Annotated in this window: 110 protein-coding genes, 3 tRNA genes and 1 pseudogene; 78 read left to right on the plus strand and 36 right to left on the minus strand. The window is 64.0% G+C overall.

Annotated features, from left to right (window positions below; all coding sequences use genetic code 11):
• Positions 1-15: 15 nt before the first annotated feature.
• A complete protein-coding gene (locus LT948_RS01315; RefSeq protein WP_003104747.1) occupies positions 16-375 on the plus strand; it encodes a hypothetical protein in 360 nt (119 codons plus the stop codon).
• A 14-nt stretch (positions 376-389) separates the two neighbouring features.
• Here LT948_RS01315 and LT948_RS01320 read toward each other — a convergent pair whose 3' ends face one another.
• A complete protein-coding gene (locus tag LT948_RS01320) occupies positions 390-704 on the minus strand; it encodes a transcriptional regulator (RefSeq protein ID WP_003109929.1) in 315 nt (104 codons plus the stop codon).
• Positions 705-882: 178 nt separating this feature from the next.
• Positions 883-959, minus strand: a tRNA-Met gene (locus LT948_RS01325).
• A 146-nt stretch (positions 960-1,105) separates the two neighbouring features.
• Here LT948_RS01325 and dinB point away from each other — a divergent pair.
• Entirely contained in the window at positions 1,106-2,155 is a 1,050-nt protein-coding gene (dinB, locus tag LT948_RS01330) for a DNA polymerase IV (RefSeq protein ID WP_003086018.1), read from the plus strand.
• Positions 2,156-2,161: 6 nt separating this feature from the next.
• Here the strand turns inward: dinB and LT948_RS01335 are convergent, their stop codons facing one another.
• The 5 genes from LT948_RS01335 to gacS form a co-directional block, all read right to left on the minus strand.
• Positions 2,162-4,090 carry a sulfatase-like hydrolase/transferase gene (locus LT948_RS01335; protein WP_003109931.1) on the minus strand — a complete coding sequence of 643 codons (1,929 nt, stop codon included), beginning with the start codon at positions 4,088-4,090 and terminating at the stop codon, positions 2,162-2,164.
• A 112-nt stretch (positions 4,091-4,202) separates the two neighbouring features.
• Entirely contained in the window at positions 4,203-4,610 is a 408-nt protein-coding gene (locus LT948_RS01340) for an META domain-containing protein (RefSeq protein ID WP_003104742.1), read from the minus strand.
• A gap of 67 nt (positions 4,611-4,677) precedes the next feature.
• Complete coding sequence (locus LT948_RS01345) at positions 4,678-5,103, minus strand: hypothetical protein (protein ID WP_023092148.1); 426 nt, start codon at positions 5,101-5,103, stop codon at positions 4,678-4,680.
• 35 nt (positions 5,104-5,138) lie between these two features.
• Positions 5,139-6,128, minus strand: a complete 990-nt coding sequence (locus LT948_RS01350; protein WP_003112591.1) for a 2-hydroxyacid dehydrogenase — start codon at positions 6,126-6,128, stop codon at positions 5,139-5,141.
• A gap of 2 nt (positions 6,129-6,130) precedes the next feature.
• Complete coding sequence (gene gacS / locus LT948_RS01355; protein ID WP_021264334.1) at positions 6,131-8,908, minus strand: two-component system sensor histidine kinase GacS; 2,778 nt, start codon at positions 8,906-8,908, stop codon at positions 6,131-6,133.
• 185 nt (positions 8,909-9,093) lie between these two features.
• Here gacS and pirR point away from each other — a divergent pair, with 185 nt between their 5' ends.
• The 7 genes from pirR to mazG all read left to right on the plus strand — a co-directional run bounded on the left by pirR (position 9,094) and on the right by mazG (position 19,387).
• The gene (gene pirR / locus LT948_RS01360) at positions 9,094-9,813 is read left to right on the plus strand and encodes a response regulator transcription factor PirR (RefSeq protein ID WP_009316375.1); all 720 of its coding nucleotides are present in this window, start codon (positions 9,094-9,096) and stop codon (positions 9,811-9,813) included.
• Positions 9,813-11,150 (plus strand): sensor histidine kinase PirS, encoded by a 1,338-nt coding sequence (gene pirS, locus LT948_RS01365; protein WP_023980578.1) that lies wholly within the window; start codon positions 9,813-9,815, stop codon positions 11,148-11,150. The genes pirR and pirS overlap by 1 nt, the downstream gene beginning before the upstream one ends.
• 235 nt (positions 11,151-11,385) lie before the next feature.
• Positions 11,386-13,614: a TonB-dependent siderophore receptor PirA gene (pirA, locus tag LT948_RS01370; protein ID WP_019484432.1), complete on the plus strand. Its 2,229-nt coding sequence runs from the start codon at positions 11,386-11,388 to the stop codon at positions 13,612-13,614.
• Positions 13,615-13,863: 249 nt separating this feature from the next.
• Complete coding sequence (cysM, locus tag LT948_RS01375) at positions 13,864-14,763, plus strand: cysteine synthase B (protein WP_003102419.1); 900 nt, start codon at positions 13,864-13,866, stop codon at positions 14,761-14,763.
• A gap of 8 nt (positions 14,764-14,771) precedes the next feature.
• The gene (gene rlmD / locus LT948_RS01380; protein ID WP_003102417.1) at positions 14,772-16,124 is read left to right on the plus strand and encodes a 23S rRNA (uracil(1939)-C(5))-methyltransferase RlmD; all 1,353 of its coding nucleotides are present in this window, start codon (positions 14,772-14,774) and stop codon (positions 16,122-16,124) included.
• 84 nt (positions 16,125-16,208) lie between these two features.
• On the plus strand, positions 16,209-18,452 hold the full coding sequence (gene relA / locus LT948_RS01385) for a GTP diphosphokinase (protein WP_003086042.1): 2,244 nt from the start codon (positions 16,209-16,211) through the stop codon (positions 18,450-18,452).
• A 104-nt stretch (positions 18,453-18,556) separates the two neighbouring features.
• Complete coding sequence (gene mazG / locus LT948_RS01390) at positions 18,557-19,387, plus strand: nucleoside triphosphate pyrophosphohydrolase (protein WP_003086045.1); 831 nt, start codon at positions 18,557-18,559, stop codon at positions 19,385-19,387.
• Between the two features lie 43 nt (positions 19,388-19,430).
• Here the strand turns inward: mazG and lpxO2 are convergent, their stop codons facing one another.
• Positions 19,431-20,369, minus strand: coding sequence for a lipid A hydroxylase LpxO2 (gene lpxO2 / locus LT948_RS01395; RefSeq protein WP_003086047.1), 939 nt, complete (start codon positions 20,367-20,369; stop codon positions 19,431-19,433).
• 232 nt (positions 20,370-20,601) lie between these two features.
• Between lpxO2 and LT948_RS01400 the strand changes: the two genes are divergently transcribed.
• Positions 20,602-21,141 carry a DUF2058 domain-containing protein gene (locus LT948_RS01400; protein ID WP_004364066.1) on the plus strand — a complete coding sequence of 180 codons (540 nt, stop codon included), beginning with the start codon at positions 20,602-20,604 and terminating at the stop codon, positions 21,139-21,141.
• A gap of 187 nt (positions 21,142-21,328) precedes the next feature.
• On the plus strand, positions 21,329-22,657 hold the full coding sequence (locus LT948_RS01405; RefSeq protein WP_009315337.1) for a Wzz/FepE/Etk N-terminal domain-containing protein: 1,329 nt from the start codon (positions 21,329-21,331) through the stop codon (positions 22,655-22,657).
• A 40-nt stretch (positions 22,658-22,697) separates the two neighbouring features.
• Here the strand turns inward: LT948_RS01405 and LT948_RS01410 are convergent, their stop codons facing one another.
• The 4 genes from LT948_RS01410 to LT948_RS01425 form a co-directional block, all read right to left on the minus strand.
• Positions 22,698-22,889 carry a hypothetical protein gene (locus LT948_RS01410; protein ID WP_003454532.1) on the minus strand — a complete coding sequence of 64 codons (192 nt, stop codon included), beginning with the start codon at positions 22,887-22,889 and terminating at the stop codon, positions 22,698-22,700.
• 93 nt (positions 22,890-22,982) lie between these two features.
• Positions 22,983-23,309, minus strand: a complete 327-nt coding sequence (locus LT948_RS01415; RefSeq protein ID WP_003086055.1) for a Rho-binding antiterminator — start codon at positions 23,307-23,309, stop codon at positions 22,983-22,985.
• Positions 23,310-23,314: 5 nt separating this feature from the next.
• Positions 23,315-23,569, minus strand: a complete 255-nt coding sequence (locus LT948_RS01420; protein WP_003086057.1) for a DUF2024 family protein — start codon at positions 23,567-23,569, stop codon at positions 23,315-23,317.
• An 11-nt stretch (positions 23,570-23,580) separates the two neighbouring features.
• Entirely contained in the window at positions 23,581-23,814 is a 234-nt protein-coding gene (locus LT948_RS01425) for a glutaredoxin family protein (protein ID WP_003086058.1), read from the minus strand.
• A 115-nt stretch (positions 23,815-23,929) separates the two neighbouring features.
• Here LT948_RS01425 and LT948_RS01430 point away from each other — a divergent pair, with 115 nt between their 5' ends.
• On the plus strand, positions 23,930-24,490 hold the full coding sequence (locus tag LT948_RS01430) for a MarR family winged helix-turn-helix transcriptional regulator (protein ID WP_003086060.1): 561 nt from the start codon (positions 23,930-23,932) through the stop codon (positions 24,488-24,490).
• 53 nt (positions 24,491-24,543) lie between these two features.
• Here the strand turns inward: LT948_RS01430 and LT948_RS01435 are convergent, their stop codons facing one another.
• Genes LT948_RS01435 through purM form a run of 3 tightly spaced genes read right to left on the minus strand, consistent with a single transcriptional unit; the run spans position 24,544 to position 26,982 of the window.
• Positions 24,544-25,260 (minus strand): DUF3108 domain-containing protein, encoded by a 717-nt coding sequence (locus tag LT948_RS01435; RefSeq protein ID WP_003086061.1) that lies wholly within the window; start codon positions 25,258-25,260, stop codon positions 24,544-24,546.
• Complete coding sequence (gene purN, locus LT948_RS01440; RefSeq protein WP_003086063.1) at positions 25,253-25,921, minus strand: phosphoribosylglycinamide formyltransferase; 669 nt, start codon at positions 25,919-25,921, stop codon at positions 25,253-25,255. Before purN ends, LT948_RS01435 begins: the two co-directional genes overlap by 8 nt.
• Positions 25,921-26,982 carry a phosphoribosylformylglycinamidine cyclo-ligase gene (gene purM / locus LT948_RS01445; RefSeq protein ID WP_003109942.1) on the minus strand — a complete coding sequence of 354 codons (1,062 nt, stop codon included), beginning with the start codon at positions 26,980-26,982 and terminating at the stop codon, positions 25,921-25,923. The genes purN and purM overlap by 1 nt, the downstream gene beginning before the upstream one ends.
• 213 nt (positions 26,983-27,195) lie before the next feature.
• Here purM and LT948_RS01450 point away from each other — a divergent pair, with 213 nt between their 5' ends.
• The gene (locus LT948_RS01450) at positions 27,196-28,233 is read left to right on the plus strand and encodes a DUF2066 domain-containing protein (protein ID WP_033995148.1); all 1,038 of its coding nucleotides are present in this window, start codon (positions 27,196-27,198) and stop codon (positions 28,231-28,233) included.
• A gap of 201 nt (positions 28,234-28,434) precedes the next feature.
• Positions 28,435-29,139, plus strand: coding sequence for a DnaA regulatory inactivator Hda (hda, locus tag LT948_RS01455; RefSeq protein WP_003102398.1), 705 nt, complete (start codon positions 28,435-28,437; stop codon positions 29,137-29,139).
• A gap of 198 nt (positions 29,140-29,337) precedes the next feature.
• Here the strand turns inward: hda and LT948_RS01460 are convergent, their stop codons facing one another.
• The 3 genes from LT948_RS01460 to arsC are packed head-to-tail and all read right to left on the minus strand — an operon-like array spanning position 29,338 to position 30,705.
• Positions 29,338-29,757, minus strand: a complete 420-nt coding sequence (locus LT948_RS01460) for a DUF2069 domain-containing protein (protein WP_023092144.1) — start codon at positions 29,755-29,757, stop codon at positions 29,338-29,340.
• Between the two features lies 1 nt (position 29,758).
• Positions 29,759-30,355 carry an NAD(P)H:quinone oxidoreductase gene (wrbA, locus tag LT948_RS01465; protein WP_003102394.1) on the minus strand — a complete coding sequence of 199 codons (597 nt, stop codon included), beginning with the start codon at positions 30,353-30,355 and terminating at the stop codon, positions 29,759-29,761.
• Complete coding sequence (gene arsC / locus LT948_RS01470; protein WP_003109944.1) at positions 30,352-30,705, minus strand: arsenate reductase (glutaredoxin); 354 nt, start codon at positions 30,703-30,705, stop codon at positions 30,352-30,354. The genes wrbA and arsC overlap by 4 nt, the downstream gene beginning before the upstream one ends.
• 124 nt (positions 30,706-30,829) lie before the next feature.
• On the opposite strand from arsC, the gene LT948_RS01475 reads away from it, so the two are divergent.
• Complete coding sequence (locus LT948_RS01475) at positions 30,830-32,065, plus strand: YihY family inner membrane protein (protein WP_009315340.1); 1,236 nt, start codon at positions 30,830-30,832, stop codon at positions 32,063-32,065.
• Positions 32,066-32,223: 158 nt separating this feature from the next.
• Positions 32,224-32,409 (plus strand): hypothetical protein, encoded by a 186-nt coding sequence (locus LT948_RS01480; RefSeq protein ID WP_003112577.1) that lies wholly within the window; start codon positions 32,224-32,226, stop codon positions 32,407-32,409.
• 10 nt (positions 32,410-32,419) lie between these two features.
• Here the strand turns inward: LT948_RS01480 and LT948_RS01485 are convergent, their stop codons facing one another.
• Entirely contained in the window at positions 32,420-32,803 is a 384-nt protein-coding gene (locus tag LT948_RS01485; RefSeq protein ID WP_003102388.1) for a hypothetical protein, read from the minus strand.
• A gap of 344 nt (positions 32,804-33,147) precedes the next feature.
• Here LT948_RS01485 and LT948_RS01490 point away from each other — a divergent pair, with 344 nt between their 5' ends.
• The gene (locus LT948_RS01490) at positions 33,148-33,612 is read left to right on the plus strand and encodes a TlpA disulfide reductase family protein (protein ID WP_009315341.1); all 465 of its coding nucleotides are present in this window, start codon (positions 33,148-33,150) and stop codon (positions 33,610-33,612) included.
• Positions 33,612-33,887, plus strand: a complete 276-nt coding sequence (locus tag LT948_RS01495) for an acylphosphatase (RefSeq protein WP_003102385.1) — start codon at positions 33,612-33,614, stop codon at positions 33,885-33,887. Before LT948_RS01490 ends, LT948_RS01495 begins: the two co-directional genes overlap by 1 nt.
• A 16-nt stretch (positions 33,888-33,903) precedes the next feature.
• On the opposite strand, the gene LT948_RS01500 is transcribed toward LT948_RS01495, so the two are convergent.
• Together LT948_RS01500 and LT948_RS01505 are read right to left on the minus strand one after the other, a co-directional pair.
• On the minus strand, positions 33,904-34,860 hold the full coding sequence (locus LT948_RS01500) for a hypothetical protein (protein WP_009315342.1): 957 nt from the start codon (positions 34,858-34,860) through the stop codon (positions 33,904-33,906).
• Between the two features lie 8 nt (positions 34,861-34,868).
• A complete protein-coding gene (locus LT948_RS01505) occupies positions 34,869-36,584 on the minus strand; it encodes a proline--tRNA ligase (protein ID WP_218816318.1) in 1,716 nt (571 codons plus the stop codon).
• 107 nt (positions 36,585-36,691) lie between these two features.
• On the opposite strand from LT948_RS01505, the gene LT948_RS01510 reads away from it, so the two are divergent.
• Positions 36,692-37,099, plus strand: coding sequence for a PaaI family thioesterase (locus LT948_RS01510; protein ID WP_003086091.1), 408 nt, complete (start codon positions 36,692-36,694; stop codon positions 37,097-37,099).
• 63 nt (positions 37,100-37,162) lie between these two features.
• Here the strand turns inward: LT948_RS01510 and LT948_RS01515 are convergent, their stop codons facing one another.
• Positions 37,163-38,488, minus strand: coding sequence for an OprD family porin (locus LT948_RS01515; protein WP_003109949.1), 1,326 nt, complete (start codon positions 38,486-38,488; stop codon positions 37,163-37,165).
• A 718-nt stretch (positions 38,489-39,206) separates the two neighbouring features.
• On the opposite strand from LT948_RS01515, the gene LT948_RS01520 reads away from it, so the two are divergent.
• The gene (locus LT948_RS01520) at positions 39,207-39,635 is read left to right on the plus strand and encodes an HIT family protein (protein ID WP_033995144.1); all 429 of its coding nucleotides are present in this window, start codon (positions 39,207-39,209) and stop codon (positions 39,633-39,635) included.
• The gene (locus LT948_RS01525; RefSeq protein ID WP_003086099.1) at positions 39,636-39,845 is read left to right on the plus strand and encodes a SlyX family protein; all 210 of its coding nucleotides are present in this window, start codon (positions 39,636-39,638) and stop codon (positions 39,843-39,845) included.
• A gap of 48 nt (positions 39,846-39,893) precedes the next feature.
• Here the strand turns inward: LT948_RS01525 and LT948_RS33130 are convergent, their stop codons facing one another.
• Together LT948_RS33130 and LT948_RS01535 are read right to left on the minus strand one after the other, a co-directional pair.
• Positions 39,894-40,508: a cold-shock protein gene (locus tag LT948_RS33130; protein ID WP_023096000.1), complete on the minus strand. Its 615-nt coding sequence runs from the start codon at positions 40,506-40,508 to the stop codon at positions 39,894-39,896.
• A 213-nt stretch (positions 40,509-40,721) separates the two neighbouring features.
• Complete coding sequence (locus LT948_RS01535; RefSeq protein WP_003086103.1) at positions 40,722-41,192, minus strand: Dps family protein; 471 nt, start codon at positions 41,190-41,192, stop codon at positions 40,722-40,724.
• Between the two features lie 439 nt (positions 41,193-41,631).
• On the opposite strand from LT948_RS01535, the gene aspS reads away from it, so the two are divergent.
• From aspS to LT948_RS01630, 19 genes and pseudogenes are all read left to right on the plus strand, one after another.
• A complete protein-coding gene (gene aspS / locus LT948_RS01540) occupies positions 41,632-43,407 on the plus strand; it encodes an aspartate--tRNA ligase (RefSeq protein ID WP_003123218.1) in 1,776 nt (591 codons plus the stop codon).
• Positions 43,408-43,473: 66 nt separating this feature from the next.
• Positions 43,474-44,220 (plus strand): YebC/PmpR family DNA-binding transcriptional regulator, encoded by a 747-nt coding sequence (locus LT948_RS01545; protein WP_003086107.1) that lies wholly within the window; start codon positions 43,474-43,476, stop codon positions 44,218-44,220.
• 84 nt (positions 44,221-44,304) lie between these two features.
• Positions 44,305-44,829: a crossover junction endodeoxyribonuclease RuvC gene (gene ruvC, locus LT948_RS01550; RefSeq protein WP_003112575.1), complete on the plus strand. Its 525-nt coding sequence runs from the start codon at positions 44,305-44,307 to the stop codon at positions 44,827-44,829.
• 16 nt (positions 44,830-44,845) lie between these two features.
• Complete coding sequence (ruvA, locus tag LT948_RS01555; protein ID WP_009315344.1) at positions 44,846-45,451, plus strand: Holliday junction branch migration protein RuvA; 606 nt, start codon at positions 44,846-44,848, stop codon at positions 45,449-45,451.
• A 10-nt stretch (positions 45,452-45,461) separates the two neighbouring features.
• Positions 45,462-46,520 (plus strand): Holliday junction branch migration DNA helicase RuvB, encoded by a 1,059-nt coding sequence (ruvB, locus tag LT948_RS01560; protein ID WP_003086123.1) that lies wholly within the window; start codon positions 45,462-45,464, stop codon positions 46,518-46,520.
• Between the two features lie 52 nt (positions 46,521-46,572).
• Entirely contained in the window at positions 46,573-47,019 is a 447-nt protein-coding gene (ybgC, locus tag LT948_RS01565) for a tol-pal system-associated acyl-CoA thioesterase (RefSeq protein ID WP_003086124.1), read from the plus strand.
• A 1-nt stretch (position 47,020) separates the two neighbouring features.
• Positions 47,021-47,716 (plus strand): protein TolQ, encoded by a 696-nt coding sequence (gene tolQ / locus LT948_RS01570; protein WP_003086125.1) that lies wholly within the window; start codon positions 47,021-47,023, stop codon positions 47,714-47,716.
• A gap of 22 nt (positions 47,717-47,738) precedes the next feature.
• Positions 47,739-48,179, plus strand: coding sequence for a protein TolR (tolR, locus tag LT948_RS01575; RefSeq protein ID WP_003086126.1), 441 nt, complete (start codon positions 47,739-47,741; stop codon positions 48,177-48,179).
• Between the two features lie 2 nt (positions 48,180-48,181).
• A complete protein-coding gene (gene tolA / locus LT948_RS01580) occupies positions 48,182-49,225 on the plus strand; it encodes a cell envelope integrity protein TolA (protein ID WP_003086127.1) in 1,044 nt (347 codons plus the stop codon).
• Positions 49,222-50,520 (plus strand): Tol-Pal system beta propeller repeat protein TolB, encoded by a 1,299-nt coding sequence (tolB, locus tag LT948_RS01585; RefSeq protein ID WP_003086128.1) that lies wholly within the window; start codon positions 49,222-49,224, stop codon positions 50,518-50,520. Before tolA ends, tolB begins: the two co-directional genes overlap by 4 nt.
• Positions 50,521-50,572: 52 nt before the next feature.
• Positions 50,573-51,079, plus strand: coding sequence for a peptidoglycan-associated lipoprotein Pal (pal, locus tag LT948_RS01590; protein ID WP_003111417.1), 507 nt, complete (start codon positions 50,573-50,575; stop codon positions 51,077-51,079).
• Between the two features lie 9 nt (positions 51,080-51,088).
• On the plus strand, positions 51,089-51,913 hold the full coding sequence (gene ybgF / locus LT948_RS01595; protein WP_003120698.1) for a tol-pal system protein YbgF: 825 nt from the start codon (positions 51,089-51,091) through the stop codon (positions 51,911-51,913).
• Between the two features lie 219 nt (positions 51,914-52,132).
• Positions 52,133-52,780 carry a 7-carboxy-7-deazaguanine synthase QueE gene (queE, locus tag LT948_RS01600; protein ID WP_003111416.1) on the plus strand — a complete coding sequence of 216 codons (648 nt, stop codon included), beginning with the start codon at positions 52,133-52,135 and terminating at the stop codon, positions 52,778-52,780.
• Positions 52,781-52,795: 15 nt separating this feature from the next.
• On the plus strand, positions 52,796-53,470 hold the full coding sequence (gene queC, locus LT948_RS01605; RefSeq protein ID WP_003111415.1) for a 7-cyano-7-deazaguanine synthase QueC: 675 nt from the start codon (positions 52,796-52,798) through the stop codon (positions 53,468-53,470).
• A gap of 59 nt (positions 53,471-53,529) precedes the next feature.
• A tRNA-Lys gene (locus tag LT948_RS01610) sits at positions 53,530-53,605 on the plus strand.
• A gap of 234 nt (positions 53,606-53,839) precedes the next feature.
• Positions 53,840-54,416, plus strand: a pseudogene (locus LT948_RS01615) (integrase core domain-containing protein); the annotation flags it as partial.
• A 136-nt stretch (positions 54,417-54,552) separates the two neighbouring features.
• Complete coding sequence (gene exoU, locus LT948_RS01620; protein ID WP_218816334.1) at positions 54,553-56,616, plus strand: type III secretion system effector cytotoxin ExoU; 2,064 nt, start codon at positions 54,553-54,555, stop codon at positions 56,614-56,616.
• Complete coding sequence (spcU, locus tag LT948_RS01625; RefSeq protein WP_003134054.1) at positions 56,613-57,026, plus strand: CesT family type III secretion system chaperone SpcU; 414 nt, start codon at positions 56,613-56,615, stop codon at positions 57,024-57,026. The genes exoU and spcU overlap by 4 nt, the downstream gene beginning before the upstream one ends.
• A gap of 394 nt (positions 57,027-57,420) precedes the next feature.
• The gene (locus LT948_RS01630; RefSeq protein WP_003108604.1) at positions 57,421-57,825 is read left to right on the plus strand and encodes an acyl-CoA thioesterase; all 405 of its coding nucleotides are present in this window, start codon (positions 57,421-57,423) and stop codon (positions 57,823-57,825) included.
• 120 nt (positions 57,826-57,945) lie between these two features.
• Here LT948_RS01630 and LT948_RS01635 read toward each other — a convergent pair whose 3' ends face one another.
• Both LT948_RS01635 and LT948_RS01640 read right to left on the minus strand, forming a co-directional pair.
• A complete protein-coding gene (locus tag LT948_RS01635; RefSeq protein WP_003086226.1) occupies positions 57,946-58,506 on the minus strand; it encodes a hypothetical protein in 561 nt (186 codons plus the stop codon).
• 377 nt (positions 58,507-58,883) lie between these two features.
• Positions 58,884-59,522 carry an NUDIX hydrolase gene (locus LT948_RS01640; RefSeq protein ID WP_003086228.1) on the minus strand — a complete coding sequence of 213 codons (639 nt, stop codon included), beginning with the start codon at positions 59,520-59,522 and terminating at the stop codon, positions 58,884-58,886.
• A 598-nt stretch (positions 59,523-60,120) separates the two neighbouring features.
• On the opposite strand from LT948_RS01640, the gene LT948_RS01645 reads away from it, so the two are divergent.
• The 4 genes from LT948_RS01645 (at position 60,121) to LT948_RS01660 (ending at position 64,946) form a co-directional block, all read left to right on the plus strand.
• Complete coding sequence (locus LT948_RS01645) at positions 60,121-60,498, plus strand: Hpt domain-containing protein (RefSeq protein ID WP_003134050.1); 378 nt, start codon at positions 60,121-60,123, stop codon at positions 60,496-60,498.
• Positions 60,499-60,942: 444 nt separating this feature from the next.
• The gene (locus LT948_RS01650) at positions 60,943-61,560 is read left to right on the plus strand and encodes a fimbrial protein (RefSeq protein ID WP_003086231.1); all 618 of its coding nucleotides are present in this window, start codon (positions 60,943-60,945) and stop codon (positions 61,558-61,560) included.
• Between the two features lie 57 nt (positions 61,561-61,617).
• Positions 61,618-62,331 (plus strand): fimbrial biogenesis chaperone, encoded by a 714-nt coding sequence (locus tag LT948_RS01655; RefSeq protein ID WP_003134048.1) that lies wholly within the window; start codon positions 61,618-61,620, stop codon positions 62,329-62,331.
• A 95-nt stretch (positions 62,332-62,426) separates the two neighbouring features.
• Complete coding sequence (locus LT948_RS01660) at positions 62,427-64,946, plus strand: fimbria/pilus outer membrane usher protein (protein WP_003134047.1); 2,520 nt, start codon at positions 62,427-62,429, stop codon at positions 64,944-64,946.
• A 79-nt stretch (positions 64,947-65,025) separates the two neighbouring features.
• On the opposite strand, the gene LT948_RS01665 is transcribed toward LT948_RS01660, so the two are convergent.
• The gene (locus LT948_RS01665) at positions 65,026-65,547 is read right to left on the minus strand and encodes a methylated-DNA--[protein]-cysteine S-methyltransferase (protein ID WP_003086236.1); all 522 of its coding nucleotides are present in this window, start codon (positions 65,545-65,547) and stop codon (positions 65,026-65,028) included.
• A 558-nt stretch (positions 65,548-66,105) separates the two neighbouring features.
• On the opposite strand from LT948_RS01665, the gene pqsA reads away from it, so the two are divergent.
• The 7 genes from pqsA (at position 66,106) to phnB (ending at position 73,787) form a co-directional block, all read left to right on the plus strand.
• Positions 66,106-67,659, plus strand: a complete 1,554-nt coding sequence (gene pqsA, locus LT948_RS01670; RefSeq protein ID WP_103119289.1) for an anthranilate--CoA ligase — start codon at positions 66,106-66,108, stop codon at positions 67,657-67,659.
• Complete coding sequence (gene pqsB / locus LT948_RS01675; RefSeq protein WP_003108611.1) at positions 67,653-68,504, plus strand: 2-heptyl-4(1H)-quinolone synthase subunit PqsB; 852 nt, start codon at positions 67,653-67,655, stop codon at positions 68,502-68,504. Before pqsA ends, pqsB begins: the two co-directional genes overlap by 7 nt.
• A complete protein-coding gene (pqsC, locus tag LT948_RS01680) occupies positions 68,497-69,543 on the plus strand; it encodes a 2-heptyl-4(1H)-quinolone synthase subunit PqsC (RefSeq protein WP_003108612.1) in 1,047 nt (348 codons plus the stop codon). Before pqsB ends, pqsC begins: the two co-directional genes overlap by 8 nt.
• 42 nt (positions 69,544-69,585) lie before the next feature.
• On the plus strand, positions 69,586-70,599 hold the full coding sequence (gene pqsD / locus LT948_RS01685; RefSeq protein ID WP_031636493.1) for an anthraniloyl-CoA anthraniloyltransferase: 1,014 nt from the start codon (positions 69,586-69,588) through the stop codon (positions 70,597-70,599).
• Positions 70,593-71,498 carry a 2-aminobenzoylacetyl-CoA thioesterase PqsE gene (pqsE, locus tag LT948_RS01690; RefSeq protein ID WP_003086247.1) on the plus strand — a complete coding sequence of 302 codons (906 nt, stop codon included), beginning with the start codon at positions 70,593-70,595 and terminating at the stop codon, positions 71,496-71,498. Before pqsD ends, pqsE begins: the two co-directional genes overlap by 7 nt.
• A 116-nt stretch (positions 71,499-71,614) precedes the next feature.
• Positions 71,615-73,207: an anthranilate synthase component 1 gene (locus LT948_RS01695; protein WP_003140752.1), complete on the plus strand. Its 1,593-nt coding sequence runs from the start codon at positions 71,615-71,617 to the stop codon at positions 73,205-73,207.
• A complete protein-coding gene (gene phnB / locus LT948_RS01700) occupies positions 73,185-73,787 on the plus strand; it encodes an anthranilate synthase component II (RefSeq protein WP_003086250.1) in 603 nt (200 codons plus the stop codon). The genes LT948_RS01695 and phnB overlap by 23 nt, the downstream gene beginning before the upstream one ends.
• On the opposite strand, the gene mvfR is transcribed toward phnB, so the two are convergent.
• Entirely contained in the window at positions 73,740-74,738 is a 999-nt protein-coding gene (gene mvfR / locus LT948_RS01705) for a multiple virulence factor transcriptional regulator MvfR (RefSeq protein ID WP_003108614.1), read from the minus strand. The two genes, phnB and mvfR, sit on opposite strands and share 48 nt — an antisense overlap.
• A 749-nt stretch (positions 74,739-75,487) precedes the next feature.
• Between mvfR and nadA the strand changes: the two genes are divergently transcribed.
• Positions 75,488-76,546, plus strand: a complete 1,059-nt coding sequence (nadA, locus tag LT948_RS01710; protein ID WP_003086254.1) for a quinolinate synthase NadA — start codon at positions 75,488-75,490, stop codon at positions 76,544-76,546.
• A gap of 108 nt (positions 76,547-76,654) precedes the next feature.
• Here the strand turns inward: nadA and LT948_RS01715 are convergent, their stop codons facing one another.
• On the minus strand, positions 76,655-78,088 hold the full coding sequence (locus LT948_RS01715) for a tetratricopeptide repeat protein (RefSeq protein ID WP_003086256.1): 1,434 nt from the start codon (positions 78,086-78,088) through the stop codon (positions 76,655-76,657).
• A gap of 162 nt (positions 78,089-78,250) precedes the next feature.
• Between LT948_RS01715 and LT948_RS01720 the strand changes: the two genes are divergently transcribed.
• Positions 78,251-78,502, plus strand: coding sequence for a sulfurtransferase TusA family protein (locus LT948_RS01720; RefSeq protein WP_003086258.1), 252 nt, complete (start codon positions 78,251-78,253; stop codon positions 78,500-78,502).
• A 33-nt stretch (positions 78,503-78,535) separates the two neighbouring features.
• A complete protein-coding gene (locus tag LT948_RS01725) occupies positions 78,536-79,609 on the plus strand; it encodes an AI-2E family transporter (RefSeq protein ID WP_003086260.1) in 1,074 nt (357 codons plus the stop codon).
• Between the two features lie 60 nt (positions 79,610-79,669).
• Here the strand turns inward: LT948_RS01725 and LT948_RS01730 are convergent, their stop codons facing one another.
• Both LT948_RS01730 and LT948_RS01735 read right to left on the minus strand, forming a co-directional pair.
• A complete protein-coding gene (locus LT948_RS01730; protein ID WP_033995864.1) occupies positions 79,670-80,143 on the minus strand; it encodes a peroxiredoxin in 474 nt (157 codons plus the stop codon).
• 11 nt (positions 80,144-80,154) lie between these two features.
• Positions 80,155-80,712: a glycine cleavage system protein R gene (locus LT948_RS01735; RefSeq protein WP_003086267.1), complete on the minus strand. Its 558-nt coding sequence runs from the start codon at positions 80,710-80,712 to the stop codon at positions 80,155-80,157.
• Positions 80,713-80,895: 183 nt separating this feature from the next.
• Here LT948_RS01735 and dapA point away from each other — a divergent pair, with 183 nt between their 5' ends.
• The 6 genes from dapA (at position 80,896) to wapB (ending at position 85,944) form a co-directional block, all read left to right on the plus strand.
• Positions 80,896-81,774 carry a 4-hydroxy-tetrahydrodipicolinate synthase gene (gene dapA / locus LT948_RS01740; protein ID WP_003086270.1) on the plus strand — a complete coding sequence of 293 codons (879 nt, stop codon included), beginning with the start codon at positions 80,896-80,898 and terminating at the stop codon, positions 81,772-81,774.
• Positions 81,775-81,791: 17 nt separating this feature from the next.
• Positions 81,792-82,982 (plus strand): outer membrane protein assembly factor BamC, encoded by a 1,191-nt coding sequence (gene bamC / locus LT948_RS01745; RefSeq protein WP_003086271.1) that lies wholly within the window; start codon positions 81,792-81,794, stop codon positions 82,980-82,982.
• Positions 82,921-83,679 carry an MBL fold metallo-hydrolase gene (locus LT948_RS01750; protein WP_003123205.1) on the plus strand — a complete coding sequence of 253 codons (759 nt, stop codon included), beginning with the start codon at positions 82,921-82,923 and terminating at the stop codon, positions 83,677-83,679. The genes bamC and LT948_RS01750 overlap by 62 nt, the downstream gene beginning before the upstream one ends.
• Positions 83,680-83,707: 28 nt before the next feature.
• Complete coding sequence (gene purC / locus LT948_RS01755; protein ID WP_003108622.1) at positions 83,708-84,418, plus strand: phosphoribosylaminoimidazolesuccinocarboxamide synthase; 711 nt, start codon at positions 83,708-83,710, stop codon at positions 84,416-84,418.
• 93 nt (positions 84,419-84,511) lie between these two features.
• Positions 84,512-84,601, plus strand: a tRNA-Ser gene (locus LT948_RS01760).
• A 350-nt stretch (positions 84,602-84,951) separates the two neighbouring features.
• Entirely contained in the window at positions 84,952-85,944 is a 993-nt protein-coding gene (gene wapB / locus LT948_RS01765) for a 1,2-glucosyltransferase WapB (RefSeq protein WP_073657354.1), read from the plus strand.
• Between the two features lie 39 nt (positions 85,945-85,983).
• On the opposite strand, the gene LT948_RS01770 is transcribed toward wapB, so the two are convergent.
• Positions 85,984-86,784 carry an IclR family transcriptional regulator gene (locus tag LT948_RS01770; RefSeq protein WP_003108626.1) on the minus strand — a complete coding sequence of 267 codons (801 nt, stop codon included), beginning with the start codon at positions 86,782-86,784 and terminating at the stop codon, positions 85,984-85,986.
• A gap of 157 nt (positions 86,785-86,941) precedes the next feature.
• Here LT948_RS01770 and LT948_RS01775 point away from each other — a divergent pair, with 157 nt between their 5' ends.
• The 13 genes from LT948_RS01775 to LT948_RS01835 all read left to right on the plus strand — a co-directional run bounded on the left by LT948_RS01775 (position 86,942) and on the right by LT948_RS01835 (position 100,227).
• Positions 86,942-87,328, plus strand: coding sequence for a Zn-ribbon domain-containing OB-fold protein (locus LT948_RS01775; protein WP_003086280.1), 387 nt, complete (start codon positions 86,942-86,944; stop codon positions 87,326-87,328).
• A complete protein-coding gene (locus LT948_RS01780) occupies positions 87,325-88,476 on the plus strand; it encodes a thiolase (RefSeq protein ID WP_033995868.1) in 1,152 nt (383 codons plus the stop codon). Before LT948_RS01775 ends, LT948_RS01780 begins: the two co-directional genes overlap by 4 nt.
• Before the next feature lie 109 nt (positions 88,477-88,585).
• Positions 88,586-90,733, plus strand: coding sequence for an acetate--CoA ligase family protein (locus LT948_RS01785; protein ID WP_209364682.1), 2,148 nt, complete (start codon positions 88,586-88,588; stop codon positions 90,731-90,733).
• Positions 90,717-91,583 (plus strand): MaoC/PaaZ C-terminal domain-containing protein, encoded by an 867-nt coding sequence (locus tag LT948_RS01790; protein WP_003086287.1) that lies wholly within the window; start codon positions 90,717-90,719, stop codon positions 91,581-91,583. The genes LT948_RS01785 and LT948_RS01790 overlap by 17 nt, the downstream gene beginning before the upstream one ends.
• Before the next feature lie 81 nt (positions 91,584-91,664).
• Positions 91,665-93,020, plus strand: coding sequence for an MFS transporter (locus LT948_RS01795; protein ID WP_003108631.1), 1,356 nt, complete (start codon positions 91,665-91,667; stop codon positions 93,018-93,020).
• A 23-nt stretch (positions 93,021-93,043) separates the two neighbouring features.
• A complete protein-coding gene (locus tag LT948_RS01800; protein ID WP_023097915.1) occupies positions 93,044-93,451 on the plus strand; it encodes a PaaI family thioesterase in 408 nt (135 codons plus the stop codon).
• A 140-nt stretch (positions 93,452-93,591) separates the two neighbouring features.
• Complete coding sequence (locus LT948_RS01805) at positions 93,592-94,656, plus strand: acyl-CoA dehydrogenase family protein (RefSeq protein WP_033995873.1); 1,065 nt, start codon at positions 93,592-93,594, stop codon at positions 94,654-94,656.
• Positions 94,656-95,417: an enoyl-CoA hydratase/isomerase family protein gene (locus tag LT948_RS01810; RefSeq protein ID WP_033954384.1), complete on the plus strand. Its 762-nt coding sequence runs from the start codon at positions 94,656-94,658 to the stop codon at positions 95,415-95,417. Before LT948_RS01805 ends, LT948_RS01810 begins: the two co-directional genes overlap by 1 nt.
• A gap of 1 nt (position 95,418) precedes the next feature.
• On the plus strand, positions 95,419-96,564 hold the full coding sequence (locus LT948_RS01815) for an acyl-CoA dehydrogenase family protein (RefSeq protein WP_003116999.1): 1,146 nt from the start codon (positions 95,419-95,421) through the stop codon (positions 96,562-96,564).
• Between the two features lie 40 nt (positions 96,565-96,604).
• On the plus strand, positions 96,605-97,522 hold the full coding sequence (locus LT948_RS01820; protein WP_003116998.1) for an SDR family NAD(P)-dependent oxidoreductase: 918 nt from the start codon (positions 96,605-96,607) through the stop codon (positions 97,520-97,522).
• Between the two features lie 15 nt (positions 97,523-97,537).
• The gene (locus LT948_RS01825; RefSeq protein ID WP_003086306.1) at positions 97,538-98,524 is read left to right on the plus strand and encodes an NADH:ubiquinone reductase; all 987 of its coding nucleotides are present in this window, start codon (positions 97,538-97,540) and stop codon (positions 98,522-98,524) included.
• Between the two features lie 78 nt (positions 98,525-98,602).
• Positions 98,603-99,853 (plus strand): OprD family porin, encoded by a 1,251-nt coding sequence (locus LT948_RS01830; RefSeq protein ID WP_023092134.1) that lies wholly within the window; start codon positions 98,603-98,605, stop codon positions 99,851-99,853.
• A gap of 98 nt (positions 99,854-99,951) precedes the next feature.
• Complete coding sequence (locus LT948_RS01835; protein WP_023088486.1) at positions 99,952-100,227, plus strand: zinc ribbon domain-containing protein; 276 nt, start codon at positions 99,952-99,954, stop codon at positions 100,225-100,227.
• 2 nt (positions 100,228-100,229) lie between these two features.
• Here the strand turns inward: LT948_RS01835 and LT948_RS01840 are convergent, their stop codons facing one another.
• Positions 100,230-100,706, minus strand: coding sequence for a GreA/GreB family elongation factor (locus LT948_RS01840; RefSeq protein ID WP_003112531.1), 477 nt, complete (start codon positions 100,704-100,706; stop codon positions 100,230-100,232).
• 174 nt (positions 100,707-100,880) lie between these two features.
• On the opposite strand from LT948_RS01840, the gene amaB reads away from it, so the two are divergent.
• From amaB to rmuC, 5 genes are all read left to right on the plus strand, one after another.
• A complete protein-coding gene (gene amaB, locus LT948_RS01845; RefSeq protein ID WP_003086325.1) occupies positions 100,881-102,374 on the plus strand; it encodes an L-piperidine-6-carboxylate dehydrogenase in 1,494 nt (497 codons plus the stop codon).
• Between the two features lie 55 nt (positions 102,375-102,429).
• Positions 102,430-103,716 (plus strand): L-pipecolate oxidase, encoded by a 1,287-nt coding sequence (gene amaA / locus LT948_RS01850; protein ID WP_003086327.1) that lies wholly within the window; start codon positions 102,430-102,432, stop codon positions 103,714-103,716.
• A gap of 72 nt (positions 103,717-103,788) precedes the next feature.
• On the plus strand, positions 103,789-104,157 hold the full coding sequence (locus tag LT948_RS01855) for an antitoxin Xre/MbcA/ParS toxin-binding domain-containing protein (protein WP_003086329.1): 369 nt from the start codon (positions 103,789-103,791) through the stop codon (positions 104,155-104,157).
• Positions 104,158-104,291: 134 nt separating this feature from the next.
• Positions 104,292-105,047, plus strand: coding sequence for an RES family NAD+ phosphorylase (locus LT948_RS01860; RefSeq protein ID WP_003086331.1), 756 nt, complete (start codon positions 104,292-104,294; stop codon positions 105,045-105,047).
• 769 nt (positions 105,048-105,816) lie between these two features.
• Positions 105,817-107,178 (plus strand): DNA recombination protein RmuC, encoded by a 1,362-nt coding sequence (rmuC, locus tag LT948_RS01865; protein WP_003134034.1) that lies wholly within the window; start codon positions 105,817-105,819, stop codon positions 107,176-107,178.
• Positions 107,179-107,332: 154 nt separating this feature from the next.
• On the opposite strand, the gene quiP is transcribed toward rmuC, so the two are convergent.
• The 3 genes from quiP to LT948_RS01880 form a co-directional block, all read right to left on the minus strand.
• Positions 107,333-109,876 (minus strand): acyl-homoserine-lactone acylase QuiP, encoded by a 2,544-nt coding sequence (gene quiP / locus LT948_RS01870; protein ID WP_009315399.1) that lies wholly within the window; start codon positions 109,874-109,876, stop codon positions 107,333-107,335.
• Between the two features lie 122 nt (positions 109,877-109,998).
• On the minus strand, positions 109,999-110,640 hold the full coding sequence (locus tag LT948_RS01875) for a glutathione binding-like protein (RefSeq protein WP_003081964.1): 642 nt from the start codon (positions 110,638-110,640) through the stop codon (positions 109,999-110,001).
• A 166-nt stretch (positions 110,641-110,806) separates the two neighbouring features.
• Positions 110,807-111,007, minus strand: a complete 201-nt coding sequence (locus tag LT948_RS01880) for an SEC-C metal-binding domain-containing protein (protein ID WP_003081984.1) — start codon at positions 111,005-111,007, stop codon at positions 110,807-110,809.
• Positions 111,008-111,011: the final 4 nt, after the last annotated feature.

Consider the following 111,011-nt stretch of genomic DNA (forward strand, 5'->3'; position numbering starts at 1 on the left):
GGGGGAAGGGTGACGATGATCCAGGCGGGCATTCATGTCGGCGCCGGAGTCGTGCTGGGCGTGGCCGCTGGATGGTGGCTGGGGGATTGGGAACAGTCGTTGCAGGTCAAGGATTCGGTGGCGCGGGTCGATTGCCTGTTGTACGGCGCCCTGCTGGTGGTGTTGCTCCGCCACGACGGTTGGTTGCGCCGCCTGGGCCTGTTGGGCCTGGGGCTGTTCTGCGGTTCCCTGCTGGTCTATTCGGTGAATCCGGCCAGCCTGTTCGCTGCGAAAGAGTCCTGGAGCCTTGCGCGGATCTCCATGCGGGCCTTCGGTCCGCTGGTGATGCTGGTCGTGGGGATGGCCTGCGCGCGCCTGGCACACGAGTTGCGCTGACGCAGGCGTTGCGCTCACGCCGGAGTCAGGTGACGCGATTCCTCGCGGTATTCCTTCAACCAGCGCAGCACTTCCACGGCCTCCCAGCGAGAGGGGTCGTACAACGCATAGATCTCGCCCTGGTAGCCGACCACATCGAGCGGCCGGTGGAAGCCGGCGCGCTGGAACAGCGCCTCGATCTCGGCGAAGCAGGTGTTGAAGTGCACGCGGGTGAACGGCGTCTTGCCGTCGGTGACCAGGCCGTCCATCTGCAGTTCGTCCACTGCCTGGCGGATGTCGTCGAGTCCCATCCGGTTCACGCTGCGCTTCAATTGTTCGACGTTCAGCATCTGTCTGTCCTTTCCGTATCCGTTACCGAGCATTCATCGAAGGCTGAGCTGGCTGTACGAATATACAGTTAAATGTGCGATGATGCGAGCGAACGGAGGGCGAGGCGATGCAGTGGAGCACGAGTGTCGGAATGCAAAAAGCCCCGGCGCTATCGCTAGTGCCGGGGCTTTTCGAATGTGGTTGCGGGAGCTGGATTTGAACCAACGACCTTCGGGTTATGAGCCCGACGAGCTACCAGACTGCTCCATCCCGCGTCTGTGTGGGCGCATTCTACGGACTCTCGTCGGGCTGTCAATCGATTTTTCGAAAAAAGTGTTTTTTCTTCAAATGCTTAGCGCTTGCCCAATGCTAGAATTCGGCGCTCCGGGGCAGGCCCGGCGGGGCTTGTAGCGAGATTCCGGTGCGGAAAATCATCCATATAGACTGCGACTGTTTCTACGCCGCCCTCGAGATGCGCGACGACCCCAGCCTGCGCGGCAAGGCGCTGGCGGTTGGCGGTTCGCCGGACAAGCGCGGAGTGGTCGCCACTTGCAGCTACGAGGCGCGAGCCTATGGCGTGCGCTCGGCGATGGCCATGCGCACGGCGCTCAAGCTGTGTCCCGATCTGCTGGTGGTGCGCCCTCGTTTCGATGTCTACCGGGCGGTGTCGAAGCAGATCCATGCGATCTTCCGCGATTATACCGATCTGATCGAGCCGCTTTCGCTGGACGAGGCCTACCTGGACGTCAGCGCTTCGCCGCATTTCGCCGGTAGCGCCACGCGGATTGCCCAGGACATCCGCCGCCGGGTGGCCGAGGAGCTGCACATCACCGTTTCGGCGGGCGTCGCGCCGAACAAGTTCCTGGCCAAGATCGCCAGCGACTGGCGCAAGCCGGACGGGCTGTTCGTGATTACCCCGGAGCAGGTCGACGGGTTCGTCGCCGAGTTGCCGGTGGCCAAGTTGCATGGCGTCGGCAAGGTCACGGCGGAGCGCCTGGCGCGGATGGGCATCCGCACCTGCGCCGACCTGCGCCAGGGCAGCAAGCTGAGCCTGGTGCGCGAGTTCGGCAGCTTCGGCGAACGCCTGTGGGGACTGGCCCATGGTATCGACGAGCGACCGGTGGAAGTCGACAGCCGGCGCCAGTCGGTGAGCGTCGAATGTACCTTCGATCGCGACCTGCCGGACCTGGCGGCTTGCCTGGAGGAACTGCCGACCCTGCTCGAGGAGCTGGACGGACGCCTGCAACGCCTGGATGGCAGTTATCGGCCGGACAAGCCGTTCGTGAAACTGAAGTTTCACGATTTCACCCAGACCACGGTGGAACAGTCCGGCGCCGGGCGCGACCTGGAGAGCTACCGGCAATTGCTCGGCCAGGCCTTTGCCCGTGGCAATCGTCCGGTGCGCCTGATCGGCGTCGGCGTGCGCCTGCTCGACCTGCAGGGCGCCCACGAACAACTCAGGTTGTTCTGATGCTCCTCATGGCCTCAACGAAGTCGCGAGGTTCCGCGGCGACGGCTCTTCCCCTACCGGCAAGGCGCTGAAACGGCCGAGATCCTGCAGCAGTTCCAGGCGTGCTGCACGGAGCGGGCCGCGTATGGCTTCCTGTTGTTCCACGTCGAGCGGGCGGTCGTCGCCATCGCTCACCGGACCGTGGTGACGGTCCGCGCCACGCAGTGGGAAGCTCACCTTGAAGCCTTCGCCCAGGTAGGCGATGCGCGTGGTATCGGCGCTCACCGCATAGTCGCGATGGTAGTCCGCTGCGAGCAGGTCCTGTCCCAGCGAGTAGTCGCGGGGCGGATTGCGTACGCCCAGCAGCGGCAGGAGCGTTGCGGGCAGGTCGATGTGGCTGGTGATGCCGCGGACGGCACGGGGCGCCTGTCCGGGAATGCTCAGCACGGCGACGGTGCCGGTCTGGTAGCGATTGAACTCGGTATTGTGGCCCCAGCGCGAGCGTTCCATGAACTCTTCCCCATGGTCGCCGAGCACCACTACCGCGGTGTTTTCCAGCAGGTGCTGGTTTTCCAGGTGCTGCAGCAGGCGGCCGATCTGTGTATCGACTTCGCGCACGGCATTCAGGTAGCGGTTCTTGATCAGCGGCATCTGCGCCTGGAAATCGGTGGTCAGGTAGTTGAAGTTGACCAGATAGGGGCGGATTTTCGCGGTCTCGTCGCGGAAGCTGTAGTTGGCGTGGCTCGACTCGAGGAACAGGCAGGCGAAGAACGGCCGGTCGGGTAGTCGGCGATCGACGAAGCGCAGCAGGTCGTCGGTGTTCCGGGCGTCGCGCTGCCAGGCAGGCTCCGGGCTATCCAGCACGTGCAGGTCCTGGGGGCGCAGGTTGACGAACACGCTGCGGTCGAAGGGCGGATAGCTGAAACGTTGCGCGGCATTGATCCGGAACTGGTAGTTCTGCTGCCTGAGTACCTCCATGAGCACCGGCGGCTGGCCGGCCTTCAGCACGGCGTCCCAGTAGCCGCCGTGCAGCCCGTAGAACATGCCGAAGACGCCCATCTGGGTCAGGTTGCCGCTGCTGTAGTGGTTGTCCAGGCGGATCGCCCGGTTGGAGAAGTCCCACAGCCTGGGCATGTAGCGCGGATCGAGCATGTCCCCGCGGAGCGACTCGGCGACGATCCAGACGATGTTCAATGGGTGCGCCGGGGCGCTGATCTCCAGCGGCCGGAGCGGATAGTGCAGGTCGCTCTGCTGCTGGAGCAGCTCGCGCTGGGTGGGCGTCGGCTGGATGCCCAGGCTTCGCGCCAGGCTGCGGACGGTCAATGGCAGGTACAGCGGATAGCGTTCGCTGGCCAGCAGGATCGGCCGGTAGTCGCGCAGGGAGCTGAACGCATAGGCCAGGCGTTCGCCCAGGGCCAGGCAGAGGAAGGCCGCCAACAGGTAGCGCCAGGCGCGCCGAGGGAGCGCGGGAAGGCGTTCGCGGCTGACCTGGCAGGCGCTGTACAGCAGCACCTGCAGACAGAGCAGGGCCAGGGCCGCCAGGCTTGCGCTGAGCAGGGTGCCGTCGCCGCTGCCGAGGCTGGAGAGGCCGCCGGGCGAGACCAGCAGGCCGATGCTGAAACCGTTGAGGTGGAATCCGTACAGGTCGTAGAGGGTGCGGTCGGCGTAGAGCAGTATCTGTACCGCCGCGCTGCCGACGATGGCCAGCACGCCTGCCAGCCACGGACTGAGGCGCACGGGAAGGCGGTCATGGAAATGCAGGAGCAGTCGGCAGGCGAGGTACACCGGGACTATATAAAGGAAGGCGTAGCTCAGGCTGGCAGCGACGCTCCAGAGCGGCAGCCAGGCGTCGTCGAAGACGATCCCGTCCTGCAGGCGCAGCACCTGCCAGAGCACCACCAGCCACGACAACAGAAAGAAGCGGTTGAGTGTCTCGGTGCTGGGTGGGGCGAACATCAAGCGTCTCCGGGCGAGGATGCGGAAGCCTAGGGACGTGGTGGTCAAGCGGGAATGAAATGGATGTCAAAAAAATGTAAACGGGCGGCGCCGGGTAGCGCCGCTTCAGGCTTCAGTCGTGCTCGGGGACCAGGCGCAGCGGCTTGCCTTCGGCCGGCCACAGGCGCAGCTCGTCGGACGGCGAAATGTCCCAGTGCTGGACGCTCTGCAGCAGGGCCAGGAAGCGCCGTTCCTGCTCCATGATCTCCGCCGCGCACAGGCGGCGGGTGCTGCCGATGGCGCCGAACTGAAGGAGGTCGTCCTGCAAGGTGTAGCTGGCGAACCAGTGGTTGCAGCCGCCGTTGCCGAAGGCACGGCCCTGGCCGTCGAAGGTCAGGCTGATGTGGCTGTAGTCCATCGTCGGTTGTGCGCCGACCCAGTCGACCTGGTAGGCCTGCTCGGTTTCCAGGGTGGTCTCCTGGCTGGCGCAACCGCCCAGGACCAGGGCGGCGGAGGCGAAGAGGGCGAGAGAGGGTTTCATGGCGTTTCCTTTGCGCATTTCGTACGGGCGATAGTTCACAGACCGTCGGTCGGACGGAGCGTTCGCCCTACTGGCATTTCGGGCACAGGTGCTTGCCTTCGCGGCTGCTCCAGCCCAGTTCGTGAATGCGCTCTTCGGCGGCCGGCGCCAGGGCCTTGCGACCGAGACTGGCGTCCACGGCGAACTCGAAGTCGAGACGAGCCTGGCACTGGTCGCAGTCGACCTGCCAGGTATGGATCGCCAGTTCGCGGAATGCCGGGCCGCGGGCGACCGCCAGCCACTGGCCGGGTGGGTTGATCAGGTGGCGAACCTTTTCCACGGTCAGGCGCATGCTCAGGGTCTTGCTGCCCTTGAGGCTGACCAGCAGCGCGTCGTCGGCCTTGATCGAGCCGCCGGTGCCGGTGACCTGGTAGCGCCCCGGGGAGAGCGCGCGGCATTCGTTGAGGGTGTATTGCGGGTTGAGCAGGGTGTAACGGAAATCGTGTTCAGCCATGGAGCCTCCAATCAGCCGCGCATGCTACCACGCCATCAGGCCCGGACCCGATTGCGCGGCGTCCCGTCCTGCCAGGCGGCGATGTTGTCCAGGGTGGTGTCGGCGATCGCCGCCAGCGCCTCGCGGGTAAGGAAGGCCTGGTGGGCGGTCACCACCACGTTGGGGAAGCTCAGCAGGCGTGCCAGCACGTCATCCTGCAGGGGCTGGTCGGAGCGATCCTCGAAGAAGATATCCGCTTCCTCTTCATAGACGTCCAGGCCGAGGTAGCCCAGTTGTCCGCTCTTCAGCGCCTCGATCAGCGCCGCGGCGTTCACCAGGGCGCCACGGCCGGTATTGATCAGCATCGCGCCGGGTTTCATCGTCGCCAGGCGCTGCGCGTCGATGAGGTGGCGGGTGTCGGCGGTCAGCGGGCAATGCAGGCTGACGATGTCGGACTCGGCGAGCAGGGCGTCGAGCGCCAGGTAGCGGCCGCCGAGCGCTTGGATGCGCGGATTGGGATAGGGATCGTAGGCCAGCAGCTCGCAGCCGAAGCCGGCCATGATGCGGGCGAAGGTCTCGCCGATCTGTCCGGTGCCGATCACTCCGACGCGTTTGCCGTGGAGGTCGAAGCCGGTCAGCCCATGCAGCGAGAAATCGCCCTCGCGGGTCCGGTTGTAGGCGCGGTGCAGGCGCCGGTTGAGCGTCAGGATCAGGCCGACCGCGTGCTCGGCGACAGCGTGCGGCGAATAGGCCGGGACGTGCACCACCGGCAGGCCGAGCGCTTCGGCGGCGGCCAGGTCGACGTGGTTGTAGCCGGCCGAGCGCAGGGCGACCAGGCGCGTGCCGCCGGCGGCCAGGCGTTCCAGCACCGGCCGCGAGAGGTCGTCGTTGACGAAGGCGCAGACTACTTCGAAGCCCTGGGCGAGGACCGCCGTGTCCGCCTGCAGGTGGGCCTGCTGGAAGTGCAGTTCGAAGCCGTGCCGGTGGTTGCTGGCCTGGAAGCTCTCGCTGTCGTAGGCCTGGCTGCTGAAGAACAGGATGCGCATGGTCAGAGTTCGCTGGAGTCGAGGCTGGTGGAAGACAGGTGGGTGGTGGCCGAGGCAGTGTCGGCCAGGGCCTCGATGGCCTTGTCCAGCTCGTCCAGGGCCGCGGCCGCCGCCGGATCGTTCTGCTTGAGCAGGGTTTCGCTGGTCTGGCAGGCCGCGCGCAACTGCGGCACGCCACAGTAGCGGGTGGCGCCATGCAGCCGGTGGACCCTCTCGAGCAAAGCGGTGCGGTCGTCGTTGTCGCGGGCCTGGCGAATCGCCTGGCGGTCCGCCGCCAGCGAGGCCAGCAGCATCGCCAGCATGTCGGCGGCGAGGTCGGCCTTGCCGGCGGCCAGGCGCAGCCCTTCCTCGGGGTCGAGCACGCTCAACTGGCCGAGCTGCGGCGCACGGCTCATGCTGGCCAGCGACTGGCCCAGGCTCAGTCCCGTCCACTTCAGCACTACCTGGGCCAATTGCTGTTCGTCGATCGGCTTGGTCAGGTAGTCGTCCATGCCGGCCTGCAGCAATGCGCGCTTCTCGTTGGAAAGCGCATGTGCGGTGAGCGCGATCACCGGCACCGGGCTGACTTCCCGCTCGGCCTCCCAGCGGCGGATCGCCTCGGTGGCCTGGCGGCCGTCCATGCCGGGCATCTGCACGTCCATGAAGACCAGGTCGAAGCGCTCGCGCTGCACCACCTCGAGGGCCGCGTAGCCGCTGTCCACCGCGGTGACCTGGGCGCCGAGGTCGCTGAGCAGGGTCTGCACCAGCAGCAGGTTGGCCGGGTTGTCGTCGACGCAGAGCAGCCGTGGCGGCCGTCCGGAAACCATGGCGTGGGGCTTGTCGCTGCGCGTCGGGCGGACCTGCAGCAACTCCTGCAGCTTGCGTTGCAGCTTGCGGGTGCAGGCGGGCTTGGCCTCGACCTGTTCGTCGGGCAGGGTCGCGTGGTATTGCGCCTGCTCGGTGGTCGGGCAGAGCACCAGGGTCTTGCAGCCGAGCCGTTCGAATTCCCAGAACGACTGGCTCAGCTCTTCCGGCGGATGGATCGCGGCCGAGACGCCGAGCACCGCCAGGCTGATCGGCAACTGGTCGGGCGGCGGGTTGCGCAGGCTTTCCTGGAGGCTGTCGAGGTCGGCGAATTCGCTCACTTCCAGGCCGAAGTCGGTGAGCTGGTGGTGCAGCGAGCGGCGCGTCAGCTCCTGCGGTTCGAGCAGCGCCACGCGCTGGCCCGCGGCCCAGGAGGCGCCTGGCTCCTCGTTGTCGTCGCGACTTTTCGGCAGACTCAGGCTGATCCAGAATTCGGCACCTTCCCCAGGCGTACTGTCGACGCCGATCTCGCCGCCCATCTGCTCGATCAGGCGCTTGGAGATCACCAGGCCTAGGCCGGTGCCACCGGCTTGCCGCGACAGTGAGTTGTCGGCCTGGCTGAAGGCCTTGAACAAGGCTTGCTGGTCCTCCTCGGAGAGGCCGATACCGGTGTCCTGGACGCTGATCCGCAACTGCGCGCGGTCGTCGCTTTCGTCCTCGAGCATGGCGCGTACGGCGACGGTGCCGCCCTGGGTGAACTTGATGGCGTTGCCGACCAGGTTGGTGAGGATCTGCTTCAGCCGCTGCGGGTCGCCCTGCAATTGGATCGGGGTATCCCGGTAGACCAGGCTGACCAGTTCCAGTTGCTTCTCGTGGGCGGCCGGAGCCAGCATGGTCAGGGCGTCCTGGATCAGGTCGCGGAGATTGAAAGGGAGGTTTTCCAGAACCAGCTTGCCGGCCTCGATCTTCGAGAAATCGAGGATCTCGTTGATGATCCCCAGCAGGCTTTCCGCCGATTTCTGGATGGTCGTGAGGTAGTCCTGCTGGCGCGGGCTGAGCTCGCTCTTCTGCAGCAGGTTGGTGAAACCGAGGATGCCGTTGAGCGGGGTGCGGATCTCGTGGCTCATGTTGGCGAGGAACTCGGACTTGATCCTGCTCGCCTCCAGGGCCTCCTTGCGCGCCAGGTCCAGCTCGATGTTCTGGATCTCGATGGTTTCCAGGTTCTGGCGTACGTCCTCGGTGGCCTGGTCGATGTTGTGCTGCATTTCCTCCTGGGCGCTCTGCAGCGTTTCCGCCATGCGGTTGATGCCGGAGGCCAGTTCGTCCAGCTCGTTGCTGCCCATCGGTGGCAGGCGGGTTTCCATGCGGCCTTCCTTGAGCTGGGCGACGCCCTGGCTGATCAGTTCCAGCGGCGCGTTGATCGCGCGGCTCATGCGCAGGGCGAGGAGGGCGGTGACGCCGAGGCCGGCTGCGATCAGCAAGAGGCTGGTGAACAGGCTGCGATATCCGCGCAGCAGAGTCCCATGGTGCGACAGTTCCAGTTCGACCCAGCCGAGTACGCGCTCGTCGTCAGGCTCGGTGGCGCCGGACAGGCTGTGGTGGCGGCCAAGAACCGGTAGCAGGAAGTGCGTGGTGTCCAGTTCGGTGGACATGCTCAGATGGCTGGCGTCGCCGGCCGGGGCGACGGTGAGCATGCTTGGCCCGGCATGGGCGAGGCGTTCCTGGCGGGCGTCGAGGAAGGTCACCGCGCGCACGTCCGGTTGGTCCAGCGCCTCGTTGGCGATGCGGTTGAGCACGGCGGTATCCTTTCGCGCCAGCGCGGTGGCGGCCAGCGGCGCCAGTTGTTCGGCGATCAGTTGCCCGCGCTCGATCAACTGGGCGCGCATGTCGGACAGCTGGACCCAGGTGAAGTAACCGCCAAGCACCATCGCCAGCAGGCTGGTGGGGAGCAGGGTGAGCAGCAGTACGCGCCCCTTGATGCCGAGATCCTTGAACACACGTCTCTCCGTCGAGCCAGATCGGGATGGCCGACGCTCCCCGGCCATACGTTTACCCCGCGCAGTTTAGCGGGTCGCGGAAGGGGAATCTGCACCGATGTGCGCAGCCCGGCGGATTCGGCTTGCGACGAAGCGGAAAGATCGTGAATACTGGCACGATTGCTAATCAATCTTATTTGGCTGCCATGCTCCCATCCCTGACGCCCGACCCCCGACTGCTGGCCATCGAGGACGATCCGACACTGGGCGCACATCTGTTCCAGCACCTCAATGGCAGCGGTTTCGAGGTGACCTGGTGCCGAGACGGGGAAGAGGGGTTGGCGGCTGCGCGCAGCGGCGCCTATGACCTGATCCTGATGGACATCATGCTGCCGGGGCGCGATGGCCTCGAGATTCTTCGCCAACTCCGCCAGGAGCAGGCGCTGCCGGTGATCCTGATGTCGGCCCTGGGCGCCGAGCAGGACCGCATCGCCGGGTTCAGCCAGGGCGCCGACGATTATCTGCCGAAGCCTTTCAGCCTGGCCGAGCTGCGGGTACGCATCGATGCCATCCTGCGTCGGATCGCCCTGGAGCGGGGGGGCGCGCCGGGCCGCTGCGCCGAACCGCTGGCGCGGCCCTCGCTGCAGTTCTCCGCCGATGTCTGCGATGTCAGCCTTGGCGAGCGGTTCGCCGGCCTGACGCCGACCGAATACCGCCTGCTGGAAACCTTCCTCGCCGCGGAAGGAGAGACCCTGACCAAGGCCTTCCTTTACCAGCATGTCCTGCACCGCGGTCATACCCAGCATGATCGCAGCCTGGACATGCACGTCAGTCACCTGCGGCGCAAGCTGCAACGCCTCGGTTACGCCGGTCACCAGTTGCATACCGTCTGGGGCAAGGGTTACGTCCTGACACCGGCGCCATGATGCCCAACCGCCATTCGCTGTTCTGGCGCCTGGCCCTGGTGCTGGTGGCGTTCTTCCTGCTATCGGTATGGCTGTCCTGGACCTGGGGACGCAGTGCCGAACTGAAGGGTTACTACCTGTCCGCCGAAGCCCGCTCCGCCTTGGCGGATTATGCGCGGCGAGCCGAGCGTGCCTGGCTCGACGATGGCCGCGAGGGCATCGACCGTTGGCTGGCCGAGCCGCGCCAGCAGGCGCTGGACTGGGTGGTCGTGCTCGACGGACGGCTGCAATCGCTGGGCAGTCGTCCGCTCACCACGGAGGAAGCCGAACGCCTGACTTTCCTGCGGGGCGTCGACTGGCCGATGAGCTCCCGTTCGTTGTCGCGGCCGTTCATCAGCCTGCGCTTCCCCGAACATCCGGAGCAAGGCCGGGTGGTCCTGCGTCTTCCCGCCGAGTTCGTCCCTCCCGGTTTGTCGCCGGCCAAGCGCCTGGTCACCCATGGCCTGGTGCCGGCCGGGCTGGCCCTGCTGCTGGGAGTGTTGCTGTATCGGCGCTGGATAGTGCCGCTGGGACGCCTGCGAGCGCAGGCCAATGCCCTGCGCGGCAACGACCTGACGGCGCGTACGCAGGCAGAGATCAGCCGGCGCAGCGACGAGCTGGGCGATCTGGGGCGGGCGTTCGACCATATGGCCGAGCGACTCGACGAGCACATGGTGTTGCAGCGCCAACTGCTCCGCGATCTCTCCCACGAGCTGCGCACGCCGCTGGCGCGCCTGCAGGTGGCGGCAGAGGGCACGCTGCCCGCGCAGCTCCTGCGCGAGCGCCTGGAGCAGGAGGTACAGGGCATGCAGCAACTGGTGGACAACACCCTGGAGCTGGCCTGGATGGACACCGAACGCCCGGTATTGGCGCTGGAGGACATTTCCATCCCGGCGTTATGGGACCTGCTGGTGGAGAACGCACGCTTCGAAAGCGGCTGGGCCGCCGAGCGGTTCCGCAGCGATCTGCCCGAGGATTGTGTCGTGCGTGGCAACCTCAATGCACTTGCCCAGGCCCTGGAGAACCTGCTGCGCAACGCCATCCGGCATTCGCCGGAGGGCGGCGTGATCCGCCTGCATGGTCGGCGCGAAGGAAGTTGCTGGTGGCTTTGCCTGGAAGACCAGGGCGAGGGTGTGGCCGAGCACCAGTTGGAGACCATCTTCCGCCCGTTCACCCGACTGTCTTCGGCACGTACCGGCAAGGGCTTCGGCCTGGGACTGAGCATTGCCCGTCGCGCCGTGGTGCTCCAGGGCGGCCGCCTATGGGCGGAAGCCGCCGATCCGGGGCTGCGCCTGTGCCTGGTGCTGCCTTCTGCCTAGCGAGGCGCAGGTGCCTTTACATTTTACCTAGATGTAAATGATCTTTACTCTCCTTTGTGAATGATTATCATCCGTGCCGATCTCCTCGGCCGGCCTTGTTCCGGGTCTGCGCCCTGTCCTACCCGTGCCGAGACGTCACCCGCGCAACGCCGGCGACCCAGGCTTCAGAAAAAACGTCAACGTATCCCTCGTGGCTCGCCTGCTACCCGTTTTCCCTCGACAGGAGTAGTCACGCATGTACCCCCAATTCCGTCGCGGCCATCTCGCCGCTGCCGTCCTTTTCGCTTCATCGAGCCTGCTGGGCGGGCAGGCCCTGGCCGAGGACGAGCGCCTGGAAGAACTGGACGAACGCGCCGAATCGGTGGTCCAGCTGGGTGACGAGGTGGTGCTGGGCACCGCCGAACAGGAGCTCAAGCAGGCACCGGGGGTATCCATCATCACCGCCGAGGACATCAGGAAGCGCCCGCCGGTGAACGATCTCTCCGAGATCATCCGCACCATGCCCGGGGTCAACCTCACCGGCAACAGTTCCAGCGGCCAGCGCGGCAACAACCGGCAGATCGACATCCGCGGCATGGGGCCGGAGAACACCCTGATCCTGGTCGACGGCAAGCCGGTCAGCTCGCGCAACTCGGTACGCTACGGCTGGCGTGGCGAACGCGACACCCGCGGCGACAGCAACTGGGTGCCGCCGGAGGAGGTCGAGCGCATCGAGGTCCTCCGTGGGCCCGCGGCGGCACGCTACGGTTCCGGCGCGGCGGGCGGGGTAGTCAACATCATCACCAAGCGCCCGACCGATCGTTTGCGTGGCTCCATGACGGTGTTCACCAACATTCCGGAAAGCTCCAAGGATGGCGCCACGCGCCGCGCCAACTTCAGCCTCAGCGGGCCGCTGACCGAAGCCTTGAGCTTCCGCGCGTACGGCAGCGCGAACAAGACCGATTCGGACGATACCGACATCAACCTCGGACATACCGTCAACCCGAGCCGTACCGTGGCCGGACGCGAAGGGGTACGCAATCGCGATCTCAGCGGGATGCTGTCGTGGCAGGTGACCCCCGACCAGGTCGTCGATTTCGAAGCGGGCTTCAGCCGACAGGGCAACATCTATGCCGGCGATACCCAGAACAACAACGGCACCGCCAATACCCAGGGACTCGCCGACGACGGTGCGGAGACCAACCGCATGTATCGCGAGAACTACGCCATCACCCACAACGGGACCTGGTCGTTCGGTACTTCCAGGTTCGTCGCCCAGTACGACTCCACCCGCAACAACCGTCTGGAGGAGGGGCTGGCCGGTTCCGTCGAGGGGCAGATCGGCGCCGACCGTTCGTTCAGCACCAGCAAGCTGGAGAACTATCGCCTCAGCGGCGAACTCAACCTTCCGTTGCATGCGTTGTTCGAGCAGGTGCTGACGGTGGGCGCGGAGTGGAACAAGGAAACCCTCAACGACCCGTCCTCGCTCAAGCAGGGCTTCGTGGGAAGCGATAGCTTGCCGGGGACCCCCGCGGCCGGCTCGCGAAGCCCGAAAAGCAAGGCGGAGATCCGGGCGCTGTACGTGGAGGACAATATCGAACTGCGCCCCGGCACCATGCTCACTCCCGGGCTGCGCCTGGACGATCACAGCGACTTCGGCCTGAACTGGAGCCCGAGCCTGAACGCTTCCCAGACGCTCGGCGAATACTTCACGGTCAAGGCCGGTATCGCACGGGCCTTCAAGGCGCCCAACCTGTACCAGAGCAACCCGAACTACCTGCTCTATACCCGTGGCAACGGCTGCCCGATCCAGACCAGCAGCGGCGGCTGCTACCTGGTCGGCAACGAGAACCTGGACGCCGAGACCAGCGTCAACAAGGAACTGGGCATCGAGTTCCGGCGCGATGGCTGGGTCGCCGGGCTCACCTACTTCCGCAACGACTACAAGAACAAGATCGTCGCGCCGCTGGATGTCATGGGACAGACCGGGACCGGTAACAACATCCTGCAATGGAGCAACGCGACGAAGGCGGTGGTCGAAGGCCTGGAAGGCAACCTGCTGGTCCCCCTGCACGAGGGCCTGAGCTGGAGCACCAACCTGACCTATATGCTGCAATCCAAGGACAAGGACACCGGCAACCCGCTTTCGGTGATCCCCGAGTACACCCTGAACTCGACCCTGGACTGGCAGGCCAGCGAGCGTCTTTCCACCCAACTGACCAGCACCATCTACGGCCGCCAGGAGCCGCCGAAGCATGGCACCAGCCGCAACACGCCGGTGGTCTCGCGAAAAGAGGTGGGTACCTATGGCATCTGGGGCGTCAGCGCCGGCTACACCTTCAGCGAGAACCTGAGCGTACGGGGCGGGGTAAGCAACCTCTTCGACAAGCGCCTGTACCGCCAGGGCAACTCCTTCGACGCCGGCGCGGCAACCTACAACGAGCCGGGTCGCGCCTACTATGTTTCGATGACCACCTCGTTCTGATCGCCGCGGCCAACGCGCTTTCACCGGCAGGCGCAACGCCCGTCGGACCTTTCTTTGGCGTTGGTCAGGCATCGGCTGTCCAACGCCAGGTTTTCTCTTCGGACGCCTCTGGTCATCGCATCGCATGCCGTTTCGGGCGGTCTTTCGGCTGAATCGGCATGCATGACCGGATATTGCGGTGCTAGGGTCCGGCCCCAGTTTCCCGGTATCATGCTCAGCCTTTACCGTCAGTGCCGAACGAGTGCCTCCATGACCGTGCAGTACCCGACTATCGCCGACTGCGTTGGCAATACCCCTCTGGTGCGTCTGCAGCGCCTTCCCGGGGAAACCTCCAATACCCTGCTGGTGAAGCTCGAAGGCAACAACCCGGCGGGATCGGTGAAGGACCGCCCGGCCCTGTCGATGATCACCCGTGCCGAACTGCGCGGCGACATCCGCCCCGGCGATACGCTGATCGAGGCTACTTCCGGCAACACCGGCATCGCCCTGGCCATGGCGGCGGCGATCAAGGGTTACAAGATGATCCTGATCATGCCGGACAACTCCACGGCTGAACGCAAGGCGGCGATGACCGCCTATGGCGCCGAGCTTATTCTGGTCAGCAAGGAAGAGGGCATGGAGGGCGCGCGCGATCTGGCCGACAAGCTGCAGCGCGAAGGCCGCGGCAAGGTCCTCGACCAGTTCGCCAATGGCGACAACCCGGAAGCCCATTACCACAGCACCGGCCCGGAAATCTGGCAGCAGACCGGCGGCAGCATCACCCATTTCGTCAGCTCCATGGGCACCACCGGGACCATCATGGGCGTATCGCGCTACCTCAAGGAGCAGAACCCGGCGGTGCAGATCGTCGGCCTGCAACCCATGGAGGGCTCGGCCATCCCGGGAATCCGACGCTGGCCGCAGGAATACCTGCCGAAGATCTATGACGCCAGTCGCGTCGACCGGGTCGTCGACATGCACCAGGACGAAGCCGAGGACATCATGCGCCGGCTGGCCCGCGAGGAAGGCATCTTCTGCGGCGTGTCCTCCGGCGGGGCGGTGGCGGCGATGCTGCGCCTGTCCCGCGAACTGGAGAATGCCGTGCTGGTGGCGATCATCTGCGACCGCGGCGACCGCTACCTGTCTTCCGGCGTCTATGACCCGCGCTGAGCATGTCCATGGCCAGAAATAAGGGCGGGCTGCGCTTCCAGCCCAGCGGTGGTGCGCGCGGTCCCGCGATACCGGTAGGCAAGAAGCAGCGCCTGACCATCGAGCGCCTGGCCCATGACGGCCGAGGTATCGCCCACGAGGCGGGGATGACCTGGTTCGTCAGCGGCGGGCTGCCTGGGGAGGAACTTGAGGCACGGGTGCTGGGCGCGCGAAGCAAGGTGGTCGACGCGCGCAGCGAGCGCCTGTTCAGCAGTAGCGACCTGCGTCGCCGCGAGCCCTGCACTGTAGCGGGTCGCTGCGGCGGCTGCACCCTGCAGCACCTGGAACACGGCGAGCAGTTGGCCCTGAAGCAGCGTACCTTGCAGGAGCAGTTGCAGCGTTTCGCCGGGATCGAGCCGGAAGAATGGGCCGCCCCCCTGGTCGGGCCCGAATTCGGCTATCGGCGCCGCGCTCGGATCGCCGTGCGCTGGGATGCCAGGGCGCGGCGTCTGGATGTCGGCTTCCGTGCCTCGGCCAGCCAGGAGATCGTCGCCTTCGATGAGTGCCTGGTCCTGGTGCCGCCTTTGCAAACGATTGCCCGTGCCCTGCCTGCTCTTCTGCAGGACTTCCGCAAGCCGGAAAGCATCGGCCACGTGGAACTCTTCCATGGCACGGCCAGTGCATTGCTGTTGCGGCATACGACTGCCCTGGTCGACGAGGATCGCCAGCGCCTGGCCGCTTTCTGTTCCGCACACCAGGCCCAGCTCTGGCTGCAAGGTGCGGAACAGCCCTTGCCGGTGGAGCCGGCCGCCGAACTGGGCTACTCCTTGGGTGACTGGCAACTGACTCTGGCGTACCGACCCGGAGACTTCGTCCAGGTCAATGCGCCGGTGAACGAGTCGATGATCCGCCAGGCCCTTGACTGGCTGGCGCCGACCGCCGACGAGCGGGTCCTCGACCTGTTCTGCGGGCTGGGCAATTTCTCCCTGCCGCTGGCGCGCCGGGTGGCGCGGGTAGTCGGGGTGGAGGGCGTGGCGGCGATGGTCGAGCGGGCAGGCGCCAACGCGCTGGCCAATGGCCTTGGCAACGCGCACTTTTTCCAGGCCGACCTGTCCAAAGCGCTTGCCGAAGCGCCCTGGGCGGAGCAAGGTTTTACCGCTGTGCTGCTCGATCCGCCGCGCGACGGCGCGTTCGAGGCGGTACGCGAAATGAGTTCTCTGGGTGCCCGGAGGGTAGTCTATGTATCCTGCAATCCGGCGACCCTGGCGCGCGATGCTGGCGAAATGGCCAGGCAGGGCTATCGTCTGAAGCGCGCCGGAATCCTCGATATGTTTCCGCAGACCGCACATGTCGAGGCCATGGCTTTGTTCGAGGCAGGCTAGGATGCCTGCGTAATCCGACCAGCCCGTTCGAAGGCTGGCGCAGTCATCGGTGGGCTACGCGCACCGTGGTAAAGGGTAGGCAAGATGGTACAGGTGAGAGCGCACCAGCCGGTCAACACCGACGGCAGTATCAACCTCGAGGCCTGGCTGGACCACGTCCAGAACCTCGTCCCCGGGCTCGATCGTCAGGGCTTGCTGGAGGCTTGCGAGTTCGCTCGCGAATCCGAGCAGCGAGCGATCGCCGCACAGAACTCCTGGGCAGAAGGCACGTCCAGCTTCCAGACCGGACTGGAAATCGCCGAGATCCTCGCGGACCTCAAGCTGGATCAGGAGTCCCTGGTCGCCGCGGTCATCTATCGAGGCGTGCGGGAAGGCAAGATCACCCTGGAAGCGGTCAACAAGCATTTCGGGCCGGTGGTGGCCAAGCTGATCGAGGGCGTGCTGCGCATGGCCGCAATCAGCGCCAGCCTCAATCCGCGCCATTCCATGGTGCTGGGTACCCAGGCGCAGGTGGAGAACCTGCGCAAGATGCTGGTGGCGATGGTCGACGACGTTCGCGTCGCTCTGATCAAGCTGGCCGAGCGCACCTGCGCCATTCGCGCGGTGAAGAATGCCGACGAGGAAAAGCGCCACCGCGTCGCCCGGGAAGTCTTCGATATCTACGCGCCGCTGGCCCACCGCCTGGGCATCGGGCATATCAAGTGGGAGCTGGAGGACCTGTCCTTCCGTTACCTCGAGCCCGACCAGTACAAGCAGATCGCCAAGCTGCTGCACGAGCGCCGGCTGGATCGCGAGCAGTACATCGCCAACGTGATGAGCCAGTTGAAGGAAGCTCTCGCGGCCACCGGCGTACAGGCCGATCTCAGCGGGCGGGCGAAACACATCTATTCGATCTGGCGCAAGATGCAGCGCAAGGGCCTGGACTTCAGCCAGATCTACGACGTTCGCGCCGTGCGCGTGCTCGTTCCGGAGATGCGCGACTGCTACACCGCGCTGGGCATCGTGCATACCCTCTGGCGGCACATTCCCAAGGAGTTCGACGACTACATCGCCAACCCCAAGGAAAACGGCTATCGCTCGCTGCATACCGCAGTGATCGGCCCCGAGGGGAAGGTGCTGGAAGTACAGATCCGTACCCACTCCATGCACGAAGAGGCGGAGCTCGGGGTCTGCGCGCACTGGCGCTACAAGGGGACCGACGTCAAGGCCAGCTCCAACCATTACGAGGAAAAGATCTCCTGGCTGCGCCAGGTGCTCGAATGGCACGAGGAACTGGGCGACATCGGTGGCCTGGCGGAGCAACTGCGGGTCGATATCGAGCCGGACAGGGTCTACGTCTTCACTCCCGACGGCCACGCCATCGACCTGCCCAAGGGCGCGACCCCGCTGGATTTCGCCTATCGGGTCCACACTGAAGTCGGGCACAACTGCCGCGGGGCGAAGATCAACGGACGCATCGTGCCGCTGAACTACAGCCTGCAGACCGGCGAGCAGGTCGAGATCATCACCGGCAAGCACAGCGGTCCGAGCCGTGACTGGCTGAACAGCAACCTGGGCTATGTCACCACCTCCCGGGCGCGGGCGAAGATCGTCCACTGGTTCAAGCTGCAGGCGCGGGACCAGAACGTCGCTGCCGGCAAGGCCCTGATCGAACGCGAGCTGTCGCGCCTGGCGCTGCCGCCGGTGGATTTCGACCGGCTGGCGGAGAAGGCCAACGTGCGTACCGCCGAGGATATGTTCGCCGCTCTCGGCGCCGGCGACCTGCGCTTGGCGCACCTGGTCAACTATGCCCAGCAACTGGTCGAGCCGGACCGCGACAGCGAGCAACTCGAACTGATCCCGCGCAAGCCGAGCAAGATCGGCCACGGCAAGCGCGGCGACGTGCAGATCCAGGGCGTCGGCAACCTCCTGACGCAGATGGCCGGCTGCTGCCAGCCGCTGCCGGGAGATCCCATCGTCGGCTACATCACGCTGGGCCGTGGGGTCACCATCCACCGCCAGGATTGCGCCACCGCGCTGCAACTGGCGGGACGCGAACCGGAGCGGATGATCCAGGTCAGTTGGGGGCCGGAGCCGGTTCGCACCTATCCGGTGGATATCGCGATCCGTGCCTATGATCGTTCCGGCCTGTTGCGCGACGTGTCCCAGGTGCTGCTCAATGAGCGGATCAACGTTCTGGCGGTGAATACCCGTTCGAACAAGGAAGACAACACCGCGACCATGCAACTGACCATCGAGATTCCCGGTCTGGACGCTCTTGGACGCCTGCTGGCGCGCGTTTCGCAACTGCCCAACATCATCGAGGCGCGGCGCAACCGTACGCCTTGAGGCGAGGCGGAAACAGGCCACGGGCGCTCGCAGGCTGCCCGTGGCCTTTTCGTTTCCGGAAAGGGCAGAATGCCCGGACCGTTCACTGAAGACCCGAGATACCCATGTACCGACTCGACGACCTGCTCCACCTCATGGCGCGCCTGCGCGATCCCGAATTCGGCTGCCCCTGGGATCTCCAGCAGAGCTACGCGACCATCGTCCCGCACACCCTGGAAGAAGCCTACGAAGTAGCGGACGCCATAGAGCAGGGGGATTTCCCGCAATTGCGCGAGGAACTGGGCGACCTGCTGTTCCAGGTGGTTTATTACAGCCAGTTGGCTCGCGAAGAGGATCGCTTCGCTTTCGACGAGGTGGTGGACGGCATCACCCGCAAGCTGATCCGTCGACATCCCCACGTATTCCTCGATGGCGATCTCTATGGCAAGCCCGATGCGGCGAAGCTCGCCGAAGCGGCGGTCAAGCAGCGCTGGGAAGAACTGAAGGCCGAGGAGCGTGCCGCCAAGGCCAAGGAGCCGCAGCAGTTGTCGCTGCTGGATGACGTTCCTGTCGCCCTGCCGGCGTTGTCACGGGCGGCGAAGCTGCAGAAGCGCGCGGCGCAGGTCGGTTTCGACTGGCCGGAAGCGCTGCCTGTGGTGGACAAGGTTCGCGAGGAGCTGGACGAAGTCCTCGAGGCGATGGCAGAGGGTGACGAGGGTGCCGTGGGCGAGGAGGTTGGCGACCTGCTGTTCGTCGTGGTCAACCTGGCCCGGCATCTCAAGGTCGATCCGGAGGCTGCTCTGCGCCAGGCCAACGGCAAGTTCGAGCGGCGCTTCCGATTCATCGAGCGGAACCTGCGCGAAGCCGGCCGGAAAGCCGAAGAATGTTCGCTGGAGGAACTGGACAGCCTCTGGGGCGAGGCCAAGAAAGCGGAGAGGAGCGCGCCTGGCTGTTGATGGGGAAAATTACCGTGGCAGCCGGGCTGCCACGGCATCTGAATCAGCCGAAGATCCAACGATAGAGGATGACCAGCAGGATCACCGCCAGCACCGGGCGGAGGATTCGGTAGGCCTTCGGGTAGGCGCGTTTGAAGCGCTTCACCTGGGCGCCGATGGCATTGCCGCCGCGAATGGCGACCGAGTAGGCCTGGTTGATGCTGCCGACGCGTTCGCCTTCGACGTTCTGCGGTGCGGTCGCACGCCCGAGAATGCCGCTGATCCAGCGATTGAGCCGGGTCAGCAGGCGGGAACGGAGCGGCCGCTCGATATCGCAGAAGAGAATCACCCGGGTCTGCTCGGTCTCGTTCTTCACCCAGTGGACGAAGGTTTCGTCGAACATCACGTCTTCGCCATCACGCCACGCGTAGGGCTGGCCGTCGACGTAGATGCGGCAGTTGTCCGAATTCGGCGTGGACAGGCCGAGGTGATAGCGCAGCGAGCCGCCGAAGGGGTCGCGGTGCGGATTCAGGTGGCTGCCGCCGGGAAGCAGGGTGAACATCGCGCCCTTGACGTTGGGGATGCGGCTCACCAGCTCTACGGTCTTCGGGCAGAGCTGCTGGGCGGAGGGCAGCGGGCCGTCGTACCAGGTCAGGTAGAAGCGCTTCCAGCCTTTCTTGAAGAACGAGCCGAAGCCGGCTTCGTTGTTGTTCAGGGCAGCCCGGATATAACCCTCGTCGAACAGGTTGAGGGCTTCTTCGCGGATGGTTTGCCAATTGTTCTTCAGTTCGTCCAGCTCCGGAAAACGGCTGCGATCCAGATAGGGCTTCGAGGGGACGCTGGAGAACAGGTACATCAGCGAGTTGTAGGGGGCGAACCAGGCGGAGTGGTTGACCAGTTGACGCAGGAAGGGCAAGCGCGCGCGCCCACGGAAATGGACGAACAGGACGCTGGCGACGAACAGGCCCACCAGAGTGACTTTTACCAGGAGAGAAACGCTCATGCCTTGCTTTCCATGCCTTCGATATCAGGGGCCGGGAGGAGTGCCTGCGGGTGCTCGGGACGGTAGGGAGGGGTCTCCAGGGCATGCGTGGCAGTTTGCGAGCCGCCGAGACTTGCGTTGAGGCGGCTGAGGCTGGAGGATTATACCCCCTGCGAGGGCCGGCTGAACCCCAGTCGGCTGGAAGATTATGCCGCACCCCACCGGGCGTGCCACGCGAGCGAGTCGTTGACGAATGAGCATGTCATTGCGTGACCAGTTGCTGAAAGCCGGGCTGGTCAATGAGAAACAGGCCAAGCAGGCCACCAAGCAGAAACAGAAACAGCAGCGCCTGGAGCACAAGAACCAGGTCGACAAGGACGACTCCCAGCGCCAGGCGGCGGAGCAGGCCAAGGCGGAAAAGCTGGCGCGCGACCAGGAATTGAACCGCCAGCAGCAGGAAAAAGCCGAGAAGAAGGCCAAGGCCGCGCAGATCAAGCAACTTATCGAAGGGACGCGCCTGCCCAAGCTGGAAAGCGACGACTACTACAATTTCGTCGACGCCAAGAAGGTCAAGCGGATCGCGGTCAACGACCTGATCCGCGACAAGCTGAGCCGAGGCAGCCTGGCTATCGTCAGCTATGACGGACGCTACGAGATCGTGCCCCGGGATGCGGCGGTGAAGATCCAGGAGCGCGATCCGCGGCGGGTGGTGCTGCTCAACATACAGAGCCAGGAGCCGGACGAAGACGATCCCTACAAGGACTATGTGGTGCCCGACGATCTCATGTGGTGAGGTCCGCATCCGGAGTGTCGCTTGACCGGTACGGATGCCGGTCAACTACCAATTCTGGAATGCGAAGCAGTTCTAAAATAACTACCGATGATTTCGTTTCGATAGCATAATGCTTTTCCTCAGAAATCTCCTACGGCTGCCTTTGCGTGCATCTGTGGGCTAGCCGCCTATCGAAAAGGACGTTGGTATGCCTTCCTCACAGCTTCCGGGGGCTTCGCCCTCGGAGATCGATATCGTTCAGCTGTTCCAGCAATTGTGGGCGTCGAAGTGGCTGATAGCGCTGATCGCGGCCTTGGCGACCGCCGCTGCGCTCGCCTATGCGCTGTTGGCCGTTCCGACCTACCAGGTGGATGTCCTGTTGCGGCCGATCCAGACCAAGGCCCTGGAGGCTGTCAATGTCAAGGGGCTGTATGCCCTGACTCCGCGGGAAGCGCTGGATCGCGTCGGCAACGAGCTGGCAGCCTACTCCGGCAGGCTGGAGTATTTCGAAGCCCATCCAGAGCTATTCCAGCAATTGAACGCCGAGGGCCTGTCCCCCGAGCAGGCTTTCTGGAAGTTCAACCAGGATGCCTTCAGCATGCAGCAGACGGACTTGAAGAAGGACCCCCAGGCGGCGCCTTTCTTCCGCTTGTCCATGCAGTATCCCCAGGGCATGGATGGTGCCGCCATTCTCAACGGCATGCTCGCGTCGACCATCGAGAACGAGCGCCAGCGAATCCTGGACGACCTCCAGGCACGTATCGACGGTCGCCTGCAATTCCTCGAGCAGGATATCGAAGGCAAGCGTGCCAGTTACCAGGCTAGCAAGGAAGGCAAGATCGCCCGGTTGCTGGAAGCGGACAGCATCCGGCGGGCTGGCTTGGAGGATGAGCTCAGGGCGTTGCGCGGGCGGCTGAAGATGGTGCGCGACTCGCGTATCCAGCAGCTCAACGAGGCTATCCAGATCGCCACGCGGCTGGGGATCGTCAAGCCGACGACCCCGGGCGCACTGGGAGAGGTTGGGCAGGATGGCTCGCGCAGCGTTTTCCGCACCGAGGTGAATAACCAGCAGATTCCCCTGTATTTCATGGGTGTCGATGCCTTGACCGCCGAGCGCGATACCTTGCTCAAACGCAAGGGCGATGACTTCACCGAGCCCCGCGTGGCGAAGATCCAGCAGGAGCTGAAGCAGCTGGAGAACAACCGTGAAGTGCAATACCTGCAGGCTCGAAAGGGCGAGGAGCGTTTCTTCGAAAACATCGACAAGCTGCGTGGAGAGCAGGCGCGTCTACAGACCTTGAGGGCAAGTGACCTTAAGATCGAACTGGTACGGGTCGACCAGAAAGCTGCAACGCCTCTGAGGCCGATCAAGCCACGCAAGGCCCTGGTGGTGGCCTTGGGCCTCCTGGGTGGGCTGGCGCTCGGCGTGCTGGTGGCTCTGGTTCGGGCAATGTTGCGTGCCCCTCGGCAACGGGTACAGGAAGATAGCCTGCCGCCGGGAGTCGTCAGCCTCGACCGGAGCCTTTCCGGGACCTGAGACCAAAGGTGCGCCCCCGAAGTACGCGGGGGCGCATGGTTCAGGCCGATTTACCTATCTGCCGCAGTTCTTCTTCTTTCTCCAGTTTGATCCGATAGGCGTGGGCGTCATCCTCGTTATGGAAGACGCCAACCAGCAGTCCCTGCTGATGCACGTCCCAGCAGCGGCGGCCAAGCGCACGCAGCTCGCGGGATTTGTGGTCATCGTCACGCTCGGTCACTGTCACACTCATCTTTTCTGCTCCAGGGTTGATCTGCATCAAGGCAAATCCAGCCTATTTCAATAGCAGGCTAATCAAATAGTCCTGGAATTGAGAAAAACCTTTTCAGTTTCCAAGGTGTGAAGGTGGCATGCCGGATGCTCTGGAACAGGCCTCTTCCCTCAGGCGTATGCGGCCGAACAAGGCCGCTTCCGTGAGGGCGGTAATCGCCAACAGGCGATCCAGGCGCAGCAGCAGAGTCGCTCCTTCGACGGCCACCTCAAGGTATTCCTCCTTGCCGCCGCCTGGCCGAACGGCCCGGGTATGCGTCGTGCGCGCCTCGGCTTCGAAGCGAACACCATCCTCGAGTTCGAGGAGCAACCGGTAGCGGTAGAGGCAGGCGATCTCCAGGTAGTCATGGAGATCGCAGGCGATCGGGTGGTAGCTGTCCATTGGCCTCAACAGCCTTCCAGGGGAAGGATGTAATGGCCATGGAGCCGAATGGCTTCGGCAACCTCTGCTGTCGCAATCTCGCTATGGCAGTAGCTGCAATGCCCCTGGCTGATATCGGCCTCGTCTATGCCTCTTCCGGCGAGCCAGCGTCGAGCGAACTCGCCGGCGCGAGCCCCCAGCTCCTCCGTGACCAGGACATCGAAGTGCAGGTAGCGGCCGTCGCGGGTTCGCACATGGGTGTCGAAGATCTTCACCTCCATGGCCGTTCTCCTTATTTCAGATCGCTGAGCGCCGCACCGAAGTTAAGGTGCAGTACCTGTCCATCGACAACCAGGGCAGGAACCGACTTGACCCCGGCCTTTTCCGCCTCGGCGATGCGTGCCGATTGTTCGGCGAGATGGACCACTTCGATGTCCACCTGCTTGCGATCGAGCAATGGCAGCAAGGAACGTTCGGCTTCGACACAGATTGCGCAGCCGGCGTGGTAGTAGATGGCTTTGGTCATGCTGATTCTCCTGTAGGAATTTAGTATCGATACGATACTTTTTCAGCCTAAACAAGAGGTGACCTCTTTGTCAAACATGTTTTTAGTCGATACTATATTGGCAAGGAGGTATCCCATGTCCGCCATCGCCCTTTACGATTACCTGGAAAGGCTGACCAGCCTGATGCGTGCCTGGTCCCGCGAGCAGCCGCTGGTGGCTGAGCTGCAGCCGGTGCAGTTGAGCGCCTTGCATTACCTGGCGCGTTGTAATCGCTATTCGGATACTCCGCTGGGCGTGACCGAATACCTCGGCTTGACCAAGGGCACAGTGTCGCAATCGCTCAAGGTGCTGGAAGGGCGGGGGCTGATCAGCAAGCTGCCGGATGCGCGGGATCGGCGCAGCGTTCATCTGCGGCTGACCGATGCGGGGCGCGCGCTGATCGAGGCGGTGATTCCGCCGCAGTTCCTCGAGCAGGCCGTCACGGCACTGGGCGAGAAGGGCGAACACTTGCAAGGCTTGTTGCGTGATCTTCTGGTCGTCATCCAGCGTCAGGAGGATGTGCCTGGTTTCGGCCTTTGTCGGTCCTGCCGGTTCCATCAACGGCGTGCGGGTTCGCCCTTCTGCGGTCTAACCGGGGAGCCGTTGAGCGCTGTCGATGCCGAGCTGATCTGCCGCGAGCACCAGGCCTGCGGCTGACCCGCGGGCAATAAAAAACCGGGCAATGGCCCGGCTTTTCGTGGGAGAGGGGGTCAGCTCTTTTCGCCAGTGACGGTCTTGCCGTCGATGGTGCCTTCCTTGAGCATGATCTGGTATTCCTTGCCGTCGGTTTCCATCTGGTACAGGCGGACCAGCAGGTAGTCCCAGTCCTTGGCGAACCAGAGGATGGTCTTGCGGTTGCTCTTGCCCGGATCACGCACGCGCTCGACCTTGATCGCGTTGATCAGGCCGGCCTGGGTGCGTACCTTTTCCTCGCCGAGAACCCGGAAGTCGTAGGTATCGACATCCTCGCCCTCGATGATCTGGTAGCTCATGCTCTTCTTGCCGTCGGCAACGTCATGCTGCAGGACCAGTTGATAGGTGGACTTGTCCAGTTGACCGCGATTCAGGGGTTGCCGCACCGCATCGCCGCGGTCGCTGCCGAGCACCTGCTTCTGCGACCAGTCGAAGTCCAGTTCGATCTGCTTGCCTTTGCCCAGACCTTGGCGGGCGAAGCGGTAGGTCTGTGGCAGGAAGGTGTCGTTCTCGACCTTGAAGGTGCTGACTTCGTTGAGACTGGCCAGCAGCATGGAGGCCTCGAAGTCCAGTTGCCAGCGGCCGTCGCCGAGAGCCTTCAGGCTGCGGGAGGCATTGCCGCTGATGGGCATCTGTTTCCAGTCGGCGGTATAGCTGGCGGTAAACGGCTTCAGCTCGAAGGCATAGGCCGGCAGGGTCAGCAGCGTCAGCAGGAACAGCATGGCTTTACGCATTGCGAATCTCCTTGGTGCGAATCTGATGGCCGGTGGCAGGCAGGGCCTGGCCATCCAGCAGGGCGCCCTGTTCGCCCAGGCGCAAGCGGCCCTCGGCGAACCAGCGCATGGCCAGCGGGTAGATCCGGTGTTCTTCCTCGTGAACCCGTCTGGCCAGGCGTTCCGGCGTATCTTGCGACTCTACCGGGATTACTGCCTGTACGACCAGTGGCCCCCCATCGAGTTCCTCCGTCACGAAGTGCACGCTGCAACCGTGCTCGCGGTCGCCGGCTTCGAGGGCGCGTTGATGGGTATGCAGCCCTTTGTGGCGCGGCAGCAACGAGGGATGGATATTCAGCAGTCGCCCCTGGTAATGGCGAACGAAATCGGCGCTGAGGATGCGCATGAACCCGGCAAGGATCACCAGGTGCGGTTCATGGGCATCGATCCGTTGTGCCAGGGCCTGGTCGAAGCTTTCGCGATCGGCATAGGCCTTGTGATCGAGCACCTCGGTCTGGATGCCGGCCTGGCGCGCGCGTTCCAGGCCATAGGCGTCCGCGCGGTTGGAGATCACCGCGCGGATCCGGGCCGGCGTGGCGCCCTCCCGGAGGCTGTCGATCAGCGCCTGCAGGTTGCTGCCGGAGCCGGAAATCAGCACCACGACATTGCAGAGTTTCGGCATCAGTGGTTTTTCAGATTGTTCAGGACCACGCGCTCGGCGTCCGCGCCGCAGGTTTCGATGCGACCGATCTGCCAGGGTTGCTCGCCGGCGGCACGCAGGACTTCCAGGGCTTTCTCGGCGTCGCTCTGGGCCACGCAGATGACCATGCCGACGCCGCAGTTGAGTACGCGATGCATCTCGGTCTCGTCGACGTTGCCCTGTTCCTGCAGCCAGTCGAATACCGCCGGACGGTTCCAGCTGGCGACATCGATCACGGCCTGGGCGTTGTCCGGCAGGACGCGCGGGATGTTGTCCAGCAGGCCGCCGCCGGTAATGTGAGCCATGGCCTTGACCGCGCCGGTCTGCTTGATCAGTTGCAGCAGCGGCTTGACGTAGATGCGGGTCGGCGCCATCAGCAGGTCGGCCAGCGGCTTGCCGTCGAGTTGGACCTGCTCGATGTCGGCGCCGGAAACCTCGATGATCTTGCGGATCAGGGAGTAGCCGTTGGAGTGCGGGCCGGAGGAGGGCAGGGCGATAAGCGCGTCGCCGGCCTGGACCCTGGAGCCGTCGATGATCTCGGCCTTTTCCACGACGCCGACGCAGAAGCCGGCCAGGTCATAGTCTTCGCCTTCGTACATGCCGGGCATTTCGGCGGTCTCGCCGCCGACCAGGGAACAGCCCGCCAGTTCGCAACCGGCACCGATGCCGGTGACTACGGTGGCGGCGACGTCGACGTTGAGCTTGCCGGTGGCGTAGTAGTCGAGAAAGAACAGCGGCTCGGCGCCGCAGACCACCAGGTCGTTGACGCACATCGCCACCAGGTCCTGGCCGATGCTGTCGTGCTTGTTCAGGTTGAGCGCCAGGCGCAGCTTGGTGCCCACCCCGTCGGTGCCGGATACCAGCACCGGCTGCTTGTAGCCGGCCGGGATTTCGCAGAGGGCGCCGAAGCCGCCGAGGCCGCCCATCACTTCCGGGCGTGCGGTGCGCTTGGCCACGCCTTTGATGCGTTCCACCAGGGCTTCGCCGGCGTCGATGTCCACACCAGCGTCCTTGTAGCTCAACGAGGGTTGCTTGCTGCTCATAAATCCAGGCCTATAGGGGTAATTCGGAGATCGGCCGGCCGCCCAGGCGTGCAACGCTGTTTGCCGGTTTTGAAGGCGCGCGATTTTATCAGGCTTGCCACGCAGCGGCCATCTCGGTTGCCGCTGGACGGACTGCTGTTTAAGGTATAGGTCCACTTGCGCGGCCTTCACAGCTCGTCGCCGCCGTTCCCATCCGTTCGTCGAGAGCCCTCCATGCGCATAGCCCGACTCTTCGTTCTCTGTTTTTCCCTGCTAGGCTTGCCCGTCTTCGCGGCAACGGTCCCCAATCTCTACCAGGTCCGCGAGCCGGTTTCGTCGCAGCAGCCCGGGGAGCGCGATGCCGGACTGGTGCGAGCCCTGCAGACCCTGCTGGTGCGTCTGACCGGCAATCCGCAGGCGCCGCAGAACCCGGCATTGGCGGGGTACCTGAAGGATCCGCAGCAACTGATCAGCCAGTACGCCTTCGAAAATGGTCCGCCGCTGGCGCTGGTGGTCGATTTCGATCCGACCGCCACCGGTAATGCGCTGCGGGCCGCCGGCCTGCCGAGCTGGGGCGCCAACCGCCCGGCGGTGCTGGCCTGGTGGCTGAACGAAAGCGCCGATGGCAGCACCCTGGTCGGTGACAACCAGGCCTCGGCCGAACCGCTCAAGCGTGCGGCGCAGAACCGCGGCTTGCCGTTGCGCCTGCCTCTGGCGGATCTCGACGAACAGATCGTCGGTACCCCGGAGAACCTCACCGCCGCCCAACCCGATGCCCTGCGCGCAGCCTCCGAGCGTTATGCCGCCGATGCCTTGCTGGCAGTGGACGCCAAGGAGGCGGACGGCAAATGGCAGGCGCAATGGCGGCTGTGGATGGGCGATTCGCGAGAGCAAGGCCAGGCTGAAGGCGCTACGCCCGACGCGTTGGCAGACAGCGTGATGCTGGCCGTCGGCAACCGCCTGTCCACTCGTTTCGTTGCCACGCCGGGAGCGGCGACCGGCCTGACCCTCCAGGTCCAGGGCGCGACACTGGCACGCTATGCCGAGTTGCAACGCCTGCTCGATCCGTTCGGCGCGCGTCTGGTAGGCGTGCGGGGCGATCGCCTCGACTATTCCGTGAAGGCCAGTCCCGAGCAATTGCGTGCCCAGCTGGGCCTGGCGCAGTTGCAGGAAATCCCGGCCGACAGCGTACCGGTGGATGCCTCCGGCCAGCCCGCAGCGCCCAGCGCGGCGGTGCCGTCGTCGACCCAACTGAATTTCCGCTGGCAGTGAGTCGGCGCGCCGATCCGCTCCTATGCAACGGAGCGGGCCGGCGCGCGACCGGCCGATGCTCTGGGCAAGGAGCCTCGGCTATCGGCAAACCTTTGATTTTGCTTGCCTAGTTGCTCATTGTGCGGCCTTGCCGAGGCGTATAAACTTTGCAGCCTTTACGGTGACTCCTGCGGCGTTTTCGGATTGTCCGCCCAGCCTGGCATGAAACCTATTCAGCTTCCCCTCAGTGTGCGTCTGCGCGACGACGCCACCTTCGCCAACTACTATCCCGGTGCCAATGCCGCGGCACTGGGATATGTCGAGCGTTTGTGCGAAGCCGAGGCTGGCTGGGCGGAAAGCCTCATCTACCTCTGGGGACACGACGGCGTCGGCCGCAGCCACCTGTTGCAGGCGGCCTGCTTGCGTTTCGAGCAGTTCGAAGAGCGAACCATCTACCTGCCGATGGCCGATCTGGTGCAGTACGGCCCGGAAATCTTCGACGATCTCGAGCAGTGCGAGCTGGTCTGCATCGACGACCTGGATGTGCTGGTTGGCAAGCGAGAGTGGGAAGAGGGGCTGTTCCACCTGTTCAATCGACTGCGCGATACCGGTCGGCGCCTGCTGCTGGCGGCATCGAAGTCGCCCCGGGAGCTGCAGGTCAAGCTGCCGGACCTGAAGTCCCGCCTCACCATGGCGCTGATCTTCCAGTTGCACGGTCTTTCCGACGAGGACAAGCTTCGTGCCCTGCAACTGCGGGCATCCCGTCGTGGCTTGCATCTGACCGATGAAGTCGGTCGTTTCATCCTCAACCGCGGTTCGCGCAGCATGAACTCTCTGTTCGATCTGCTGGAGCAACTGGATCGCGCTTCGCTCCAGGCTCAGCGCAAGCTGACCATTCCTTTCCTCAAGGAAACCCTCGGCTGGTAGGCGTCGACAGTCCGTCGACGAACTCCCGCATGGCCGTGCCGCAGTCCTTGGGTTTCGCTTGCGGCAGGAAGTGACCGCCTTCTATCCGTCTCTCCATCCATGCGCCGGCAATACCGGAGCGCTGGCTGTCCGCAGGCTTACCGGCGGTCGGCACTGGAAAGCGGCGCAGGCAGGGCAGGAGGGGCTCCTGCCTTACCATCAGCGTTCCCCGGCGACCCTTCGGTCGTACTGGAATCGCCAGCGCGTATAGAGCAGCGCGGCGCAGAACAAGGTCACGCTGAATAGCACTTCGGCCCAGCCGAACAGGCGCTGCGTGGGATCGAAGGCGGCGAGTACGCCGAGGATGAAATACAGGTTGACCACGTAGCAGGCCCAGGCATGCCCGCGCGCGCTGCCCATGAGCAGTCCGGGGGCCACCACCAGCAGCGGCAGCAGCTTGAAGGCGAGGACCAGCCAGGGCACCCAGCTCGCCGCACCATGGGCGTCCGCGTAGATCAGGTCGCGAATGAGGATGAGCAGGACCAGGCCGACGAAGCTTCCCAGGCTGATGGCGCGGCTGAGCGCCAGGCGCGGCTGCAGCCACGCTACTTCGGGCAGCGGTTTGTTCTTGCGGGCCATTTCAACTCCCCAGCTTGCCGGCGGTTTCCGCCAGGCGTTTGCCCAGCGCGCGACACAGGGTCAGTTCGTGCTCATCGAGGCTGCGCTTGCCATCGGCGCCGGCGAAGTGGCTGGCGCCGTAAGGCGTGCCGCCGCCGCGGGTTTCCAGCAGGGCGGGTTCGCTGTAGGGAATGCCCAGGACCAGCATGCCGTGGTGCAGCAACGGCAACAGCATCGATAACTGAGTGGTCTCCTGGCCGCCGTGCAGGCTGGCGGTGGAGGTGAAGACCGCTGCCGGCTTGCCGACCAGGCCGCCGGTCAGCCACAGGCTGCTGGTACCGTCGAGGAAGTATTTCAGCGGGGAAGCCATGTTGCCGAAGCGGGTCGGGCTGCCGAGGGCCAGGCCTGCGCAGTTCTTCAGGTCCTCCAGGGTTGCGTACAGCGCCCCCTCCGCGGGGATGTCCGGGGCGACCGCTTCGCATTCGGTGGATACCGCGGGAACCGTGCGTACGCGCGCCTCGAAGCCGCCTTGTTCGACACCACGGGCGATCTGCCGGGCCATTTCCGCGGTAGCGCCATGGCGACTGTAGTACAGCACCAGGATGTAGGGACTGCTCAAGCGAGGATCTCCAGGACTCTTTCCGGAGGCCGGCCAACCACCGCCTTGTCACCCGCGACCAGCACCGGACGCTCGATCAGCTTCGGATGTTTGGCCATTGCCTCGATGATGGCCTCTTCGCCAAGACTGGGCTCATCCAGGCCGAGGGCCTTGTATTCGTCCTCCCCGGTCCGCAGCAACTGGCGGGCGGGAATGCCGAGCTTGGCCAGGATCGCTTTCAGCTCGGCGGCGCTCGGCGGGGTCTCCAGATAGCGCACCACTTGCGGTTGCAGGCCGCGGGCTTCGAGCAGTTCGAGCGCTGCGCGGGATTTCGAGCAGCGCGGATTGTGCAACAGGATCAGTTCGCTCATGTCAGGGGTCGCATGGCCGGTGAAGTGACGGCTATTCTAACCGCCTCGTCGACCAGGACTGAACCCGTCGGCGCGAAGTACCGCCCCGAGAGGCGAAGAACCGGCGCGACTTCAAGGAGAGGGCATGCGCGAACATTTCAACGATGGGGTCGAGTTCGCTCGCTTCCTCGCTCATCGCTTCGTCACCGACAAGGCTCCCAACAGCGCGGCGGCGCTGACCTACACCACGTTGTTCGCGGTAGTGCCGATGATGACGGTGATGTTTTCCATGCTTTCGCTGATTCCGGCATTCCATGGCATGGGCGAGTCGATCCAGACTTTCATCTTTCGCAATTTCGTGCCTTCCGCTGGAGAAGCGGTGGAAACCTACCTGAAGAGTTTCACCACCCAGGCCCGGCACCTGACCTGGGTCGGGGTGGTCTTTCTGGCAGTCACCGCCTTCACCATGCTGGTGACCATCGAGAAAGCCTTCAACGAGATCTGGCGGGTTCGCCAGCCACGCCGGGGTGTCGGGCGGTTCCTCCTCTACTGGGCGATCCTCAGCCTGGGCCCATTGTTGCTGGGGGCCGGCTTCGCCGTGTCCACCTACATCACTTCGCTGTCGCTGCTCCATGGCCCGGACGCGTTGCCGGGCGCGGAGACGCTGCTAGGGCTGATGCCGCTGGCGTTCAGCGTGGCGGCCTTCACCCTGCTCTATTCGGCGGTCCCGAACGCCCGGGTCCCGGTGCGCCATGCCCTGATGGGCGGCGTGTTCACCGCGGTACTGTTCGAAGCCGCGAAAACCCTGTTCGGGCTGTACGTAAGCCTGTTTCCCGGCTACCAGTTGATCTACGGTGCCTTCGCCACCGTGCCTATCTTCCTGCTGTGGATCTATCTTTCCTGGATGATCGTTCTGTTCGGCGCGGTGCTGGTCTGCAATCTCTCTTCTTCCCGTCTCTGGCGGCGGCGCTCGCTGCCCAAGCTGATCGTTCTGCTCGGCGTGCTGAGGGTGTTCCACCAGCGCCAGCAGCTTGGACAGTCGCTACGCCTGACCCACTTGCATCGTGCGGGTTGGCTGTTGCCCGAGGATGAGTGGGAGGAACTGCTGGACTTTCTCGAGAAGGAGCAGTTCGTCTGCCGCGCCGGCGGAGGTGAGTGGGTGCTGTGCCGGGATCTTGGCGCCTACAGTCTGCATCGCTTGCTGAATCGCTGCCCCTGGCCCATGCCTAGCCGAGAGCGCATGCCTGCGAATCTGGACGAGGCGTGGTATCCGCCGTTCCAGCAGGCGATGGAACGCTTGCAGGTGGAGCAGGAGGCGCTGTTCGGAGAAAGCCTGGCCCACTGGCTGGCGGACGGAACCTCGGGAGCGAAGGTGACGTAAAGTGTCAGTTTGCGGCGAACGATGTGCATGAGGCGCTGCATTCTGCCGGAGGAATCCCAGCAAGCGCAGGGAAAGCGCTGTTGGCACGCTTCTGGCAAACCCTCGTGTGACAGTCGTTTCACTCCGTAGTTCCGCCGAGGTTCCCGTTCATGCTCCCAATGTCGAACAAGGTCGTCCATTTGCATCACAAGGATGAGCAGGCAGCGCTTGAGCGTTTGAACCGGATTACCGGGCTGCAGTTCAGCAGTTGGCCGGAGTCGCTGGTGCCGGCGCGTAGCGTCAGCGAACCGTCGCCTGAGAAAGCGCGGGACGAACCCCTGCTCGATCAGGTGCGCCAGGGCTGAGCGATCCGGCTCAAGCTTCGGACAGCTGCTGGGTCCTGTTTTCCTGCTCCACCGCTTGTACGAAGAACTCCTCCACGACCAGTCGGGAAAAGGCCGTCGCCGACTTCAGGCGTACCTGCATGTTCTCCACTTTCTGCCGTACGGGTAGGCGGGCAATGCCGGAAAGCAGGATGCGTTGCTGGCGGTCGATTCGTCCGTGATCCACCGCCACTTCGCGCTGGCGCCCGCCATCCAGATAGCTGACCACCAGTGACACCAGCAGGTCGCAGGCATCCGGAAGATGTAGCCAGGCGGCAATGTTGTAGTCCGCGACCAGGCCCTCGTGGGCTGTCAGGGTCGGGCGTGCGGCATCCACCAGGTGTGCGGGGACGCTTCCGATCAGATGGTCTTTCATAAGCAGCAGTGTGTCCGTTTAAAAGGGCTTCGGACTCGTCGCTCTCGACTTCTCCCCAAGTCGATCCTGCCGATGCCTGGGCATACGGCCGGTTGAGTCGTCGCGTCGTGTGTGGCACGCGGATTATAGGGGTGGTCCTTTGCGTCAAACTGTGCGGTTCGACGGCGATCGTCGTGACTCTTCTCGCACTTTGTGCCTTGTAGGAAGTATCGGGGCTTCTTCTTCCCATATTCGTCTCCACTCGGTTTTGCAGAGGTGGATGGCTTCCAGTAAGGTCTCGCCATAGTGCCGCGCCGGGTTGCCCTGGTCCGGCCGATGTTTTCCTGACTCGAGAGGTTCCTGACATGGGGAGTTGGCTACGCCCGCTGGGCGCTGCTGCGGTGTTGTTTCTCGCGGGCTGTTCGGCGGATTACGGAGTCGACCAGGACGGGCGTCCTGTCGCTGCGGAGCAGTTGGACGGGCATTGGCTGGTGGTCAATTACTGGGCTGACTGGTGCGCGCCCTGCCGGACCGAGATTCCGGAGATGAATCGCCTTGCGCAGGTGCTGGAAGGGCAGGGCGGGCGCGTCATTGGCGTGAATTTCGATGGCTTGCGCGATGCCGAGTTGAAGAAGTCGGCCGATGGCATGGGGATTCGCTTCACCGTGCTGGCCGATGATCCGGCGCATCGCTTCAAGCTCCCTCGCAGCGAAGCGTTGCCTGTCACCTATATCGTCGATGCTCGGGGGGAAATGCGTCAGCGTCTGCTGGGTGAGCAGACGGCCGATGGCATATTGAAACAGCTCGAGGCTTTGCGGGAGGGACGCTGATGGCGAGGATCTGCTTGCATGCCTATGTCGGCGGCCGGGTACAGGGCGTCGGTTTCCGCCAGGCGACCCGGGAAGAGGCTGATCGCCTCGAACTCGACGGTTGGGTGCGCAACCTGGATGACGGGCGTGTCGAAGTCGTCTGGGAGGGCGAGGAGGACCGGGCGAAAGCCCTGGAGCGATGGCTGGGGCGGGGCCCGCGGCACGCGGAGGTCTCTGCGGTCGAGGTCGAGCAAATGCCGCTGCAGGGGATCGCTGGCTTCGTCGTCCGTCGCTGACGAGGCGAGTTCGCCGTCAGGGCGTCTCGCCAGGGTCCGCGGCCAGGCGTCCGGCATCCCGGAGCAGGGCATGCATGAACTGCTGCTGCAGTTCGGGGTCGTTGCGCGTGAGCTCGATCAGGCTCTGTTCCAGTTCGCTGGCTTCTTCTTCCAGGCCCAGCTCCGCGAGGCGTTTCACCCGATGGACCCAGTGGTGGACGTCATCGCCTTCCAGGTCGTCATAGATCAGGGCGTGAGCTTCCAGGAGCTTGCCGCGCAGGCTGCGGCTGACGCGGAGGCTGGCATCGGCGCGGGTACCATCCTGCGGGTCGCTCACCGAAAGATGTATCTGCGAGATGCGGCTGATGTCCTGTTCGGCGAAGGGGCTGTCAAGCAGGTTGAGGCGCAGCACGCCATGACGGTCGGTAAGCAGTTCGTTGAGTTCCTTGCCGGAACTGACCATGACCGGACGCTCCGCCCAGGGCAGGCTGGAGTACTCCAGGCGCTTGTCGCGCTGTTTCTCGTCGATGCTCGCGAGATTCTGTTCGGCGCGACCGTTGGATTCCACGTTCATGAACGGATTCACCCCGGCCAGCCCATAGTTGATCCAGCCGTGGGTGATGTTGTCCGGTACGCTGCCGAAGGTCACCACGTTGACGATGTTCGCTCCGACGCCGGCCACCAGCGCCACCGCGCCCAACGGGATCTCGTAGATCTCCCGCCAGGCCTGGTACGGCGTATAGCGGTCGTAACGGCGCGTCACCTCGAACTCGGTGACCTCGAAGGACTTCTGGTCGTTGATCCGGACCCGGCGCTGCGGTAGTTCGAGCACATCGGGCTGGCCGACATCGACTTGCAGGGTATGTTCGAGCAGCTTCCGCTCGACGCGCTCCTCATGCTCGCTACGCTGCGGCAACTGGTTGGCGCAGCCGCTCAGCAGAAGGCCGCCGCACAGGGCGGCGGCGAATAGGCGCAGGGGGCTTCCGGTGGGCATCGTTACGCTCAGCGGCTGAGTTTTTCGGTGATGAACGACATCAGTTCGCCGATCGGCAGGTTCTGCGACTCGCTGTCACGGCGGCCCTTGTATTCCAGGACGCCTTCGTTGAGGCCGCGGTCGCTGATCACGATGCGGTGGGGAATGCCGATCAGCTCCATGTCGGCGAACTTCACCCCGGGGCTGGTCTTCTTGTCGCGATCGTCCAGCAGCACTTCGAAACCGGCTGCGGTCAGCTCGGCATAGAGCTTGTCGGTCGCCTGCTTGACGCTCTCGGTTTCGTACTTCAGCGGTACCAGGGCGATCTGGAACGGCGCCAGTGCGCTTGGCCAGAGAATGCCACGCTCGTCATGGTTCTGTTCGATGGCGGCGGCGACCACGCGGGATACGCCGATGCCGTAGCAGCCCATGATCAGGTTGACCGGCTTGCCCTGTTCGCTCAGGACGTTCAGCTTCATCGCTTCGCTGTACTTGGTGCCAAGCTGGAAGATATGACCGACCTCGATGCCGCGCTTGATCACCAGGGTGCCCTTGCCGTCCGGGCTGGGGTCGCCTTCGACGACATTGCGCAGGTCGGCGACCTCGGGCAGCGGCAGGTCGCGCTCCCAGTTCACGCCGAAGTAGTGCTTGTCCTCGATGTTGGCGCCAACGGCGAAATCGCTCATCAGGGCGACGGAGCGGTCGACGATGCAGGCGATCGGCAGGTTGACCGGGCCCAGCGAGCCGGGGCCGGCGCCGATGGCGGCACGGATCTCGGCCTCCGAAGCGAATACCAGCGGGCTGGCGACCAGCGGCTGGTTGGCGGCCTTGATTTCGTTGAGCTCGTGATCGCCGCGGACGATCAGGGCGACCAGGGTGCCTTCTTCGGCGCCATGCACCACCAGGGTCTTGATGGTTTTCTCGATCGGTAGCTGGAAGCCGTCCACCAGGGCCGCGATGGTCTTGGTGTTGGGCGTGTCGACCAGGCGCATGTCCTCGGTGGCGCTGCCGCGGGCGCTCTCGCGCGGCACGGCTTCGGCCTTCTCGATGTTCGCGGCGTAGTCGGAGCTGTCGCTGAAGACGATATCGTCCTCGCCGGAGTTGGCCAGCACGTGGAACTCATGGGAGTCGCTGCCGCCGATGGAGCCGTTGTCGGCTTGCACGGGACGGAAATCCAGGCCGAGGCGGGAGAAGATCTTGCTGTACGCCTGGTACATCCCGTCGTAGGTCTGCTGCAGCGAGTGCTGGCTCAGGTGGAAGGAATAGGCATCCTTCATGATGAATTCGCGTCCGCGCATCAGGCCGAAGCGCGGGCGGATCTCATCGCGGAATTTGGTCTGGATCTGATAGAAGTTGATCGGCAGTTGCTTGTAGCTGTTCAGCTCGTTGCGCGCGAGGTCGGTGATCACTTCTTCGTGGGTCGGGCCTACGCAGAATTCGCGCTCGTGGCGGTCCTTCAGGCGCAGCAGCTCAGGGCCGTATTGCTCCCAGCGCCCCGACTCCTGCCACAGCTCGGCCGGCTGCACCGCCGGCATCAGCACTTCCAGGGCGCCGGCAGCGTTCATTTCCTCGCGGACGATGGTCTCGACCTTGCGCAGTACCCGCAGGCCCATTGGCAGCCAGGTATAGAGACCCGAGGCCAGGCGACGGATCATGCCGGCGCGAAGCAGCAGTTGATGGCTGATTACCACCGCGTCGGCGGGGGTTTCTTTGAGCGTGGAAAGCAGATACTGACTGGTACGCATCTTTGGCCGTTATGTCGGTTGTATCGGGAGGAATGGCTGGGCATTGTACGGTGCCGGTCTGGCTGCGTACAGGGCGCCGGCCATCGATGATGAGGAGTCAGCAGGCAATGAACGCGGCGCAGGTACAGGCGTTGATCCGCATGGGGCTGCCCATGGCCGAGGACATCGATTTTCGTGTCGAGCGTCTCGACGAACGACATGCGCTGGCGCGCATACCTTTTCACGGCAAGCTGGTGCGTCCCGGTGGAACGTTGTCCGGCCCGACCATCATGGCGCTGGCCGACGCGGCGATGTACGCGGTCATTCTCGGGCGTCTCGGGGCGGTCGAGATGGCCGTGACCTCGAACCTGAACATCAACTTCCTCAGCAAGCCCAGGCCCGAGGACCTGTTGGCCGAGGCGAGCATCCTCAAGCTGGGGCGGCGCCAGGTCGTCTGCGAGGTCGGAGTGTTTTCGCAGAGTAATGAGGAAGACCTGGTGGCCCATGTGACCGGTACCTACGCCCTTCCTTTATAGGCGCGTTGCCGCCGAGAAGAAAAAACCCGGCGATGCCGGGTTTTTTCGTTGCCTGTCGGTCGATTACAGGATCGACAGCGGATAGTCGACGATCAGGCGGAACTCGTTCTGGTCGCCTTCACCCTCGTCGGCATTGGCGCGGTGCCAGGCCTGGCGGATACGGAACGACAGGTCCTTGGCCGGGCCGGCCTGGACGACGTACTTGGCTTCCAGGTTGGTCTCGTGGTGCTTGCCGTCCTCGCCGTACAGGCCCGCGTAGGAGGAACTGGAGTCGACCTTGGTGCCGTCGATGTCCTTACCGTTGATGTAACGAACCATGAAGGTCAGGCCGGGAACGCCGTAGGAGGCCATGTTCAGGTCGTAGCGGGCCTGCCAGGATTTCTCGCCGGGGCCGTTGAAGTCGGAGTACTGCACGGAGTTGGCGAGGAAAATCGAGTCACCGCCGCCGCCGGAACCGTTCTCGCCGAAGCCGATGTAGTCGAACGGCTCGTCGCCATGCACCTGCTGGTAGGCCAGGGTGAAGGTGTGCGCGTCCAGGGTGTACGCGCCGGCCAGGGACCAGGCGGTGTTGCTGATGTCGCCGGCCTTGGCTTTGCCTTCATCGGTGGTGCGGTAGATGTTGAAGTCGAAGCCCAGCGACTGGTCGGATGCCAGCGGGATTGTGTAGTTGGTGTTCAGGTAATACTGGCGATAGATGTCTTTCAATTCGGCGCCATACAGGGAGGCGCTGAGATTGTCGGTGATCGCGTAGCGGCCGCCGGCGAAGTCCGCGCTCTTGGCGGTCTGGCCTGCATAGGTTGCGTAGAGTTCGCCGCGCGACTTGGTGGTGGTGCCCTGCTTGCCTTCGGTGAAGTGGCCCGCTTCGAGATCGAGCCCTTCGAATTCACTGCTCTGCAGTTGGAAGCCGGTCGCGGTCTGCGGGAACAGGCGGCTGCCGCCGGCGGCGAAGACCGGCGCGGTAGGTTGCATTTCGCCCCACTTCAGCATGGTCTTGGAAATGCGCACCTTCAGGGCGCCGCCAGCGCGGCTGTAGTCGTCGCGCGGCTTGCCGTCGTTCATCACCGGCAGGTTGCCGGTGCCGGTCTTGTCCGAGGTACCGTCGAGCTTCAGGCCCAGGTAGCCGAAGGCATCGACGCCGAAGCCCACGGTGCCTTGAGTGAAGCCGGATTCGTAGGTGGTGAGGAAGCCCTGGGTCCAATCGACGCGATCGCCCCGACCTTCCTTGCCGTCACGGTTGAAATAGTAGTTGCGGAGCAGCAGGTCGAGGCTGCTGTCTTCGATGAACCCCTTCGCTTCGGCCTGATCGCTGACGAATGCGTCGGCCACGGCGAACTGAGTGCTACCTGCGGAAACCGCCAGTGCAATGGCGCTCCACTTCATCACTTTCATTGTGATTGCTCCTTTGGTTTTGAAATTATCTCTGCCATCACAGTGCCGCAGTGACGGCTAGTTCTTCTTGTCGGCGCTAACTTATAGCACGCAGTGTTTCTTGGCGATAGTTGAGGTTTCGAAGCGACGGATTCTTTACGGCGTTGTCGCAAAATTGCATGACGTATGTCGCATCTGCGTAGGTGAGCAGTTGAAAAAATGACGTATGTCGCGGGCTTGGTCACTCTTGTTGAGGTCGCTTCTCAAGTCGCTTTTCCCGATTGGCGGGGTCTTGTAATAAAAATGTCATGCTCCGTGCGGCCCCTCTTACTGTGATGAAAGAGGTATAAGCAAACTCCGTGCACAAATTGGAAAACGGCTTCGCCTATGTATTCCAGTTGGTCTCTGCGAGAGCGAAACTATTCTGTTTGAAAGCAAACGAATCATGCCTTGAAACCTGTTTGTAATCCGTCTGCTTCAAGGGTTGGTTGCCATCGAGTTGTCTGTGGCGAATGCGTTTGTATCCACGGCATGTCTCCTGTTCGGCGTCGCGCTGTATTCATTCGACCGGCATCTTATGGGGCGTTCGGCTGGAGTGGCGCGCCAAGCTGGGGCGGGCGGATGTGCGGGCTTGCTTTGGCCGGGCGGCGAAGTATCCTGCGCGGCAGTTACGGCGGGTCCCTTCTCGGAAGGAGGGGCTAAGCTGTCCATGAATGACGGTCGAACAGGAGAGGTCAGTATGTTCGCTTTGGATCCCCGGCTGGAGCAGGACACCCTGTTGCTCGGCGACTTTCCCCTCAGCCGCCTGCTGCTGATGAACGATGCCCGCTATCCGTGGTTCATCCTGGTGCCGAGGCGGGAGGATGTCACCGAGCTGTTCCAGCTCGATGTCGATGACCAGCAGGCGCTGTGGCGCGAGGCCACGCTGCTGGCAGAGGTGCTCAAGGACACCTTCCGTGCGGACAAGATGAATGTCGCTAACCTGGGCAATGTGGTCGGCCAGCTCCACATGCACGTGATCGTCCGGCGACGTGGCGACGACGCCTGGCCCGGCCCTGTCTGGGGGCGCCATCCGGCTCAGCCTTATTCTTCCGAGCAGGTCGAGGCGATCCGCGGCAAGTTGCGGATGGTGCTGACCGACGGCTTCCGTTTTGCCGGGGAGGCCTAGATGGAGCTGGACGCGCGCATGGATGATCTGGAATGCCGCCAGGCTTTCCAGGATGACACTTTGCAGGCTCTCAACGATGTGGTGGTCGAGCAGCAGCGCAGCATTGAGCGACTGCAGCTTCAGGTCGCGGCATTGATCAAGCGTCTGGAAGACGTCCAGGGGCTGGTGGGCGAGGCGGGGGAAGACGAAGCGCCTCCTCCCCATTATTGAATGCACAAAAAACCCGCCGTTCGGCGGGTTTTCTGTTTTTCGCGGCGGTCAGCGGCGGGAGGCGATTACGTCTTCCGCCTGCAGGCCCTTGTCCCGTTGTACCACCGAGAACTCCACGCGCTGGCCTTCGATGAGGATGCGGTGGCCTTCGCCGCGAATCGCTCGGAAGTGGACGAAGATGTCCTCGCCCGAATCGCGGGAAATGAAGCCGAAACCTTTTGAGGTGTTGAACCACTTCACGGTACCGGTCTCCCGGTTGCCGCTGTCCTGGCTGCCGCCGAGGGCCGTCGGGGCGCTGGCGCTGCGCGAGACCGGTTTGCCGGGCTTCAGGCTGCCCGCCAGTTGCAGGGCCGTGGCCAGCACCAGGCTTAGCAGGGGCAGGATGATCGCCGGCTGGTCGGCGATGGTCGGCAGCGGCGCCAGCAGGATCAGTGCCTGCAGGACGACGCCCAGGACCAGCAGGGCGGCTGCGCCGGCCTGCAGCGGGCGGGTTGGATGTGACGATTGCAGTACGGGAGCGAAGAGCAGGTTGATCAGGCCCAGAATGGCCAGGTAGATGGCATCGGGATGTTGCAGGAAGGGTGTGGCTTCGGTTCTTAGGCTGGGAATGAAGGACAGCAATAGGGCGGCGACGCCCGTGACCAGAAGGACGATTTTCAACATGTCAATGAGTTCACCTTGATGGGGTAACGATCAAGTAGCCGGACAGCGCTTCGGTGCATGAAACGAAAGGTGCGGAAGGACGGCCGGCCTATGCGTGTGACGCACGGCGGCTATTTAACAGGAAAGCAGGAGGCTACTCAAATCAAGCGGTTGGCGCCGGAGGGGAGGGCGGGGCCCTGAGGCGGGCCCCGCTTTCTATCGAGCGATCGACGATCAGCTGGCGAGAAGGCTGCGCAACATCCAGGCGGTCTTTTCATGTACCTGCATGCGTTGGGTGAGCAGGTCGGCGGTGGGTTCGTCGCTGACCTTGTCCAGCAGCGGGAAGATGCTGCGGGCGGTGCGCACCACGGCTTCCTGGCCCTGGACCAGTTGCCGGATCATCTCCTCGGCTTCCGGCACGCCTTCCTCTTCCTTGATGGACGACAGGCGGGCGTAGGCGGCGTAGGTGCCGGGCGCCGGGAAGCCCAGGGCCCGGATGCGCTCGGCGATGTCGTCCACGGCAACGGCCAGTTCGGTGTACTGACCTTCGAACATCAGGTGCAGCGTATTGAACATCGGGCCGGTGACGTTCCAGTGGAAGTTGTGGGTTTTCAGGTAGAGGGTGTAGGTGTCGGCCAGTAGCCGCGACAGGCCCTCGGCAATGGCTGCGCGATCCTGTTCGCCGATTCCGATATTGATTTCCATGGCGTTCTCCTTTCAGTCGGCCTTGTGAATGGGGCACTCCGAAACAGTTGGAGTGAGGCTAACACAGGGTTTTTCCCAGCGCTCTTGGTCTATGTCAAAGGCGGCGATAGGGAGAATCTATTCCGACTGCCCGGTCAAGCGAATGGTTCGCAGGGTGCGGCGAAATGCTTCCGTTCAACGGCCTGGCTTCCCGCGTGACAGGCCGGCGGGGCTGGCTGCAAGCCATGGATTTTTCAGGCTATAATCCCCGCCTTCAATGCGAAGTGGGCCCGGATGCGGGTGCTTCGCCGTTGCCGTTCACCGGGCAGCGCGGGAGATGTCCTTCCGGGGGCGTACCGATGGTTCCGGTGCTCGGTCAGGGCCGGCGAGAGCCCGGCAATGGTCGCCAGGCAGCCGGCGGCTCCACAGAATCCAAGACTTACGAGAAGCGAACCACACCATGATGCGCAGCCACTATTGCGGCCAACTGAACGAGAGCCTGGACGGCCAGGAAGTCACCCTTTGCGGTTGGGTTCACCGCCGCCGCGACCATGGTGGAGTGATCTTCCTCGATGTGCGCGATCGCGAGGGGCTGGCCCAGGTGGTGTTCGATCCGGACCGTGCGGAAACCTTCGCCAAGGCCGACCGGGTGCGCAGCGAGTTCGTGGTGAAGATCACCGGCAAGGTGCGCCTGCGCCCTGAAGGCGCGCGCAACCCGAACATGGCGTCTGGCTCCATCGAGGTACTGGGCTACGAACTGGAAGTGCTGAACCAGGCCGAGACTCCGCCGTTCCCGTTGGATGAATATTCCGATGTGGGCGAGGAAACCCGCCTGCGCTACCGCTTCATCGACCTGCGTCGTCCGGAGATGGCTGCCAAGCTGAAGCTGCGCGCGCGCATCACCAGCAGCATTCGCCGCTACCTGGACGACAACGGCTTCCTCGACGTCGAGACCCCGATCCTCGGCCGGCCGACGCCGGAAGGCGCGCGCGACTACCTGGTGCCGAGCCGTACCTACCCGGGACACTTCTTCGCCCTGCCGCAGTCGCCGCAGCTGTTCAAGCAACTGCTGATGGTCGCCGGCTTCGATCGCTACTACCAGATCGCCAAGTGCTTCCGTGACGAGGACCTGCGTGCCGACCGCCAGCCGGAATTCACCCAGATCGACATCGAGACCAGCTTCCTCGACGAGAGCGACATCATCGGCATCACCGAGAAGATGGTGCGCCAGCTGTTCAAGGAAGTGCTGGACGTCGAGTTCGACGAGTTCCCGCACATGCCGTTCGAAGAGGCCATGCGCCGCTACGGTTCGGACAAGCCCGACCTGCGCATCCCGCTGGAGTTGGTGGACGTCGCCGACCAGTTGAAGGAAGTGGAGTTCAAGGTCTTCTCCGGTCCGGCCAACGATCCGAAGGGGCGTGTCGCCGCCCTGCGCGTACCGGGCGCCGCCTCCATGCCGCGCAGCCAGATCGACGACTACACCAAGTTCGTCGGCATCTATGGTGCCAAGGGCCTGGCCTACATCAAGGTCAACGAGCGCGCCAAGGGCGTGGAAGGTCTGCAGTCGCCGATCGTGAAGTTCATCCCCGAGGCCAACCTGAACGTGATCCTCGATCGCGTTGGCGCGGTCGACGGGGACATCGTGTTCTTCGGCGCCGACAAGGCCAAGATCGTTTGCGATGCCCTGGGCGCGCTGCGTATCAAGGTCGGCCATGACCTCAAGCTGCTCACCCGGGAGTGGGCGCCCATGTGGGTCGTGGACTTCCCGATGTTCGAGGAGAACGACGACGGCTCGCTGTCCGCGCTGCACCACCCGTTCACCTCGCCTAAGTGCACCCCGGCCGAGCTTGAGGCCAATCCGGGCGCGGCGCTTTCCCGCGCCTACGACATGGTGCTCAACGGCACCGAGCTGGGTGGCGGTTCCATCCGTATCCACGACAAGTCCATGCAGCAGGCGGTGTTCCGCGTGCTGGGCATCGACGAGGCGGAGCAGGAAGAGAAGTTCGGCTTCCTGCTCGACGCGCTCAAGTACGGTGCGCCGCCGCATGGCGGCCTGGCCTTCGGCCTGGATCGCCTGGTCATGCTGATGACCGGTGCATCGTCGATCCGCGAAGTGATCGCCTTCCCGAAGACCCAGAGCGCTGGCGACGTCATGACCCAGGCACCGGGTTCCGTGGACGGCAAGGCCCTGCGCGAGCTGCACATTCGCCTGCGCGAGCAGCCGAAGGCCGAGTGATTCGAATCAACCCGCGGTGGCGCCGCTTGCGGCGCCTCCTGCCGAGAGAGCAATACGGAGTGAGTTATGGCTGGTCATTCTAAATGGGCCAACATCAAGCACCGCAAAGAGCGGCAAGATGCCAAGAAAGGCAAGATATTCACCAAGCTGATCCGTGAGCTGACCGTCGCTGCAAGGCAGGGCGGCGGCGTCCCGGCGGACAACCCGCGTCTGCGCCTGGCCGTGGACAAGGCGCTGACCGCCAACATGACTCGCGATACCATCGATCGTGCCATTGCACGCGGCGTCGGCTCCAACGATGCCGACAACATGGTCGAGCTTTCCTATGAAGGCTATGCGCCGAGCGGCGTAGCGATTATCGTCGAGGCGATGACCGACAACCGCAACCGTACAGCTGCGGAAGTGCGTCATGCCTTCAGCAAGTGTGGCGGCAACCTGGGCACCGATGGTTCGGTCGCCTACATGTTCGAGCGCAAGGGACAGATCAGCTTCGCTCCCGGCGTGGACGAGGAGGCGCTGATGGACGCGGCTCTGGAGGCCGGCGCCGATGACGTGGTAGTCAACGACGATGGCTCCATCGACGTGTTCACCACCTTCGCCGACTTCATTTCGGTGAACGAGGCGCTGGCCGCCGCCGGATTCAAGGGCGACGAAGCCGAAGTCACCATGATCCCTTCGACCACCGCGACCCTGGACCTGGAAACCGCGCAGAAGGTGCTCAAGCTGATCGACATGCTCGAGGACCTGGACGACGTGCAGAACGTCTATTCCAATGCCGATATCCCGGACGACGTGATGGCGCAGCTCGGCTGAGCCGATCGGAGCGATAACGCGAAGCCGGAAGTGGGGTACGCTTGATGCGTTCGAACCCCGCTTCCGGCTTTTAGTATCCAGCTTATGACTTTGATTCTAGGGATTGACCCGGGCTCGCGCATCACCGGCTTCGGCGTGGTGCGGGAAACGGCGCGCGGTTGCGAATACGTGGCGTCCGGATGCATACGGACCGGTAACGGCCCCTTGCACGAGCGTCTGCACGTGGTGTTTCGCAGCGTCCGCGAGGTGATCCGCACCCATGGCCCGACGGCCCTGAGCATCGAGCAGGTGTTCATGGCGCGCAACGCCGATTCGGCCCTGAAGCTGGGGCAGGCGCGGGGGGCGGCCATCGTCGCGGCAATGGAGGAGGGGTTGAGCGTGGCGGAGTACACCGCCTCGCAGGTCAAGCAGGCAGTCGTGGGGACCGGCGGTGCAGACAAGCAGCAGGTGCAGATGATGGTCATGCATCTGTTGAAGCTGACCCAGAAACCGCAGATCGATGCCTCCGACGCCCTGGCCATCGCCCTGTGTCATGCCCATACCCAACAGAGTCTGGTCCCCCATGGCCTGGTGGGCGCACGCCGACGTGGCGGGCGCCTGCGTCTTTGAATAAGGAAAGCTCTTCGTGATCGGACGCTTGCGTGGCACCCTGGCGGAGAAACAGCCGCCGCACCTGATCCTCGATGTGAATGGCGTCGGCTATGAAGTGGAAGTGCCGATGACGACCCTCTATCGGTTGCCTTCGGTAGGCGAGCCGGTGACCTTGCATACCCATCTGGTTGTGCGTGAGGATGCGCACTTGCTCTATGGCTTCGCCGAAAAGCGCGAGCGAGAGCTGTTCCGTGAGCTGATCCGACTCAACGGCGTGGGTCCGAAACTGGCTCTGGCGCTGATGTCGGGCCTGGAAGTGGACGAACTGGTGCGTTGCGTCCAGGCACAGGACACTTCCACCCTGGTGAAGATCCCCGGTGTTGGCAAGAAGACCGCCGAGCGCCTGCTGGTGGAGTTGAAGGACCGCTTCAAGGCTTGGGAAAACATGCCCACGATTGCACCGTTGGTGATGGAACCCCGTGGCAGCGCTACAGTCTCAAGCGCCGAGGCCGATGCAGTCAGCGCGCTGATCGCCCTCGGCTTCAAGCCACAGGAAGCCAGTCGTGCCGTCGCAGCCGTACCGGGAGAGGATTTGTCCAGCGAAGAAATGATCCGCCAGGCCCTGAAGGGCATGGTCTAGGTGGCGCCCGATGATCGAGCCTGATCGCCTCATATCCGCCGTTTCTGGTCGCGAACGCGATGAGCAGTTGGACCGCGCCATTCGCCCACTGAAGCTGGCCGACTACATCGGCCAGCCCAGCGTGCGCGAGCAGATGGAGCTGTTCATCCATGCCGCGCGCGGCCGCCAGGAGGCGCTCGACCATACGCTGATCTTCGGTCCGCCGGGGCTGGGCAAGACGACCCTGGCGAATATCATCGCCCAGGAAATGGGCGTTTCCATCAAGAGTACTTCCGGGCCGGTGCTCGAGCGTCCCGGCGATCTCGCCGCGTTGCTGACCAACCTGGAGGCCGGCGACGTCCTGTTCGTCGACGAGATCCACCGTCTTTCGCCCATCGTCGAAGAAGTGCTGTATCCGGCCATGGAAGATTTCCAGTTGGACATCATGATCGGCGAAGGGCCCGCGGCCCGCTCCATCAAGCTGGACCTGCCGCCGTTCACCCTGGTCGGCGCGACCACTCGTGCCGGCATGCTGACCAATCCACTGCGCGATCGCTTCGGTATCGTCCAGCGCCTGGAGTTCTACAATGTCGAGGACCTGGCGACCATCGTCAGTCGGTCGGCCGGCATTCTCGGCCTGGAGATCGAGCCGCAGGGCGCGGCGGAAATCGCCAAGCGCGCCCGCGGTACGCCGCGAATCGCCAATCGCCTGCTGCGCCGGGTACGCGACTTCGCCGAGGTCCGGGGGCAGGGCGACATTACCCGGGTGATCGCCGACAAGGCATTGAACCTGCTCGATGTCGACGAGCGTGGCTTCGACCACCTCGACCGTCGTCTGTTGCTGACCATGATCGACAAGTTCGATGGCGGGCCTGTAGGAATCGACAACTTGGCTGCGGCGTTGAGCGAGGAGCGGCACACGATCGAAGATGTACTGGAGCCCTATCTGATCCAGCAGGGCTACATCATGCGGACACCGCGGGGACGCGTGGTAACACGCCATGCGTACCTGCACTTTGGCCTGAATATTCCGAAAAGGTTGGGGCCGGGGGTGACGACGGATCTATTCACGTCTGAAGATGGTAATTAATTGCATTTGTGGGCGATTGCCGATTGGCAAAGCCGGGACTTGGTTCTAGAGTATGCGCGCGCAACACGGGGGAAAGCCGTTCCAGCAGCGTTTCCGGGTCTATTACGAGGACACGGATGCCGGCGGCATCGTCTATTACGTCAACTATCTCAAGTTCATGGAACGGGCTCGGACCGAGCGGCTGCGAGCTTTGGGGTTCGCCCAATCGCAACTGGTCGGCGACAATCTGCTGTTCGTCGTGCACTCCGCCGAGGCGCGTTACCACGCCCCGGCCAAGCTCGACGATGAACTGCTTGTCAGCGCCGAGGTCGAGGAGTTGAACCGGGCGAGCCTGAAGTTTCGTCAACAGGTTCGTCGAGCGTCGGACTCCGTCCTGCTCTGCGAGGGGCGGTTCCTGGTGGCGTGCGTGCGAGCGGACACCCTGAAGCCACGTGCTATCCCCGAAACGTTGCGTGCGGCTTTTGCCGGAAGCCCGGATTCTTTTTCAGCAGGAGATTAAAGTGGAACCGAACGTCGTCGACCATACCTCCATGTGGAGCCTGATCAGCAACGCCAGTATCGTGGTGCAGCTGGTCATGCTGACCCTCGTGGCCGCCTCGGTCACATCCTGGATCATGATTTTCCAGCGCGGCAACGCCATGCGCGCTGCCAAGAAGGCACTGGATGCCTTCGAAGAACGCTTCTGGTCGGGCATCGACCTGTCCAAGCTGTATCGCCAGGCCGGTAGCAATCCGGACCCGGACTCCGGCGTCGAGCAGATCTTCCGTGCCGGCTTCAAGGAGTTTTCCCGTCTGCGCCAGCAGCCCGGCGTCGATCCCGATGCGGTGATGGAGGGCGTGGCGCGCGCCATGCGTGTGGCCATCTCCCGTGAGGAGGAGAAACTCGAGGCCAGCCTGCCGTTCCTGGCAACCGTCGGCTCCACCAGCCCGTACGTCGGCCTGTTCGGTACCGTCTGGGGTATCATGAATTCCTTCCGTGGCCTGGCCACCGTGCAGCAGGCTACCCTGGCCACCGTCGCCCCGGGTATCGCCGAAGCGCTGATCGCCACCGCCATCGGCCTGTTCGCCGCGATCCCCGCGGTCATCGCCTACAACCGCTTCTCCGCACGTTCTGAGATGCTGATCGGTCGTTACTACACCTTCGCCGACGAGTTCCAGGCCATCCTGCACCGCAAGGTGCACACCAGCGACGACTAAGACGACTGAGAGGTAAGCCGATATGGCAAGGGTTCGTCACAAGCGCAAGCCGGTCGCGGAAATGAACGTGGTGCCTTACATCGACGTGATGCTGGTACTGCTGGTGATTTTCATGGTGACCGCACCGATGCTCAACCAGGGGGTCAAGGTCGACCTGCCGAAGGTGTCCAGCGAGGCGTTGCCTCAGGACAACAACAAGCAGGTCCTGACCCTTTCGGTGAAGGCTGACGGTTCCTATTACTGGAACGTCGGCAGCGAAGTGGATACTGAAAAACAGACCGATAGTGCCGTGTCGTTGGAACAGATGACCGATGCAGTCACCAAGATCATGAGTGCCCGTCCGGACACCCAGGTATTCATCCGCGGCGACAAGGCGGTGAACTATGGTGCGGTGGTTGGCGCCATGGGTGCCTTGCAGCAGGCCGGTGTGCCCAACGTCGGGTTGATTACCGAGGCCCCCTGATCTTGAAGCAACAGTTCGAGCGCTCGCCTTCCGAGAGTTATTTCTGGCCCGTCGTCCTGGCGGTGGTCCTGCACGTTCTGATCTTCGCCATGCTGTTCGTCAGCTGGGCGTTTGCTCCGGAGCTTCCTCCCTCCAAGCCGATCGTGCAGGCCACGCTCTACCAGCTCAAGTCGAAGAGCCAGGCGACGACCCAGACCAACCAGAAGATCGCTGGCGAGGCGAAGAAGACCGCCTCCAAGCAATACGAAGTCGAGCAGCTCGAACAGAAGAAGCTCGAGCAGCAGAAACTCGAGCAACAAAAGCTGGAACAGCAGCAGGTCGCTGCTGCGAAAGCGGCGGAACAAAAGAAGGCTGACGAGGCTCGAAAGGCCGAGGCCCAGAAAGCCGCCGAGGCGAAGAAGGCCGATGAAGCCAAGAAAGCTGCCGAGGCCAAGGCCGCCGAACAGAAGAAGCAGGCTGACATAGCCAAGAAGCGCGCCGAGGACGAGGCCAAGAAAAAGGCCGCTGACGACGCCAAGAAAAAGGCAGCCGAGGACGCGAAGAAGAAAGCGGCCGAGGAGGCCAAGAAGAAGGCTGCTGCGGAAGCGGCGAAGAAGAAAGCCGCCGTCGAGGCCGCCAAGAAAAAGGCCGCCGCCGCTGCCGCGGCAGCCCGCAAGGCTGCCGAGGACAAGAAGGCGCAGGCGTTGGCCGAGTTGCTTTCGGATACGACCGAGCGCCAGCAGGCCCTGGCCGACGAGGTGGGCAGCGAGGTCACCGGCAGTCTCGACGACCTGATCGTCAACCTGGTGAGCCAGCAGTGGCGGCGTCCTCCATCGGCGCGTAATGGAATGAGCGTAGAAGTACTGATCGAAATGCTGCCGGACGGTACCATCACCAATGCCAGCGTCAGCCGTTCGAGTGGCGACAAGCCTTTCGACAGTTCGGCGGTGGCGGCGGTGCGCAACGTCGGCCGTATTCCCGAGATGCAGCAATTGCCGCGGGCTACCTTCGACAGCCTGTATCGTCAGCGCCGCATCATCTTTAAACCGGAGGATTTGAGTCTGTGAGTACCCTGATTCGCATTGCGCTGTTCGCCCTGGCCCTGGTGGCAGGTGCTGCGCAGGCTGCCGACCCGCTGGTGATCTCCAGCGGTAACGACCGTGCCATTCCCATCGCCGTGGTGCCGTTCGGCTTCCAGGGGGGCAACGTGTTGCCGGAAGACATGTCCAATATCATCGGCAACGACCTGCGCAACTCCGGCTACTTCGAGCCGCTGCCCCGGCAGAACATGATCAGCCAGCCGGCGCAGGCCAGCGAAGTGATCTTCCGTGACTGGAAGGCAGTTGGCGTCAACTACGTGATGGTCGGCAACATCGTGCCTGCCGGCGGGCGCCTGCAGGTGCAGTACGCATTGTTCGATGTCGGCACCGAGCAGCAGGTCCTGACCGGCAGCGTGACCGGCAGCACCGATCAGCTCCGCGACATGTCGCACTACATCGCCGACCAGTCGTTCGAGAAGCTCACCGGTATCAAGGGCGCGTTCTCCACCAAGATGCTCTATGTCACCGCCGAGCGTTTCTCGGTCGACAACACCCGCTACACCTTGCAGCGCTCCGACTACGACGGCGCCCGCCCGGTGACCCTGCTGCAGTCGCGCGAGCCCATCGTGTCGCCGCGCTTCTCGCCCGATGGCCGCCGTATCGCCTATGTCTCCTTCGAACAGAAGCGCCCGCGTATCTTCATCCAGTACGTCGATACTGGCCGTCGTGAGCAGATCACCAATTTCGAGGGCCTGAATGGCGCTCCGGCATTCTCCCCTGACGGCAACCGCCTGGCCTTCGTCCTGTCGCGCGACGGCAACCCGGAAATCTACGTCATGGACCTTGGCAGCCGCGCCCTGCGCCGCCTGACCAACAACCTGGCGATCGATACCGAACCCTTCTGGGGCAAGGACGGCTCTACCCTGTACTTCACCTCGGACCGTGGCGGCAAGCCGCAGATCTACAAGATGAACGTGAACAGCGGTGCCGTGGACCGGGTAACCTTCATCGGCAACTACAACGCCAACCCGAAACTCTCGGCCGACGAGAAGACCCTGGTAATGGTTCACCGCCAGCAGGGCTACACCAACTTCCAGATCGCCGCCCAGGACCTCCAGCGCGGCAATCTGCGGGTGCTGTCGAACACCACTCTGGACGATTCGCCCACTGTTGCGCCCAATGGCACCATGCTAATCTACGCCACCCGCCAGCAGGACCGGGGCGTGCTGATGCTCGTATCCATCAACGGACGCGTACGGATACCTCTCCCTACCGCTCAGGGCGATGTGCGCGAGCCTTCCTGGTCCCCTTACCTGAACTGACGGTCGCCAACGGTTACAAACTTATACACTGGGGTTCATTAGGAGTTACATGATGGAAATGCTGAAATTCGGCAAATTTGCTGCGCTGGCTCTGGCCATGGCTGTGGCTGTGGGTTGCTCCTCCAAGGGCGGCGATGCTTCCGGTGAAGGTGCCAATGGCGGCGTCGACCCGAACGCAGGCTATGGCGCCAACAGCGGTGCCGTTGACGGCAGCCTGAGCGACGAAGCCGCTCTGCGTGCGATCACCACCTTCTACTTCGAGTACGACAGCTCCGACCTGAAGCCGGAAGCCATGCGCGCTCTGGACGTACACGCGAAAGACTTGAAAGGCAGCGGTCAGCGCGTAGTGCTGGAAGGCCACACCGACGAACGCGGCACCCGCGAGTACAACATGGCTCTGGGCGAGCGTCGTGCCAAGGCCGTTCAGCGCTACCTGGTGCTGCAGGGCGTTTCGCCGGCCCAGCTGGAACTGGTTTCCTATGGTAAAGAGCGTCCGGTCGCTACCGGCCACGACGAGCAGTCCTGGGCTCAGAACCGTCGCGTCGAGCTGAAGAAGTAAGAAGTCGTTATGCCCAAGCACCTGCGTGTCCTGACGTTCCTCGCGCTCAGCCTGCCATTAGCGGCCTGGGCGGAAGTTCCTGTGTATGACGGCGTTGCCGCCAACAATGGCGGCAACGTTCCTCCTTCCGGGTATGGCACGGCAGGTGCCGGCGGCGCCTTTGCCGGAGGTGGGGTGACAACCCCCACCTCCGTGCAGGGCGAACTGTTCATGCAGCTCCAGCAGATGCAGGACGAGTTGGCTCGCCTGCGTGGCACGCTCGAGGAACAGCAGAACCAGATCCAGCAGCTCAAGCAGGAAAGCCTGGAACGCTACCAGGACCTCGACCGTCGGATTTCCGGTGGTGGCGCTCCCGCTGCACAGAATTCCGCACCTGCTGGCGCCATCAACGCCAATGGGGCGCCTGCGGCTCCCGCAGGCAACAACGCACCGGCGCCGAGTAGCGAGCCGGGCGACCCGGCGAAGGAGAAGCTCTACTACGACGCGGCCTTCGACCTGATAAAGAGCAAGGATTTCGACAAGGCGAGCCAGGCGTTCAATGCCTTCTTGCGCAAGTACCCGAACAGCCAGTACTCCGGCAACGCCCAGTACTGGCTCGGCGAGGTGAACCTGGCCAAGGGCGACCTGCAAGGTGCCGGCCAGGCTTTCGCGCGGGTCAGCCAGAGCTACCCCAGCAGCCAGAAGGTGCCCGACTCGCTGTACAAGCTGGCGGACGTCGAGCGTCGCCTGGGTAACAACGATAAGGCCAAGGGCATCCTCCAGCAGGTCATTTCCCAGTACCCGGGCACTTCGGCCGCCCAACTGGCGCAGCGCGACCTGAAGAACCTTCGCTGACCCCGTTCCCGATGAACAAACCCGCGCCTGTCGCGGGTTTTTTCGTTAGAATCTGCGCCCCCGTGAAGCTGCATGGTTTCAGCTCGGCTGATCTTCGTGCCTCTCCTCGCGAGACCTTCCGGGATTTCGAGTGCCACGACAGGATACGTTCCGTGGCGCCCCTTCATTTACCGCAACGGAGGCGGACGACCTGTTCAGTCGTCACGCCCGTGGCTGAATATGCAACAGACCCTGCGCATCACCGAGATTTTCTACTCGTTGCAGGGGGAAACACGTACCGCCGGCTTGCCGACGGTCTTCGTGCGCCTGACCGGCTGCCCCCTGCGCTGTCACTATTGCGATACCGCCTATGCCTTCAGCGGCGGCGACGTCGTTAGCCTGGACGCTATTCTCGAGCGGGTTGCCACCTACAAGCCTCGCTACATCTGCGTGACCGGCGGGGAGCCGCTGGCCCAGCCGAATTGCATTTCTCTGCTGGAGCGGCTTTGCGACGCCGGCTACGAGGTTTCCCTGGAAACCAGCGGGGCCCTCGATGTGTCACGGGTCGACCCGCGCGTAAGCAAGGTTCTCGACCTCAAGACGCCGGGATCTGGCGAGGTCGGACGCAACCGATACGAAAATATCCCGTTGCTGACCGACAACGATCAGGTGAAGTTTGTCGTCTGTTCGCGAGAGGACTACGACTGGGCGGTATCCAAGCTGATCGAGTACCGCCTCGACCAGCGTGCCGGTGAAGTCCTGTTCTCGCCGAGCCACCATCAGGTCAGCGCGCGAGAACTGGCCGATTGGATCGTGGCCGACAACCTGCCGGTCCGCCTGCAATTGCAACTGCACAAGATTCTCTGGAACGACGAACCGGGCCATTGAGACGAGGAATCCATCATGAACCAGAAGAAAGCGGTCATCCTGCTCTCCGGCGGCCTCGACTCCGCCACCGTTGTCGCCATGGCCAAGGCCGACGGCTACGCCTGCTACACCATGAGTTTCGACTACGGCCAGCGCCATCGCGCCGAGCTGCAGGCCGCCGAGCGCGTGGCCCGGCAGTTGGGCGTGATCGAGCACAAGGTGATAGGGCTCGACCTCAATGGCATGGGCGGCTCGGCATTGACCGACGAGAGCATCGCGGTGCCCGAGTCGCCTAGCGAAGGTATACCGGTGACTTACGTGCCCGCGCGCAATACGGTGTTTCTCTCGCTCGCCCTGGGCTGGGCCGAGGTCCTGGATGCCCGTGACATCTTCATCGGTGTGAATGCGGTGGATTACTCTGGTTATCCGGATTGTCGCCCTGAGTTCGTCGAGGCTTTCGAGCGCATGGCGAACCTGGCAACCAAGGCGGGCGTGGAAGGCAATGGCTTCCGCATCCAGGCGCCGCTGCAGTATCTGTCCAAGGCGCAGATCATCCAGGCGGGCGTGGCGCGTGGGGTGGATTACGGCCTGACGGTGTCCTGTTATCAAGCCGATGAGCAGGGGCGTGCGTGCGGCAAATGCGATAGCTGCCGGCTGCGTGCGGATGGCTTCGCGGCGGCTGGTATTTCCGACCCGACGCCATATTTCTGAAAAAAATTCGCGAGAGGTGTTGTTTTTACGTTAGAAATCAGTATTATACGCCTCGCGTTGGGTCGTTAGCTCAGTTGGTAGAGCAGTTGGCTTTTAACCAATTGGTCGTAGGTTCGAATCCTACACGACCCACCATTTCTCTACGGCGTGTTGCATAGATATAGAAAGGGGTGTTACGCCTTTTACTTGTCCAACAGCCGTATGGGCCAAATATGAAGCCCGTATCGATGTGATATCAATATGGAAAAGCCCACCTATCTAGGTGGGCTTTTCTGTTTCTAAGGACCTGAAACCATTCTGCAGGCGTAGCAAACGTGACCTGCTCCCCAACTTCAGTACCACGCTGAACTTAGTAGAGTCCGTTTTCCAAGCAGGAGACGGCAGTGCAGAAGCGTTCTTCTCGACTTCCTCAAGCGGGTCGAGGCCAGTGTACCGACCGAGCTGCACGCCCAACTGGTGGAACTGGCCCAGGAGCATCGACGCTGTGGCTAACGCCGCCTGCACATCCTGCTGTGGCGTGCAGGTCAACCACAAGCGGATTTACCGGCTGTACCGAGCCGCCGGCTTGATGGTGAGGCAGCGGAGGATCGCGGTGGCGCGGTTTCGCGGCTACCCGCAGGCGATCCGCACCGACCAGGGCCCCGAGTTCACCGGCAAGGCGCTTGATCAGTGGGCCTGTCAGCGTGACATCAAGTTGAAGCTGATTCAGCCTGGCCAGCCCACGCAGAGCGCCTTCATCGAGTCATTCAACGGCAAGTTCCGGGGCGAATGCCTCAATGAGCACTGCTCGCTGGTCGAAGCCAGAATCCGTATCGCGGCTTGGCGGGATTACAACGAGCACCGACCACACAGCGCCATTGGCAATCTCTCCCCGGCAGAGCTTGCTGCGAAGTGGCGAACCAACCAGCAGCAGCTGAAGCGGGAAAAGTTGATATCAACCCCATAGCCTACTAACTAGGCAGCGGTACTAAAACTGGGGGCAGGCCAGTCCGAACTGATAAAAAAACGTCCGAAACTGGCAAAACCTTATGGCCGGTTTTCCTAATATTTGCTCCGAACCCTCGGTATTTCAAGGAGCGAACATGCATATCCAATCGTTGGGGGCTACTGCCTCCTCGCTGAATCAGGAGCCTGTCGAAACCCCGTCGCAGGCAGCGCATAAGTCCGCCAGCTTGCGTCAGGAACCTTCAGGGCAAGGTCTCGGGGTTGCCCTAAAGAGCACGCCGGGAATACTTTCCGGGAAGTTGCCGGAAAGCGTTAGCGACGTGCGTTTCAGCAGTCCCCAAGGGCAAGGGGAGTCCCGTACTCTGACTGACTCGGCAGGGCCGCGGCAGATCACTCTGCGCCAGTTTGAGAACGGAGTCACCGAGCTACAGCTCAGTCGGCCACCATTGACCAGTCTGGTCCTAAGCGGCGGTGGTGCCAAAGGTGCGGCATACCCGGGAGCAATGCTGGCGCTAGAAGAGAAAGGCATGCTCGATGGCATCCGCAGCATGTCCGGTTCGTCCGCTGGCGGCATCACCGCCGCCCTTTTGGCCTCAGGTATGAGCCCGGCGGCGTTCAAGACCCTTTCCGACAAGATGGATCTTATTTCGCTGCTCGACAGCTCGAACAAGAAGCTGAAGCTGTTCCAACACATTAGCAGCGAGATCGGCGCATCGCTGAAAAAGGGCTTGGGCAACAAGATCGGCGGCTTCTCTGAGTTGCTGCTCAATGTACTCCCACGCATAGATTCGCGGGCTGAGCCCCTAGAACGCCTATTGCGCGACGAGACACGCAAGGCCGTGCTCGGACAGATCGCTACGCATCCAGAGGTTGCACGCCAGCCGACCGTTGCCGCCATCGCCAGCAGATTGCAGTCCGGCTCCGGAGTCACCTTTGGCGATCTAGATCGGTTGAGTGCTTACATTCCCCAGATTAAGACGCTGAACATCACAGGTACGGCCATGTTCGAGGGGCGTCCGCAATTAGTGGTGTTCAATGCCAGCCACACACCGGATCTGGAGGTCGCCCAGGCGGCACATATCTCCGGTTCCTTCCCAGGAGTGTTCCAGAAGGTCAGCTTGAGTGATCAGCCGTACCAGGCCGGCGTAGAGTGGACAGAATTCCAGGATGGCGGGGTGATGATTAACGTGCCGGTCCCTGAGATGATCGACAAGAATTTTGACAGCGGGCCACTGCGGCGCAACGACAACCTGATCCTTGAGTTCGAGGGCGAAGCTGGGGAGGTAGCGCCCGACCGAGGTACTAGGGGCGGCGCGCTCAAGGGCTGGGTCGTCGGGGTGCCTGCCCTGCAGGCGCGCGAAATGCTGCAGCTCGAGGGCCTGGAGGAATTGCGCGAGCAAACCGTTGTGGTGCCGTTGAAGAGCGAGCGCGGTGATTTCAGTGGCATGCTCGGTGGCACCTTGAACTTCACCATGCCGGACGAGATCAAGGCGCATCTTCAGGAGCGCCTCCAGGAGCGAGTCGGTGAACATCTGGAGAAACGTCTTCAGGCTTCAGAGCGTCATACCTTCGCTTCTCTCGACGAGGCGCTGCTGGCACTTGATGACAGTATGCTCACCAGTGTTGCTCAACAGAACCCGGAGATCACAGACGGGGCGGTGGCTTTTCGCCAGAAGGCGCGGGATGCGTTCACCGAGCTGACTGTCGCTATCGTTAGCGCCAATGGCTTGGCGGGTAGGCTCAAGTTGGACGAGGCTATGCGCTCCGCTCTTCAGCGACTCGATGCGCTGGCAGATACTCCGGAACGCCTAGCATGGTTGGCAGCTGAGTTGAACCATGCTGATAACGTTGATCATCAGCAGTTACTCGATGCCATGCGCGGGCAGACGGTGCAGTCGCCGGTGCTCGCCGCTGCGTTAGCAGAGGCGCAGCGCCGCAAAGTGGCGGTTATTGCCGAGAACATTCGTAAGGAAGTTATCTTCCCCTCTCTGTATCGCCCTGGCCAGCCGGATTCCAACGTAGCTCTGTTACGTCGGGCGGAGGAGCAGCTACGGCATGCCACCAGTCCGGCGGAAATCAATCAAGCGCTGAACGATATCGTCGACAACTACTCGGCACGAGGCTTCCTGTGTTTCGGCAAACCCTTGAGTTCGACTACCGTTGAGATGGCTAAGGCTTGGCGGAATAAGGAGTTCACATGATTGATACATGGCTGGCACAGTGGGGCTTGAGACTTCCCTCGAGCAACGATGCCACGTTGCGGCTGCAACCGGCAGAGGGACCGGAACTGGTTATGGAGCGCCTCGAGGGCGGTTGGCTTTTCGTCGTCGAGTTGGGACTTGTGCCTTCAGGGTTACCGCTGGGTGTGATCTTGCAATTGTTACAAGTGAACTCTCCATTCTCATCCTTGGCACCGGTGAAACTTGCGGCGGACGATGCCGGTAGACTTGTGCTCTGGGCTGAGGCACGTGATGGCGTTGACGATGTGGATGCACTGAACCGCTTGCACGATAGGCTGCGGGAAGGACATTCACGATTAGTGCCATTGCTAGAGCCCACGGGTGAGTTGGTTCCAGCTCAGATACAAACCAGCGCGTTAGTGTTCGTTTGAACGCAAGGGGAAGGAGCGATACTGCCAATAAAATCCGCAGTTGGTAATTTCTCTAATAGATGGGCCACCCGAAGGTGGCCTATCTGTTCATGCTGCAATGAGTTGTCGTGCCAACACCATTTCTACCGAGCCCCATCCTGGTTCAACGAGCCGAGGCCCTCGAGGTGGGCTTTTCTGTTTCTGGAGTCCGGATATCCGATCCACAGCGCGCCAGAACGAGCGGCTGGTTTCGTGCTTTCGCCAGTTATATCGGCACTGGCAACCACAGTCGTGTGCCTGCCAGTCTGCTTCCATGCAGCCTGGTGAACAGGTGCATGGCTATCCGAGGATTTGTCAGTGGGCCTTGACTTTCATAGAGTGAAGCTCCTTTCCTCGCGACTGGATTAGTGACGCGATGCCGACCCCGGTTTTCATAAAAAGAACGGTACTGTTTGGCGACTGTGATCCCGAAGGGATCGTCTATACGCCACGTTTTTCATACTTCGTGCTGGAAGCGGTGCAGGAGGCGCTCGGGGTCTGGCTGGGAGGCCCGGGGCTCAGAACCCTCCTGGGTTTCAGGATTCTTCCCCCGGCGAGAGCGTTCTCCCTGGAATTCCTGCATCCGGTCACCTGGGACGACGAACTCACGCTGCGAGTGGGTGTGTCGAACGTGGGGACGCATTCTTTCTCGTTTTCAGTCGAAGGACGTCTTTCGCCGGACGTGGTGGCGTTCACTGCGAGTCTGACGCAGGTCTGTGTCTCCCCGGATACCCGCGAAGTCATGGAAGTCCCCGCGCAGCTCCGCGCGCTCCTCGCATAGAGACACATTCTGGCTATTCGTCGCGGCGCTGGCTACGGCCGGCAGGACGCTGCGAGCGGCATGCCGCTGACCTGCTCCGTGGCGCTCCGGAGGAGGGCGGCAAGCCGCCTTCCTTCATTTCTACTCGTTGCCGAGCATCGCATCCAGATCGCGCATGGTCTGTTTCTTGGCCTGGACGCCCTGCAGTTCGACGAACATTGCCTGGACGGTCTGCACCATGCGCGCAATGGGCATCTTGCCCAGCGGCAACATCTGGTTGTTGTCGCGGATGGCCGGGGCGCAGACGAAGGCGAACGAGCGTTGCAGCCAATAATCGTATTTCTCCGGGTCGATCCAGCCGTCGACGGTTTTCACGTTGGTGATGACGTTGTCGATGCGGCGCATGGCGCGTGCGTTGTCGAAGCGGACGCTGCGCTCCTTGCACTTGAACTGGACCTCGTAGGCCGTCAGCGTCGGCATCGACCGGTCTTCGAATAGCTGGATGATCTGCGCCGACTGGATACCTTTGGGTTGCTGCAAGATGCCGGTGGCGTTGGCGACGAATACCTCGTTGTTGTAGCGTTCGCCCTTGCCGTAGACGATCCAGTAGTCGCCGGTGCTTTCGGCGACCGCAGTCGTTGCCGTGCAGATGAAGGCGAGCGGCAGCAGCCAGCGCCGAGCGTGAAGGAATGGTTTGCCCATGAGTTCGTCCTTGAATGTCTTGTTCCCGACCGCGGAGGGTCATCCAAGGGACGAATCATAGGTGCATCCCAAGGTGAGGGTCGACTAGCACGGATGAGCTATGGACGAAGCGGGGGGAACTCGCTCGGAGCTTGCACGTTCGGGATGGTCGGGCGGCTGGCGCTTCGGGTGCGCTCCGGCAAGCATTCGAACGAGAACGACGGGCTGGCTTTACTGGTCGGAAGGCACGCTGCGCCGCTGTTGGCGGCGTCAAGCTGCCGGCGATGGGGGAGGGCGGCAAGCGCTCATCGACTGGTCGGTCGATCTGCCGGGTGCGCCTGCTGGACGCCGTTGGGGTCAGGCCGTCTGCCGCGCGATGACTCCATGAGGTCTGCAGCCTAGTCGAAAAGCGCCTCTGGCGTTCCTGCGCGGATTCGCTGCCATAACGTCTGGATCTGCGAGGCCAGTACCCGGTGCTCGGAAAGCGGCGGCAAGGCGTCCACCGGAAAGTACTCGGCCGCCGACGTTTCGTCCGTTTGTTGCTGAAGCCTGCCACCGGTGACGTGGCAGAAGAAGAAAGCTTTCAACGCATGCGGCAGTTGGGGAGGGTGGGGATGCTTGTGCTTGTCCAGCAATGCCAACAGGCGTATCGCTCGGACTTCCAGTCCGCTCTCTTCCTGGGTTTCGCGAACTACCGCATCTGCCGGCGACTCGTTTACGTCGCACCAGCCGCCCGGTAGGGTCCAGCGACCATCCGAGGCCTCTCGGACCAGCAGGACCCGCTGTTGCGAGTCGAGGATCAACGCACGGACGTCCAGTTTCGGGGTCGGGTAGTGGCTGTCCAGGGCGATCCAGTTCTCGACCCGTTCGTACGCTACCCCCTGGTCGCTGGCGATGAATTCGGCGACGGCATGCTGGAGCGCGCGAAAGCGTCCGATGTCGAAGCGGTCCTTGGAAAAGGCGAGACCGGCCTGGGCGGTGGACAGTATCAATTCCAGAAGATGGGCAAGCGCCCTGGGATCGCTGACCGATGGCACCTTTCCTTCCGTTTTTTCGGCCTTCGGGTGGTCCGCGTCGTGCGAGCCGTCCAATGGTTGTGCCATAGATAGAACCCTCGCTGCTCGATGATCTGTAGAGCTGGTTTTCAACCAGGTGTTCCCTGCGTCTTCCTCGTATGCCTGTGCACGCCAATAGTGGTTCATCAAACCCTGGTTGCGACCGTCGCTTTCCAACACATGCGCGTAACCCAGGTTCGCGTGTCGCAGCGATGGCTCCACTGCCAGGTTCGCTTCGAACCTTCAGGCGGTCGCAACTGATGACGCCTCTTCGCACAGACTTACCGTAGGAGTTTCCCTCCCCGAAACGAGCGGTCGGGCCGGCTGCGGTCGGCTGGCAAAGGTAGACTCCGTGCCGGCCATGAGCGTTTCCAGGGCCGTTTGGGGCCGTTCGATGAGGCGCAACAAGCGATGCTCCCCTGTTTGGACGGCAGAGGCGGAGGCAATTCCCTTATGCTGCTTGCGGATAACTGGCCCGGACGGCATGTACGGCCTTGTCGTTCTACGGATGCCTGGAGTCCCGCAGGCGGGACAGCGCAATGCGCAGTGACCTTCCTTTAAGCATATCGATGGAGTCTGTATGAAAGCGCTTGGTTCGGAATCGCCGATGGAAAGTCTTTTCGACATTCGTTCGCTGGAGGCCATTACCGGCGGCGAGCCGGCTGCATTGCGGCGGTTGCTGGAAACTTTATTGGCCAGCAGTCGGGATGATCGTACTCGGTTGGCGGAATTGCTTGAACTCGCAGACCTGCAAGGAGTGGCCGAACTTGCGCACAGGATAAAAGGGGCTGCGAGGGTGGTGGGCAGCAGCCTATTGGTCGAGTCTTGTTCCTGCCTTGAAAAGGCTTGCCAGAACCCATCGGAGTCTTCCGAGCGGATAGCCAATCTGGCCTCTTCATTGGAAGGCAAACTAAGTGCGTTCGAAATCAGTATCTCAACCGAATTGGCAAGGCTCTAGAGATCGGGCTGGATAGAACTTTCAGAAGCTGTTCAGGTCTCTCCATAACCTGAATCGCCTCTATTCTCCAGCATGGATTTCTCGAACCCATAAGCTCCGCGTTTGCTGCTGGGGCAATGGGGTAATTGGGTACTTGCTGGGTTTGCTTTGATTTGTCTTGGTTTTTCATTCTTCCATATAAGAGGCGCTATCGAAGCTGATGGCGCTTCTTTCGGATCGTTCATTGTCTTTGGCTGTTGGTGGCAGCGAGCTTGTGGTGTCGGAGGGTTTTTAACTACGAGGTTTTTGGCGCTTGTAGGAAACTTCATACAAGCACTGGGGAAGTTTCACACGATTGCCTGGGAAGTGCTTCGTTGTCGTTCTATTCGGCTTTTCGGAGAATGTTGCTGGCTCTTATAGAGTTCAAAAATCGCAACACTTTCACTGTCAAAAGGAAGCTCAATCGTGTCCATTTCCATGAAAAGCATTCTGGCTGCCGCAGTAGCCAGCCTGGTCGTCGGCAATGCCATGGCGGCAGACGGCACCATCAATTTCAAAGGTGAAATCACCGCGGCCGCTTGCAGCATCACTGGAGGTGCTGGCACCACCGTTGGCGGTGCAGCGGGCAACCAGACCATCGACGTAAACCTCGGCAAGATCAGCATCGACTCGCTGAGCGGCACCGCGGGCGGCAGCATCGCTGGTGGTACCAGCCTGAATCTGAACCTGGACTGTGGCAAGACCGGTACCGGTCTGACCACCGTGAAGCTGAAGTTCGACCCGATGTCCGGTACCGGCATCGATTCGCACAACGAAAGCCTGCTGAAGCTTGGTAAAGACTCCACTGCCACTGGCGTCGGTATTGGCATCTATGGTTCCGATGGCAAGCTGCTGAACCTGTCGGCGAACGAGACCATTGATGCACCCTTGAATTCCAGGGTTGAAAAAGATGGCGAAGGCCAAGACATCACCCTTTACAGCGCCAATCTGAATCTGCGGGCTGCTTACGTAAAGTCTGGCGCTGCGGCCGCTACGGCAGGTGTTGCCAACGGCTCCCTGCCCTTCACCCTGGAATACAACTAAGTTCTGCTACATGGGCGGGGTATGTATATACCCCGCTCCATGAGGTGTGAGTTCGTCATGAAATATCCATTTTCTTCCAGAGTTATCTGGGGTGGCATCCTTTTGCTTTTTTCCACCCTTGCCAATGCGGGAATCACACTGGGAGGAACCCGGGTCGTTCTGCAGGCGCCTGCCAAGGAGGCTGCAATCCTGGTCAGGAACCAGGCTTCCAAGGACGTGATGATTCAATCCTGGGTAGAGGCTGATAATGGGGCAGATAATCGCGAGGTCCCGTTTGCCATCACGCCTGCCCTAAGTCGTTTGGGAGGCAACAAGCAGCAAACCCTGCGTATCCTGTTTCAAGGGGAAGGCTTGCCGAGCGACAGGGAATCCGTATTCCGCCTGAACGTCCAGGAAATTCCGCAAAAATCTGCGTCGGCTAATACGTTGCAGATAGCTTTGCGCCAGCGTATCAAGGTCTTCTACCGCCCCGATAACTTGTCGGGAACTTCCGCCGAAGCGCCTGGAAAGTTGATCTGGCGTCTTGTTCGGCAGGGAGGTAAGTCGGTTGTCGAAGTTTCCAACGATACTGCGTTTCATGTCTCTTTCGCCAACGTGAAATTAAAAGCTGGCAATGCCTCCTATGTCGTTGATGCCGACATGGTCGCGCCGAAGTCGAGTCGCCGATTCGAAATCAAGGGAACTCCCCCCGGCGTTTCTGGAAATATCGAGTTCCAGAGCGTAAATGACTATGGCGGCCTCGATAAACATTCCAGCTCCTTATCCGACTGAAGCTCAGAAGAGCAGAAGGGCAGAAGAGCTGCTCTTAACTTCCCCTATGGATGGGTTTTTCCGGTTTGTCGGAAATTAGTCCAAGGAATATTCGCGTGGCCATATTTAGGAAAAGGTTCGACCTCAAGGTGTCCGTCTATTCCAGGTCTTCCTGTCTCGTGGCCTTGGGATTGGCTTTGCCTGCCGTAACTTCCGCGGTGGAATTCAACGCCGAGTTCCTGAACAACGAGGGCGGGGCGCCCGTTGAACTGAAGTATTTCGAGAACGGCAACTCGGTGTCGCCCGGCACTTACAGCGTCGACATTCATTTGAACCAGATCATGATCCGGCGCGAAGATGTCGTGTTCAGTGCCGATCCCGACACCGGAAGCGTTCGCCCGATCATTCGGATGGGCCTGCTCAAGGAGATTGGGGTCGATATCGCCCGGCTGACTCGGGACAAGCTCATTCCGGCCAACCTGGAAAACAATACGCCCCTGAATGTCGCCGAACTCATCCCCGGTGCATCCGTAGAGTTCGACGTCAACAGCCTTTCCCTGCTGGTCAGCATTCCACAGCTGTATGTACAGCGGCACTCGCGTGGCTATGTGGATCCCTCTCTTTGGGATGACGGCGTCACCGCGTTGTTTTCCAACTACCAGGCCAACTTCACGCGCAACACCAATTTTGGCCAGAACAGCGATTACCGCTACCTGGGCCTGCGCAATGGCTTCAACCTGTTTGGCTGGCGCCTGCGCAACGACTCCTCCCTGAGCGGGGGTACCGGCATGCGCAACAAGTTCAGTAGCAACCGTACCTATGTGGAACGTGACATTCGTGCCCTGAAGGGGACCTTGTCCCTCGGTGAGTTGTATACCTCCGCTCAGGGGGATGCTTTCGAGAGCGTGCGTATGCGCGGCGTGCAACTGCAATCCGATATCGGCATGCTGCCCGACAACGAGATCAGCTATACCCCGGTGGTGCGCGGTATCGCTGAAACCAATGCGACGGTCGAGGTGAGTCAGAATGGCTTCGTGATCTATTCCACCAACGTACCGCCCGGTGCGTTCGAGATCACCGACATCTATCCCAGCGGCTCCAATGGCGACCTGGAGGTCAAGATCATCGAGGCGGACGGACGCCAGCGGTCCTTCAAGCAGTCCTATTCCTACCTGCCGGTCATGACCCGCAAGGGGAACCTGCGCTATGGCCTGGCCGCCGGTGAATACCATAATGACGGCCAGCCGTCGGTCAACCTGCTCCAGGGATCGGCTGTGTATGGCTTGTCCGACAGGGTTACCGGCTTTGGCGGCCTGCTGGCTGCGGAGAAGTACAATGCCACCAACCTGGGCCTCGGCTTCAACACGCCCCTGGGCGGTCTTTCTGCGGACGTGACCCATAGCCAGTCCCGCACGCGACGGGGTGGGCGCAACCAGGGGCAGAGTCTGCGGCTTCTCTATTCCAAGACCATCAACGCCACCGAAACCAGCTTTACCGTGGTGGGCTATCGCTATTCCACGGAAGGCTACCGTACTCTCAGCCAGCATATCGACGACATGTCCGACGAGAGCTACCTCTATGGCTCAAGTTCCAGTCGGCAGAAGAGCCGCATAGACCTGACGGTGAACCAGACGCTGTTCCGACGCAGTTCGCTCTATCTCACGGCGGGCGAAACCACATATTGGAATCGCCCCGGCAGCAGCCGTCGCGTGCAGTTCGGCTTCAGCAGCGGCATCAAGCGCGCGAGCTACAGCCTGGCGGTTTCCCGTACCCAGGAGACGGGGTCGTTCGGGCGCTCCGATACCCAGTTCACGGCCTCCGTCAGCATCCCCTTGGGCGGTAGCGCACGCTCCAGTCAGGTATATGCCAATGCCGTGAGTTCACAGCATGGTGATTCGAGTCTGAACACCGGTATCTCCGGATACCTGGATGAAGCCAATGCGTTCAACTACAGCGCACAGGCCAACTACAGCAAGGACGGCGGCAACTCCGGCAGCGTCGGCCTGGGTTGGGACACGTCCAAGGCCAAGTTGTCCGCCAATTACAGCCAGGGGCGCGACAACAAGCAGATCAACCTGGGAGCAAGCGGTTCGGTAGTGGTGCATCCGGGGGGAGTGACCTTCGGCCAGCCGGTGGGGGAAACGTTCGGCCTGGTGGAGGTTCCGGAGGTTGGCGGCGTCGGCCTCGACGGCTACTCTTCGGTTCGCACCGACGGCCGTGGCTATGCCGTGCTCCCCTACATGCAACCCTATCGTTACAACTGGGTGAACCTGGATACCAATACCCTTGGAAGCGATACCGAGATCAGCGACAGCACGCAAATGGCCGTGCCGACCCGGGGCGCCGTGGTTGCCAAGCGTTTCTCCGCGGAGTCCGGTCGGCGGGTGCAGTTCGTCCTGAGCATGGAGTCTGGAGGAAAGATTCCCTTCGGTGCACAGGCATACGACAAGGAAGAGCGGGTCGTGGGAATGGTCGACAACCTGTCCCGTTTGCTGGTGTTCGGTATCGAGGACCAGGGGCGCCTGTCCATTCGCTGGAGCGATGGCTCCTGTTCCGTCGACTATCAGTTGCCGCCCAGGAACAAGGACCTGACGTACGAACGAGTTGCGCTCAGTTGCCGTCGGTCCTCGATCTGAAATGTCCCCGCTGCAGTCGGGTCAAGTCAAAAGGCGAGGATTTTTCCGGTGAACACCGGGCGCGAGGGCAAGCGGCAGCTCACTCGTCCTCGATCATGCTCAACAGGTCTGGTGTCCTGCCTCGGGTTTCCAAACGCAGCAACCACTGCTTGGCGGCCAACCCACCGGCGAAACCGGTGAGGCCGCCAGAGGCTCCGATCACCCTATGGCAAGGTGCAACAATGGACAGTGGGTTCCGTCCGTTGGCGGCTCCAACCGCCCGTACTGCGTTGGGGCTGCCGATCTGCACGGCTATTTCCGTATAGCTGCGGGTCTCGCCGAATGGAATGGTGAGCAGGGCGGACCAGACCTTTTTCTGAAATTCGGTACCTTGGAAGTCGAGCGGGAGTTCGAACCGGGAACGTTTGCCGGAAAAATATTCCCGCAACTGGCGTTCGGTTTCCGCCAGGAGGGAGCTGTCCTCGGAGAGGCGCATCTCGTCCAGCGGTACTCGGTTGGGACGCTCATGCTGCCAAAGAATCGCGACCAGAAAGGCATCGTCCCTGGCTACCAGGGTCAGTGTCCCGACCGGCGATTCCATTTTCCTGTAGCTATGGGGCATGTAGGTGTCCTCTTCGGCAGGATCGCCCAGTGTACTACGCAATGGGATTTCAACAGGGAGGCCTGCAAATGGCAGGCGAGACGGGGTGGAGCGCTATCGGCCCGATGGATGGCCGCTCGCTTCCAGGCATGCCGTCGCCCCCGTGGAGCCCAGGCCGAGCGCCTCGAACTGTGAGATCTGGGAGGCGATTTGCCGAGCAAAGTGGGTTGTCATTGGTTTGCCATCTCATGGGTTCGGACGCGGCCTCGAGCAAGGGTTGTAACGGTTTTTGTCTGGCCGATGGGGCTCTTGCGTAAAGAGGCTGCCGCCCTTCTTGCTTGGTTGCCGTTCTCGGATCCCGCGCAGCCCGGTGGGTGTGCCAAATTTCTCGCGGTTTGGATCGCGCCGATTGTCGCGGCCTACGAAGCCCGTGGTTCTTCTCCCCGAAACTTTTTCGTTCGGACTCCGAATATCGCGCTTCGCCCAGCGCCGCTAGTTTCCCGTTCCTGACAAAGCAAGCGCTCTGGCTCAGGTATCTCCTGATCCGGATGCATATCGCTGAAGAGGGAACGTTCTGTCATGTCCACATTGGCCAACCTGACCGAGGTTCTGTTCCGCCTCGATTTCGATCCCGATACCGCCGTTTATCACTATCGGGGCCAGACTCTCAGCCGGCTGCAATGCCGGACCTACATTCTCTCCCAGGCCAGCCAACTGGCCCGCCTGCTCAAGCCCGGCGATCGCGTGGTGCTGGCGTTGAACGACTCACCTTCGCTGGCCTGCCTGTTCCTGGCCTGCATCGCGGTCGGCGCCATTCCCGCCGTGATCAATCCCAAGTCCCGCGAGCAGGCCCTGGCCGATATCGCTGCCGACTGCCAGGCCAGCCTGGTGGTACGTGAAGCCGATGCACCGTCGCTGAGCGGTCCTTTGGCGCCGTTGACCCTGCGTGCGGCCGCCGGTCGCCCTTTGCTCGACGATTTCTCGCTGGACGCGCTGGTCGGTCCTGCGGACCTCGATTGGAGTGCCTTCCATCGCCAGGACCCGGCGGCAGCCTGTTTCCTGCAATACACCTCGGGTTCCACCGGGGCGCCCAAGGGGGTGATGCACAGCCTGCGCAACACGCTCGGATTCTGTCGGGCGTTCGCTACGGAGCTGCTGGCATTGCAGGCGGGGGACCGGCTGTATTCGATTCCCAAGATGTTCTTCGGCTATGGCATGGGCAACAGCCTGTTCTTTCCCTGGTTCAGCGGAGCCTCGGCGCTGCTCGACGATACCTGGCCGAGCCCGGAGCGGGTCCTGGAGAACCTGGTCGCCTTCCGCCCCTGGGTCCTGTTTGGGGTGCCAGCCATCTATGCCTCGCTGCGTGCGCAGGCCAGGGAGCTGTTGAGCAGCGTGCGCCTGGCGTTTTCCGCCGGCTCGCCGCTGCCGCGCGGCGAGTTCGAATTCTGGGCCGCGCACGGGCTGGAGATCTGCGACGGCATCGGGGCTACCGAGGTCGGCCATGTGTTCCTCGCCAACCGCCGGGGGCAGGCGCGTGCCGACAGCACCGGGCTGCCGTTGCCTGGCTATGAGTGCCGGCTGGTGGACCGCGAAGGACACACTATCGAGGAAGCGGGCCAGCAAGGCGTGCTGTTGGTGCGTGGCCCTGGGCTGAGTCCGGGTTACTGGCGGGCCAGCGAAGAGCAGCAGGCGCGCTTCGCAGGTGGCTGGTATCGCACCGGCGACCTGTTCGAGCGCGACGAGTCGGGTGCCTACCGCCACTGTGGGCGGGAAGACGATCTGTTCAAGGTGAATGGCCGCTGGGTGGTGCCGACCCAGGTCGAGCAGGCGATCTGCCGTCATCTGCCGGAAGTGAGCGAGGCGGTTCTGGTTCCTACCTGCCGGCTGCACGACGGCTTGCGTCCGACCCTGTTCGTCACCCTGGCCACTCCGCTGGACGACAACCAGATCCTGCTGGCGCAGCGTATCGACCAGCATCTCGCCGAACAGATTCCCTCGCACATGCTGCCTAGCCAATTGCATGTGCTGCCGGCCTTGCCGCGCAACGACAACGGCAAGTTGGCGCGCGCCGAGCTGCGCCACCTGGCCGACACCCTTTATCACGACAACCTTCCGGAGGAACGGGCATGTTGATTCAGGCTGTGGGGGTGAACCTGCCCCCATCCTATGTGTGTCTGGAGGGGCCGCTGGGAGGCGAACGCCCTCGCGCCCAGGGCGACGAGATGCTGATGCAGCGCTTGCTGCCGGCGGTTCGCGAAGCCCTGGACGAGGCGGCGGTCAAGCCCGAGGAGATCGACCTGATCGTCGGCCTCGCCCTGTCTCCCGACCATCTGATCGAGAACCGCGACATCATGGCGCCGAAGATCGGCCATCCGTTGCAGAAGGTCCTCGGCGCGAATCGCGCGCATGTCTTCGACCTCACCGACTCGAGCCTGGCTCGCGCCCTCTACGTGGTCGATACCCTCGCCAGCGACCAGGGCTATCGCAACGTCCTGGTCGTGCGCGGCGAATCCAGCCAGGGATTGGAAGTGGACAGCGAGTCCGGCTTCGCCCTTGCCGACGGCGCCCTGGCGCTGCTCTGCCGGCCGACCGGCAAGGCCGCGTTCCGTCGCGGTGCGCTGGGCGGTGATCCGGCGCAGGAATGGCTGCCGCTGAGCATTCCGCTGAATACCGATATTCGCCAGGTAGGCGACGTCAAGGGGCACCTCAACCTGCCGGCCCAACCTGGATTGCCCGAAGCGGTACGCGCCGGATTCACCCGTCTGGCCGGGGACTTCCCGCAACTGAACTGGGTGCGCGAGGAATGGTTCGGCCAGGGACGGCCCGATGGTCGTTGCCTGGGGCCGTTCGAGCTGGCGTCGCAACTGCGCGCGGCACAGCGCGACCGTCTGGATGAACTGCTGCTGATCAGCTTCGATCCGTTCGGCATGGTGGTGGAGGGCGTGACCCTGGAACTGGCGGGAGAAGCTCATGCATAAGGTCAAACTGGCAGCGATCACCTGTGAACTTCCGGCTCGCAGCTACGAAAACGACGATCCGGTGTTCGCTGCGGTACCGGACCTCAGCGAGTCCTGGTGGCAATTCTGGGGCGTCAATCGGCGGGGCTATTTCGACCCGCGGAACGGTGAGAACGAGTTCAGCCTGGTGGTCCGGGCCGCCGAGCGCCTGCTGCGCAGCAGCGATACCGCGCCGGATAGCGTGGACATGCTGATCTGTTCGGCTTCCTCGCCGATCATGACCGACGCCGGCGATGTCCTGCCGGACCTGCGCGGGCGTCTCTATCCGCGCATGGCCAACGTGCTGTCCAAGCAGCTCGGCCTGAGCCGGGCGCTGCCATTGGATTCGCAGATGGAGTGCGCCAGCTTCCTGCTCAACCTGCGCCTGGCAGCGAGCATGATCCGCCAGGGCAAGGCCGAGAAAGTGCTGGTGGTGTGCAGCGAGTACATCTCCAACCTGCTCGACTTCACCTCGCGTACCTCGACCCTGTTCGCCGATGGCTGCGCGGTGGCCCTGCTGACCCGCGGCGACGACGACAGCTGCGATCTGCTGGCTTCGGCCGAACACAGCGACGCCACGTTCTATGAAGTGGCCACCGGTCGCTGGCGCCTGCCGGAAAACCCGACCGGCGAGGCCAAGCCGCGGCTGTATTTCTCGTTGTTCAGCGACGGCCAGAACAAGATGGCCAGCTTCGTCCCGACCAACGTGCCGATCGCGATGCGCCGGGCGTTGGAAAAGGCCGGCCTGGGCAGCGATGACATCGATTATTTCGTCTTCCACCAGCCAGCGCCGTTCCTGGTCAAAGCCTGGGCCGAGGGCATCGGTGCCCGTCCGGAGCAGTACCAACTGACGATGGGCGATACCGGCGTGATGATCTCCGTTTCCATCCCGTACACCCTGATGACCGGCCTGCGCGAGGGCAAGATCCGCCCCGGCGATCGTATCGTCATGGCCGGCGCAGCCACCGGCTGGGGTTTCGCCGCCCAGGTCTGGCAATTGGGCGAGGTGCTGGTGTGCTGAGGCATAGCCATGTTGAACCACGGTGTCCGAGGAGGGCTGTACATGGGTAATCCGATCCTGGCCGGGCTGGGTTTCAGCCTGCCGAAACGCCAGGTCAGCAATCATGACCTGGTAGGGCGCATCAACACGTCGGATGAGTTCATCGTTGAACGCACCGGCGTACGCACCCGCTATCACGTCGAGCCGGAACAGGCGGTCAGCGCGCTGATGGTACCGGCGGCGCGCCAGGCCATCGAGGCTGCCGGGCTGCTGCCGGAGGACATCGACCTGTTGCTGGTGAACACCCTGTCGCCGGACCACCACGACCCGTCCCAGGCCTGCCTGATCCAGCCGCTGCTGGGCCTGCGGCACATCCCGGTGCTGGATATCCGGGCACAGTGCAGCGGGTTGCTGTACGGCTTGCAGATGGCTCGCGGGCAGATCCTCGCCGGGCTGGCACGGCATGTCCTGGTGGTCTGCGGCGAGGTGCTGTCCAAGCGCATGGACTGTTCGGACCGCGGCCGCAACCTGTCGATCCTGCTCGGCGACGGTGCCGGCGCGGTGGTGGTCAGCGCCGGCGAGAGTCTCGAAGACGGACTGCTGGACCTGCGCCTGGGCGCCGACGGCAACTACTTCGACCTGCTGATGACCGCGGCGCCGGGTAGTGCCTCGCCGACCTTCCTCGACGAGAACGTCCTGCGCGAGGGCGGGGGCGAGTTCCTCATGCGCGGCCGGCCGATGTTCGAGCATGCCAGCCAGACCCTGGTACGGATCGCCGGCGAAATGCTCGTGGCCCATGAGCTGACCTTGGACGACATCGACCATGTGATCTGCCATCAACCGAACCTGCGCATCCTCGATGCGGTGCAGGAGCAACTGGGCATTCCCCAGCACAAGTTCGCGGTGACCGTGGATCGTCTGGGCAACATGGCTTCGGCCTCGACCCCGGTCACGCTGGTGATGTTCTGGCCGGACATCCAGCCCGGACAGCGGGTGCTGGTCCTGACCTACGGTTCCGGCGCGACCTGGGGCGCGGCGCTGTACCGTAAACCTGAGGAGGTGAACCGGCCATGTTGAGGCTTTCGGCTCCCGGTCAACTGGATGATGACCTGTGCCTGTTGGGGGACGTCCAGGTGCCGGTGTTTCTGCTGCGTCTCGGTGAGGCGAGCTGGGCGCTGGTTGAAGGAGGGATCAGCCGGGATGCCGAATTGGTTTGGGCGGACCTGTGCCGCTGGGTCGCCGACCCGTCCCAGGTGCACTACTGGCTGATCACCCACAAGCACTATGACCACTGCGGCCTGCTGCCCTACCTGTGTCCGCGGCTGCCGAACGTACAGGTCCTGGCGTCCGAGCGGACCTGCCAGGCCTGGAAGTCGGAAAGCGCGGTGCGGGTGGTCGAGCGCTTGAACCGGCAACTGTTGCGTGCGGAGCAGCGGTTGCCCGAGGCCTGTGCCTGGGACGCTCTGCCGGTTCGCGCGGTGGCCGACGGCGAGTGGCTGGAGCTGGGACCGCGGCATCGCCTGCAGGTCATAGAGGCCCACGGCCACAGCGACGATCACGTGGTTTTCTACGACGTGCGACGCCGACGCCTGTTCTGCGGCGATGCCCTGGGCGAGTTCGACGAGGCAGAGGGGGTGTGGCGGCCGCTGGTGTTCGACGACATGGAGGCTTACCTGGAGTCCCTGGAACGTCTGCAGCGTCTGCCGACCCTGCTGCAACTGATCCCGGGACACGGCGGCCTGCTGCGGGGGCGGCTGGCCGCGGATGGGGCCGAGTCGGCCTATACCGAGTGTCTGCGCCTGTGCCGGCGGTTGCTCTGGCGCCAGTCCATGGGCGAGTCCCTCGACGAACTGAGCGAGGAGCTGCACCGCGCCTGGGGTGGGCAGAGCGTCGACTTCCTGCCCGGCGAACTGCACCTGGGGAGCATGCGCCGGATGCTGGAGATTCTCTCCCGCCAGGCGCTGCCTCTGGACTGAGGCGGGACATCCATTGCGGCGATCGCCGCCGACGGCAGCGGTCGCAATTGGGGGAAAAGGGGGTTATCGATGATGAACATGCCGTTGCGCGCTAGCGTCGCGCAGGCCAGTCGTCCATGGGCGCGGGGAGATGGCTCGTGAGCGGGGTTGGCTATCGACTGGAAGAAAGTCTGGAGTACCGCACGCTGGTGCCGGAGGCGCTGTCGATCTGGCGCATGGCCGGCGCCAACCGGATGCTGTTCGACTGCTTCGACGTGGACAGCAAGGCTGCGCGGCGTAGCGTGGCGATCCTTTCCAGCTGCCTGCGCATCGAGTGCTGGGGGCGCGATGTAGTGCTGCGGGCGTTGAACGCCAACGGACGCGCCTTGCTGGCACCGTTGAGCGAGGCCTGTCCGGCCCAGGTCACCTGCTTGCGTGACGGCGACACCCTGCACTGGCGCTTCCCCCAGGAAGAGTCGCAGGCGGACGAGTGGCGACGCCTGCATGGCCTGTCCAGCCTGGAGGCGCTGCGCCGCGTGCTCGGAACGCTGGGCGACGCGGAGGAGCCTGCGCTGCTGGGCGGCCTGTTCAGTTTTGACCTGGCCGAGCAGTTCGAACCCTTGCCGGCGCCGGCCGAACCTGCGCGGCATTGCCCGGACTACCTGTTCCTGGTGCCGGAGTTGCTGCTGGATATCGATCACCTGGCGCGCCGGACTTCGCTGCAGGCGTTCGTCCACGATCCGGCCGGGCACGACCGGTTGGCCGCCAGCCTGCGCCAGTGTGCCGACGAATTCCATGGCGCCGTGGAGGAGGCTTCCGAGTCGCCGGTGGCAGGCGTACGGGCCGGCAACTACCAGGTCGACCTGGACGATGCGAGCTTTGCTCGCCAGGTGGAGCGCCTGCAGGCCCACGTGAGGGCCGGCGACGTGTTCCAGATCGTACCGTCGCGCAGCTTCAGCATGCCGTGCGCGGACCCCTGGCGGGCCTATCGCCAGTTGTGCCTGCGCAACCCCAGCCCGTACCGCTTCTTCCTCGATGCGGGGGACTTCTGCCTGTTCGGCGCTTCGCCGGAGTCGGCATTGAAGTACGACGCGGAGAGTCGCGAGGTGGAACTCTACCCCATCGCCGGCACTCGCCCGCGCGGACGCGATGCCCGGGGCGCCATCGATGCGGAACTGGACAATCGCCTGGAAGCGGAGTTGCGCCTGGACGCCAAGGAGATCGCCGAGCACATGATGCTGGTCGACCTGGCGCGCAACGATCTGGCGCGGGTCTGCCGCAGCGGTACGCGGCAGGTGCGCGACATGCTCAAGGTCGATCGCTACAGCCACGTGATGCACCTGGTCTCGCGCGTGGCTGGCGAACTGCATGGCGAACTGGATGCGCTGCATGCCTACCGTGCCTGCCTGAACATGGGCACCCTGGTCGGTGCGCCGAAGGTCCGTGCCATGCAGTTGCTGCGGCAGTACGAGGATGGCTATCGCGGCAGCTACGGTGGCGCGATCGGCATTCTCGACAGCGCCGGCAACCTCGATACCAGCATCGTCATCCGCTCCGCCGAGGTCCGCGAAGGTATCGCGCGGGTCCGGGCAGGCGCCGGCGTGGTGCTTGATTCGGATCCACGGCTGGAGGCCGAGGAAACCCGCAACAAGGCGCTGGCGGTGCTGACCGCCGTGGCCGCTGCCGAACGCGAAAGGGGAGAGCGCGATGCGCATCACGCTGTTGGATAACTTCGATTCCTTCACCTACAACCTGGTTGAGCAGTTCTGCCTGCTCGGCGCGGAGGTCCGGGTGATGCGCAACGATACGCCGTTGCCGACGATCCAGGCGGCATTGCTGGCCGACGGTTGCGAACTGCTGGTGCTGTCGCCGGGGCCGGGTCGGCCGGAAGACGCCGGCTGCATGCTGGAATTGCTCGCCTGGGCCCGCGGGCGCTTGCCGGTGCTCGGCGTCTGCCTCGGCCACCAGGCGCTGGCGCTGGCCGCCGGTGGCGCGGTGGGCGAGGCGAGGAAACCGCTGCATGGCAAGAGCACGTCCCTGCGTTTCGATCAGCATCACCCGCTGTTCGACGGCATCGCTGACCTGCGCGTCGCGCGCTACCACTCGCTGGTGGTCAGTCGCCTGCCGGAAGGTTTCGACTGCCTGGCCGATGCCGATGGTGAGATCATGGCGATGGCCGATCCGCGCAATCGACAGCTGGGCTTGCAGTTCCATCCCGAGTCGATTCTCACCACCCACGGCCAGCGTCTGCTGGAGAACGCTCTACTCTGGTGCGGCGCGCTGGCGGTACGCGAGCGCCTTCGGGCCTGAGCGGCGCTGCGCCGTTTCGACGATGCTCGGTTGCCAGGCCGGCGCATCGTCGAAACGCTGGCGGCCGAGTTCGCGCAGGCGCTGGCGGGCGCTTTCGAGAAAGCGCAGGAAGCTGCGCTCGGATTCCAGCGCGGTGTTGTAGTAGCAATACACCTTGGTGTCGATGCCGCCCGGTTCGTAGAGTTCGCTGAGGACTGCCAGGGTACCGTTGCGCAGGCGTTCCTCGACGAAATAATGCGGCGCGATGCCCCATCCGACGCCGGCTTCCACCAGACGCAGCATGTCGTCGAAGTTTTCCACGAAGAGCACCTTGTCGCTGACCGGCCGCAGCAGGTTCGAATGCTGCCCGGAGCGGCTGCCGAGGCTGATCTGCCGGTAATTGGCCAGGCTCGCGATGCTGTGCAGGGAGGCATTGCATAACGGGTGCTGCGGATGGGCGACGACGAACGCCTTGGTGTAGCCGAGCACGCACTGGTTGAAGCGGGAGATCTTCAGTTCCTCGTCGATGGTGATGGCGATATCGATTTCCGCGTTATCCTGCTTGATCGTCGCCAGGCTGTCGGCGGGCGAGGTGCGTATCAGGCTGACCATGTTGAAATCGTCGAGCAGTACGCTGCTCACCGTATCGCAGAACGACGGCGGGATGGCGGTGTCCAGCAGCACCCGGAGATTGCGCGGACCCTTGTTGAGATTGAAGGCGATGTCGCCGATCAGTTGCTGGTAGTTCAGCAGGCTGCGCATGTAAGGGATCAGGCGAAGCGCCTGCTCGGTGGGTTCGACCTTGTAGCCGTCCCGACGGACCAGCTCCACGCACAGGTCGATTTCCAGGTTGCTGACCGCCGAGCTGACCGCGGTGTGCGACTTGCGCAGGATCCGCGCAGCGGAGGAAATCGAACCGGAGGCGATGACCTGGAGGAACATGTTCACGTGATTCAGGTTATGAATAGGCATCCCTTATTCCTTTTATTGGGTGGCGCGTGCCGCTTCCCTTGATCGGGTCAGGTTGCCGCTACTGTGGAAGAAGCGTCGAGGACTCGATAGATAGCGCCCGAGTGTTTCAACTTGTCTTCTGGATGACGTTTTCATCGGGGAAACCTCCCGTCGGTCAGTGAAGCGCAAGGGCTGGCGTGCGAGGGTGGAATCGGCCGCCGGCTCGCTTTCTGCGCGGCGGGCGCACGGCACGGGGAGTCGTCGTTTTGGAGGTGAGGGATGACGGCTCTGTTTCAGGATATTTTTATAATTATGTGAAAGAAGAGCTTATTTCAACGAAATATGTTTCATATTGCTCGTAAATTCGACGAAAAGAAAATCCGGATATTTACCGGTTATTTAACGCTAATACCAAGGGCCTAATACCAAAGTATTAACGCTGGCATGCCGGCATGTCGTGTTCGGTCGTGGAGCGAGCCGAGCTAGGGACGGTTCTAAGAAACGAAAAAATTATGTCGCGTAGGTCTAACGACCGAAACCTATGTCTTTTGTTAGCGTAGCCACCGGCCAGGCCGGTACGGACGCCGGGATGGCCCTGGCGCGACCTATGCGGTTAGAATCCGCGGCCTTGCAGGCGGATACCCCGAGCTTCGCTCGAGGGTGTCGCGGGTGCCGTGCCCGAAACCTGCAATCGTCAGCTCCCGGCGGTCCAGCCTGCCGCCGGGTATAAAATCGAGAGACGCGCTGTTGCGCCTTCAGGTGTAGCGACTATGACGCACATTTCCGAACGACTCCTGGTCCAGGCCCACCTGGCCGCCAAGCAACCCCGCGTGTTGAGCGAGCAGGAGAGCGCCGAGCATCGCGCGGCGATCGCGGCCGAACTGAAGGCGCAGAACGCGGTACTGGTGGCGCATTACTACTGCGATCCGGTGATCCAGGCGTTGGCCGAGGAGACCGGCGGTTGCGTATCCGATTCGCTGGAGATGGCCCGTTTCGGCAACCAGCATCCGGCGCAGACGGTGGTCGTGGCCGGGGTGCGCTTCATGGGCGAGACGGCGAAGATCCTCAACCCTGAGAAGCGCGTGCTGATGCCGACCCTCGAAGCGACCTGCTCGCTCGACCTGGGCTGCCCGGTGGATGAGTTCTCGGCATTCTGCGACCAGCACCCGGAACGGACCGTGGTGGTCTATGCGAACACCTCCGCGGCGGTGAAGGCACGCGCCGACTGGGTCGTGACCTCCAGTTGCGCGGTGGAGATCGTCGAACACCTGATGGACAACGGCGAGCCTATCCTCTGGGCACCGGACCAGCACCTGGGACGCTACATCCAGCGCGAGACGGGGGCCGACATGCTGCTCTGGGACGGCGCCTGCATCGTCCACGAGGAGTTCAAGGCCAAGCAGCTGGAAGACATGAAGGCGCTCTACCCGGACGCCGCCATCCTGGTCCACCCCGAATCGCCGGAAAGCGTGGTCGCGCTGGCCGATGCCGTGGGCTCGACCAGCCAGTTGATCAAGGCCGCGCAGACCCTGCCGAACAAGACCTTCATCGTCGCCACCGATCGCGGCATCTTCTACAAGATGCAGCAGCTGTGCCCGGAAAAGGATTTCATCGAGGCCCCCACCGCCGGCAACGGCGCCGCCTGCCGCAGTTGCGCGCACTGCCCGTGGATGGCGATGAACACGCTCGAGCGGACCCTGGCCTGCCTGCGCGAGGGCAGCGGGGAAATCTTCGTCGACCCGGCGTTGATCCCGCGGGCGGTCCGTCCGCTCAAGCGCATGCTCGACTTCACCCAGGCCGCGCGCCTGCGCCAGGCCGGGAACGCCTGAACCTGGCGAGGGCGTCCCGCTGCGTAGGGCGAGTAAGCGCGGTGCGGTTGTTCGCCCAACCCCCTGTTTCGACGAGCATCGCCGGGCGTTTTTCCTCGGATACGCCGTTCAGCGGAACATTTCCTTGACCATCTTTTCCTGCTGGCGAATTTCCTGCTGGCGGGCGTCGAGTCGCGCAGCCAGTTGGAAGTTGCCGCCAGCGCGGCGCTTGGCGAAATCGAGCTGCTCGATGGCGGCCTGGTAGTCGCCGGTCAGAGACAGGTACTCGGCCCGGGCCTGGTGCACGCCGATGGCGTTGTTGGTCAGGCTGCGCACCTCGGCCAGGCGGTTCCAGACATCCGGGTCCAGCGGCCGCGCCTTGCTCAGGTCGTCGAGGATCTTCTCCGATTCCTGCGGCTTGCTCATCTTCAGCATCAGGTCGGCGCGCACCTGTTTCAGCGGGTAGCTACTGGGGAACTGGGCGAGCATCTTCTTCAACCGCTGGTCGGCATCCGGCAGGCGGTTGGCGGTGATGTCCAGCTCGACCTGGGCCAGGTTGTAGGCGACGTCGTTGGGTGCCTTCGCCAGCAATTGCCTGAGGTTGTCACGGGCATCGTTGAGCTGGCCGATGCGCGTCTGCGAGATGGCCAGTCCGTAGCGCGCGGCATCCAGCTTGGGATTGTCGTTGAGCATGGCGCGGAAGCGCTTGCCGGCCATCCCCGGGGTCTCCTCGAAGAGCAACTGAGTGCGCGCGCGCATCTGCTGGTAGCGCAGGCTGTCTTCCTTGCCGCCCTGGGGATACTGTTCGGCGCGGTTGCGGGTGTCGGCGATACGCGATTCGGTGACCGGGTGGGTGAGGAGGAACTCCGGCGGCTTGCCGTCGTAGCGATACTGCCGCGCCAGGCGCTCGAACATGTTCGGCATCGAGCGCGGATCGTAACCGGCGCGAACCATGTTGGTGACGCCGACGCGGTCGGCTTCCTGCTCGTTCTGCCGGGAAAAGCGCAACTGGTTCTGGATCGCCGCCGCCTGGGTCCCGGCGATCGCCGCGATACCCGCATCCCCTGCGCCGGCGGCTGCGGCGACGATGCCGGCGAGCATCGCCGCCATCACCGGCAGTTGCATGCGCTGCTGTGCCTCGATGCCGCGGGCGAAGTGGCGCTGGATCAGGTGGCCGAGTTCGTGGGCCAGCACCGCGGCATACTCGCCTTCGGTCTGGGCGTTGAGCAGTAGCCCGCCGTTGACCCCGATCACGCCGCCGGGCGCGGCGAAGGCGTTGATCTGTGCGTCGCGGATGAGGATGAAGGCCAGCCGGTGGTCCTGCAGGTCGCTGGTTTCGGCCAGCCGGTAGACGCTGCTTTCGACGAAGTCCTTGAGCTGCGGGTCGGAGATCGCATCGACCTGGTTGCGCAGCATGCTCAGCCAGGCGCGGCCCAGCTGGAACTCCTGCTCCGGCGAAACGATCGAGGAAGATGCGTCGCCCAGGGAGGGCAGATCGTCCGACATGACCGGCGAAGCGAGCATGCAGGCGAGCGTCAACAGGGCAGGGCGCAGTACATTCATGCAGGAGGCTCAGGTTGGCAAAGGCCTTACTTTAGCCGTTGGTTATCGGCACTGCCTAGGTATCTGCCCGAGACCCGAAGCTGTTGGACTTCGAGCGCCGTTTCAACTGGCCAGCGGCGGATAGGCTTGGGTATGCTTGTCGGCCCTTCGGGAGAGGCTGTCATGACGGATAACGATTCATCCCCCCTGGTATGTGACGCGGAGCTGGATGCCAGTGGTCTCAATTGTCCGCTGCCCCTGCTAAAGGCCAAGCTGGAGCTGAACCGCCTGCCCAGCGGCGGGGTGCTCAAGGTGATCGCCACCGATGCCGGGTCGCAGCGAGACTTCCGGGCCTTCGCCCAGCTCGCCGGCCATGAACTGCTGCGCGAAGAGGCCGCCGAAGGCGTCTATCGATACTGGCTGCGCAAGCGTTAGCGGAGCCTTCGCCGTTCCGATTCAGGATTTCCGATGATCAAGGTGTTACGCGACTGGATGCAGCGCTACTTCTCCGACGAGGAGGCAGTGGTGCTGGCGATCATGCTGGTGCTCGGCTTCAGCGTCATCCTCGCCTTCGGCGGGATGCTCGCGCCGGTACTGGCGGCGATGGTGATCGCCTTCCTGATCCAGGGCGTGGTCGGCATGCTGGAACGCTTCCGGGTGCCGCACCTGTTCGCCGTGTGGCTGGTCTACAGCCTGTTCCTCGGCTTGCTGGCGCTGTTCCTGGTGGTCCTGCTGCCGCTGCTCTGGCAGCAATTGTTCACCCTGTTCAACGAACTGCCGCGGATGCTCGGCGAATGGCAGAGCGTGCTGCTAATGCTGCCCGAGCGCTATCCCAGCCTGATCAGCGAAGAGCAGGTGCTCAAGGCCATCGAGACCGCGCGCGGCGAATTCGGCCAGATCGGCCAGTGGGCGCTGACCTCGTCGCTGGCCAGCCTGCCGGTGGTGGTGAACGTCATGATCTACCTGGTGCTGGTGCCGATCCTGGTGTTCTTCTTCCTCAAGGACAAGAAGCGCTTCCATACCTGGTTCCACCGCTACCTGCCGCGCGAGCGCGGGCTGATGAAACAGGTCTGGGCCGAGATGAACCAGCAGATCGCCAATTACATTCGCGGCAAGGTCATCGAGATCGTCATTACCGGCGCGGTGACCTACATCGCTTTCGCCTACCTGGGGCTCAACTACGCAGCGCTGCTGGCCCTGCTGGTCGGCCTGTCGGTGGTGGTGCCGTACATCGGCGCGGTGGTGGTGAGCGTACCGGTGGCGATGATCGCCTTCTTCCAGTGGGGTTGGGGCGACCAGTTCATCTATCTGATGGTGGCCCACGCGATCATCCAGGCGCTGGATGGCAACGTGCTGGTGCCGCTGCTGTTCTCCGAGGCGGTGAACCTGCACCCGGTGGCGATCATCTGCGCGGTGTTGCTGTTCGGCGGGCTCTGGGGCTTCTGGGGCGTGTTCTTCGCGATCCCCCTGGCGACCCTGGTGAAAGCGGTGCTGGATGCCTGGCCCAAGGACCTTCCCGAGACTCTGGCAGCCACGCGATAGCATCGGCCGCATGAAAAATGAAAAAGGCCGCGGATGCGGCCTTTTTTTTCGGGGCGGGGCTCAGGCGCCGTTGAGCGCCTGGGCGGCGGCGAGAACCGCGTCGACATGCCCGGGCACCTTCACGCCGCGCCACTCCTGGCGCAGTACGCCGTCCCTATCGATCAGGAAGGTGCTGCGGTCGACGCCCATGTATTCCTTGCCGTAGAGCTTCTTCAGCTTGATCACGTTGAACAGCTGGCAGACCGCTTCATCCTTGTCGCTGATCAGCTCGAAGGGGAATTCCTGTTTGCACTTGAAGTTCTCGTGGGACTTCAGGCCGTCGCGGGAGATGCCGAAGACCTCGGTATTGGCCTTCTGGAACGCCGCGTACTGGTCGCGGAAGCCCTGGCCCTCGGTGGTGCAACCGGGGGTGCTGTCCTTCGGGTAGAAATACAGGACGACCTGCTTGCCCTTCAGCGCGGACAGGGTCACCTCCTTGCCGCTGGTTGCGGGGGCGGTGAAGTCGGGTACGGGTTTGTCGATTGCGACCGGCATGGCTCGGCTCCTCAGGGGTGTTGGGGGCGCCAGGGTTCGATCAGGGCATCCAGGTTCAGGGCGTCGGCGAAGTCCAGGAACTGGTCGCGCAGCCAGCTGATCTGGGTGCCGGCGGGCAGCGTCACGGTAATCGTGGCGTTGAGCATGGTGGTGTTGGTGTGCGGCGCCTGGTAGGTGTCGCAGGTCAGGTTCTCCAGCTCGATGTTGTGGTCGATGAAGAACTGGCAGAGTTCGTTGAGGATGTCCGGGCGATACACCGCGCTGACATAGGCCACGTAAGGCAACGCCTGGGCGCGGGTCACGTGGGCGTTGCTGCGGGTCATGCTGAGGGTGATGTCGCCGCGCTTGGTGAGGGCCGGCAGGCTGCCCTCGAGGCGGGCGAGGGCATCCCAGCTTCCGGAGATCTGCAGCACCAGGGCGCTGAACTCTCCGTGGCGGGTCAGGCGGCTGCTGACCACGGCGCAGCGGCTCTCGACGCAGGCGCGGCAGAGCAGGGTGGTCAGCTCCATCGGATTGGGGCCGAGGGCGCTGATCAGAAGGAATTGTTCGCGGGGTTGGCTGGTGGACATTCAACTTTCCTGGAATACGCTGGCGGCACGGGCCGTACCTAAAGCGGGAAGGGTAGCGAAAAGCGCCGCCGAGGGAAACGTCTGCCGCCTGTCAGCGGCTTCCGACGAGGTGGCGCTCGTCTTGTGCAAGGCCTGCCGCCGACAGTACCATTACCGCTTTAATTTCGCGGCAGGAGCGGTTGCATGATTGCGGGCAGTATGGTGGCACTGGTCACCCCCTTCGATGCTCAGGGTCGACTGGACTGGGACAGCCTCGCCAAGCTGGTGGACTTCCACCTGCAGGAAGGCACCAACGCCATCGTCGCCGTCGGCACCACCGGTGAATCGGCCACGCTGGACGTGGAAGAGCACATCCAGGTGATCCGTCGCGTGGTCGACCAGGTCAAGGGCCGCATCCCGGTGATCGCCGGCACCGGCGCCAACTCCACCCGCGAGGCGGTGGCGCTGACCGAGGCCGCGAAAAGCGGCGGCGCCGACGCCTGCCTGCTGGTGACGCCGTACTACAACAAGCCGACCCAGGAAGGCATGTACCAGCACTTCCGCCATATCGCCGAAGCCGTTGCGATCCCGCAGATCCTCTACAACGTACCGGGCCGCACCTCCTGCGACATGCTTCCGGAGACCGTCGAGCGCCTGTCCAAGGTGCCGAACATCATCGGCATCAAGGAGGCCACCGGCGACCTGCAACGCGCCAAGGAAGTCATCGAGCGCGTCGGCAAGGACTTCCTCGTCTATTCCGGCGACGACGCCACTGCCGTCGAGCTGATGCTGCTGGGTGGCAAGGGCAACATCTCGGTGACCGCCAACGTCGCGCCGCGCGCCATGAGCGACCTGTGCGCCGCCGCCATGCGCGGCGACGCCGCTGCCGCGCGCGCCATCAACGACCGCCTGATGCCGCTGCACAAGGCGTTGTTCATCGAATCCAACCCCATTCCGGTGAAGTGGGCCCTGCATGAGATGGGTCTGATCCCCGAGGGCATCCGCCTGCCCCTGACCTGGCTCAGCCCGCGTTGCCACGAGCCGCTGCGTCAGGCCATGCGCCAGACCGGCGTATTGGCTTGATCAAGGAGCTCCACGCAATGAAGCGACTGGCTGGACTGACCGCCCTCGCCCTGGTTATCGGCAACACTTCCGGCTGCGGCTGGCTGTGGGGGCCGGAGGGCTATTTCCGCGACCGCGGTGACGACTACCTCGGCGCCCGCGAAACGCCTCCCATGCAATTGCCCGAAGGGGTGCACAGCAAGCCGCTCGATCCGCTGCTGCCGATTCCGCTGAACGTCGCCACCACCCACGAAAAAGAGGGTGAGTACGAGGTTCCGCGTCCGCAGCCGCTGGCCAACGCCGGCGACATCAGCGACTACAGCCTGCAGCGCAGCGGTGATAGCCGCTGGGTCGTGGCCCAGCGTCCGCCGGCGGAGGTCTGGCCGGTGGCCCGGCAGTTCTTCGAGGAGAACGGTTTCCGCATCGCCGACGAGCGCCCGCAGACCGGCGAGTTCAGTTCCGACTGGCAATCGCTGTCGCAGCTTTCCGCACCGCTGGCACGCCGCCTTAGCAGCCGCGTGAGCGGTGTCGAGCCGGACGGCCAGGCACGGGTTCGGGTGCGTATCGAGCCCGGCGTGCAAAGCAATACCAGCGAGGTCTACGTGCTCAGCCAGACCCGCGCCGCCGGTGACACCAGCAGCCCGAGCTGGCCGAGCAAGTCGGTGGCGCCGAGCCTCGACGCGGCGCTGCTCGACGAGATGGTCGCGAGCATGGCGCGCAGCGCCGAGCAGGGCGGCTCGGTCTCCCTGCTGGCAGCCAACTCGATCTACGACACGCCCGGCACCTTCGAGTTGAGCAAGGACGGCAGCGGCAACCCGGTGCTGACCTTGCAATCCGACTTCGACCGCTCCTGGGTCAGCGTCGGGCGTGCCCTGGATAACGCCGATATCCGCGTCGACGACCTCAACCGCAGCCTTGGCGTGTACTACGTGAACATCGCCGAAGGGGCGAAGAAGCCCGACGAAGACAAGCCCGGGTTCTTCAGTCGCCTGTTCGGCGGCGGCGAGAAGACCAAGGAAGAGGAAGACGCCAAGGCGCAGCGCTACCAGGTCCGCCTGACCACCGTCAGCGACGCCGTGCAGGTCACCGTCGACAAGGACATCAACACCTCTGCGCCGGCCGATGTCGCGCAAAACGTACTGGAAAAACTCCAGGAGAGCATGCGCAATGCGGTTCGCGGTTCTGGGCAGCGGAAGCCGGGGCAATTCGGCCTTGGTGAGCAGTTCTGACACCCGGATACTGATCGATTGCGGCTTCCCGCTGCGTGAAATCATCAAGCGTCTGGCGCGCCTGGGGCTGAGCCCCGCGCAGCTGGACGCGATCCTGGTCACGCACGAACACGCCGATCACATCCATGGCGTCGAACTGCTGGCGCGGCATTACCAAATCCCGGTCTATCTCAGTGCGGGTACCCTGAGCGGCATGCGCCGCCCGGTGCACCCCGCCGAGCTGTTGAGGGCCGGCCAGCGCCTGGCGATCCGCGGGCTGGAAGTGCAGGTGGTTGGCGTCTCGCACGACGCCCGCGAGCCTACCCAGTTCGTGCTGTCCGACGGGCAGCGGCGCTTCGGCATGCTCACCGATCTGGGAATGGCCACGGCCGAGGTGCTGGAGTGCTATCGTGCGGTGGATGCTCTGGTGGTCGAGGCCAACCACGACAGCACGATGCTTGCCGGTGGCCCGTATCCCTATTTTCTCAAGGCCCGCGTAGGCGGTTCGCGAGGGCACTTGAACAACCATCAGTCCGCAGAGCTGGTGAAGCAGCTGGATTGGGGCCGCATGCAGCACCTGGTGCTGGCCCATCTCAGCGAAAAGAACAACTCGCCGCAGCTGGCCCGGCAAACCTTCGTCGACACCCTCGGGTGCGATCCGGGCTGGCTGCAGGTGGCCGATCAGCATTCAGGCCTGGATTGGCGCGAGATCGCCTAGGCCCTATTACCCGTAAGCGGAGCCCATCATGGAAAAACGCGAAGAACTCTACCGCGGCAAAGCCAAGTCGGTTTACCAGACCGACGATGCCGATCGTCTCATCCTGCTGTTCCGCAACGACACCTCCGCCTTCGACGGCAAGCGCATCGAACAGCTCGATCGCAAGGGCGCGGTGAACAACAAGTTCAACGCCTTCATCATGCAGAAGCTGGAAGCTGCCGGCATTCCGACCCAGTTCGACAAGCTGCTGTCGGATACCGAGTGCCTGGTGAAGAAGCTCGACATGATCCCGGTCGAGTGCGTGGTGCGCAATTTCGCCGCCGGTAGCCTGGTGCGTCGCCTCGGCGTGGAAGAGGGCATCGCCCTGACTCCTCCCACCTTCGAGTTGTTCCTGAAGAACGACGCCCTGGGCGATCCGTTCATCAACGAATCCCACGTCCAGGCCTTCGGCTGGGCCACTCCCGAGCAACTGGCGCAGATGAAGACCTATTCCTTCAAGGTCAATGAAGTGCTGAACAAGCTGTTCGACGACGCCGGTCTGCTGCTGGTGGACTTCAAGCTGGAGTTCGGCCTGTTCCATGGCCAGATCGTCCTCGGCGATGAGTTTAGCCCGGACGGCTGCCGTCTGTGGGACAAGGAAACCCGCAAGAAGATGGACAAGGACCGCTTCCGCCAGGGCCTCGGCGATGTGATCGAAGCCTACGAAGAGGTAGCCAAGCGCCTGGGCGTGCCGCTTTAACCTCCTAACGCGCGCAACCATCTGAAAGAACGCGAAAAAATCTTCAAGAAAGCTTCGCGTTCTTCGTACAAGCTGGTATCATGCGCGCCGCACGGAGAGATGCCGGAGTGGTCGAACGGGACGGATTCGAAATCCGTTGAGTCAGCAATGGCTCCTAGGGTTCAAATCCCTATCTCTCCGCCATTACATATGAGCAAAGCCCCTGGAATGCCTGGCGTTCCGGGGGCTTTGTCTTTTCTGGCGAGCGTTCGGGCATCCCCTCTGCCGGGCGGGCGAAAAAGCCGTGCCATGGTTTCGGGTGCCGGCCAGGTCGTGCAGCTTTCCTAGGAATGCTGCGGGCCCTTCCTTGGTTCTGCCCTTCCTTCTCCTCTGGGTGGTCGTCCCGCTCTGCCTGGGTTTCGTGGGTGCGCTGAGCGCGCATTTCTCCACCGCTTCCGATTTTCTGTCCTTCGGGCGCCGCGTCGGGCGACCTGCCGGTTTCGATGGTCGGTGCGGTTCTTCTTAGTATCCCGGCGCTTGAAGGCGCCGCGGATGTGTGGCCGAGCTGCATGGCACGGTTTCCCTCCGGCGGACAGCCAGGATATCGGTTTGTGCCGAGTCCCGGAGCCGGGGCTGGGGAGGAAGAAATGCGTCCGCTCGTTTCCGTCGTTTGCGCCTGTTTCAATATCTCGAAGTATCTGGACGAGGCGATCGCCAGCATCTACGCGCAGGGCTATCCCAATCTCGAGTTGATCGTGGTGGATGACGGATCCACGGACGACACCTATGAGCGTCTCGCCATGCTCCGCGAGCGTCACGGTTTCCAGCTCTACCGCCAGGCTAACCGAGGGGTGAGCGACGCGCTCAATCACGGTTTGCGTCATGCGCGGGGCGAGTTCGTGATGACTCCCGACCTGGACGACATTCTCCTGCCTGGAGCGCTCGACACGCGCGTCGACTACTTGCTTGCGCACCCCGAGGTCGGGTGCGTGGGCGGTTTCAATATCTGTATCGACAGTGCTGGTAACGAAGTGGCGCGAGACGGTTTCAGCGAGGGGTGTGTGGAGCGTTGGGGGTTCGATGCAGCATTGGCCGAGACCCTGGTGGTCATGCCGCTGACGGCGCTCTACCGCATGGAAGCGATGAAGCGGGCGGATTTCTTCGACCCGTTGATTCGCGTGCAGGATTTCCAGATCACCCTAAGGATCGCGGCGCAGGGCTATGAAATTCATCGACTGCCGGCCTACATGGGGCGTTATCGCCGGCATGGAAGCGGTCTGTCCGGCAGGTACAAGCTCAATTACGAGGCGGATATGCAAGCCATCGAGCCTTATCGGGCTCACCCGAATTATCGCCGGGCCCGGCAACTGATCCTGAACAAGGTACTGAAGAAGGCTGTTGTCCAGGATGGGCGATATGCCTGGCAGTTGTTCCGCTCGGTGCCGCTGCGAGCGTGGGACCGGGTGACGCTGAAGCGATTCTGGCGCTTTCTCCGTTATCTGCCGGTCCTCGGGTTGAAGGATGGTACCGGCGTCGAGGGTCGATGACGGCTGGCCGGCTAATCTTTCAATGGGTTGAATGCCATTTCAGGATTTCTCCTTCAGTGCCTCGCCCTGGGGAAATAGCGCGCGGCTCACGAAGCGCGCGGTATCCCGCAGGCTGGTGCCGATCCGTTCCAGGTCGTCGGGCTGGTGCTGGGCGCTGATGCCGATCGCGGAGATGGCGAAGCGCGGTTGTCCGTCGCGGTCGGTGATGGCGCTGGCGACCATGCTCACGCCGCGGTAGAGGTGTTCCTGGTCGATAGCCCAGCCGCGCTCGACGGCCTCGGACGCTTCGGCCTGGTAGCGCTCGAAGCTCGGCGGATTTTCCCAGCGCACGCGGGTCAGTCGGCGGCGCAGTTCGTCCTCCGGCAGTTCGCGCAGGCCGGCAATGCAACGCCCGGCGGCGCCGACCAGTTCCGGCAGGCGCGTGCCGACGGCGACGTTGACGTGGGCGACGGGCGGTGCGGCAAGGGCGATGACGCGGATGTGCGCATCGTCGGTGACTTGCCACAGGGCGATGAGGATGTGGTGGGCAAGGCTCAGTCGCTCCAGCTCTGGCTGGATCAGGTCGGCATAGCTGCGTCCGACGAATCCTACGGCCAGTTCCGACAGGCCAAGGCCCAGTTGGTAGGTCTTGCCCGCATCGTCGAAGGAGGTCAGCCGTTCGTTGCTCAGGGTGCGCAGGATATTGAAGGCGCTGCTCGGGCTGATGCCGGTGGCGCGAGCGATGGCGGCCACGCCTTGCGGTCCGTCGGCGTGGGCTAGGTGGCGAAGTATCTGAATGGCGTTCACTACCGCGCCGACATCTTTGCTGCTGGTGCCTTTGGTTGTGGCGTCCTTGGTCATTTTTCCTCTTTTCATTCAGTATTGTGATTGACATTCACGATAGTGAATATATTCTGGCCTTCCGGAACGTACAACCGGGGACGGAAGCAGTATCCGGTTCGGCGTCCAGCGCGATGCACTTTGCAGCAAAGGTCGACAAGAACAAAGGAGAAACCTCGTGGCAGATCTTCCCGATGGCAGTACTCCGGGACCTGAGGCGCAGTACCTTGCGTTTCTCGCCCAGGGCCGTTTCATGTTGCAGCGCAGCCGTTCCAGCGGTCGCCATGTGTTCTACCCGCGCCAGTTGGTGCCGGGTAGCGGCGAGACTGATCTCGAGTGGGTTCCCGCCAGCGGCCTGGGTACGCTCTACGCGATCACTGTCAATCGCTCCCGCGGCGGCAATCACAATGTCGCGCTGGTCGACCTGGACGAGGGCGTGCGCATGATGTCGCGGATCGACGGGCACCAGAGCCTGCCGATCGGCACCCGTGTGCAGGCGCGCATCGTCGAGCAGGACGGTGCCAATGTCGTGGTGTTCGTTCCCCACCAGGAGGGACGACCATGAGCGCGGCCATCCGTAGCAAGACCGCCATCGTCGGCATCGGTAGCGCCGGCGTCGGCGAGGCGCCGGGCTACAGCGCCATCGAACTGCTCGGCCAGGCGTCGCTCAAGGCCATTGCCGATGCCGGCCTGAAGCTTTCCGACATCGACGCGATCTTCGCCGCCACCAGCTCCCATGCCTTTCCCACCTTGTCGGTCGCCGAATACCTCGGCATCCGCCCGAAGTTCGTGGATGGCACCAATATCGGCGGCTCCAGTTTCGAGCTGCACCTGCTGCAGGCCACTTTGGCACTGGAGGCCGGTCTCTGCGACGCTGCGCTGATCTGCTACGGCTCCAACCAGCGAACCGCCGGCGGCCGCCTGGTATCGATGAGCGAGCCACAATGGCACGAGACGCCCTACAAGCCGCGCCACCCGATCACCGCCTATGCCCTGGCGGCCAGCCGGCACATGCACCAGTACGGCACCACACGCGAGCAGCTCGCCGAGGTGGCGGTCTCTGCCCGGCAATGGGCCAACCTGAATCCTGAGGCGTTCGCCCGCGGGCCGTTGAGCGTCGATGACGTCCTTGCCGCGCGGATGGTCAGCGACCCGCTGAGTGCCGCCGACTGCTGCCTGGTCACCGACGGCGGTGGCGCCTGCGTGGTAGTGCGCGCCGAGCGCGCCCGCGACTTGCCCAATGCGCCGGTGTACTTCCTTGGCGCGGCCGGAGCGCAGTGGCATCGCTCGATCGTGTCGATGCCCGACCTCACCGTGACGGCGGCCTCGGAAAGCGGTCCGCGAGCCATGCAGATGGCCGGTGTGCGGCACGCCGACATCGACCTGGTGATGCTCTACGACGCCTTTACCATCAACACCCTGCTGTTCCTCGAGGACCTGGGTTTCTGCGCCAAGGGCGAGGGCGGCCCATTCGTCCAGGGTGGACGCATCGCGCCCGGCGGCGAGCTGGCGGTGAACACCAACGGTGGCGGGCTGTCCTGCGTGCATCCGGGGATGTACGGGATGTTCCTGATCATCGAGGCGGTGACCCAGCTCCGCCGCCAGGCCGGCGAGCGGCAGTTGGCCAAGGCCGACGTGGCGTTGCTGCACGGCAACGGCGGCACGCTGTCCAGCCAGGTAACCGCGTTGCTCGGCACCGGCGACACGCTCTAGACCCCTGGCCGACAGGCCTTCCGGGCGCTGCCGTGGCGGCGTCCCGCGGGCGCGCTCGCCCGCGAGAAGGTTGTCGTGCCGGCCACAGACAAACGGATCAGGTGAACCCATGTCAGCGAACCACTCGCAACAGCTCATCGACGCTCCCCGTTTCGCCAGTCTTACTCCATTGATCGAACCACGCTCGGTCGCGGTGATCGGCGCCTCCAGCGACCCGACCCGCATCGGTGGCCGTCCCATCGCCTACATGCTGCGCCATGGCTATGCCGGGCAAATCCTCCCGGTCAATCCGAATCGTGCTGAAATCCAGGGGCTGCCGGCCTTCGCCAGCGTTGCGGAGCTGCCGCAGGCACCGGACGTGGCCATTGTCGCGGTGCCTGCGCCTCAGGTGCTGGAGACCGTCCGGGCGCTGGGCCGCCAGGGGGCGCGCAGTGCCATCGTGTTCTCTTCCGGATTCAGCGAGGTCGGCGAGGCCGGCGCGGCGATGCAGGATGCGGTGGTAGCCGCTGCCCGCGAGCACGGTATGCGCCTGCTCGGTCCGAATGCGCTGGGCGCGTTCAACAGTAACCTGGGTTATTACGCGTTCTTCTCCACCAGCCTGGAACGTGGCGTACCGCTGCCCGGCCGGGTAGGCATCGCCACCCAGTCCGGTGCCTACGGCGCGCACCTGCTCGGCATGGCGCGCCAGCGGCGCCTGGGAACCCCTATCTGCGTGGCCACCGGTAACGAGGCCGACGTCACCCTGGGCGACAGCATCGGTTGGCTGGTGGAGTCGCCGGAGATCGACGTGGTGATGGCCTACGCCGAATCCATCCGCAACGTCGACAGCTTCCTCGCCGCCCTGGAGGCAGCGCATCGCGCCGGCAAGCCGGTGATCCTGCACAAGGTCGGGCGCAGCGCCCTGGGTAGCCGCGCGGCGCTGTCCCACACCGCTTCGCTGGCCGGCGACGACAAGGTGCTGGACGCCGTGCTGGACGACTACGCGGTGATCCGCGCCAGGACCACCGAGGAACTGATGGACATCGCCTACCTCGCCACCCGGCGTATCTATCCGCTGGGCAACAGTCTCGGCATGATCACCGTCAGCGGCGGCGCCGGGATCATCGTCAGCGATGTCGCCGAGGAAGTCGGCCTGCCGATGCCGCCGATGCCGGACATGGCCCAGGAGCGGCTGAAGGCACGGCTGTCCTTCGCTTCGCCGATCAACCCGGTGGACTGCACCGCGCAGGCCCTGAACGACCTGACGCTGGTGCGCGACTTTACCGAGTCGATGGTGGTCGACGGTGGCTACCGTTCGCTGCTCGCCTTCTTCACCCAGGCCGGCACCGCCGCCTCCATCGGCGCGCGTCTGGCCGAGCAGTTCCGGCGGATCAAGGAGGCTCATCCCGAGCGTCTGTTCGTGGTCTCGGTGATGGGCGAGGGGGAGGAGCTGGCACCCTACGAGGAGGCCGGCTTCGCACTGTTCGAAGACCCCACCCGGGCGGTAGTGGCGATCCAGGCCATGGGGCGGCTCGGCGAAGCCTTCGCCCGGCCGTTGCGCCTGCGCCGGCCTGCCGGCGGGCTACAGTTGCCCGCCTCCACGCCCGGCGAAGCCGAGGCCAAGCGCCTGCTGGCGCGCGCCGGTATCGAGTCCGCCGCCGAGGCGGTGCTGGGCAGTGCCGAAGAGGCGGTTGCCTTCGCCGAGGGCATCGGATACCCGGTGGTGCTGAAGCTCGCCTCGGCGGACATCCAGCACAAGTCGGAAATCGGCGGCGTGCTGCTTGGCGTAAGCGATGCGGACGCGGTACGCGCCGGTTTCCAACTGCTCCTGCGCCGGGCCGCCGAGAAGGCGCCGCAGGCGCGTCTCGATGGCGTCCTGGTGGCGCGTCAGCTGCAGGGTGGGGTGGAGTGCTTCATGGGGATCCAGCGCGATCCGCTGTTCGGCCCGGTGGCGCTGTTCGGCCTGGGCGGGATCTTCGTCGAGGTGCTGCAGGACGTGGTGTTCCGCTGCTGCCCGTTCGAGGTCGACGAAGCCGAGGCGATGATCCGTAGCATCAGAGGCGCGCCGCTCCTGCTCGGCGCGCGTGGCCGGCCGCGGGCCGACGTCGCGGCGCTGGCACGGCTGCTGTCGAATCTCTCGCGGTTCGCCTGGGAGGCGGGAGAGCGCTTGCGCTCGGTGGACCTCAACCCGGTCATCGCCTTGCCGGAGGGCCAGGGCGCCTGGGCGGTGGATGCGGTGTTGGAAGTCGAGGAGGTGGCCGATGGCGCTCGATCCTGAGGTACTCCTGAACTACCCGATCCCCGAAGTACGCCAGCGCTACAGCCGGCGCGACAGCGCCTTCTACGCATTGACCCTCGGTCTGGGCGGCGACCCGCTGGACGAGCGCCAACTGGTCTACGTCGATCCGTGCCGCGATCTCCAGGCATTGCCGTGCATGGCCCTGGTGCTCGGTCATCCGGGCTTCTGGCTGGGCAATCCGGCGACTGGCGTGGACGCGCTGCGCCTGGTTCACGGCGAGCAGCGCCTGGAGTGGCGGCGGCCGTTGCCGGCGGAAGGCGAGGTGATCGGTCGGACCCGGGTCACCGGTCTGGTAGACAAGGGCGCCGACAAGGGCGCGCTGCTCTACAGCGAGAAGGTGCTCAGCGACGCGCTCAGCGGCGAGGTGCTGGCTGTCGCCCGCAGCACCACCTTCCTTCGTGGCGACGGCGGCTTCGGTGGTTCCCGGCAGGTGCCGGAAATGCCGCATCGCTTGCCTGAACGGACGCCCGACCTGCGACTCGACCTGCCGACCCGTCCGGAGCAGGCCCTGTACTACCGCCTCAACGGCGACGACAACCCGCTCCACGCGGAGCCCGCGGCAGCGCTGCGGGCCGGCTTCCCGCGGCCGATCCTGCATGGCCTGTGCACCCTCGGCGTGGCATTCCACGCGGTGTTGCGCGGGCTCGCCGACTACCGCGCGGAGCAACTGGGACATCTGCAGGTGCGTTTCTCGGCTCCGGTGTTTCCCGGCGAGACCTTGCGTACCGAGATGTGGAGCGACGGCTCGTTCCGCACTCGCGTCGTCGAGCGCGATGTGGTGGTGCTGGACAACGGCCGGGTAGGTCCGCCGCCAGAGCGGCCGGACTGAAGCGAAGGGCGGTGGCGCGAGGGAACGACCGTCGGGCTGCCGTGAAGATCAACCGAAATCCTGCTTGCGAGAACAAGAATAATGAATGCAACCGCGCTTTCCCCGAACCCGGCGCCGGCCATCTCCCGGCGCACCATGCTGATCGCCTTCGTCTTCTGCTTCCTCGGCCTGCTCGCCGACGGCGTCGACCTGATGTTCCTGGCCTACAGCCTCAACAGCCTGAAGGCCGAATTCGGCCTGAGCAACTTCGAAGCCGGCTCCCTCGGCAGCCTGACTCTCGCCGGCATGGCCGTCGGCGGTATCTATGGCGGCTGGTGCTGCGACCGCTTCGGCCGGGTGCGAGTGGTGACCTGGACCATCGTGCTGTTCTCCATCGGTACCGCGTTGCTGGGGCTGACCCAGAACTACTGGCAGTTCGCGCTGATCCGCTTCGTCGCCTCGCTCGGCCTCGGCTCGCTGTTCGTCGCCTGCAACATCCTGATGTCCGAGTGCGTCGGAACCAAGTACCGCACCACCATCCTCGCCGCCATGCAGGCCGGCTGGACCGTGGGCTACCTGGTGGCGACCCTGCTGGCGGGGCAGATCATCCCCGAGTTCGGCTGGCGCACCTTGTTCTTCACCGCCGTGGCGCCGGCGCTGGTCTGCCTGGCCCTGCGGCCCTGGGTGCCGGAGTCGCCGTCCTGGCTCGCGGCCCAGGCCGGGCGCCAGCGTCCCGGCGCGGCTCCGCAGAGCCACGCCGAGGCTGGCGGCGCCGGCCCGCTGGGACGGATGCTGGGCGATCCGGAAACGCGCGGCATGTTCCTGCTCTGGAGCCTCACCTCCTGCTTCCTGCTGTTCGGCTACTACGGCACCAACAACTGGATGCCGTCCTACCTGGAGAGCGAGTTGGGGATGAACTTCAAGTCGATGACCGGCTACATGGTCGGCACCTACAGCGCGATGATCCTCGGCAAGGTCGCCGCCGGTGTCTGCGCCGATCTTTTCGGCCGGCGCCTGACCTTCGCCGCCGGGGCCATCGGCAGCGCCGCCTTCATGCCGTTGATCGTGTTCTACCACTCGCCTTCCAACATCCTCTGGATCCTCATCACCTTCGGCTTCATCTACGGCGTTCCGGTCGGGGTGCTGGCCACCTACATGACCGAGAGCTTCTCCACCCGCGTCCGCGGCTCGGCGGTGGGCACCGCCTACAACCTGGGTCGTATCGGCGCGGCGGTGGCGCCCGCCGGCATCGGCCTGCTGGCCACCCACGTGTCGATCGGCGCGGGTTTCCTGGTGATGGGCATCACCTACGTGCTCACCGGGCTGATCCCGGCGCTGTTCATTGCGGACCGGCTCTACGACCCGAACCGCGAGTCCCGCGATGCCGAGAGCGCTTCCCGACGGCAAGCGCCGGGCAGTGCCGTGGATACCGCCGAGCGGCGCGCGGCCAAGGCCTGATCCTGCGGAAGGAGTGCACATCCATGAGTTCTTTTCCACGACAGCCAGCGGCGGAGCAGCGGCCCGCCAGCTTCCAGGAGTTCATCGGCCTCGAGCGCTGGACCGATGCCGACGGGGTGGCGCGGGTGCGCCTGGGGCATCGCCCGGAACTGATGAACTACCTGCAACAGTTCCATGGCGGGGTGTTGATGTCGGTGCTGGACGCCGCCATGGCCCAGGCGATCCGTGCCTGCTTGCCGGACTGCTCGATGGTGACCATCGACATGGCTACCCACTTCATGGGTAGCGCCCGCGGCGAGCTTCGTGCGGTTGGCAGGGTGGTGCGGCGGACCCGCACGATCTGCTTCTGCACGGCGGAAATCTGCAACGAGGGCGGCGAGGTCATCGCCATGGCCTCGGGCAGCTTCAGGTACCGCGCGGCTAAGCCGTAGCGGAGTTCCGGCGGCGCGGCAGCGGAGCCATCCGTCGCGCGTCCGGACCACGGCCTGCGCGGTCGCTCCGCGCGGACAAGCCGGCGCCGCCCGTGCAGATGACGGACGGGCGGTCGGCGTATCGACAGGAGGGCGAACAGATGAGTGAGCAAGACGAGTGGGCCGGCGAGCGCGAGCAGCGTCTGCGGATGATCCGCGACAGCGCGGCTTCGCTGGTGCCGCGCGACGGCGACCTGAGCCGCGTGCGCCGCAGTCGTTTCACCGGTAGCGGGGTGGACCGCCAGGCCTGGCGCGAGGTCTGCGCCATGGGCTGGCCGGCGCTGCGCCTGGATGAAGCGTTGGGCGGCAGCGGCCTGGGCATGAGCGAATACGCGGCGTTGCTGGAGGCGCTGGGGCGCGGCCTGCTGCCCGAGCCGCTGATGGAGGCCGGGCTGGTGGCGCCGTTGCTGCCGGAAGACGAGCGCGTTGCGTTGCTGGCCGCTGAGCGGCTGGTCCTGCCGGCGGGCATCGCCTACCGCGATGGGCGGCGGCGCCCTCGTATGCAGGAAGGGCGGCTGCACGGCGAAGTCGCTCACGTACATCTGGCTGGCGCCGCCGATGCCTGGCTGGTGGCCTGCGAGCAGGGCCTGGCGCTGGTCGAGCGCGATGCCGATGGCGTGGAACTGCTCTGCGAGGCGACCCAGGATGGCGCTCACCTGGCGCGCCTGCGTTTCCGCGATGCGCCGGCACGGTGGTTGTCCGGCGAGGTGGCGGAACAGGTTCTGGACGAGGCAGCGCTGGCCTGCGCGGCCTATCTGGTCGGACTGATGGATGGCGCCTTCGAGCGAACCCTGGAGTACCTCAAGGTACGTCGCCAGTTCGGCCGCGAGATCGGCAGTTTCCAGGCGCTGCAGCACCGCATGGTCGACCTGAGGATCCAGATCGAACTGTCGCGCGCCATGGTCGAGCAGGCCGCCGCCGCGATCGATGCCGGGGCGTCGGAAAGCGAGCGCCAGCGGCAGGTTTCCAGCGCACGGGTACGGGCCTCGGAAGCGGCTCTGCTGGTGACCCGCCAGGCCATCCAGTTGCACGGCGGCATCGGCTACACCGACGAGGCGGACATCGGCCTGTTCCTGCGCCGCGCCATGGTACTGCTCAATGCCCACGGCTCGCTGGCGTTCCACAAGGCGCGCTACGCCGCGCTGCTACAGCGGGAGGTGGCCTGATGAGCGGTTTGTTGCAGGAAACGCGCGGCACGGTGCGCCTGCTGCGCTTCGACAACCCGGCCCGGCGCAACGCACTGTCGCCGGCGCTGCGCATGGAATTGCTGCGGGCCCTGGAGGCGGCCGAATGCGACCCATCGATCCGCAGCGTGCTGCTGACCGGTGGCGAAGAGGTGTTCTGCGCCGGCGGCGACCTGGGCGACATGCGGGTGACCGAGTTGGCCGCCGGCAGGGCGCGAATGCAGGACAACGCGCGGCTGGTGCGGCAGATGGTGCGCATGGGCAAGCCGCTGATCGCCTCGGTCGAGGGCTGGGCGGTGGGAGCCGGGCTGTCCGTGGCGCTGGCCTGCGACAGCATCGTTTGCGGCGCCGGCGCCCGCTTCGCCGCCGGCTTCGGCAAGGTCGGGCTGCTCGCCGACCTTGGCCAGTTGCATACCTTGCCGGCGCGCATCGGTTGGGGGCGGGCACGGCAGATCCTGATGTTCGGCCAGGTGGTAGAGGCCGAGGAGGCACTGCGCATCGGCCTGGCCGACCGCCTCTGCGCCGCTGGCGGCGCCTTGGCGATGGCGCTGGAACTGGCCGGGCGGGTGGAGCAGCAGGCGCCGTTGCCCCTGGCGATGACCAAGGCGTTGCTCGCCGAGGGCCTTGACCTATTGCTGGAGCGGGAGGGCGAGTTGCAGAGCCAGTTGTTCCTCAGCGCCGACCACGCCGAGGGCAAGGCGGCCTTTCTCGCCAAGCGTCCCCCCGTATTCAGAGGAAACTGAGATGAGCGACTACGACAGTCTCGACGACAACGCCTTTCGCCTGATGGTCCGTGAGTGGATCGCCGCCAACTATCCGCAGCGCATCCGCAATCCGCCCCGTCGCCTGGGGCGCGAGGAAACCCGCGAGTGGTACCTGCTGTTGTCGCGCCAGGGCTGGCTGTGTCCCGGCTGGCCCAGGGAGTACGGCGGCATGGGGCTGAGCGCCGGCAAGCAACTGATCATGATGGAGGAAATGGAGGAGTACGGCTGCGCGCGCTTGCCCGACAGCGGCGTGACCATGCTCGGCCCATTGTTGATCCGCTATGGCGACGAGGCGCAACGGGCGCGCTTCCTGCCGCGCATTCTCAGCGGCGAAGACATCTGGTGCCAGGGCTACAGCGAGCCCAACGCCGGCTCCGACCTGGCCAGCCTGCGCACCGAGGCGCGCCTGGAAAACGGCGAGTGGGTGATCAACGGACAGAAGACCTGGACCACCATGGGCTCGGAGGCCAACTGGATCTTCCTGCTGGTCCGCACCGAGCGCAGCGCCAAGGCGCAGCACGGCATCAGCTTCCTGCTGGTGCCGATGGACAGCCCGGGCATCGAGGTGCGGCCGATCCTCAACCTGGAGCTGCACGGCGAGTTCTGCGAAGTGTTTTTCAACGACGTGCGGGTGCCCTACGACAGCCTGGTCGGCGAAATCAACCAGGGCTGGAGCATGGCCAAGGCGCTGCTCGGTTTCGAGCGGATCTTCCTCGGTTCGCCCAAGCAGTCCACCTTCGCCCTCCAGCGCCTGGAGCGCCTGGCCCGGCACCTGGGACTGTGGCACGACCCTCTGTTCGCGCGCCGCTTCGCCGCGCTGAGCATGGACCTGGACAGCCACAAAGCGCTCTACGAGCGTTTCGCCGAACGCCTGCGGCGTGGGGAGAGCCTCGGCCCGGAGGTATCCATGCTGAAGATATTCCAGTCCGAACTGTTCCAGCGCATCAGCGAGCTGGGCCTGGAGGTCGCCGGGGAGGACTCGGCCCTGCTACAGCCCTTCGCCGAAGACCCCGAGCTGCATCCGGCGGGGATCTTCATCCAGTCGCGGCCGACCACCATCTACGGCGGCAGCAACGAAATCCAGCGCAACATCCTGGCCAAGAGCGTCCTCGGCCTGCCGGGCTGAGCGCAACCGAACGACATCCACGGGACGAAGAGGATTACCCATGAGCAGCAGACTCAATGAAGGCAAGGTCGCGATCGTTACCGGCGCGGGCGGCGGCATCGGCCGCGAGATCGCCCTGGCCCTGGCCGATTCCGGGGCACGGGTGGTGATCAACGATATCGGCGTATCGCTACAGGGCGAGGGCGGGTCGGCCTCGCCGGCCGAAGAGACCCTTGGCCTGATCCGCCAGCGAGGCGGCGAAGGTCTGATCAACACCGACAGCGTCGCCGACTGGGACAGCGCGCGGCGTATCGTCGAATGCGCCATGGACGGTTTCGGGCGTCTGGATATCGTGGTGAACAACGCTGGCATCCTGCGCGATGCGATCTTCCACAAGATGAGCGCCGACGACTGGCTGTCGGTGATCAATGTCCATCTCAACGGCAGCTTCTTCGTCAGCCGGGCCGCCGCCGAACGCTTCCGTACCCAGCAGGCCGGCGCCTTCGTACACATGACCAGCACTTCCGGGCTGATCGGCAACTTCGGCCAGGCCAATTATTCCGCGGCCAAGCTGGGCATCGTCGCCTTGAGCAAATCCATCGCCCTCGACATGCAGCGCTACAACGTGCGTTCGAATTGCATCGCGCCGTTCGCCTGGAGCCGGATGACCGACTCGATTCCGGCCGAGACCCCGGAGCAGAAGGCCCGCGTCGACAAGCTGCAGCGCATGACCCCCGAGAAGAACGCGCCGCTGGCCGTCTACCTGGCGTCCGACGCCGCCCGCGAGGTCACCGGCCAGGTGTTCGCCGCGCGTCACCACGAACTCTTCCTGATGAGTCAGAGCCGGCCGCTGCGCAGTGTGCATAGCGAGCGCGGCTGGACCCCGGAGAGCATCGCCGAGCACGGCATGCCGGCGTTGCGCGGCAGCTTCATGGACCTGGCGCGCAGCCCGGACGTGTTCTCCTGGGACCCGATCTGACCGAGGAGGCAATCCATGGGCGTGTTCAGGACCCGTTTCACCGAGACCTTCGGCGTCGAACACCCGATCATGCAGGGCGGTATGCAGTGGGTCGGCCGTGCCGAGATGGCTGCGGCGGTGGCCAACGCCGGTGGCCTGGCGACGCTGTCGGCGTTGACCCAGCCGAGCCCGGAGGCACTGGCTGCGGAGATTGCCCGCTGCCGCGAGCTGACCGATCGGCCGTTCGGGGTCAACCTGACCTTGCTGCCGACGCAGAAGCCGGTGCCCTATGCCGAATATCGTGCAGCCATCATCGAGGCGGGAATCCGCGTCGTCGAAACCGCCGGCAACGACCCCGGCGAGCACATCGCCGAATTCCGTCGACACGGCGTCAAGGTGATCCACAAGTGCACCGCCGTGCGCCATGCGCTCAAGGCCGAGCGACTCGGTGTGGACGCCGTCTCCATCGACGGCTTCGAGTGTGCCGGCCACCCGGGCGAGGACGACATCCCCGGCCTGGTGTTGCTGCCGGCCGCGGCCAACCGGCTACGCGTGCCGATCATCGCCTCCGGCGGTTTCGCCGATGGACGTGGCCTGGTCGCGGCGCTGGCGCTGGGTGCCGACGCGATCAACATGGGCACGCGCTTCCTGGCCACTCGCGAATGTCCGATACACCCTGCGGTGAAGGCGGCGATCCGTGCGGCCGACGAGCGTTCCACCGACCTGATCATGCGTTCCCTGCGCAATACCGCGCGGGTGGCGCGCAACGCGATCAGCCAGGAAGTACTGGCGATCGAGGCACGCGGCGGCGCCGGCTACGCCGATATCGCCGCGCTGGTCAGCGGCCAGCGCGGTCGCCAGGTGTACCAGCAGGGCGATACCGACCTGGGGATCTGGTCGGCCGGCATGGTCCAGGGCCTGATCGACGACGAACCGGCCTGCGCCGAGTTGCTCAGGGACATCGTCGAGCAGGCGCGCCAACTGGTGCGTCAACGCCTGGAGGGCATGCTCGCCGGGGTCTGATCCGCTCCGCCACGGCGGTCGCGGCAGGGAGTGGCCGCGGCGCCGTGTCTATCCACTGACGACGAAGAGACAACAACAATGAAAATTCTTCCCGTTCCGATGCTGGCCGCGGGGCTGGCGTTGCTGCCGTCGTTCGCCCAGGCGGAGTTTTTTGCCGACGGCAAGGCCGGCCTCGAACTGCGCAATTTCTATTTCAATCGCGACTATCGCCAGCCCGGCGCCAGCCAGTCCTATTCGGAGGAGTGGGCGCAGGGTTTCCTGTTGCGCTACGAGTCCGGCTACACCGAGGGGCTCTTCGGCCTGGGTGTCGATGCGCTGGGCCTGCTGGGTGTCAGGCTGGACTCCTCGCCAGAGCGATCCGGTAGCGGTCTGTTGCCGTATTCGACGAGCGACCGGCGCGCCGCCCACGACTATTCCAGCCTGGGCCTGACCGCCAAGCTACGGGTCTCGCACAGTACGCTGAAGATCGGCACCCTGATGCCCAGGCTGCCGGTGGTGCAGTTCAACGACACGCGCCTGCACCCGCAAACCTTCCAGGGCGGACTGCTGGAAGTGAACGAGATCGACGGGCTGGCGCTGCAGTTCGGCCAGTTGCGCCAGGTCAAGCAGCGCGACTCGACCAACGCCGAAGACCTCGGCATCACCCGCGGCAACAAGCGCAACGTACTGGCGGGCCGGCACCCCGGCAGCGACCGCTTCGACTTCGCCGGCGGTACCTACCGCTGGAGCGAGCGCCTGAGCAGCAGCTACCACTACGCCAACCTGGAGGATTTCTACCGCCAGCATTATCTCGGCGTGCAGCACCTCTTGCCGCTCGCCGATGACCAGTCGCTGAAGTCCGACATCCGCTGGGCGCGTTCCACCGACGAGGGCGGCAGCCGCGTCGACAATCGCGCGCTGAATGCGCTGTTCACCTATCGCCTGGGCGGCCACGCCTTCGGCCTCGGCTACCAGCGCATGTCCGGCGACAGCGGTTTCGCCTACCTGGCCGGGACCGATCCGTATCTGGTCAACTTCGTGCAGATCGGCGATTTCGCCAACAAGGACGAGCGCTCCTGGCAGTTGCGCTACGACTACGATTTCGCCGCCATCGGCCTGCCCGGCCTGACATTCATGAGCCGCTACCTGCGTGGCGAACACATCGACCTTCTTGACGGCGGTGGGCGCGGCAAGGAATGGGAGCGGGACACCGATATCGCCTACCTGGTGCAATCGGGGCCGCTGAAGAACCTGGGGATCAAGTTGCGCAACGGCACCTTCCGCAGCGATTTCGGCAACGACATCGACGAGACCCGGCTGATCGTCAGCTACGCGTTGCCGCTGTGGTGAAGCGGACTTGAGTTTCCCGATGTTTCCGCGCCATTGACCCTGTAGTGGCTACAGCCTTTTCACTGGAAGCCGTCAGATCCAGACGAGAGGGTTGTGCCATGGGGTTCTTCGAACGGTTGTTGATGGGTGGGCGTCATCATGGACAGGGCGGTGGTCATCACGGCGGCGGTCATCACCGCGGTCAGGGCGGCTATCCGCCGGCGCCAGTCGCGGCGGGAATGGCCTGTCCCGCCTGCCGCACCGCGAATGCGGCGACGGCACGATTCTGCCAGGGCTGCGGCGGCGCCCTGGCGCCGCTGCGCTGTATCGCCTGCAACGCCGATCTCGCGGCGGGCGCGAAGTTCTGCGGCGCCTGCGGTGCGCCGCAGCAGTAGCCTCAGTCGACGGCGAGGATTTCCACCGCAAGGGGGGAGTCCTTCGCCCCGGTCTCGTCGCCCGGGTGCCTGCCGATCAGGCTCTGGCCCAGTGGCGAGCGAGGTGTGATGACCAACACCTCGCGACCTTCACAATCGATCTTCAGCCCGGCCGCCTCGGGGCCGAGGAACACTGTTCGCCGGCTGCCGTCGGCGTTCAGCAGGGTGACCAGCGCGGTGAGCTGGATGCCCTGTTCCTCGTCGAAATCGCGCAGCACCAGATTGCGGTACAGGCCCAGCGCCTGGCGGATCTCCTCGACCCGGCGCGACTGCCCGGCGGCCAGGTAGGCCGCCTCCAGGCCGAGGGTGTCGTACTTGTTCTCGGCGACGTTCTCTTCGTGGGTTGCCGTCTCATGGGCGGTCTGCGCGGCGCGGACGGCGACTTCCAGGTCCGCGGCGAGCTTTTCCGTGATCAGGCGCAACAGCTTTTTCTTGTCCATGTCGGGTAGGCGAGGGCTGGCCGGCGAAGGCGTGCATGGTACGGGAAAGACGGCGGATCGCGACAGCTCGGAGCCAGTATGAAAACTCGGAATGACGTGGCGAATAAAGGTCGTTTGTCGCTACCGGGCAAACCGACTAAAACGAGCGGAAACGAACAGCCAGGAGAACCTCACATGATCGACGGATTGCTGCGCAGTCTCGGCCTCGACCCCAATGCTTTTCGCGATGGCGAGCTTGCCGTGCATACCCCCATCGACGGCAGTCGCCTGGCTGCGGTGCGACTGGAGGGGCGCGCCGCCGTTGCCGCCAAGGTCGAGCGCGCCGAACAGGCGTTCCGCGCCTGGCGCCAGGTGCCGGCGCCGCGCCGTGGTGAACTGGTGCGGCTGTTCGGCGAGGAATTGCGTCGGCACAAGGCCGAACTCGGCGAACTGGTGTCCTGGGAGGCGGGCAAGATCACCCAGGAAGGCCTCGGCGAAGTCCAGGAAATGATCGATATCTGCGACTTCGCGGTGGGCCTCTCGCGCCAGTTGTACGGTCTTACCATCGCATCCGAGCGTCCCGGCCACCACATGCGCGAGACCTGGCACCCGCTGGGCGTGGTAGGCGTGATCAGCGCGTTCAACTTCCCAGTCGCGGTGTGGTCGTGGAATACCGCGCTGGCGCTGGTCTGCGGTAATTCCGTGGTCTGGAAGCCTTCGGAGAAGACCCCCCTCACCGCACTGGCCTGCCAGGCACTGTTCGAGCGTGCCGCGCGGGCCTTCGGCGGCGATGCGCCGGCGCACCTGAGCCAATTGCTGATCGGCGACCGCGAGGCCGGCGAAGCGCTGGTGGACGACCGTCGCGTCGCCCTGGTCAGCGCCACCGGCAGCACTCGCATGGGGCGCGAAGTGGCGCCGCGGGTGGCGGCGCGTTTCGCTCGCTGCATCCTCGAACTGGGCGGCAACAACGCGATGATCCTGGCGCCAAGCGCCGACCTCGACCTGGCGGTGCGCGGCATCCTGTTCGGCGCAGTGGGCACCGCCGGGCAGCGCTGCACCACCTTGCGCCGGTTGATTGCCCATGAGTCGGTGAAGGACGAGATAGTCGAGCGCCTCAAGGCAGCCTATTCCAGGGTCCGTATCGGTCATCCGCTGGAGGGCAACCTGGTCGGGCCGCTGATCGACGAACGCAGCTACCTGGCCATGCAGGACGCCCTGGCGCGAGCCCGCGAGCAGGGGGGACGGGTGTTCGGCGGCGAGCGGCAATTGCAGGAGCGCTATCCGGATGCCTACTACGTGTCGCCGGCCATCGTCGAGATGCCGGGACAGACCGAAGTGGTGCGCACGGAGACCTTCGCACCGATCCTGTACGTGGTCGGCTACCGCGATTTCGACGAGGCCCTGCGCCTGAACAACGAGGTTCCCCAGGGACTGTCGTCGTGCATCTTCACCACCGACCTGCGCGAGGCGGAACTGTTCCAGGGCGCGGCGGGCAGTGACTGCGGGATCGCCAACGTCAACATCGGCACCAGCGGGGCGGAAATCGGCGGGGCGTTCGGCGGCGAGAAAGAGACCGGCGGCGGTCGCGAGTCCGGCTCGGACGCCTGGAAGGCCTACATGCGACGGCAGACCAACACCGTCAACTATTCCCGCGAGCTGCCGCTGGCACAGGGCATCACCTTCGATTGAACGGGGCGCGGCGGGCTCCCGCCGCATGGCAATGAGGCTGGCAGCGGAGTCGCGCATGGGCGGTTTGCAGCAACGGTGTCTGTGGGAAGTGGTTACGCCTCGCCTGTCCGGAGCGGCGAGCCTGAACGGCGAGCAGCGCGCCGACGTATGTGTGATCGGCGCCGGTTTCACCGGGCTTTCGGCGGCGCTCCACCTGCTGGAGGCGGGCCGTTCGGTGTGCGTGCTGGAAGCGTACGAGGTCGGCCACGGCGGGTCGGGACGTAATGTCGGATTGATCAACGCCGGCACCTGGATTCCCCCGGACGAGGTGGTCGCCACCCTCGGCGCCGAGCAGGGAGAAAAGCTCAACGCCGTGCTGGGGCGGGCGCCGGCGCTGGTGATGGAGACCATCGAACGCCTCGGCATCGATTGCCAGTTGCGCCGCGAGGGCACCCTGCACATGTCGCACAACGCCAGCGGCGTGGCCGATCTGCAACGCCGTCACGCGCAGTGGACGCGCCGCGGCGCTCCGCTGGAGTTGCTGACCGGCGCGGCTTGCCACGAGGCCTGCGGCACCCGGCGAATCAGCGCGGCGTTGCTCGACCGACGCGCCGGCACTCTCAATCCCATGGCCTATTCGCGCGGACTGGCCACTGCCGTCGTACAGCGTGGCGGGCAACTGTACCAGCGCTCGCCGGTGCTCGCCCTGGAGCGGCAGGGCGCGCTGTGGGCGGTGCGCAGCGCCGCGGGGGCGGTACTGGCGGAACAGGTGGTGATCGCCTCCAACGCCTATACCGAGGGCGAGTGGACCAACCTGAGGCGGCACTTCTTTCCCGGCTACTACTACCAGGTGGCTTCGGCGCCGCTGCACGGCGCCGCGGCCGAGCGCATCCTGCCTCACGGCCAGGGTTCCTGGGACACCAGGACGGTGCTCAGCAGCATCCGTCGCGATGCCCAGGGCCGCCTGTTGCTGGGAAGCCTCGGCAATGGCGCGAACAAGCCCGCCTGGTTCCTGCGGCAATGGGCCGATCGAATCCAGAGCCATTACTTTCCCGACCTGGGCCAGGTCAACTGGGAGTACAGCTGGACGGGTTGCATCGCCTTCACCCCCGATCATCTGATGCGCCTGTTCGAGCCTGCGCAAGGCTTGCTGGCGGTGACCGGCTACAACGGACGCGGCGTGACCACCGGTACGGTAGTGGGCAAGGCGTTCGCCGACTACCTGCTGAGCGGCGAGCGAGCGACATTGCCGTTGCCGTTCAGTGACATGAAGCCCGTCCCCGCGGCCAGGCTGCGCAGTTGCGCCTACGAGATGGGTTTTTCTCTCTATCACGCCGGTCAATGCTTGCGCGTGGTTCTCTAGGTTCGACCGAATCAAGGTGTGTTTTCAGCAAAATAATGATAGTTTGTTGTAAACACACATGAGGAGGTCGTCATGAGCGCTCTCATCAAGGAACGTCCCAGCGCCGATGCTGTCCTGGCCAAGGCCGTCCTGGCCGCGCGCGAGCAATTGGGGCTGACGCAGCTCGAACTGGCCGGCATCGTCGGCGTCGATCGCAGCGCCATCAGCCGCTGGAAGACCCAGGGCCTGCGGGTGGACAGCAAGACCGGCGAGCTGGCTCTGCTGCTGGTGCGAGTCTATCGCGCACTGTATGCCCTGTTCGGCGGGCAGCAGGAGGACATGCGCCACTTCCTGCGCACTCCCAACCATCACCTGGCGGGCGAGCCGCTGGCACTGATGGGACAGGTGCAGGGCCTGGTTCATGTGCTGGAATACCTCGATGCGATCCGCGGCAAGGTCTGATGCCCGGCGCGCCTGTACGGGGGCCTACGCCTGTCACGGAAAAGGCTGGCAGCCAGAGGCGACACGCCTGGCTGAATGGAGACTGCGGTGCCGCTACGCTGGCATCCGACACCACAGGAAGCGAGGGGCGGAAGGTGAGCGAGATCTGGCGACAGTGCAAGGGTGAGCGGCATGTCCGACCGCTCCAGGGGCGGCTGGTGCGGTTGGTGGAGAGCCAGGAGCAGGTGGCGACCCTGCAATTGGTCGACACCCTGGAAGAACAGGCGTTGCTCGAGGAACTGCTCGAGTCGAGCAAGCCGCCGGTGCCGGCGGATGCCGAGCCATTGCATTACCTGTTGAAGACCCCGTTCCGTTATCCGCCCTTGCGTTGGGGGTCGCGGTTTGGCCGTCGTCACGAGCCAAGCCTGTTCTACGCCGCGTTGAAGCTGGAAACGGCCATGGCCGAAAGCGCGTATTACCGTTGTGTCCTGTGGAGTGGCATGGCGGTGCCGCCACCGAGCGGGAGGATTCTGTCCGAGCACGCTTCGTTCGAGGCGGGCTGGAAGGTGGAGCGGGGAATCCGTCTGCAGGCGCCGCCTTTCTCCGATCACGAGGCTGCGCTGACCGACATCGCCGACTACCGCGCTCCCCAGGAACTGGGAAGTGCCATGCGCAGCGCCGGGGTGCAGGCATTCGAATACCGTTCGGCGCGTTGCCCGGAGCGCGGCTGCAATGTCGCCCTGTTCACGCCCGCGGCCTTCACCGAAAAGCGTCCTCGCAACCTGACGCCCTGGCTGTGCGAAACCACGGCCGGTTACGTGGCGTTCAAGCCGGCGCATGTGCCGGGGTCGCCGAAAATCTTCTCCTGGGAGCTGTTCCTGGTGGACGGAAAGTTGCCGCATCCGGCGTGAGTGGAGGGTCGCACGGTTGTCAGCGATCCGGGGTCGCCGTCTGGAGGCCGCAACCTGCTGGTTGGGCGGGGCTGGCCTGCATGCCCCCAGGGAAAGAGTGGCTGGGGATTTCGAACGGCATTGCCCTGCAATGGGGCGGCAAGAGGCTTCGGCGAAAATTTGTGCACAAATGGAAAGCAGCTTGTCAAGGGTTGAGAGCGTTAGGCTCTAAACGCTTGATTTTTCATGTTTGAAACGTAACTTATTGAAAAATAACGATAAAAATAGTTGGTGAAAAAATCGTCAATCTGTCCCATAGCCCCACTCCATCGGGGGTTCGGCAGTTTTTTAGGGGCTTTTCCACTGGGTTATCCACAGGATCTGTGGATTTCCCAAGCGCTTGCTCGACAGCACATCGCACGCTCCAAGGCAAGCCCTGTAGCCGCGACAAAAATGCCGTGGAAGCAGAAATTTCCCGGCGGCGAAGGGCGCAGGGCGATGGCTTCCGTTACGGAAGTATCTGAAATGTCCTGCGCATGGGGTTACGCACAGCTCGGAAGCGGAGTGCTCGTTCGGCGCGGCGCTATTCGCTCGACGGTCTTTTCCCAAGAACCTAGAATCCGCTGCACGCGCGCCTGCCAGGCGGGTGTTGCGTCGTTTTCCGCTGGAGTGCCCCATGCCCGTCGATCTACCGAACCTGTTGCTTGGCCTGCTGGCTGCCGCGATTCCCCTGGCCGGCCTGGCATGGCAGCTACAGAGAAGGGCCAGCCTGGCGGAGCGCGAGATAGCCTTGCTCGGCGAGCGACTGGCGACCGCGCAACTGGCCCAGGACGGGCTGAATGCGCAGTTGGAGACCAGCAGGGAGGCTTACCAGCAACTCGGCGAGCGCCATGCCAGGCTCGCCGGTGAGGTCGCCGCGCTGCGTCGGGAAGCCGAGTTGATGGGGGAGGAGCGGCAACGGGCGTCCCAGGCGGAGGCACGTTGGGCCAGCGAGCGCCAGGGCCGGGAAGAGGAAGTGCGTCGCCTGGCTTCCGAACGGGCTGCGCTGGCTGCGGAACTGCGCGAACAGCAGGAAAGCCACCAGCAGCGCCTGACCGACCTGCAGTCGGCCCGCGACGAGTTGCGGGCACAGTTCGCCGAACTGGCGGGAAAGATCTTCGACGAACGCGAACAGCGTTTCGCCGAAACCAGTCAGCAGCGCCTGGGGCAGATGCTCGATCCGCTCAAGGAGCGCATCCAGGCGTTCGAGAAGCGGGTGGAGGAAAGCTACCAGCAGGAAGCGCGCGAGCGTTTCTCCCTGAGCAAGGAACTGGAGCGTCTGCAGCAGCTCAACCTGCGCCTGGGCGAGGAAGCGACCAACCTGACCCGCGCGCTCAAGGGCCAGAAGACCCAGGGCAACTGGGGCGAACTGGTGCTGGAGCGGGTGCTCGAGCATGCGGGCCTGGAAAAAGGCCGGGAATACGAGACCCAGGTCAGCCTGAAGGGCGCCGAGGGCGAACGCTTCCAGCCGGACGTGCTGATCCGCCTGCCCGGCGACAAGCAGGTGGTGGTGGATGCCAAGGTCAGTCTCACGGCCTACCAGCAGTACATCGCCGCTGACGACGATCTGCTGCGCCAGCAGGCGCTGAAGCAGCACGTAACGTCGTTGCGCAACCATGTGAAAGGCCTCTCCGGCAAGGACTATCGACGTCTGGAAGGGTTGCACAGCCTCGACTTCGTCCTGCTGTTCATGCCGATCGAGGCGGCTTTTTCGACGGCCCTGCAGGCCGAGCCGAACCTGTTCCAGGACGCCTTCGCGCAGAATATCGTGATCGTCAGCCCGACCACCCTGCTGGCCACCCTGCGGGTAATCGACAGCCTCTGGCGCCAGGAGCGGCAGAACCAGAATGCGCGGGAAATCGCCGAACGTGCCGGTTCGCTGTATGACAAGTTCGTGCTCTTCGTCCAGGACCTCGATGAGGTCGGTTCGCGCCTGCAGCAACTGGACAAGGCCTATGCCGCGGCGCGCAACAAGCTCACCGAGGGACGTGGCAACCTGATCAGTCGCAGCGAGCAACTCAAGCTGCTCGGTGCCCGCGCCAGCAAGAGCCTGCCGACGGACTGGCTGGACCGGGCGCTGGTGGCGCCCGTGGAAGAGGCCGGAGAGGAGTGAGATCAGTTCGATCCCGTGCCCGGGCTTTCGAGAAAACGGAGGCTTTCCGGGAGGGGGATAAAAGAAGGGCGTCCGGAAGGACGCCCTGAAGATGATCATGGAGTAAGTCGGCTGTTCAGAGCCACGGCGCGGAGGAAAGTTCCGCGCCGTCCGTTCAGCGAGCGGGAGTGAGCGTCAGCCGCTTGTTGCCGTAAACGCGATCGAGGTTCTGTGGCTGGAACGGGAAGCTGACGTAGCGCCCCTTGAGCCAGGCGTCGATACCGTCGGCGTAGTGCGGGCTGGCCGGATTGCCGGATTGGCCGCTGCTGTTCACGCCGATCATCGGTTCGCTCTGGCCGAAGTCGACGATTAGCCGCATCGCCGGGATCAGCCAAGTGTCGAAGTCCTGGCCCCAGCCGTAGGCCGATACGTCCAGCGTGGTGTGGTCGCCGCCGGCCGGATAGGGCCCGCGATCGAGATAGCCCTTGATCGCGCCGAGTCCGGCGCGCTCGCCGGCGCCCAGGTAGGGGGCCATTTTCGAGCTGTCGCTCCGCCATTCGTAGGTGTGCAGCTTGCCCCATTGCCAGGCCTTGCGCTCGCTCCCCAGTCGCTGTTCGCAGAACTCCACGGCGGCGGCGAGGCTGCGCGCGAGGATTGCCGGCTTGTCCTCCTTCTGCGGAGTGCGGGTATCGTCCCAGAACGGACTGTCGTCGCGCCCGAGCAGGTGGTCGGCTTGCGCCGAGTAGGAGAGGTTGGCGGTCTCGACGAAGGCTTTCCAGGCAGGGCCGTCTTCCGGTCCTAGCTCGTCGAGGAATATCTGCCTGGCGCTCTCGTGGAGGAAGGCGCCGTACAGCGCGGCGTCGCTGGAGCTGGCTGTCAGCTTGCCGTCGAACGCCATCAGCCGGTCGTAGGCCTCCCGCGCCCGGCTGCGTTGCGCCTCCGGCAAGGCGTCGATGGCCTGGCGCAGCGGCGCCGCCATGCCGGGATTGTCGAACATGGCTTGCAGCTTGGCGACGAACAGCGAGGTCTGGTCGTACTGCATGCGGATCATGCTCTGGGTGTCGTGGCTCTTGCTGGCACCGGCGAGCTGGGCGATGCGCTCGGCGCGCTCCGGGTAGTACCAGGAATTGGACAACTGGGCGCCGTAGCCGGGCTGCACGGTGCGGTGGTTGGCGGTACCCAGCCAGCCCTGCTGCGGGTCCTGGTCGGAGGGGTGGAGGATCGGGTCGGCATAGCCATCCCAGTCGTAGCGGCCGTCCCAGCCAGGGGAGGGCAGCAGGCCGCGACCCTCCTTGCGGTTCGGATAGCGTCCGGTGACCTGCCAGCCGATGTGCTTTTCGTCGGCGAACACGATGTTCAGCGGCATCGCGCGAATCTCGCGGGTGGCGTCGAAGGCCTGCTCGATGGTCTTGGCCCGCGACAGGTCGAAGAAGCCGTCCAGGGTCTTGTCGGCTTCCTGCTGGATGCTCCGGTAGGCCAGTCCGTAGCCGCTCTTCAGCGGCAGCGGCTGGAGGATGTTCTTGCGCTCGCCCAGGGCGCTGTTGAGCAGCGGGCCATGGCGGGTTTCGTGGATGACCTCGCGGATCGGCCGCTGGCCCTTGATGAAGAAGGTTTCCTGGCGTTCGCGGGTTGGCTGCCACTTGCCGTCGGCCAGGTAATAGAGCCGGTTGCCCTGGCGTCGCAACTGTTCCAGGTAGAGATCCTGGTTGTCGCCCAGGACCATGGTCATGCCCCAGGCCAGCTTGCCGTTGAAGCCCGCCACCACGCCCGGCAGACCGGCGATGGAAACGCCCGCGGCCTGGTACTTGGGCGAGCGGATCTGCACGTAGTTCCACACCGACGGCATGCTCAGCGGCAGGTGGGTGTCGTTGGCCATCAGGCTCTTGCCGCTGCGGCTGCGTTGCGGCGCGATAGCCCAGTTGTTCGAGGCGGCGACCCCGAGCATGCTCAGCGCTGCGACCTGCCGCGCCGCGTCCTCGACGCCCGCGAGGCCGGGAACCTGCCCGTCCAGGCGCAGGCCCTTGAGCTTTTCCGCCTCGTCGAACGGCAGGTTTTCGTCGGGATAGGTCGGCGTCAGCCAGGCCAGCTTGTCGCTGCCGACCTTCTGCGCGAGCGTCAGCGAGGCGATTTCTTCCTGCAGGTTCACCGCCAGGCCGAAGTTGAGCAGGGCGAAGACCAGGGCCGAGTCCTCGGGCTTCCAGTATTCCGGACGGTAGCCGGACTGGGCCAGGTCCATCGGCAGCTTGTCGCGATAGCGATACAGGTAGGCGTTGACCCCGCGCGCGTAGACCTCGAAGAAGCGTTGCAGGCGCGGCGAGGCGTTCCTGTACTGGATCTCCGCGGCCTGGCGCAGGTTCACGGTACGCATGAAACGGTCGATCTCCAGCGCGCCGGGGCCGACCATCTCGGCCAGCCGTCCCTGGGCCAGCAGGCGCAGGCTGACCATCTGGCTCAGGCGGTCGGAGGCGTGTACGTAGCCCAGGGCGAACAGCGCGTCATGGAAGGTGCCGGTTTCGATCAGTGGCATGCCCAGCGCGTTGCGCCGGATCGATACGTTTTGCGCCAGGCCCTTGATCGGTTGTACGCCGGAGGTCGGCGGCAGGCTGTCGGCGTAGCGATCGTCGAGCCAGGACTGGCAACCGGCCAGGCCCAGGAGGGTGCCGAAGGCCGCGGCGGCGCCGCAACGGGGAAGAAAACGCATGAAGGCTGGCGAGGCCATGGGGTGGGGGCTCCTGCGGGAGTGGTCGCGTCGAGAGGCGCTACGTTAGTGAGGAGCGCAGGGCTGCGCAAGCTCCGCCTGCGGTCGTCCGCGAGGACGTCCGCAGGCCGGCTCGGGACCCGCTACTGCGGCGGATTGATGCGCTCCACCAAAGCATAGGCGCGTTGCGTCGCCGGACGCTGGCGAATGCTCTCGAACCAGCGCTGCAGGTGTGGGAAGTCGGCGAGATCCTGCTCCTGCCACTGGTGTGGGACGATCCACGGATAGATGGCCATGTCGGCGATGCTGTAGTCGTCGCCGGCGACGAAGGCGCGGTCCGCCAGGCGCTGGTCGAGAACGCCGTACAGGCGCGCGGTTTCCTTGACGTAACGGTCGATGGCGTAGGGAATCTTCTCCGGGGCGAAGCGGTTGAAATGGTGGTTCTGCCCGGCCATCGGCCCCAGCCCGCCCATCTGCCAGAACAGCCACTGCAGGGTTTCCTGGCGCGCGCGCAGGTCCTTGGCGAGGAAGCGTCCGGTCTTTTCCGCGAGATAGAGCAGGATGGCGCCGGACTCGAACAGCGACAGGGGAGCGCCGCCGTCGGCTGGTTGGCGATCGACGATGGCGGGAATCTTGTTGTTCGGCGACACCTTCAGGAAATCCGCCTGGAACTGGTCGCCCTGGCTGATATTGATCGGATGGATGGCGTAGGGCAGGCCGGTTTCTTCCAGGAAAAGAGTAATCTTGTGGCCGTTCGGGGTGGTCCAGTAGTACAGGTCGATCATCGGTGCGTCTCCGGCTCGTCGATGGGCTACGAACGGAAGACTCTACGCCAGGAACCTAGGTTCGATGCAAACCGCTGTCGCGCATGACGCCCCGGCGGGGCTGGTGGCGCGCCAACGAAAAGGCCCGCTGCTCAGCGGGCCTTCGGATGCCGGCGCGTGCGAAGGGTCAGGCGCCGTGGCACTTCTTGAATTTCTTCTCGCTGCCGCAGGGGCAGGGATCGTTGCGGCCTACGGCCTTGAGCGGATTGCGCACCGGCTCGTGGCTGTGGTTGCAGTGCGGACCATGGACATGACCATGGCCATGATCGTGATGATGATCGTGGTCGTGGTTGCAGTTCGGGCCGTGTACGTGGGGTTCCTGACTCATGGTG

It is taken from the genome of Pseudomonas sp. CP-1, assembly GCF_021213715.1.
In the GTDB taxonomy this organism is placed as follows: Bacteria; Pseudomonadota; Gammaproteobacteria; order Pseudomonadales; family Pseudomonadaceae; genus Pseudomonas; species Pseudomonas aeruginosa.

Coding starts and splice junctions, on each gene's coding strand:
- LT948_RS01425 (WP_003086058.1), bottom strand. CDS start 23,814: ATGACCAAAGCCATCTACTACCACGCCGGCTGCGCAATCTGTGTCGAA.
- LT948_RS01510 (WP_003086091.1), top strand. CDS start 36,692: ATGAACGCGGCGCAGGTACAGGCGTTGATCCGCATGGGGCTGCCCATG.
- LT948_RS01520 (WP_033995144.1), top strand. CDS start 39,207: ATGTTCGCTTTGGATCCCCGGCTGGAGCAGGACACCCTGTTGCTCGGC.
- LT948_RS01630 (WP_003108604.1), top strand. CDS start 57,421: ATGCCGACCCCGGTTTTCATAAAAAGAACGGTACTGTTTGGCGACTGT.
- LT948_RS01400 (WP_004364066.1), top strand. CDS start 20,602: ATGAGCATGTCATTGCGTGACCAGTTGCTGAAAGCCGGGCTGGTCAAT.
- lpxO2 (WP_003086047.1), bottom strand. CDS start 20,369: ATGAGCGTTTCTCTCCTGGTAAAAGTCACTCTGGTGGGCCTGTTCGTC.
- LT948_RS33130 (WP_023096000.1), bottom strand. CDS start 40,508: ATGTTGAAAATCGTCCTTCTGGTCACGGGCGTCGCCGCCCTATTGCTG.
- LT948_RS01875 (WP_003081964.1), bottom strand. CDS start 110,640: ATGATCGACCTGTACTACTGGACCACCCCGAACGGCCACAAGATTACT.
- LT948_RS01460 (WP_023092144.1), bottom strand. CDS start 29,757: ATGGCCCGCAAGAACAAACCGCTGCCCGAAGTAGCGTGGCTGCAGCCG.
- LT948_RS01785 (WP_209364682.1), top strand. CDS start 88,586: ATGTCAGCGAACCACTCGCAACAGCTCATCGACGCTCCCCGTTTCGCC.
- LT948_RS01855 (WP_003086329.1), top strand. CDS start 103,789: ATGAGCGCTCTCATCAAGGAACGTCCCAGCGCCGATGCTGTCCTGGCC.
- pqsC (WP_003108612.1), top strand. CDS start 68,497: ATGCATAAGGTCAAACTGGCAGCGATCACCTGTGAACTTCCGGCTCGC.
- cysM (WP_003102419.1), top strand. CDS start 13,864: ATGACCGTGCAGTACCCGACTATCGCCGACTGCGTTGGCAATACCCCT.
- LT948_RS01405 (WP_009315337.1), top strand. CDS start 21,329: ATGCCTTCCTCACAGCTTCCGGGGGCTTCGCCCTCGGAGATCGATATC.
- exoU (WP_218816334.1), top strand. CDS start 54,553: ATGCATATCCAATCGTTGGGGGCTACTGCCTCCTCGCTGAATCAGGAG.
- ybgC (WP_003086124.1), top strand. CDS start 46,573: ATGCGCGCGCAACACGGGGGAAAGCCGTTCCAGCAGCGTTTCCGGGTC.
- queC (WP_003111415.1), top strand. CDS start 52,796: ATGAACCAGAAGAAAGCGGTCATCCTGCTCTCCGGCGGCCTCGACTCC.
- pqsB (WP_003108611.1), top strand. CDS start 67,653: ATGTTGATTCAGGCTGTGGGGGTGAACCTGCCCCCATCCTATGTGTGT.
- LT948_RS01535 (WP_003086103.1), bottom strand. CDS start 41,192: ATGGAAATCAATATCGGAATCGGCGAACAGGATCGCGCAGCCATTGCC.
- bamC (WP_003086271.1), top strand. CDS start 81,792: ATGAAGCGACTGGCTGGACTGACCGCCCTCGCCCTGGTTATCGGCAAC.
- amaA (WP_003086327.1), top strand. CDS start 102,430: ATGGGCGGTTTGCAGCAACGGTGTCTGTGGGAAGTGGTTACGCCTCGC.
- pqsA (WP_103119289.1), top strand. CDS start 66,106: ATGTCCACATTGGCCAACCTGACCGAGGTTCTGTTCCGCCTCGATTTC.
- LT948_RS01495 (WP_003102385.1), top strand. CDS start 33,612: ATGGCGAGGATCTGCTTGCATGCCTATGTCGGCGGCCGGGTACAGGGC.
- relA (WP_003086042.1), top strand. CDS start 16,209: ATGGTACAGGTGAGAGCGCACCAGCCGGTCAACACCGACGGCAGTATC.
- amaB (WP_003086325.1), top strand. CDS start 100,881: ATGATCGACGGATTGCTGCGCAGTCTCGGCCTCGACCCCAATGCTTTT.
- LT948_RS01485 (WP_003102388.1), bottom strand. CDS start 32,803: ATGAAAGACCATCTGATCGGAAGCGTCCCCGCACACCTGGTGGATGCC.
- LT948_RS01315 (WP_003104747.1), top strand. CDS start 16: ATGATCCAGGCGGGCATTCATGTCGGCGCCGGAGTCGTGCTGGGCGTG.
- aspS (WP_003123218.1), top strand. CDS start 41,632: ATGATGCGCAGCCACTATTGCGGCCAACTGAACGAGAGCCTGGACGGC.
- LT948_RS01335 (WP_003109931.1), bottom strand. CDS start 4,090: ATGTTCGCCCCACCCAGCACCGAGACACTCAACCGCTTCTTTCTGTTG.
- LT948_RS01770 (WP_003108626.1), bottom strand. CDS start 86,784: ATGACCAAGGACGCCACAACCAAAGGCACCAGCAGCAAAGATGTCGGC.
- ybgF (WP_003120698.1), top strand. CDS start 51,089: ATGCCCAAGCACCTGCGTGTCCTGACGTTCCTCGCGCTCAGCCTGCCA.
- LT948_RS01790 (WP_003086287.1), top strand. CDS start 90,717: ATGGCGCTCGATCCTGAGGTACTCCTGAACTACCCGATCCCCGAAGTA.
- LT948_RS01490 (WP_009315341.1), top strand. CDS start 33,148: ATGGGGAGTTGGCTACGCCCGCTGGGCGCTGCTGCGGTGTTGTTTCTC.
- LT948_RS01725 (WP_003086260.1), top strand. CDS start 78,536: ATGATCAAGGTGTTACGCGACTGGATGCAGCGCTACTTCTCCGACGAG.
- ruvB (WP_003086123.1), top strand. CDS start 45,462: ATGATCGAGCCTGATCGCCTCATATCCGCCGTTTCTGGTCGCGAACGC.
- pirA (WP_019484432.1), top strand. CDS start 11,386: ATGTACCCCCAATTCCGTCGCGGCCATCTCGCCGCTGCCGTCCTTTTC.
- LT948_RS01825 (WP_003086306.1), top strand. CDS start 97,538: ATGGGCGTGTTCAGGACCCGTTTCACCGAGACCTTCGGCGTCGAACAC.
- LT948_RS01735 (WP_003086267.1), bottom strand. CDS start 80,712: ATGTCCACCAGCCAACCCCGCGAACAATTCCTTCTGATCAGCGCCCTC.
- LT948_RS01350 (WP_003112591.1), bottom strand. CDS start 6,128: ATGCGCATCCTGTTCTTCAGCAGCCAGGCCTACGACAGCGAGAGCTTC.
- LT948_RS01815 (WP_003116999.1), top strand. CDS start 95,419: ATGAGCGACTACGACAGTCTCGACGACAACGCCTTTCGCCTGATGGTC.
- purN (WP_003086063.1), bottom strand. CDS start 25,921: ATGCCGAAACTCTGCAATGTCGTGGTGCTGATTTCCGGCTCCGGCAGC.
- mazG (WP_003086045.1), top strand. CDS start 18,557: ATGTACCGACTCGACGACCTGCTCCACCTCATGGCGCGCCTGCGCGAT.
- LT948_RS01430 (WP_003086060.1), top strand. CDS start 23,930: ATGTCCGCCATCGCCCTTTACGATTACCTGGAAAGGCTGACCAGCCTG.
- LT948_RS01835 (WP_023088486.1), top strand. CDS start 99,952: ATGGGGTTCTTCGAACGGTTGTTGATGGGTGGGCGTCATCATGGACAG.
- LT948_RS01415 (WP_003086055.1), bottom strand. CDS start 23,309: ATGGACAGCTACCACCCGATCGCCTGCGATCTCCATGACTACCTGGAG.
- LT948_RS01645 (WP_003134050.1), top strand. CDS start 60,121: ATGAAAGCGCTTGGTTCGGAATCGCCGATGGAAAGTCTTTTCGACATT.
- nadA (WP_003086254.1), top strand. CDS start 75,488: ATGACGCACATTTCCGAACGACTCCTGGTCCAGGCCCACCTGGCCGCC.
- phnB (WP_003086250.1), top strand. CDS start 73,185: ATGCGCATCACGCTGTTGGATAACTTCGATTCCTTCACCTACAACCTG.
- quiP (WP_009315399.1), bottom strand. CDS start 109,876: ATGGCCTCGCCAGCCTTCATGCGTTTTCTTCCCCGTTGCGGCGCCGCC.
- queE (WP_003111416.1), top strand. CDS start 52,133: ATGCAACAGACCCTGCGCATCACCGAGATTTTCTACTCGTTGCAGGGG.
- pal (WP_003111417.1), top strand. CDS start 50,573: ATGGAAATGCTGAAATTCGGCAAATTTGCTGCGCTGGCTCTGGCCATG.
- LT948_RS01515 (WP_003109949.1), bottom strand. CDS start 38,488: ATGAAAGTGATGAAGTGGAGCGCCATTGCACTGGCGGTTTCCGCAGGT.
- LT948_RS01880 (WP_003081984.1), bottom strand. CDS start 111,007: ATGAGTCAGGAACCCCACGTACACGGCCCGAACTGCAACCACGACCAC.
- mvfR (WP_003108614.1), bottom strand. CDS start 74,738: ATGCCTATTCATAACCTGAATCACGTGAACATGTTCCTCCAGGTCATC.
- LT948_RS01635 (WP_003086226.1), bottom strand. CDS start 58,506: ATGGGCAAACCATTCCTTCACGCTCGGCGCTGGCTGCTGCCGCTCGCC.
- pqsE (WP_003086247.1), top strand. CDS start 70,593: ATGTTGAGGCTTTCGGCTCCCGGTCAACTGGATGATGACCTGTGCCTG.
- rlmD (WP_003102417.1), top strand. CDS start 14,772: ATGGCCAGAAATAAGGGCGGGCTGCGCTTCCAGCCCAGCGGTGGTGCG.
- pirR (WP_009316375.1), top strand. CDS start 9,094: ATGCTCCCATCCCTGACGCCCGACCCCCGACTGCTGGCCATCGAGGAC.
- LT948_RS01545 (WP_003086107.1), top strand. CDS start 43,474: ATGGCTGGTCATTCTAAATGGGCCAACATCAAGCACCGCAAAGAGCGG.
- LT948_RS01320 (WP_003109929.1), bottom strand. CDS start 704: ATGCTGAACGTCGAACAATTGAAGCGCAGCGTGAACCGGATGGGACTC.
- LT948_RS01475 (WP_009315340.1), top strand. CDS start 30,830: ATGCGCGAACATTTCAACGATGGGGTCGAGTTCGCTCGCTTCCTCGCT.
- LT948_RS01410 (WP_003454532.1), bottom strand. CDS start 22,889: ATGAGTGTGACAGTGACCGAGCGTGACGATGACCACAAATCCCGCGAG.
- LT948_RS01500 (WP_009315342.1), bottom strand. CDS start 34,860: ATGCCCACCGGAAGCCCCCTGCGCCTATTCGCCGCCGCCCTGTGCGGC.
- LT948_RS01695 (WP_003140752.1), top strand. CDS start 71,615: ATGGGCGCGGGGAGATGGCTCGTGAGCGGGGTTGGCTATCGACTGGAA.
- tolR (WP_003086126.1), top strand. CDS start 47,739: ATGGCAAGGGTTCGTCACAAGCGCAAGCCGGTCGCGGAAATGAACGTG.
- LT948_RS01750 (WP_003123205.1), top strand. CDS start 82,921: ATGCGGTTCGCGGTTCTGGGCAGCGGAAGCCGGGGCAATTCGGCCTTG.
- hda (WP_003102398.1), top strand. CDS start 28,435: ATGAAACCTATTCAGCTTCCCCTCAGTGTGCGTCTGCGCGACGACGCC.
- LT948_RS01795 (WP_003108631.1), top strand. CDS start 91,665: ATGAATGCAACCGCGCTTTCCCCGAACCCGGCGCCGGCCATCTCCCGG.
- pqsD (WP_031636493.1), top strand. CDS start 69,586: ATGGGTAATCCGATCCTGGCCGGGCTGGGTTTCAGCCTGCCGAAACGC.
- LT948_RS01340 (WP_003104742.1), bottom strand. CDS start 4,610: ATGAAACCCTCTCTCGCCCTCTTCGCCTCCGCCGCCCTGGTCCTGGGC.
- LT948_RS01805 (WP_033995873.1), top strand. CDS start 93,592: ATGAGTGAGCAAGACGAGTGGGCCGGCGAGCGCGAGCAGCGTCTGCGG.
- LT948_RS01715 (WP_003086256.1), bottom strand. CDS start 78,088: ATGAATGTACTGCGCCCTGCCCTGTTGACGCTCGCCTGCATGCTCGCT.
- LT948_RS01800 (WP_023097915.1), top strand. CDS start 93,044: ATGAGTTCTTTTCCACGACAGCCAGCGGCGGAGCAGCGGCCCGCCAGC.
- purC (WP_003108622.1), top strand. CDS start 83,708: ATGGAAAAACGCGAAGAACTCTACCGCGGCAAAGCCAAGTCGGTTTAC.
- arsC (WP_003109944.1), bottom strand. CDS start 30,705: ATGAGCGAACTGATCCTGTTGCACAATCCGCGCTGCTCGAAATCCCGC.
- LT948_RS01830 (WP_023092134.1), top strand. CDS start 98,603: ATGAAAATTCTTCCCGTTCCGATGCTGGCCGCGGGGCTGGCGTTGCTG.
- LT948_RS01665 (WP_003086236.1), bottom strand. CDS start 65,547: ATGCCCCATAGCTACAGGAAAATGGAATCGCCGGTCGGGACACTGACC.
- LT948_RS01810 (WP_033954384.1), top strand. CDS start 94,656: ATGAGCGGTTTGTTGCAGGAAACGCGCGGCACGGTGCGCCTGCTGCGC.
- pirS (WP_023980578.1), top strand. CDS start 9,813: ATGCCCAACCGCCATTCGCTGTTCTGGCGCCTGGCCCTGGTGCTGGTG.
- LT948_RS01720 (WP_003086258.1), top strand. CDS start 78,251: ATGACGGATAACGATTCATCCCCCCTGGTATGTGACGCGGAGCTGGAT.
- spcU (WP_003134054.1), top strand. CDS start 56,613: ATGATTGATACATGGCTGGCACAGTGGGGCTTGAGACTTCCCTCGAGC.
- LT948_RS01420 (WP_003086057.1), bottom strand. CDS start 23,569: ATGGAGGTGAAGATCTTCGACACCCATGTGCGAACCCGCGACGGCCGC.
- purM (WP_003109942.1), bottom strand. CDS start 26,982: ATGAGCAGCAAGCAACCCTCGTTGAGCTACAAGGACGCTGGTGTGGAC.
- LT948_RS01780 (WP_033995868.1), top strand. CDS start 87,325: ATGAGCGCGGCCATCCGTAGCAAGACCGCCATCGTCGGCATCGGTAGC.
- LT948_RS01820 (WP_003116998.1), top strand. CDS start 96,605: ATGAGCAGCAGACTCAATGAAGGCAAGGTCGCGATCGTTACCGGCGCG.
- LT948_RS01480 (WP_003112577.1), top strand. CDS start 32,224: ATGTCGAACAAGGTCGTCCATTTGCATCACAAGGATGAGCAGGCAGCG.
- LT948_RS01730 (WP_033995864.1), bottom strand. CDS start 80,143: ATGCCGGTCGCAATCGACAAACCCGTACCCGACTTCACCGCCCCCGCA.
- LT948_RS01435 (WP_003086061.1), bottom strand. CDS start 25,260: ATGCGTAAAGCCATGCTGTTCCTGCTGACGCTGCTGACCCTGCCGGCC.
- ruvC (WP_003112575.1), top strand. CDS start 44,305: ATGACTTTGATTCTAGGGATTGACCCGGGCTCGCGCATCACCGGCTTC.
- dapA (WP_003086270.1), top strand. CDS start 80,896: ATGATTGCGGGCAGTATGGTGGCACTGGTCACCCCCTTCGATGCTCAG.
- LT948_RS01840 (WP_003112531.1), bottom strand. CDS start 100,706: ATGGACAAGAAAAAGCTGTTGCGCCTGATCACGGAAAAGCTCGCCGCG.
- LT948_RS01345 (WP_023092148.1), bottom strand. CDS start 5,103: ATGGCTGAACACGATTTCCGTTACACCCTGCTCAACCCGCAATACACC.
- LT948_RS01505 (WP_218816318.1), bottom strand. CDS start 36,584: ATGCGTACCAGTCAGTATCTGCTTTCCACGCTCAAAGAAACCCCCGCC.
- LT948_RS01450 (WP_033995148.1), top strand. CDS start 27,196: ATGCGCATAGCCCGACTCTTCGTTCTCTGTTTTTCCCTGCTAGGCTTG.
- LT948_RS01655 (WP_003134048.1), top strand. CDS start 61,618: ATGAAATATCCATTTTCTTCCAGAGTTATCTGGGGTGGCATCCTTTTG.
- LT948_RS01525 (WP_003086099.1), top strand. CDS start 39,636: ATGGAGCTGGACGCGCGCATGGATGATCTGGAATGCCGCCAGGCTTTC.